The 115,343-nt window shown below is 40.6% G+C and carries 117 protein-coding genes, 2 tRNA genes, 8 pseudogenes and 2 other annotated features (2 of these 129 running past the window's edge); of the genes and pseudogenes, 85 read left to right on the top strand and 42 right to left on the bottom strand.

Annotated features, from left to right (window positions below; all coding sequences use genetic code 11):
• Positions 1 to 661 carry the 5' portion of an SIMPL domain-containing protein gene (locus HUK62_RS10510; protein WP_078388995.1) on the bottom strand. Its footprint begins 41 nt before the window's first position, so 661 of the gene's 702 nt are visible here — the first part of the coding sequence; its start codon is at positions 659 to 661; its stop codon lies beyond the left edge, outside the window.
• 473 nt (positions 662 to 1,134) lie between these two features.
• On the opposite strand from HUK62_RS10510, the gene HUK62_RS10505 reads away from it, so the two are divergent.
• From HUK62_RS10505 to sohB, 7 genes are all read left to right on the top strand, one after another.
• Entirely contained in the window at positions 1,135 to 2,508 is a 1,374-nt protein-coding gene (locus tag HUK62_RS10505) for a diaminobutyrate--2-oxoglutarate transaminase (protein ID WP_004693606.1), read from the top strand.
• Positions 2,509 to 2,510: 2 nt separating this feature from the next.
• Entirely contained in the window at positions 2,511 to 4,043 is a 1,533-nt protein-coding gene (locus tag HUK62_RS10500; RefSeq protein ID WP_125273101.1) for an aspartate aminotransferase family protein, read from the top strand.
• A gap of 1,089 nt (positions 4,044 to 5,132) precedes the next feature.
• On the top strand, positions 5,133 to 6,158 hold the full coding sequence (locus HUK62_RS10495; protein WP_176537816.1) for a substrate-binding domain-containing protein: 1,026 nt from the start codon (positions 5,133 to 5,135) through the stop codon (positions 6,156 to 6,158).
• 104 nt (positions 6,159 to 6,262) lie between these two features.
• A complete protein-coding gene (pstC, locus tag HUK62_RS10490; protein WP_114836611.1) occupies positions 6,263 to 7,642 on the top strand; it encodes a phosphate ABC transporter permease subunit PstC in 1,380 nt (459 codons plus the stop codon).
• A complete protein-coding gene (gene pstA / locus HUK62_RS10485) occupies positions 7,642 to 9,030 on the top strand; it encodes a phosphate ABC transporter permease PstA (protein ID WP_176537815.1) in 1,389 nt (462 codons plus the stop codon). The genes pstC and pstA overlap by 1 nt, the downstream gene beginning before the upstream one ends.
• A 13-nt stretch (positions 9,031 to 9,043) precedes the next feature.
• The gene (gene pstB / locus HUK62_RS10480) at positions 9,044 to 9,958 is read left to right on the top strand and encodes a phosphate ABC transporter ATP-binding protein PstB (protein ID WP_004693593.1); all 915 of its coding nucleotides are present in this window, start codon (positions 9,044 to 9,046) and stop codon (positions 9,956 to 9,958) included.
• 290 nt (positions 9,959 to 10,248) lie between these two features.
• Positions 10,249 to 11,211, top strand: coding sequence for a protease SohB (sohB, locus tag HUK62_RS10475; RefSeq protein WP_005399665.1), 963 nt, complete (start codon positions 10,249 to 10,251; stop codon positions 11,209 to 11,211).
• Between the two features lie 78 nt (positions 11,212 to 11,289).
• Here sohB and HUK62_RS10470 read toward each other — a convergent pair whose 3' ends face one another.
• Positions 11,290 to 12,501 carry an aspartate aminotransferase family protein gene (locus HUK62_RS10470; RefSeq protein ID WP_125273105.1) on the bottom strand — a complete coding sequence of 404 codons (1,212 nt, stop codon included), beginning with the start codon at positions 12,499 to 12,501 and terminating at the stop codon, positions 11,290 to 11,292.
• 162 nt (positions 12,502 to 12,663) lie between these two features.
• Here HUK62_RS10470 and grxD point away from each other — a divergent pair, with 162 nt between their 5' ends.
• Positions 12,664 to 13,005, top strand: coding sequence for a Grx4 family monothiol glutaredoxin (gene grxD / locus HUK62_RS10465; RefSeq protein ID WP_004693588.1), 342 nt, complete (start codon positions 12,664 to 12,666; stop codon positions 13,003 to 13,005).
• 57 nt (positions 13,006 to 13,062) lie between these two features.
• Here grxD and HUK62_RS10460 read toward each other — a convergent pair whose 3' ends face one another.
• Positions 13,063 to 15,693, bottom strand: coding sequence for an ATP-binding protein (locus HUK62_RS10460; RefSeq protein WP_176537814.1), 2,631 nt, complete (start codon positions 15,691 to 15,693; stop codon positions 13,063 to 13,065).
• Between the two features lie 181 nt (positions 15,694 to 15,874).
• Here HUK62_RS10460 and HUK62_RS10455 point away from each other — a divergent pair, with 181 nt between their 5' ends.
• The 4 genes from HUK62_RS10455 (at position 15,875) to rpmE (ending at position 20,115) form a co-directional block, all read left to right on the top strand.
• A complete protein-coding gene (locus HUK62_RS10455) occupies positions 15,875 to 18,016 on the top strand; it encodes an MFS transporter (RefSeq protein ID WP_126036137.1) in 2,142 nt (713 codons plus the stop codon).
• A 124-nt stretch (positions 18,017 to 18,140) separates the two neighbouring features.
• Positions 18,141 to 18,542, top strand: a complete 402-nt coding sequence (gene gloA / locus HUK62_RS10450) for a lactoylglutathione lyase (protein WP_004693583.1) — start codon at positions 18,141 to 18,143, stop codon at positions 18,540 to 18,542.
• A gap of 167 nt (positions 18,543 to 18,709) precedes the next feature.
• Positions 18,710 to 19,690: a bile acid:sodium symporter family protein gene (locus HUK62_RS10445; protein ID WP_176537813.1), complete on the top strand. Its 981-nt coding sequence runs from the start codon at positions 18,710 to 18,712 to the stop codon at positions 19,688 to 19,690.
• 197 nt (positions 19,691 to 19,887) lie between these two features.
• Positions 19,888 to 20,115: a 50S ribosomal protein L31 gene (gene rpmE, locus HUK62_RS10440; protein ID WP_004693579.1), complete on the top strand. Its 228-nt coding sequence runs from the start codon at positions 19,888 to 19,890 to the stop codon at positions 20,113 to 20,115.
• A 145-nt stretch (positions 20,116 to 20,260) separates the two neighbouring features.
• Here the strand turns inward: rpmE and HUK62_RS10435 are convergent, their stop codons facing one another.
• The 3 genes from HUK62_RS10435 to epmB are packed head-to-tail and all read right to left on the bottom strand — an operon-like array spanning position 20,261 to position 25,148.
• Positions 20,261 to 22,387: an EAL domain-containing protein gene (locus tag HUK62_RS10435; protein ID WP_176537812.1), complete on the bottom strand. Its 2,127-nt coding sequence runs from the start codon at positions 22,385 to 22,387 to the stop codon at positions 20,261 to 20,263.
• Positions 22,369 to 24,114: a GTPase gene (locus HUK62_RS10430; protein WP_176538478.1), complete on the bottom strand. Its 1,746-nt coding sequence runs from the start codon at positions 24,112 to 24,114 to the stop codon at positions 22,369 to 22,371. The genes HUK62_RS10435 and HUK62_RS10430 overlap by 19 nt, the downstream gene beginning before the upstream one ends.
• Before the next feature lie 17 nt (positions 24,115 to 24,131).
• On the bottom strand, positions 24,132 to 25,148 hold the full coding sequence (gene epmB, locus HUK62_RS10425; RefSeq protein WP_176537811.1) for an EF-P beta-lysylation protein EpmB: 1,017 nt from the start codon (positions 25,146 to 25,148) through the stop codon (positions 24,132 to 24,134).
• Between the two features lie 309 nt (positions 25,149 to 25,457).
• Between epmB and efp the strand changes: the two genes are divergently transcribed.
• The 9 genes from efp (at position 25,458) to HUK62_RS10380 (ending at position 35,154) form a co-directional block, all read left to right on the top strand.
• Positions 25,458 to 26,027, top strand: a complete 570-nt coding sequence (gene efp, locus HUK62_RS10420; RefSeq protein WP_004693574.1) for an elongation factor P — start codon at positions 25,458 to 25,460, stop codon at positions 26,025 to 26,027.
• A gap of 168 nt (positions 26,028 to 26,195) precedes the next feature.
• Entirely contained in the window at positions 26,196 to 28,298 is a 2,103-nt protein-coding gene (locus HUK62_RS10415; RefSeq protein WP_176537810.1) for a carbon starvation CstA family protein, read from the top strand.
• Positions 28,299 to 28,308: 10 nt separating this feature from the next.
• Positions 28,309 to 28,611 carry a YbdD/YjiX family protein gene (locus HUK62_RS10410; protein ID WP_004693572.1) on the top strand — a complete coding sequence of 101 codons (303 nt, stop codon included), beginning with the start codon at positions 28,309 to 28,311 and terminating at the stop codon, positions 28,609 to 28,611.
• Between the two features lie 252 nt (positions 28,612 to 28,863).
• Complete coding sequence (locus HUK62_RS10405) at positions 28,864 to 29,883, top strand: 2-dehydropantoate 2-reductase (RefSeq protein ID WP_176537809.1); 1,020 nt, start codon at positions 28,864 to 28,866, stop codon at positions 29,881 to 29,883.
• Positions 29,884 to 30,048: 165 nt separating this feature from the next.
• The gene (locus HUK62_RS10400) at positions 30,049 to 30,960 is read left to right on the top strand and encodes a MoxR family ATPase (protein ID WP_228723766.1); all 912 of its coding nucleotides are present in this window, start codon (positions 30,049 to 30,051) and stop codon (positions 30,958 to 30,960) included.
• A gap of 16 nt (positions 30,961 to 30,976) precedes the next feature.
• On the top strand, positions 30,977 to 31,876 hold the full coding sequence (locus tag HUK62_RS10395; protein ID WP_176537807.1) for a DUF58 domain-containing protein: 900 nt from the start codon (positions 30,977 to 30,979) through the stop codon (positions 31,874 to 31,876).
• A gap of 10 nt (positions 31,877 to 31,886) precedes the next feature.
• On the top strand, positions 31,887 to 33,878 hold the full coding sequence (locus HUK62_RS10390; RefSeq protein WP_176537806.1) for a DUF3488 and transglutaminase-like domain-containing protein: 1,992 nt from the start codon (positions 31,887 to 31,889) through the stop codon (positions 33,876 to 33,878).
• A 43-nt stretch (positions 33,879 to 33,921) separates the two neighbouring features.
• Positions 33,922 to 33,998 (top strand) — tRNA-Val (locus HUK62_RS10385).
• Positions 33,999 to 34,140: 142 nt separating this feature from the next.
• The gene (locus HUK62_RS10380; RefSeq protein WP_176538477.1) at positions 34,141 to 35,154 is read left to right on the top strand and encodes a site-specific integrase; all 1,014 of its coding nucleotides are present in this window, start codon (positions 34,141 to 34,143) and stop codon (positions 35,152 to 35,154) included.
• A 10-nt stretch (positions 35,155 to 35,164) separates the two neighbouring features.
• Here HUK62_RS10380 and HUK62_RS10375 read toward each other — a convergent pair whose 3' ends face one another.
• The 5 genes from HUK62_RS10375 to HUK62_RS10355 are packed head-to-tail and all read right to left on the bottom strand — an operon-like array spanning position 35,165 to position 36,892.
• Positions 35,165 to 35,452 (bottom strand): HTH domain-containing protein, encoded by a 288-nt coding sequence (locus HUK62_RS10375; RefSeq protein ID WP_176538476.1) that lies wholly within the window; start codon positions 35,450 to 35,452, stop codon positions 35,165 to 35,167.
• Positions 35,452 to 35,799, bottom strand: a complete 348-nt coding sequence (locus HUK62_RS10370) for a hypothetical protein (protein WP_176537805.1) — start codon at positions 35,797 to 35,799, stop codon at positions 35,452 to 35,454. The genes HUK62_RS10375 and HUK62_RS10370 overlap by 1 nt, the downstream gene beginning before the upstream one ends.
• Entirely contained in the window at positions 35,786 to 36,052 is a 267-nt protein-coding gene (locus HUK62_RS10365; RefSeq protein ID WP_176537804.1) for a hypothetical protein, read from the bottom strand. The genes HUK62_RS10370 and HUK62_RS10365 overlap by 14 nt, the downstream gene beginning before the upstream one ends.
• On the bottom strand, positions 36,049 to 36,438 hold the full coding sequence (locus HUK62_RS10360) for a hypothetical protein (RefSeq protein ID WP_176537803.1): 390 nt from the start codon (positions 36,436 to 36,438) through the stop codon (positions 36,049 to 36,051). The genes HUK62_RS10365 and HUK62_RS10360 overlap by 4 nt, the downstream gene beginning before the upstream one ends.
• The gene (locus tag HUK62_RS10355; RefSeq protein WP_176537802.1) at positions 36,431 to 36,892 is read right to left on the bottom strand and encodes a hypothetical protein; all 462 of its coding nucleotides are present in this window, start codon (positions 36,890 to 36,892) and stop codon (positions 36,431 to 36,433) included. The genes HUK62_RS10360 and HUK62_RS10355 overlap by 8 nt, the downstream gene beginning before the upstream one ends.
• Before the next feature lie 65 nt (positions 36,893 to 36,957).
• Between HUK62_RS10355 and HUK62_RS10350 the strand changes: the two are divergent.
• Positions 36,958 to 37,041 (top strand): annotated as a pseudogene (locus HUK62_RS10350) (IS1595 family transposase); the annotation flags it as partial.
• Between the two features lie 516 nt (positions 37,042 to 37,557).
• Here HUK62_RS10350 and HUK62_RS10345 read toward each other — a convergent pair.
• From HUK62_RS10345 to HUK62_RS10335, 3 genes are read right to left on the bottom strand one after another with little or no spacing between them, the layout of a single operon-like run.
• Positions 37,558 to 37,725 (bottom strand): hypothetical protein, encoded by a 168-nt coding sequence (locus HUK62_RS10345; RefSeq protein WP_176536745.1) that lies wholly within the window; start codon positions 37,723 to 37,725, stop codon positions 37,558 to 37,560.
• Entirely contained in the window at positions 37,722 to 38,144 is a 423-nt protein-coding gene (locus tag HUK62_RS10340) for a hypothetical protein (RefSeq protein ID WP_176537801.1), read from the bottom strand. The genes HUK62_RS10345 and HUK62_RS10340 overlap by 4 nt, the downstream gene beginning before the upstream one ends.
• Positions 38,144 to 38,401 carry a hypothetical protein gene (locus HUK62_RS10335; protein WP_176538475.1) on the bottom strand — a complete coding sequence of 86 codons (258 nt, stop codon included), beginning with the start codon at positions 38,399 to 38,401 and terminating at the stop codon, positions 38,144 to 38,146. The genes HUK62_RS10340 and HUK62_RS10335 overlap by 1 nt, the downstream gene beginning before the upstream one ends.
• Before the next feature lie 12 nt (positions 38,402 to 38,413).
• On the opposite strand from HUK62_RS10335, the pseudogene HUK62_RS19285 reads away from it, so the two are divergent.
• Together HUK62_RS19285 and HUK62_RS10330 are read left to right on the top strand one after the other, a co-directional pair.
• Positions 38,414 to 38,512, top strand: a pseudogene (locus HUK62_RS19285) (serine/threonine protein phosphatase); the annotation flags it as partial.
• A gap of 11 nt (positions 38,513 to 38,523) precedes the next feature.
• The gene (locus HUK62_RS10330; RefSeq protein WP_176537800.1) at positions 38,524 to 39,078 is read left to right on the top strand and encodes a hypothetical protein; all 555 of its coding nucleotides are present in this window, start codon (positions 38,524 to 38,526) and stop codon (positions 39,076 to 39,078) included.
• A gap of 391 nt (positions 39,079 to 39,469) precedes the next feature.
• Here HUK62_RS10330 and HUK62_RS10325 read toward each other — a convergent pair whose 3' ends face one another.
• Complete coding sequence (locus tag HUK62_RS10325) at positions 39,470 to 40,216, bottom strand: IS5-like element ISAba31 family transposase (RefSeq protein ID WP_005262957.1); 747 nt, start codon at positions 40,214 to 40,216, stop codon at positions 39,470 to 39,472.
• Between HUK62_RS10325 and HUK62_RS10320 the strand changes: the two genes are divergently transcribed.
• The 9 genes from HUK62_RS10320 (at position 40,203) to HUK62_RS10275 (ending at position 44,251) form a co-directional block, all read left to right on the top strand.
• Complete coding sequence (locus HUK62_RS10320) at positions 40,203 to 40,520, top strand: hypothetical protein (protein WP_176537799.1); 318 nt, start codon at positions 40,203 to 40,205, stop codon at positions 40,518 to 40,520. The genes HUK62_RS10325 and HUK62_RS10320 overlap by 14 nt on opposite strands.
• Before the next feature lie 421 nt (positions 40,521 to 40,941).
• Entirely contained in the window at positions 40,942 to 41,115 is a 174-nt protein-coding gene (locus HUK62_RS10315) for a hypothetical protein (protein WP_176537798.1), read from the top strand.
• Between the two features lie 191 nt (positions 41,116 to 41,306).
• Positions 41,307 to 41,606: a DUF4258 domain-containing protein gene (locus tag HUK62_RS10310; RefSeq protein WP_176537797.1), complete on the top strand. Its 300-nt coding sequence runs from the start codon at positions 41,307 to 41,309 to the stop codon at positions 41,604 to 41,606.
• A gap of 8 nt (positions 41,607 to 41,614) precedes the next feature.
• The gene (locus HUK62_RS10305) at positions 41,615 to 42,073 is read left to right on the top strand and encodes a helix-turn-helix domain-containing protein (protein WP_176537796.1); all 459 of its coding nucleotides are present in this window, start codon (positions 41,615 to 41,617) and stop codon (positions 42,071 to 42,073) included.
• Between the two features lie 39 nt (positions 42,074 to 42,112).
• Complete coding sequence (locus tag HUK62_RS10300) at positions 42,113 to 42,742, top strand: putative metallopeptidase (protein WP_176537795.1); 630 nt, start codon at positions 42,113 to 42,115, stop codon at positions 42,740 to 42,742.
• Positions 42,743 to 42,806: 64 nt separating this feature from the next.
• Entirely contained in the window at positions 42,807 to 43,010 is a 204-nt protein-coding gene (locus tag HUK62_RS10295; RefSeq protein ID WP_176537794.1) for a hypothetical protein, read from the top strand.
• The gene (locus HUK62_RS19280) at positions 42,998 to 43,426 is read left to right on the top strand and encodes a heme-binding protein (protein ID WP_342755702.1); all 429 of its coding nucleotides are present in this window, start codon (positions 42,998 to 43,000) and stop codon (positions 43,424 to 43,426) included. Before HUK62_RS10295 ends, HUK62_RS19280 begins: the two co-directional genes overlap by 13 nt.
• Positions 43,427 to 43,436: 10 nt before the next feature.
• Entirely contained in the window at positions 43,437 to 43,838 is a 402-nt protein-coding gene (uraH, locus tag HUK62_RS10280; RefSeq protein ID WP_176537793.1) for a hydroxyisourate hydrolase, read from the top strand.
• Between the two features lie 158 nt (positions 43,839 to 43,996).
• Positions 43,997 to 44,251, top strand: coding sequence for a TIGR03643 family protein (locus HUK62_RS10275; RefSeq protein WP_125281824.1), 255 nt, complete (start codon positions 43,997 to 43,999; stop codon positions 44,249 to 44,251).
• On the opposite strand, the gene HUK62_RS10270 is transcribed toward HUK62_RS10275, so the two are convergent.
• A complete protein-coding gene (locus tag HUK62_RS10270; RefSeq protein ID WP_104988163.1) occupies positions 44,248 to 44,400 on the bottom strand; it encodes a DUF2256 domain-containing protein in 153 nt (50 codons plus the stop codon). The genes HUK62_RS10275 and HUK62_RS10270 overlap by 4 nt on opposite strands.
• Positions 44,401 to 44,403: 3 nt before the next feature.
• Positions 44,404 to 45,927 carry a cryptochrome/photolyase family protein gene (locus tag HUK62_RS10265; RefSeq protein ID WP_176538474.1) on the bottom strand — a complete coding sequence of 508 codons (1,524 nt, stop codon included), beginning with the start codon at positions 45,925 to 45,927 and terminating at the stop codon, positions 44,404 to 44,406.
• Between the two features lie 383 nt (positions 45,928 to 46,310).
• Here HUK62_RS10265 and nudC point away from each other — a divergent pair, with 383 nt between their 5' ends.
• Positions 46,311 to 47,084, top strand: coding sequence for an NAD(+) diphosphatase (nudC, locus tag HUK62_RS10260; protein WP_176537792.1), 774 nt, complete (start codon positions 46,311 to 46,313; stop codon positions 47,082 to 47,084).
• A 247-nt stretch (positions 47,085 to 47,331) separates the two neighbouring features.
• Here nudC and HUK62_RS10255 read toward each other — a convergent pair whose 3' ends face one another.
• Both HUK62_RS10255 and HUK62_RS10250 read right to left on the bottom strand, forming a co-directional pair.
• Positions 47,332 to 47,559 (bottom strand): hypothetical protein, encoded by a 228-nt coding sequence (locus HUK62_RS10255; RefSeq protein ID WP_176537791.1) that lies wholly within the window; start codon positions 47,557 to 47,559, stop codon positions 47,332 to 47,334.
• A gap of 101 nt (positions 47,560 to 47,660) precedes the next feature.
• Positions 47,661 to 47,876 (bottom strand): cold-shock protein, encoded by a 216-nt coding sequence (locus HUK62_RS10250; RefSeq protein ID WP_004799092.1) that lies wholly within the window; start codon positions 47,874 to 47,876, stop codon positions 47,661 to 47,663.
• 479 nt (positions 47,877 to 48,355) lie between these two features.
• On the opposite strand from HUK62_RS10250, the gene HUK62_RS10245 reads away from it, so the two are divergent.
• From HUK62_RS10245 to HUK62_RS10210, 8 genes are all read left to right on the top strand, one after another.
• A complete protein-coding gene (locus HUK62_RS10245) occupies positions 48,356 to 48,904 on the top strand; it encodes a lipocalin family protein (RefSeq protein WP_004981577.1) in 549 nt (182 codons plus the stop codon).
• Between the two features lie 135 nt (positions 48,905 to 49,039).
• Entirely contained in the window at positions 49,040 to 50,026 is a 987-nt protein-coding gene (locus tag HUK62_RS10240; protein ID WP_176537790.1) for an acyl-CoA desaturase, read from the top strand.
• Entirely contained in the window at positions 50,023 to 51,306 is a 1,284-nt protein-coding gene (locus HUK62_RS10235; protein WP_176537789.1) for an FAD-dependent oxidoreductase, read from the top strand. Before HUK62_RS10240 ends, HUK62_RS10235 begins: the two co-directional genes overlap by 4 nt.
• A 9-nt stretch (positions 51,307 to 51,315) precedes the next feature.
• A complete protein-coding gene (locus HUK62_RS10230; RefSeq protein ID WP_176537788.1) occupies positions 51,316 to 52,104 on the top strand; it encodes a DUF1365 domain-containing protein in 789 nt (262 codons plus the stop codon).
• Positions 52,101 to 53,306, top strand: a complete 1,206-nt coding sequence (locus HUK62_RS10225) for a cyclopropane-fatty-acyl-phospholipid synthase family protein (protein WP_176537787.1) — start codon at positions 52,101 to 52,103, stop codon at positions 53,304 to 53,306. The genes HUK62_RS10230 and HUK62_RS10225 overlap by 4 nt, the downstream gene beginning before the upstream one ends.
• 24 nt (positions 53,307 to 53,330) lie before the next feature.
• Complete coding sequence (locus HUK62_RS10220) at positions 53,331 to 54,110, top strand: DUF1295 domain-containing protein (RefSeq protein WP_176537786.1); 780 nt, start codon at positions 53,331 to 53,333, stop codon at positions 54,108 to 54,110.
• A gap of 8 nt (positions 54,111 to 54,118) precedes the next feature.
• A complete protein-coding gene (locus HUK62_RS10215) occupies positions 54,119 to 55,168 on the top strand; it encodes a cyclopropane-fatty-acyl-phospholipid synthase family protein (protein WP_176538472.1) in 1,050 nt (349 codons plus the stop codon).
• Between the two features lie 35 nt (positions 55,169 to 55,203).
• The gene (locus HUK62_RS10210) at positions 55,204 to 56,526 is read left to right on the top strand and encodes a HAMP domain-containing sensor histidine kinase (RefSeq protein ID WP_176538473.1); all 1,323 of its coding nucleotides are present in this window, start codon (positions 55,204 to 55,206) and stop codon (positions 56,524 to 56,526) included.
• A 17-nt stretch (positions 56,527 to 56,543) separates the two neighbouring features.
• Here HUK62_RS10210 and HUK62_RS10205 read toward each other — a convergent pair whose 3' ends face one another.
• From HUK62_RS10205 to HUK62_RS10190, 4 genes are all read right to left on the bottom strand, one after another.
• Positions 56,544 to 57,230 (bottom strand): response regulator transcription factor, encoded by a 687-nt coding sequence (locus HUK62_RS10205; protein ID WP_111860963.1) that lies wholly within the window; start codon positions 57,228 to 57,230, stop codon positions 56,544 to 56,546.
• A gap of 11 nt (positions 57,231 to 57,241) precedes the next feature.
• Positions 57,242 to 57,742 carry a chalcone isomerase family protein gene (locus tag HUK62_RS10200; RefSeq protein ID WP_176537785.1) on the bottom strand — a complete coding sequence of 167 codons (501 nt, stop codon included), beginning with the start codon at positions 57,740 to 57,742 and terminating at the stop codon, positions 57,242 to 57,244.
• A complete protein-coding gene (locus HUK62_RS10195) occupies positions 57,718 to 58,290 on the bottom strand; it encodes a nuclear transport factor 2 family protein (RefSeq protein ID WP_004981561.1) in 573 nt (190 codons plus the stop codon). Before HUK62_RS10195 ends, HUK62_RS10200 begins: the two co-directional genes overlap by 25 nt.
• A 113-nt stretch (positions 58,291 to 58,403) precedes the next feature.
• Positions 58,404 to 59,297, bottom strand: coding sequence for a LysR family transcriptional regulator (locus HUK62_RS10190; protein ID WP_176537784.1), 894 nt, complete (start codon positions 59,295 to 59,297; stop codon positions 58,404 to 58,406).
• A 100-nt stretch (positions 59,298 to 59,397) separates the two neighbouring features.
• Here HUK62_RS10190 and trpB point away from each other — a divergent pair, with 100 nt between their 5' ends.
• Positions 59,398 to 60,609: a tryptophan synthase subunit beta gene (gene trpB / locus HUK62_RS10185; protein WP_176537783.1), complete on the top strand. Its 1,212-nt coding sequence runs from the start codon at positions 59,398 to 59,400 to the stop codon at positions 60,607 to 60,609.
• Positions 60,606 to 61,394, top strand: a complete 789-nt coding sequence (gene trpA, locus HUK62_RS10180; RefSeq protein WP_176537782.1) for a tryptophan synthase subunit alpha — start codon at positions 60,606 to 60,608, stop codon at positions 61,392 to 61,394. The genes trpB and trpA overlap by 4 nt, the downstream gene beginning before the upstream one ends.
• Positions 61,395 to 61,518: 124 nt before the next feature.
• Here trpA and ribA read toward each other — a convergent pair whose 3' ends face one another.
• Complete coding sequence (gene ribA, locus HUK62_RS10175; protein WP_176537781.1) at positions 61,519 to 62,121, bottom strand: GTP cyclohydrolase II; 603 nt, start codon at positions 62,119 to 62,121, stop codon at positions 61,519 to 61,521.
• A 350-nt stretch (positions 62,122 to 62,471) separates the two neighbouring features.
• On the opposite strand from ribA, the gene HUK62_RS10170 reads away from it, so the two are divergent.
• A complete protein-coding gene (locus HUK62_RS10170; RefSeq protein WP_176537780.1) occupies positions 62,472 to 63,404 on the top strand; it encodes an IS5 family transposase in 933 nt (310 codons plus the stop codon).
• A 258-nt stretch (positions 63,405 to 63,662) separates the two neighbouring features.
• Here the strand turns inward: HUK62_RS10170 and HUK62_RS10165 are convergent, their stop codons facing one another.
• Both HUK62_RS10165 and HUK62_RS10160 read right to left on the bottom strand, forming a co-directional pair.
• The gene (locus HUK62_RS10165; RefSeq protein WP_148826244.1) at positions 63,663 to 64,178 is read right to left on the bottom strand and encodes a chromate transporter; all 516 of its coding nucleotides are present in this window, start codon (positions 64,176 to 64,178) and stop codon (positions 63,663 to 63,665) included.
• Positions 64,175 to 64,750, bottom strand: a complete 576-nt coding sequence (locus tag HUK62_RS10160) for a chromate transporter (protein ID WP_176537779.1) — start codon at positions 64,748 to 64,750, stop codon at positions 64,175 to 64,177. Before HUK62_RS10160 ends, HUK62_RS10165 begins: the two co-directional genes overlap by 4 nt.
• 108 nt (positions 64,751 to 64,858) lie before the next feature.
• Between HUK62_RS10160 and HUK62_RS10155 the strand changes: the two genes are divergently transcribed.
• Positions 64,859 to 65,743, top strand: a complete 885-nt coding sequence (locus HUK62_RS10155; protein WP_176537778.1) for a LysR family transcriptional regulator — start codon at positions 64,859 to 64,861, stop codon at positions 65,741 to 65,743.
• A gap of 153 nt (positions 65,744 to 65,896) precedes the next feature.
• Positions 65,897 to 67,646, top strand: a pseudogene (locus tag HUK62_RS10150) (amidohydrolase).
• On the opposite strand, the gene HUK62_RS10145 reads toward HUK62_RS10150, so the two are convergent.
• Positions 67,637 to 68,272: a CerR family C-terminal domain-containing protein gene (locus HUK62_RS10145; RefSeq protein WP_004693547.1), complete on the bottom strand. Its 636-nt coding sequence runs from the start codon at positions 68,270 to 68,272 to the stop codon at positions 67,637 to 67,639. The pseudogene HUK62_RS10150 and the gene HUK62_RS10145 overlap by 10 nt on opposite strands.
• A 110-nt stretch (positions 68,273 to 68,382) precedes the next feature.
• Here HUK62_RS10145 and HUK62_RS10140 point away from each other — a divergent pair, with 110 nt between their 5' ends.
• From HUK62_RS10140 to HUK62_RS10105, 8 genes are all read left to right on the top strand, one after another.
• Positions 68,383 to 69,405, top strand: a complete 1,023-nt coding sequence (locus tag HUK62_RS10140) for an HlyD family efflux transporter periplasmic adaptor subunit (RefSeq protein ID WP_176537777.1) — start codon at positions 68,383 to 68,385, stop codon at positions 69,403 to 69,405.
• Positions 69,406 to 69,422: 17 nt separating this feature from the next.
• A complete protein-coding gene (locus HUK62_RS10135) occupies positions 69,423 to 71,234 on the top strand; it encodes an ATP-binding cassette domain-containing protein (protein WP_176537776.1) in 1,812 nt (603 codons plus the stop codon).
• A gap of 10 nt (positions 71,235 to 71,244) precedes the next feature.
• Complete coding sequence (locus HUK62_RS10130) at positions 71,245 to 72,375, top strand: ABC transporter permease (protein ID WP_176537775.1); 1,131 nt, start codon at positions 71,245 to 71,247, stop codon at positions 72,373 to 72,375.
• 19 nt (positions 72,376 to 72,394) lie between these two features.
• Positions 72,395 to 73,510 carry an ABC transporter permease gene (locus HUK62_RS10125; protein ID WP_176537774.1) on the top strand — a complete coding sequence of 372 codons (1,116 nt, stop codon included), beginning with the start codon at positions 72,395 to 72,397 and terminating at the stop codon, positions 73,508 to 73,510.
• Between the two features lie 175 nt (positions 73,511 to 73,685).
• Complete coding sequence (locus HUK62_RS10120) at positions 73,686 to 74,330, top strand: RluA family pseudouridine synthase (RefSeq protein ID WP_176537773.1); 645 nt, start codon at positions 73,686 to 73,688, stop codon at positions 74,328 to 74,330.
• Positions 74,331 to 74,466: 136 nt separating this feature from the next.
• Positions 74,467 to 77,304, top strand: coding sequence for an RNA polymerase-associated protein RapA (rapA, locus tag HUK62_RS10115; RefSeq protein ID WP_176537772.1), 2,838 nt, complete (start codon positions 74,467 to 74,469; stop codon positions 77,302 to 77,304).
• Between the two features lie 160 nt (positions 77,305 to 77,464).
• Positions 77,465 to 77,731: a PAAR domain-containing protein gene (locus HUK62_RS10110; RefSeq protein WP_005399638.1), complete on the top strand. Its 267-nt coding sequence runs from the start codon at positions 77,465 to 77,467 to the stop codon at positions 77,729 to 77,731.
• Between the two features lie 137 nt (positions 77,732 to 77,868).
• Positions 77,869 to 78,684 carry an alpha/beta hydrolase gene (locus tag HUK62_RS10105; protein WP_176537771.1) on the top strand — a complete coding sequence of 272 codons (816 nt, stop codon included), beginning with the start codon at positions 77,869 to 77,871 and terminating at the stop codon, positions 78,682 to 78,684.
• A 9-nt stretch (positions 78,685 to 78,693) separates the two neighbouring features.
• On the opposite strand, the gene fabR is transcribed toward HUK62_RS10105, so the two are convergent.
• Positions 78,694 to 79,389: an HTH-type transcriptional repressor FabR gene (gene fabR, locus HUK62_RS10100; protein ID WP_228723765.1), complete on the bottom strand. Its 696-nt coding sequence runs from the start codon at positions 79,387 to 79,389 to the stop codon at positions 78,694 to 78,696.
• 140 nt (positions 79,390 to 79,529) lie between these two features.
• On the opposite strand from fabR, the gene HUK62_RS10095 reads away from it, so the two are divergent.
• Together HUK62_RS10095 and HUK62_RS10090 are read left to right on the top strand one after the other, a co-directional pair.
• Positions 79,530 to 80,597, top strand: coding sequence for a ferredoxin reductase (locus tag HUK62_RS10095; RefSeq protein WP_176537770.1), 1,068 nt, complete (start codon positions 79,530 to 79,532; stop codon positions 80,595 to 80,597).
• Positions 80,598 to 80,611: 14 nt separating this feature from the next.
• Positions 80,612 to 81,706, top strand: coding sequence for an acyl-CoA desaturase (locus HUK62_RS10090; RefSeq protein ID WP_062034722.1), 1,095 nt, complete (start codon positions 80,612 to 80,614; stop codon positions 81,704 to 81,706).
• Positions 81,707 to 81,742: 36 nt separating this feature from the next.
• Here HUK62_RS10090 and HUK62_RS10085 read toward each other — a convergent pair whose 3' ends face one another.
• Positions 81,743 to 81,943 carry a hypothetical protein gene (locus tag HUK62_RS10085; RefSeq protein WP_004693524.1) on the bottom strand — a complete coding sequence of 67 codons (201 nt, stop codon included), beginning with the start codon at positions 81,941 to 81,943 and terminating at the stop codon, positions 81,743 to 81,745.
• 230 nt (positions 81,944 to 82,173) lie between these two features.
• Here HUK62_RS10085 and HUK62_RS10080 point away from each other — a divergent pair, with 230 nt between their 5' ends.
• Both HUK62_RS10080 and HUK62_RS10075 read left to right on the top strand, forming a co-directional pair.
• The gene (locus HUK62_RS10080; RefSeq protein ID WP_004691434.1) at positions 82,174 to 82,578 is read left to right on the top strand and encodes a transposase family protein; all 405 of its coding nucleotides are present in this window, start codon (positions 82,174 to 82,176) and stop codon (positions 82,576 to 82,578) included.
• Positions 82,579 to 82,615: 37 nt separating this feature from the next.
• Positions 82,616 to 83,008, top strand: a pseudogene (locus HUK62_RS10075) (transposase family protein); the annotation flags it as partial.
• 46 nt (positions 83,009 to 83,054) lie between these two features.
• On the opposite strand, the gene HUK62_RS10070 reads toward HUK62_RS10075, so the two are convergent.
• Positions 83,055 to 83,711: an HAD-IB family hydrolase gene (locus tag HUK62_RS10070; RefSeq protein WP_176537769.1), complete on the bottom strand. Its 657-nt coding sequence runs from the start codon at positions 83,709 to 83,711 to the stop codon at positions 83,055 to 83,057.
• The gene (locus HUK62_RS10065; RefSeq protein ID WP_004980175.1) at positions 83,678 to 84,883 is read right to left on the bottom strand and encodes a DUF1615 family protein; all 1,206 of its coding nucleotides are present in this window, start codon (positions 84,881 to 84,883) and stop codon (positions 83,678 to 83,680) included. The genes HUK62_RS10070 and HUK62_RS10065 overlap by 34 nt, the downstream gene beginning before the upstream one ends.
• Before the next feature lie 394 nt (positions 84,884 to 85,277).
• Here HUK62_RS10065 and HUK62_RS10060 point away from each other — a divergent pair, with 394 nt between their 5' ends.
• The 11 genes and pseudogenes from HUK62_RS10060 to HUK62_RS10015 all read left to right on the top strand — a co-directional run bounded on the left by HUK62_RS10060 (position 85,278) and on the right by HUK62_RS10015 (position 90,844).
• A complete protein-coding gene (locus tag HUK62_RS10060; protein ID WP_099475598.1) occupies positions 85,278 to 85,682 on the top strand; it encodes a transposase family protein in 405 nt (134 codons plus the stop codon).
• Between the two features lie 37 nt (positions 85,683 to 85,719).
• Positions 85,720 to 86,112 (top strand): annotated as a pseudogene (locus HUK62_RS10055) (transposase family protein); the annotation flags it as partial.
• 139 nt (positions 86,113 to 86,251) lie between these two features.
• The gene (locus HUK62_RS10050) at positions 86,252 to 87,421 is read left to right on the top strand and encodes a type I restriction endonuclease (protein WP_176537768.1); all 1,170 of its coding nucleotides are present in this window, start codon (positions 86,252 to 86,254) and stop codon (positions 87,419 to 87,421) included.
• A 270-nt stretch (positions 87,422 to 87,691) separates the two neighbouring features.
• Positions 87,692 to 87,907 carry a hypothetical protein gene (locus HUK62_RS10045; protein ID WP_176537767.1) on the top strand — a complete coding sequence of 72 codons (216 nt, stop codon included), beginning with the start codon at positions 87,692 to 87,694 and terminating at the stop codon, positions 87,905 to 87,907.
• 277 nt (positions 87,908 to 88,184) lie between these two features.
• Positions 88,185 to 88,394, top strand: a complete 210-nt coding sequence (locus HUK62_RS10040; RefSeq protein ID WP_004693516.1) for a cold-shock protein — start codon at positions 88,185 to 88,187, stop codon at positions 88,392 to 88,394.
• A gap of 142 nt (positions 88,395 to 88,536) precedes the next feature.
• Complete coding sequence (locus tag HUK62_RS10035) at positions 88,537 to 89,025, top strand: GNAT family N-acetyltransferase (RefSeq protein WP_176537766.1); 489 nt, start codon at positions 88,537 to 88,539, stop codon at positions 89,023 to 89,025.
• 236 nt (positions 89,026 to 89,261) lie between these two features.
• Complete coding sequence (locus tag HUK62_RS10030; protein WP_176537765.1) at positions 89,262 to 89,555, top strand: head-tail connector protein; 294 nt, start codon at positions 89,262 to 89,264, stop codon at positions 89,553 to 89,555.
• Between the two features lie 252 nt (positions 89,556 to 89,807).
• Positions 89,808 to 90,077, top strand: coding sequence for a hypothetical protein (locus HUK62_RS10025; RefSeq protein ID WP_087014309.1), 270 nt, complete (start codon positions 89,808 to 89,810; stop codon positions 90,075 to 90,077).
• Positions 90,078 to 90,179: 102 nt separating this feature from the next.
• Positions 90,180 to 90,305, top strand: coding sequence for a hypothetical protein (locus HUK62_RS19055; protein ID WP_017397253.1), 126 nt, complete (start codon positions 90,180 to 90,182; stop codon positions 90,303 to 90,305).
• A gap of 77 nt (positions 90,306 to 90,382) precedes the next feature.
• Entirely contained in the window at positions 90,383 to 90,670 is a 288-nt protein-coding gene (locus HUK62_RS10020) for a hypothetical protein (RefSeq protein ID WP_078426816.1), read from the top strand.
• Positions 90,671 to 90,767: 97 nt separating this feature from the next.
• Positions 90,768 to 90,844 (top strand) — tRNA-Met (locus tag HUK62_RS10015).
• A 135-nt stretch (positions 90,845 to 90,979) separates the two neighbouring features.
• Here the strand turns inward: HUK62_RS10015 and HUK62_RS10010 are convergent.
• A protein-coding gene (locus HUK62_RS10010; protein ID WP_176537764.1) for an IS3 family transposase occupies positions 90,980 to 92,199 on the bottom strand; the annotation gives its coding sequence in 2 pieces (ribosomal slippage) (positions 90,980 to 91,923 and positions 91,923 to 92,199; 1,221 coding nt in all).
• Positions 91,808 to 91,924, bottom strand: a sequence feature (AL1L pseudoknot). It overlaps the preceding gene by 117 nt.
• A 400-nt stretch (positions 92,200 to 92,599) precedes the next feature.
• Here HUK62_RS10010 and HUK62_RS10005 point away from each other — a divergent pair.
• From HUK62_RS10005 to dusB, 8 genes and pseudogenes are all read left to right on the top strand, one after another.
• Entirely contained in the window at positions 92,600 to 92,809 is a 210-nt protein-coding gene (locus HUK62_RS10005) for a cold-shock protein (protein ID WP_004693506.1), read from the top strand.
• Between the two features lie 106 nt (positions 92,810 to 92,915).
• The gene (locus HUK62_RS10000; RefSeq protein WP_078390397.1) at positions 92,916 to 93,143 is read left to right on the top strand and encodes a hypothetical protein; all 228 of its coding nucleotides are present in this window, start codon (positions 92,916 to 92,918) and stop codon (positions 93,141 to 93,143) included.
• 55 nt (positions 93,144 to 93,198) lie between these two features.
• Positions 93,199 to 93,396 (top strand): hypothetical protein, encoded by a 198-nt coding sequence (locus HUK62_RS09995; protein WP_058869482.1) that lies wholly within the window; start codon positions 93,199 to 93,201, stop codon positions 93,394 to 93,396.
• A gap of 247 nt (positions 93,397 to 93,643) precedes the next feature.
• Positions 93,644 to 94,048 (top strand): transposase family protein, encoded by a 405-nt coding sequence (locus HUK62_RS09990; RefSeq protein WP_099475598.1) that lies wholly within the window; start codon positions 93,644 to 93,646, stop codon positions 94,046 to 94,048.
• Between the two features lie 39 nt (positions 94,049 to 94,087).
• Positions 94,088 to 94,477, top strand: coding sequence for a transposase family protein (locus HUK62_RS09985; protein WP_079270576.1), 390 nt, complete (start codon positions 94,088 to 94,090; stop codon positions 94,475 to 94,477).
• Positions 94,478 to 94,982: 505 nt separating this feature from the next.
• A pseudogene (locus HUK62_RS09980) lies at positions 94,983 to 96,773 on the top strand (TonB-dependent receptor); the annotation flags it as partial.
• 46 nt (positions 96,774 to 96,819) lie between these two features.
• Positions 96,820 to 97,739: pseudogene (locus tag HUK62_RS09975) on the top strand (IS3 family transposase); the annotation flags it as partial.
• Positions 97,095 to 97,211: a sequence feature (AL1L pseudoknot), on the top strand. Its footprint overlaps the pseudogene before it by 117 nt.
• A 241-nt stretch (positions 97,740 to 97,980) precedes the next feature.
• Complete coding sequence (dusB, locus tag HUK62_RS09970) at positions 97,981 to 99,006, top strand: tRNA dihydrouridine synthase DusB (RefSeq protein WP_176537763.1); 1,026 nt, start codon at positions 97,981 to 97,983, stop codon at positions 99,004 to 99,006.
• A gap of 40 nt (positions 99,007 to 99,046) precedes the next feature.
• Here dusB and HUK62_RS09965 read toward each other — a convergent pair whose 3' ends face one another.
• Positions 99,047 to 100,099, bottom strand: a complete 1,053-nt coding sequence (locus HUK62_RS09965; RefSeq protein WP_176537762.1) for a nitronate monooxygenase — start codon at positions 100,097 to 100,099, stop codon at positions 99,047 to 99,049.
• Between the two features lie 208 nt (positions 100,100 to 100,307).
• Between HUK62_RS09965 and HUK62_RS09960 the strand changes: the two genes are divergently transcribed.
• Both HUK62_RS09960 and HUK62_RS09955 read left to right on the top strand, forming a co-directional pair.
• Complete coding sequence (locus HUK62_RS09960) at positions 100,308 to 101,567, top strand: putative DNA modification/repair radical SAM protein (RefSeq protein ID WP_176537761.1); 1,260 nt, start codon at positions 100,308 to 100,310, stop codon at positions 101,565 to 101,567.
• Between the two features lies 1 nt (position 101,568).
• On the top strand, positions 101,569 to 102,345 hold the full coding sequence (locus HUK62_RS09955) for a TIGR03915 family putative DNA repair protein (RefSeq protein WP_176537760.1): 777 nt from the start codon (positions 101,569 to 101,571) through the stop codon (positions 102,343 to 102,345).
• A 287-nt stretch (positions 102,346 to 102,632) separates the two neighbouring features.
• Here HUK62_RS09955 and HUK62_RS09950 read toward each other — a convergent pair whose 3' ends face one another.
• From HUK62_RS09950 to ahpF, 3 genes are all read right to left on the bottom strand, one after another.
• Positions 102,633 to 103,331 carry a VIT family protein gene (locus HUK62_RS09950; protein WP_062032668.1) on the bottom strand — a complete coding sequence of 233 codons (699 nt, stop codon included), beginning with the start codon at positions 103,329 to 103,331 and terminating at the stop codon, positions 102,633 to 102,635.
• A gap of 118 nt (positions 103,332 to 103,449) precedes the next feature.
• On the bottom strand, positions 103,450 to 103,791 hold the full coding sequence (locus tag HUK62_RS09945; protein WP_058869489.1) for a hypothetical protein: 342 nt from the start codon (positions 103,789 to 103,791) through the stop codon (positions 103,450 to 103,452).
• A gap of 180 nt (positions 103,792 to 103,971) precedes the next feature.
• On the bottom strand, positions 103,972 to 105,537 hold the full coding sequence (gene ahpF / locus HUK62_RS09940) for an alkyl hydroperoxide reductase subunit F (protein WP_176537759.1): 1,566 nt from the start codon (positions 105,535 to 105,537) through the stop codon (positions 103,972 to 103,974).
• A gap of 238 nt (positions 105,538 to 105,775) precedes the next feature.
• Between ahpF and HUK62_RS09935 the strand changes: the two genes are divergently transcribed.
• Both HUK62_RS09935 and HUK62_RS09930 read left to right on the top strand, forming a co-directional pair.
• Positions 105,776 to 105,994: a DUF1653 domain-containing protein gene (locus tag HUK62_RS09935; RefSeq protein ID WP_004693482.1), complete on the top strand. Its 219-nt coding sequence runs from the start codon at positions 105,776 to 105,778 to the stop codon at positions 105,992 to 105,994.
• 30 nt (positions 105,995 to 106,024) lie between these two features.
• On the top strand, positions 106,025 to 106,630 hold the full coding sequence (locus tag HUK62_RS09930) for a class I SAM-dependent methyltransferase (protein ID WP_176537758.1): 606 nt from the start codon (positions 106,025 to 106,027) through the stop codon (positions 106,628 to 106,630).
• A gap of 25 nt (positions 106,631 to 106,655) precedes the next feature.
• Here HUK62_RS09930 and HUK62_RS09925 read toward each other — a convergent pair whose 3' ends face one another.
• Positions 106,656 to 106,859: a KTSC domain-containing protein gene (locus HUK62_RS09925; protein ID WP_004980128.1), complete on the bottom strand. Its 204-nt coding sequence runs from the start codon at positions 106,857 to 106,859 to the stop codon at positions 106,656 to 106,658.
• A gap of 138 nt (positions 106,860 to 106,997) precedes the next feature.
• Positions 106,998 to 108,428: a pyridoxal phosphate-dependent aminotransferase gene (locus tag HUK62_RS09920; RefSeq protein WP_062032676.1), complete on the bottom strand. Its 1,431-nt coding sequence runs from the start codon at positions 108,426 to 108,428 to the stop codon at positions 106,998 to 107,000.
• A gap of 227 nt (positions 108,429 to 108,655) precedes the next feature.
• On the opposite strand from HUK62_RS09920, the gene msrB reads away from it, so the two are divergent.
• The 3 genes and pseudogenes from msrB to HUK62_RS09905 all read left to right on the top strand — a co-directional run.
• A complete protein-coding gene (gene msrB, locus HUK62_RS09915) occupies positions 108,656 to 109,075 on the top strand; it encodes a peptide-methionine (R)-S-oxide reductase MsrB (RefSeq protein ID WP_005399615.1) in 420 nt (139 codons plus the stop codon).
• A complete protein-coding gene (locus HUK62_RS09910) occupies positions 109,072 to 109,554 on the top strand; it encodes a glutathione peroxidase (protein WP_004980122.1) in 483 nt (160 codons plus the stop codon). The genes msrB and HUK62_RS09910 overlap by 4 nt, the downstream gene beginning before the upstream one ends.
• 21 nt (positions 109,555 to 109,575) lie before the next feature.
• Positions 109,576 to 109,821, top strand: a pseudogene (locus HUK62_RS09905) (AraC family ligand binding domain-containing protein); the annotation flags it as partial.
• A gap of 116 nt (positions 109,822 to 109,937) precedes the next feature.
• Here HUK62_RS09905 and dapC read toward each other — a convergent pair.
• The 4 genes from dapC to ygaH all read right to left on the bottom strand — a co-directional run.
• Positions 109,938 to 111,107, bottom strand: coding sequence for a succinyldiaminopimelate transaminase (dapC, locus tag HUK62_RS09900; RefSeq protein WP_176537757.1), 1,170 nt, complete (start codon positions 111,105 to 111,107; stop codon positions 109,938 to 109,940).
• Between the two features lie 24 nt (positions 111,108 to 111,131).
• Positions 111,132 to 113,798 (bottom strand): [protein-PII] uridylyltransferase, encoded by a 2,667-nt coding sequence (glnD, locus tag HUK62_RS09895; RefSeq protein WP_176537756.1) that lies wholly within the window; start codon positions 113,796 to 113,798, stop codon positions 111,132 to 111,134.
• A 28-nt stretch (positions 113,799 to 113,826) separates the two neighbouring features.
• Positions 113,827 to 115,041, bottom strand: a complete 1,215-nt coding sequence (gene purT, locus HUK62_RS09890) for a formate-dependent phosphoribosylglycinamide formyltransferase (RefSeq protein ID WP_176537755.1) — start codon at positions 115,039 to 115,041, stop codon at positions 113,827 to 113,829.
• 219 nt (positions 115,042 to 115,260) lie between these two features.
• On the bottom strand, positions 115,261 to 115,343 hold the final stretch of the coding sequence (gene ygaH, locus HUK62_RS09885; RefSeq protein ID WP_004980107.1) for an L-valine transporter subunit YgaH. The gene runs 265 nt beyond the window's last position; the window shows 83 of its 348 coding nt (coding positions 266-348); the start codon falls outside the window, past its right edge; the stop codon is at positions 115,261 to 115,263.

Genomic DNA, 115,343 nt, shown 5'->3' with positions numbered 1-115,343 from the left:
TAGATTCACCGCCTGCAACATCTTGCATTGGCGCATCAGCTGCTGCAAATTTTGCACTTTCTGCACGCATCATGACTGGGCGAGGGTAGTAGTTGCTGGTATTAATGTTTAAGTTAACCAAGTTATAACCTGACTTACTCCATGCTTGTGCTAACGATTGTGCACGCTGTTGAAAGTTTTTCGATGCTTCAATAATCAGCTCATTTTCGACTTTCTTACGTTGTGTGTCGGACACACTAAAGCCAATTGACTGCGTTTGGAAGTTTTGCTGTAGCTCACCAATCAATTGGCTCGCCGCTTTAAAATCGGTACTTTCTAAATTAATTTCAGCACGACCACGCCATTCTTTTAACTTTTGGTTGTCATCGTTGTAAATTGGGTAGGTGGTTTGAGAGCCTGTTTCGACTTTTACGCTTGGATATTTACGAGCTAAAGCTGTGGCTTGATTCATGAGCTGCGTAATTTGTGTTGCGAGTTCAGCAGGTTGTTTGTTACTACGTTCAATGTAAAGCGTTGCATTCATTAAATCGTTGGATACTTGGCGTGTTGCCTCGGCCTGAACATTGACAATATTGTAGTTTAATTGGTTCTCAGACTGAGCAAAAACTGCTGAGCTAAATAAAGCACTAAGCGCGATTGCTGGGATGAAGAATTGACGCATTTTTATTCCTTTTTTATTTAGGAGGAGTTTTGCAACATTTGTAAAAAGCTTAAAGCCAATTTGTGGTGAATTTGCGAAAATATTGTGGTTCGATTGTAAAAAAAAGGTACAAAATATTTTTCAGAAAAACCTAGATAAAGTGATTTATTTCAAAAACTTATTTTTCAACTCAGGTGCGTATTTTGAAATTTTGCGGCGAAGTTGAAAAATAAATAAATTCATCGGCTTTTCTTTACGTTGTCACACTATAAGAGGATAATTTAAGCTATGGTTTGGCATGATATATTTTTTTAGTAAATTTCTGGCAGATAATGTCCAAAAGCTGTTTATTTTATTGAAAATTTCTGTATCATCCGCCTCCTAGTTATGAAGTATCCAAACGCTATCTGACTAGATTTATAAAGCGCCGAGTCAAAGGACCAAAAGTCACCCGACTTATTTCTTTCAACCCATATCAGAGATGGTAATTCGATATGAGCGTTTCTTCTGTAAACCCTGCCACTAATACTACTAACGAATACTATTTGACTCGCCAAAGTCAGATGGAATCCAATGTTCGTAGCTATCCACGGAAATTACCGTTAGCGATAGCCAAAGCATTAGGCTGCTGGGTTACTGATGTTGAAGGTACAGAGTACCTCGATTGTTTAGCTGGGGCAGGAACATTGGCTTTGGGCCATAATCATCCTGCGGTAATTCAAAGTATTCAAGATACACTTGCAAGTGGTCTTCCTTTACATACTTTGGATTTAACGACACCTTTAAAAGATGCATTTACTGAAGCATTACTTGAACAATTACCAGGCGGTAAGGAAGAGTATTGTTTACAGTTCTGTGGTCCATCTGGTGCAGATGGCACGGAAGCAGCAATTAAATTAGCGAAGACGTATACCGGTCGTAGCACAGTGATTAGTTTCTCTGGCGGTTACCATGGTATGACGCACGGCGCTCTTGCAATGACAGGTAACCTGTCTGCGAAAAATGCTGTAAATGGTTTAATGCCAGGCGTTCAATTTATGCCGTATCCGCATGAATACCGTTGCCCACTTGGTTTAGGTGGTGAAGCGGGTGTGGATGCTTTGACGTATTTCTTTGAAAACTTCATTGAAGATGTTGAAAGTGGTGTAACCAAGCCAGCTGCTGTCATTCTTGAAGCAATTCAAGGTGAAGGCGGTGTGGTCACAGCGCCGACCAAATGGTTGAAAAAAATCCGCGAAGTGACTGAAAAACACAACATTGTGTTGATTCTTGACGAAGTTCAAGCAGGCTTTGCACGTTCAGGCAAAATGTTCGCATTTGAACATGCGGGTATTGAACCTGACGTAGTGGTGATGTCTAAAGCCGTTGGTGGTAGCTTACCACTTGCTGTATTAGGTATTAAACGTAAGTTTGATGCTTGGCAGCCAGCAGGTCACACGGGTACTTTCCGTGGTAACCAATTGGCAATGGGTACTGGTCTTGCAACGATCAAAACCATCAAAGAACAAAACCTTGCGCAAAATGCACAAGAACGTGGTGATTTCTTACAAGCTGAATTTAAAAAGCTTGCTCAAGAGTTCCCATGTATCGGTAATGTGCGTGGCCGTGGTTTGATGATTGGTGTTGAAATTGTTGATGAGCGTAAACCAGCGGATCATATGGGGTCTTTACCTGCAGATGGTCAATTGGCAGCAGCGATTCAAGCGGCATGCTTTAACAACAAATTGTTGTTAGAAAAAGGTGGCCGTAACGGTACAGTCATTCGTTTACTTTGCCCACTTATCATCACTCATGATGAATGTGTTGAAGCGGTTTCTCGCTTCAAGAAAGCAATTGCTGAAGCACTTGTTGCAACTCGAGGCGCGTAATCATGGTTGATTTTGCAGAACACCGTAAGGCGTTACTCTGCAATGATGCTGCATCTATTGCTGACTACTCGTCAGCAATGGACCAAGCGACTAAAGCAGTTGCAGCATGGTTGCAAAACGACAAAATGTACACGGGCGGTAGCATTAAAGAGCTCCGCAGTGCGATTGCATTTAATCCTTCTAAAGAAGGTTTGGGTGTACAAAAGTCACTTGAACGTATGGTTGAGCTTTTCTTAAACAAAAGCTTAAAAGTCCATCACCCGCACTCGCTCGCGCACTTGCACTGTCCAACTATGGTGACCAGTCAAATTGCTGAAGTGCTGATTAATGCAACGAATCAATCGATGGATTCGTGGGACCAAAGTCCTGCAGGTTCATTGATGGAAGTTCAGTTGATTGACTGGCTTCGTCAAAAAGTGGGTTATGGTGCAGGTCAAGCTGGTGTGTTCACTTCTGGTGGTACACAGTCAAACTTGATGGGTGTACTGCTTGCACGTGATGCATGTATTGCGAAAAACTGGAAAGACGAAAACGGTAATCCGTGGTCTGTACAGCGTGATGGTGTGCCGGGCGATGCGATGCGCAACGTCAAAGTTATTTGTTCTGAAAATGCACACTTCTCTGTGCAAAAGAACATGGCGATGATGGGCATGGGCTTCCAATCAGTCGTGACCGTTCCTGTGAACGAGAACGCGCAGATGGATGTGGATGCACTTGAAAAAACCATGGCTCACCTTCAAGCTGAAGGTAAAATCGTGGCGTGTGTAGTTGCAACTGCAGGTACGACCGATGCAGGCGCAATTGATCCACTGAAGCAAATTCGTGAAATCACCAACAAATATGGCGCGTGGATGCACATCGATGCGGCGTGGGGTGGTGCTTTAATCTTATCGAACAATCATCGCGATATGTTGGATGGTATTGAGCTTTCTGACTCAATTACGCTGGATTTCCATAAGCATTACTTCCAAACCATCTCTTGTGGTGCGTTCTTACTAAAAGACGAAGCGAATTATCGTTTCATGCACTATGAAGCTGAGTATTTAAACTCTGCTTATGACGAAGAGCATGGCGTGCCTAACCTCGTGTCTAAGTCACTTCAAACCACACGTCGTTTTGACGCGTTGAAGCTTTGGATGACTGTTGAAGCGCTTGGTGAAGAACTGTATGGTTCTATGATTGATCATGGCGTTACTTTAACTCGTGACGTTGCTGATTATATCAATGCAACTGCTGGTTTAGAGATGTTGGTTGATCCACAATTTGCATCTGTATTGTTCCGTGTGGTTCCAGAAGGCTATCCAGTAGAATTGCTTGATACCTTAAACCAAAACGTTGCAGATGAATTGTTTGCACGTGGTGAAGCGAATATTGGCGTAACTAAAGTAGGTCAAAATCAATCTTTGAAAATGACGACTTTAAGTCCAGTTGCGACTTTAGATAACGTGAAGAACCTGCTTGGTCTTGTCCTTGCAGAAGCGGATCGTATCAAAGGTTCAATCGCAGATGGAACCTATACACCTGCAATTGCTTAATCGATTGTTTGTGTTAAAAAAGGAGCTGATATCAGCTCCTTTTTTATGTGTTCTAAATATTAAAGAACATAACATCACTGGCTAAGTTTCTAATTTTAATTATGTTGGAGATGATTTATTTTTCTATGGAGTCGTTTTCGATATCTGCTTGAATTATGATTTTCAGGAAAATGAACTTCAATAGTTAAGACTAAAGCTAAATATTCGGGCTTTTGATTTTCAACAAGCAAATGATTTTCTTCACGAATTTTCAAGTTAAAGGTATGACCTGCACGACAGGAAAATTCTTGTCATAATCACGGGAAATTGGGGTAAATAAACGTGTTTGGCTAGCTGTCATGGGAAATGTCGCACTCATATGACTTGTCACGCTTCTTACGAAAAATGAATGGTTAAGGCGGCAGTAAGGGGAGGAGAAACCCAAAATCTCCTTCTTTGAGCTATCTTTTAGAAAAAAGATAAAGTGGTGTCATCAGAAATACCCATTATTCGGACAAATATTTCTAAAAATAAGAAAGGTACCTGAGTCTAAAAAGTCATAGATTTGCTCTCGTATTCAAGATGAGTATGCTATTTTCTAAGAAATAAATGGGGGATAAAAGGTAAAAATTAAGACCTAAATGACGCTCAATTTTCTAAATATGACACCACTCATTTGTCATTTATAGGTTATGAAATTCTGACAAATGGCGAAAATTTATATGGATTCTGCATATGGGTATACGCAAATTTTTATAGATTAGAAGGGCTATTCAATGTTAAAGAAATCAAAATCTATGGAATTTTTTTTGCTTTATGTACTGATTCTAAATGTGTTTTATTTTTTATAAAAGCGTAAAAGATGTTGATGTAAAATGAATTACGCACTCTCGGTATATCGGAATAAGAAAAATTCTTTAGGTGTTTAAACTGGGTGAAATTGAACAAAGTGTAACGAATCATGGACAAATAAAAATAAACATCATGAAAGTGTCACAATGCTGTAACTTGCTTGTCATATTCTGAAATCAAAATGCAGTTATCCAAAAAAGTACAAGACTGAATAAAAAGTGGCGTACTCCAAAATGTTTAATATGTGAGATAACAAATATGCGCTTAAACCATATCGCACTTGCAGTAGTAGTTTCTGGGGCAGCTGTAGCAACTACGGCAAACGCAGCTCGTGACACAATTCAAATTGCGGGTTCTTCAACAGTTTTACCGTATGCAAGTATTGTTGCTGAAGAGTTTGGCAATACCTTTCCACAATTTAAAGCACCAGTTGTTGGTTCTGGCGGTTCTTCAGGTGGCTTGAAACAGTTCTGTAATGGTGTGGGTGATAACACAATTGATATCGCAAACTCATCTCGTAAAATTAAAGATACAGAATTAGCTGCTTGTAAGAAAGCTGGTGTGAACCAAGTGATCGAAATCAAAATTGGTTATGACGGTATTGTATTTGCTTCAAATGCAAGCAAAGCAGCATACAAATTACGTCCACAGCACGTCTATGCAGCTTTAGCAGCGCAGTTACCATCTAACGGTAAAATGGTTGCAAACCCATATACACGTTGGAACCAAATTGACAAAAGCCTTCCAAACGAACCAATCACTTTAGTGATTCCAGCATCAAACCACGGTACACGTGAAGTGTTCCAAGAAAAAATGGTTGATGCAGGCTGCGAAACTTATGCTGCAATCAAAGCAATGAATAAAGATGCACAAAAGAAAGCATGTTCAACTTTCCGTAAAGACGGCAAAGTGATTGAGATTGCGGGTGACTACACTGAAACTTTAGCGCGCTTAAAAACGTCGCCTAGCGCAGTGGGTGTGTTTGGTTTAGGTTTCTATGACCAAAACCGTGACAAGTTACGTGTAGCGACAGTGAACAATGTTGTACCATCTGAAAAGACTATTTTGAATGGTTCATACCCAGTTTCTCGCCCACTATTCTTCTACGTGAAAGGCGAGCATTTGAAATCAATCAAAGGCTTAAAAGAATTCACTGAATACTTCATCAGCAAGAAAGTATCAGGTAAAGGTTCTAAGCTTGAGCGTGCTGGTTTGATCTCAATGTCAGACAAAGAGCGTGCAGCAGTTCTTGCGAACTTCAAAGCAGGCAAAGCGGTTAAGTAATTAAGCGTAGAAACAGTCAACGGTAGGCAAGTCCTACCTTTGACGTTTTTTACTAGGATTAAGTTTTTTCAAATAATGAAAATTGAAAGAACCGTGGAGAATACATGAATCTGCTACTTATAGGTGTGTTATTGGCACTGATTGCCATAGCCTATCAAATGGGCTTAAGTCAGAGCCGTAACTTAGCAGGTAAGGGAAATAATTCTGCAAAATTACACTCACGTCCGGGGTATTACGGTGCGTTAGTGGCTTTGTGGTGTGGTATCCCTGCTTTTTTAATTTTGATTGTTTGGAATATTGTTGAACCAAATGTTTTGAACCATGTGGTGTTAAATCACGTGCCAGCACAAGTCGCTGCAACCTTAGATGCTGCTAGTACGGATGTGTTGATCAACCGTGTGGAAGCGATTGCTTCAGGTTTTGGTGTAACAGATACACCAGCCGCGTATGAGCTTGCTGCTGCGGAGCAACTGGCGAAGTTTCAAAGCATTGGTACATTTGCCAAAATTGCAGTGGTGATTTGTGCGGCACTGGCAGGTTTAGTCGCTGCAAAAAAACGCATTGCAACTCAGTTCCGCGCTCGTAACCAAGTTGAGAAAACCATTAATGTTGCACTTGCGCTCTGTTCTGGTGTCGCGATTCTAACCACGATTGGTATCGTGATGTCGATGTTCAGCGAAGCGATGCGATTCTTCCAATTTGTGAGTCCACTCGACTTTTTCTTTGGTACAGTTTGGGATCCAGGATTTAGTACTTCAGGCAATGCTGAAGGTAGCTATGGTTTACTGCCACTACTTTGGGGCACCCTAATGGTTAGTGGTATTGCACTCTTGGTTGCGGTCCCAGTGGGTTTAATGATCGCGATCTATCTTGCTGAATATGCATCACCAAGTTTCCGTGCATGGGCGAAACCGACCATTGAAGTGCTCGCAGGGATTCCAACCATTGTTTACGGTGTATTTGCACTGATGATCATTGGTCCATTCTTTAAAATGTTGGGTGAGACGGTTGGTATTGAAATCAATACAACCAGTGCACTCACAGCGGGTTTCGTCATGGGCATCATGATTATTCCCTTTGTATCTTCACTGTCAGATGACATTATCACACAGGTGCCACGTGCATTGCGTGATGGTTCATTGGGCTTAGGTGCGACAAAGTCTGAAACCATCCGTCAAGTGGTATTACCAGCTGCATTGCCTGGTATTACAGGGGCATTTCTACTTGCTGTATCTCGGGCTGTAGGTGAAACCATGATTGTGGTTTTAGCAGCAGGGAACAGTCCTCTACTGCATGGTAATCCTTTCGAAGCGGTTTCAACTGTGACAGTAACGATTGTTAAACAGCTTACGGGTGATACGGACTTTGCGAGCCCACAAGCGCTGGTGGCATTTGCGCTAGGTTTAACTCTGTTTGTCATCACTTTAGGTTTAAACATTATTGCACTGTACATCGTGCGTAAATATCGTGAGCAGTACGACTAATGACGACTTCTAATAGCACAGCAGATCAAGTATTTGATCCACAACATGCGGCAGAATTACGAGAAAAGCGTAAGCAAACGATCAGTAATTCATTGGCAAAGCGCCACCGTAAAGAAAAAACCTTTCGTTTCTTTGGTTTCTCGGCCGTGATTGCAGGTTTATTCTTTGTTGTACTTCTTTTCGGCAGTATTTTAGCGAAAGGTTTGCCTGCATTTTGGCAAAGTAGCATGAGTTTACCAGTATACTTTGACCCTGCCATTATCACGACAGGGCCAAAACCTGTACAGCGCTCAGGAGAGTCTCCAGCGCAGTTTGAAGAGCGTTTTATCGCTTGGCAAACTGAAGTCGGAATGGTGGATTGGGATGCTTTAATCGTGAATGCCATGATTGCAAAAGACCCAGCACTTGCTTCTAAACGCGATGATTTAGCGTCTTTGTATACCAGTTCAGAAGCGTATCGCTTGCGTGATATGGTGATGAATGATCCATTATTGGTCGGTAAAAAAGAAGATATTAAAGTGCTTGCTGATGCAAACGTTGATGTGTGGCTTGCAGGAAATATTGACCGTAGTTTGCCTGACGAACAGCAACAGCTGAGTCCAGAAGTTCGTCAACTTGCCGATGAAATGAAAGCTTCGGGAGTAATGGAAAATACTTTTAATACCAACATTTTTGTCAGTCCAGACTCACGTAGTTCTCCTGCAACTTCAGGTTTAGCAGGGGCATTCATGGGGTCGCTGTTCATGATGCTGATCGTGATTATTATTGCGATCCCAATTGGTGTGGCATCTGCAATTTATCTCGAAGAATTTGCACCTAAAAACTGGATCACTGATGTCATTGAAGTCAACATTAACAACCTTGCAGCAGTTCCATCAATTGTTTTTGGTTTGCTCGGTGCTGCGATCTTTATTGGCTGGATGCATTTACCACTTTCTGCGCCATTGGTTGGTGGTTTGGTACTCAGCCTAATGACTTTACCGACGGTGATTATTACGACACGTGCATCGTTGAAAGCTGTACCACCTTCAATTCGTCAGGCAGCTTTAGGGCTCGGTGCTTCACGTGTACAAACCGTATTCCATCATGTTATACCTTTGGCGTTACCGGGCATCATGACAGGTTCAATTATCGGGATTGCACATGCTTTGGGTGAGACTGCACCGCTGCTTTTAATTGGTATGAGCGCATTCGTTGCAAGCGTGCCTACAACTCCATTTGATCAAGCAACTGCTTTACCTGTACAAGTGTATTTATGGCAAGGTAATGAGCTGCGTAACTTCTTCGAAGGGCGTACAGCGGCCGCGATTATTGTTCTGCTTGCAATGATGATTGGACTCAACAGTATTGCAATTTGGTTACGTAAGAAATTTGAAGTCCGTTGGTAAGTGAGGGCAAAATATGAATACCGTTGTTAAAAATTCCTTAGATCAGGATCAAACAGTGAATCAAGAACACACTCAATTTACAAACCCGAATACGACCTCAGGTCAGCAGGGTACTTCTTTTGTGTCGCAGTTTGATACACAGACTTCTGCTAAGAAAGATCAGGCACAAGGACAAGTCAAACTCAGCACTTCAGATGTACATGTTTACTATGGCGAAGCTGAAGCGATTAAAGGGATTGATCTGAATATCTACGAAAATGAAGTGATTGCATTTATTGGGCCATCAGGCTGCGGTAAATCGACCTTCTTGCGTACTTTGAACCGTATGAACGACACCATTGATAGCTGTCGTGTGACGGGTAAAGTGATGTTGGATAATCAAGATATTTATGACCCAAACCTAGATGTGGTACTGCTTCGCGCTCAAGTAGGTATGGTATTCCAGAAACCAAACCCATTCCCAAAGTCAATTTTTGATAACGTGGCTTATGGCCCTAAACTGCATGGTTTGGCGCGTGATAAGTATGACTTAGAAGAAATTGTAGAAAACAGCTTACGTAAAGCGGGCCTTTGGGACGAAGTCAAAGACCGTTTAAACCAACCGGGCACGGGCTTGTCGGGTGGTCAGCAGCAGCGTTTATGTATTGCACGTACCATTGCGGTAAGTCCAGAAGTGATTCTGATGGATGAGCCATGTTCAGCGCTTGACCCGATTGCAACAGCGAAAGTGGAAGAGCTTATTTCTGAGCTTTCAACGCAGTATACGATTGCAATTGTGACACACTCGATGCAGCAGGCTGCACGTGTATCAGACCGTACCGCTTACTTCCATTTAGGTGACTTGATTGAAGTGAACTCAACCGAGAAAGTCTTCACTCAGCCAGATCATCAGTTAACTGAAGCCTATATTACAGGTCGTTTCGGTTAATACGCACAACTTGAAATATTTGAAAAAACAGAGCCTAAGTGCTCTGTTTTTTTATGAGCGAGTATTTATTTTGGTGATTAAATAGCTATGATGATGGACATTGCGTATTGCAGTCATATTGGACAATAGATGCGAAGATGTGCTGTCTGAGATATTGACTCATCTTGTAAATGATTAAATGTGAAAGATAACGCATTACAGAATAAAACAAAAAATGGCTATTGAAAAAAAATGCCATTGACCTAATCTAGGTCATATATCGACGTATTATTTTAGAGAATATAATTTCTATGTTATTTCATTTACCGAAACTTCCCGCTGAAATTCGAATTACGCATTTAAATGCGCGCATCAATGAACAACGTAAAAAAATTGCGCAAACAACAGCCTCTAAATTAGAGTTATTGCAGCTGACTCAGCAGTTAGCGAAAGAGTCGCGTCACCGTAAAAAGGCCAATCAAAAAGTTTATATTCTAGATTTTAAAGGTGATACTGCGGCAACAGCGGTAGAAAGCTTACGTGAAGAAATCACCTTGATTTTAGCGACAGCCAAAGCAGGGCGTGATCGCGTTGTGGTGCGTTTAGAAAGCCCGGGCGGTATGGTGCATGGTTATGGTTTGGCTGCTGCACAATTGGTACGTTTACGTGATGCAGGTTTCAATCTCACTATCTGTGTCGATAAAGTTGCAGCGAGTGGCGGTTATATGATGGCATGTATCGCCAATCAGATTATTGCTGCACCTTTTGCGGTTGTTGGTTCAATTGGTGTAGTCGCGCAAGTCCCTAACTTTAATCGTCTGCTAAAAGAACACAATATCGATTTTGAATTGTACACAGCAGGACAATATAAACGTACAGTGACGATGTTTGGTGAAAATACAGCAGAAGGTAAGGCGAAGTTTGAAGAAGAGTTACAACAGACGCATGTGCTGTTTAAACACTTTGTTGAAAAATACCGTCCACAACTCAATGTTGAGAAAGTAGCGACAGGTGAGCACTGGTATGGTCAAGATGCTTTAGATTTGAATTTGGTCGATCAGTTACAAACTTCAGATGCTTATTTGCTTAATTTGCTGACCGATCATGATGTTTATGTCATCTCAACGCGTAAGAAACCGACTTTAGGTGAGAAGTTAGGCTTACAAGCTGCGCAAATGGCAGATGCCTTGGTACCAGCAGTCATGAATAAAGTGATAGAAACCTTAACTAAAACCAATGCAAGTTTGGTTCAAATGCGTGATCCAAAACTTTAATATTTAGTTGGCCGATTCAACTTAAAAGTCTGGTTCCGAAATATGCAAAAAGCAATTTTAGAACCAGACTTTTTTGTTTTAAGCTAAGTACGCTTTAATCATTTTCACTAGACGTTCAATCAGTTGATCCGCCTGATCTTTGGTAATATTCAAGGTCGGCAGTAAACGCACCACAGAACCCGCAGTAACGTTAATAATGGTGTGGTATTCATCACGAGCGATGTTGACCAAGTCACCACATGCTTTTGGTAGCTCCACACCAATCATCAAACCAAAGCCACGGACAATCACATTTTGATCGGCAAGTTGCTTACGCAGCTGTTCTACGATGTACGCACCTTGTTCAGCCGCATTTTGAACAATATTTTCTTTTTGCATAATGTCGATGATGGTATATACCACACGTGAACCCAATGCTGAGCCACTATATGTTGAACCGTGGTTACCTGCGGTCAGCACGCCTACACCACGACCTTGAGTCATCACCGCACCAATGGGAAAACCATTGCCTAAACCTTTGGCTGTGGTGAGTACATCAGGAATGATGTTGGTGTGTTGGTAGGCAAAGTATTCGCCTGTACGGCCATTACCAGTTTGAACTTCGTCCAACATCATCAGCCAGTTATGCTGATTACAGATCTGACGAATCTCTTCCAAGTAGCTAAAGCCTTGCGGAGCAGTGTTGACCCCACCTTCGCCCTGAATTGGTTCGACAAAGATTGCGACAATGTCAGGATGATGGATTGCAGCTTCTTCAATGGCTTCAATGTCGCCGAATGGGACACGAATAAAACCTTCAACCAATGGGCCAAAGCCTTCTTGGACTTTTTTGTTGCCTGTTGCCGATAAAGTTGCCATGGTACGCCCATGGAATGAGTGCTCTGCAACAATGATTTTTGGATTGGCAATGCCTTGCATGTAGCCAAATTTACGGGCAATTTTGATTGCACCTTCATTGGATTCTGCACCACTGTTTGAAAAGAACACTTCTTCCATGCCAGCAACTTCAGCAAGTTTTTGTGCTGCAGCCGTTTGCCAAGGCACTTCAAACAAGTTGCTAGTATGAATGAGCGTTGCAGCTTGTTCTGCAATCGCTTCTGCAATGACAGGATGAGCATGGCCTAAACCACAGACTGCAATACCCGTTAGCGCATCAAAGTATTCAGTACCATCTTCTGTGTACAGATAAGAGCCTCGACCTCGGACAAAGCTGATCGGCTGACGGCCAAATACTGGCATCAAATGAGAGGGTTGATCAGTTTGTACAGGAGCAAGGGTAATGTTATTCATGACTAACTCTTATCTGTTAGAGGGTAAGTGAAATCCAATATTAAGCAATTATGCTTGTAGTTTTAAAGCCTAAATCTAAATAAAAGTCGAAATATTGCTTTAGGCATACTGTTTTTCTACGTTTTGGGTATAATGCGGGTTAGATTAGTTGAGGATTGATCAATGACTGAACAAGCACGCGATACCGAAGCGTTAATTCGTGACCAAATTGCAAAACACGCTGTACTTCTTTATATGAAAGGCACCCCACAGTTTCCACAATGTGGTTTCTCTGCACGTGCTGTAGAAGCGCTTAGTCAAATTGGTCGTCCGTTTGCTTATGTGAATATTCTTGAAAATCCAGATATTCGTGCTTTGTTACCACAAATTGCAAACTGGCCTACATTCCCACAGTTATGGATCAACGGTGAGTTGATTGGTGGTAGTGACATTATTCTAGACATGTTCCAAAAAGGTGAATTACAACCTTTAGTTGAGCAGCATAGTCCAGCACCTGAAGCTTAATCTTCAGTTGTAAAAAAAGCGCCATTGAGGCGCTTTTTTTTTGTTTGAGGGAAAGGGTTAATCCGCTGTAGTTACTGTGCTTATGGCTTCAGAAGTGTGTTCCGCTGCATTTTCAGTTGCAACGGTCTTCTTTTCAGCTTTTGCCTTTTTTTTGTCCTTCTTCTTTTTTTTCTTTTTCTTCGGCTCTTCTTCAAACTCAGCACCATCTTCAATGGCTTGCCAATAATCTAGCTGATCCATCACCGCCGCATAAATAGACTTCTTGGTATAGCGTCCTTTCTTGTCTAAAGTGCCGACTGGTCGAGCCATAAGTAGTTCAAGCGCTTGATCAATCGTATCTATAGCATGAATGTGGAACTGGCCATTTGAAACCGCTTCAATCACGTCTTTACGTAACATTAAATGCTGCATATTTTGACGTGGAATAATCACACCTTGCTTACCAGTTAAACCTTGAAGTTTACATGCATCAAAGAAACCTTCAATTTTAGCATTGACACCACCAATTGGTTGAACTTGACCCAATTGGTTCATTGAGCCAGTAATCGCCCAAGACTGATCAATCGGTAGCTGACTAATTGCAGAGATTAAAGCAGACAGCTCTGCAACCGTAGCACTGTCACCATCGACTTGGCCATAGCTTTGTTCAAAGGCAAGTGCGGCAGAGAAGTGTAGCGTTTGCTCACGCCCGAAATGTGCTTTTAAGAACGATGACATCAATAGCACACCTTTCGCATGCAGAGAGCCACCGAGTTCGACGCTACGCTCAATATCCAGAATATCACCACCGCCTTGATACACAGAGGCTGTTAAACGTGATGGTAAGCCAAACTCAACATCTGCATAGTGAATGACCGAAAGTGCATTAATTTGACCGAGACGGTGTCCGCGTGTTTCGATGAGCTGCGTACCACGTGACAAATCCTGCCAATAGAGCTCACGTAAATAGCCTAAGCGATATTTGCGATGATCTAATGCCATATTAATGTGTTGATCCGAGACCATTTTATCGCCTGATTGAAAGGCGTGATGATGCGCCTCACGAATCAAATCACCCAATGTGAGGGCATGTAGAGATAAGGAGCTTTGATCTTCGGCTTGACGGCTAGAATCAGTTAAAAGTGCAGAAAGCGCAGATCGATCGAAAGGAAGTAATTTATCGGCCTGTACATAGTCTGCGATCAGCTGCATATAGGCTTGTTCATTCACCTCATTACGCTGCAACGTATCAGTAAAGTCGGCACGGATTTTAAAGACACTGCCAAGCTCAGGCTCTACTTCGAGTATTTCATAGTAAATTTCAGGCTCAGCCAGTAAAACTACTTTCAAATTCAGCGGGATTGCCTCAGGTTCAATTGAGATACTTCCTGTCAGTGTCAACATATGCTCAAGTGAAGAAAGTTTTAATTGGCCTGATTTTAAAGCACGTTTTAGACCTTGCCATGCATAAGGCTGTTCAAGCAGTTGTTCTGCTTCTAACATTAAAAAACCACCATTGGCTTTATGCAATGTCCCCGGGCGGATTAAGGTAAAGTCTGTAGTAATGGTGCCATGTTGAGTCAGTTGCTCTACATGGCCAAGCAAATTGTAGTGTGTTGGGAAGTCTTCAAAAATAACCGGTGCGCCAGCATTGGGTTTATGTGACACAATGACATTGGCTTGGTAGCGCGAAGGGATACGACTAAACAGGCCAGGCGTAAAGTCATCTTCTTCTTGTTCGAGCACCACTTCGACATTGTTAATAATGTCTTCAGCATAATATTTTAAATAGTCTTTTAAGCCTTCAACCTCAGCAAATTTACTGAGTAACTGTTCGACTTTAGGCAACAAAACTTGCTTGGCAATATCGCGGTTCAACACTTGAACCTTATCGCGGGCATCCTCCTCCAAGTCGCCTAAATGCATGCCTAAACGCTCAAGTTTTTTGTCCATGTGGCGTATATTGGCATTAATTTCAGAACGTTCTTTAGAGCTTAAAGCATTGATGTCGGCCTGCGTCATTTCCAATACTTTATCGTCTACATACTGGACAGGGATAAAGCAGTGTTCATCATTACGGGAGATCAGTTTGAGGTCGAGTTCTTCGCCTTCTTGGGTCAATTCAATCAAGGCTTGTTGCTGAACATCACCTGTTTGTTGGCGAATGGCTTCTATACGGTTGTGGTAGGTTTCAGCAGTAAAGCGGCGTTCGAGCTGCTTTAAAGTGGTTTGCCATGTTTGATGTAACATGGTTTGAAATTTTACCGCCTGACCCGCAGGTAATTCTAAAGCAATCGGTTGACGTGGGCTTTTAAAATTATAAACGTAAACCCAATCGTTCGGTGTCGGCATATTTTTGGCGTGTTGTTGTAGTAAACGCTTGACCATGGTGCGCTTGCCCAAGCCAGCTGTCCCTACGGCAAAGATGTTATAGCCAGAATAAGGTAAGGAAATACCTGCTTCAACTGAAGCACGTGCGCGGTCTTGCCCTAAAAAATTATTGAGCGGTTTAATACGACGGGTTGAGGCTGGAATCTTATCCAGAGCAGGGGTGTGCGTCAGTTGCTCTGCTTGAAGTTGTGTCTTTGCTAAGGTCGTTTGAATTTCGGGTTGGTCAAATGCTGAACTAAGGTTGTTTTCTGGATTTTCTTGACTATTTAATGCAGGTACAGATAAAGAAGAGCTCATTTGATCGTGTTTTTGGGTCACTTTGAAATCCGAAACTAAAGATTGCGTTAGAAACTTAAAGGTATACAGGTTTAATGCAAAAGATCAAGCAAAGTCGCAGTGTTTGTCGACAAAAATAGAACATTGATTTTATAAATCAGGTTGAAACAAATTGTATTAAGGGTTTGAATAGCAGCATTGGTTTTAAGACAACAAAAACGTAATGACAACACAATCTTCAGGATGGAAATCCGCCTTTACTGCATTTTTAGATCGCCGTGCGTTGATCATGCTGTTTTTGGGTTTCTCAGCAGGTATCCCAATCCTGTTAATTTTCTCGAGCTTATCTTTATGGCTAGGTGAAGCAGGTATCGATAAGAGCGCTGTGACTTTTTTTAGTTGGGCTGCTCTGGGTTATTCATTCAAATTTGTTTGGGCCCCTTTGGTAGATGAATTACCTGTACCAGTGTTGACCAAATTATTGGGTCGTCGCCGTGCATGGTTATTGATCGCGCAACTGTTAATTATCTGTGCCATTTCTATCATGGCTTTTTCAGATCCGTCTCTTGGTCAGAGCTATCTTTATCAAATGGCTGCGGGTGCAGTGCTTTTAGGTTTTTCTGCTGCAACACAAGATATTGTGATTGATGCCTATCGTATTGAGCTAGCAGAAACACAAATGCAAACGGTTTTGGCTTCAACTTATAACGCAGGCTACCGCATCGGCATGATCGTTGCGGGTGCAGGTGCGTTATTTTTAGCAGCTTATTTGGGTACAGCCAAGGGCAACTATATTTATGAGGCATGGAAGTGGACGTATTTGGCAATGGCGGCGGTCATGTTGGTCGGGATCGCAACCACTTTATGTATACGTGAGCCACAAGTTGATCGGGTACGTAAAGAATATAAACGCGTAGATTATTATCGTTTAGTGGCGGTTTTCTTTGTATCTGTGGTGAGTTTTGTGCTGAGTTATGTTTACTCAGGCAAGTTAACAGAAATGCTGATCCAGCTCTGGACGATCAAAGATAGTTTTGCATTGTTTTGTTTTGAAGCTTTACGTTTTATTGGCTCTGGTGCGGTTGCATTTATGGTGGGTTCAAGCCTTGTCAAAATGGGCGCTGTGAACAAACAAATGGCCTATGAAACATGGGTAAATCCTGTTGCTGACTTCTTTAAGCGTTATGGCGTGAAATTGGCGTTGGTATTGCTATTGTTGATTGGTTTTTACCGTATTTCCGACATTATTGCAGGTGTGATCTCCAATGTGTTCTATCAAGACTTAAACTTTACCAAAGAACAGATTGCCGAAGCGGTAAAAGTTTATGGGGTGATTTTTAGTTTGGTGGGTGGATTTTTAGGAGGACTACTGGCGCAGCGCATGAACATCATGAAGTTGATGTTTGTCGGAGCAATCTTGGCCAGTTCAACCAATCTCATCTTTATTGGTTTGGTCAAATCAGGACAACCTTTAAATGATGTTGTGATCAATGTTGGTGAGCAAAGTTTTAAAGCTCAAGCAGATGAGACTGGTGCATGGGCAATTAAGGTTCCTGTTGAGCAGCTTCAGGCAAATGAACGTCTAACTGCAACGGCAAGTTTTCAAAATGATACTTCACAGCCTGTCTCGGTCACATTGCCTTATATCAGTCAAACGGGTGCATCTACGGCATTACTGTTGCTTCCGATCACGGCTGATAACGTGATTGATCAACGAGAGTCTGAAGGAAGTATCGTGGTACGAGGTCAATACCTTGCTACACTGGCTGAAAACCAAAGTATTAAATTGAGCTTAGATGGTCAAAGCTTTGATGCAAAGTTAGACAAAGAAGGTGTGTTTAGCGCAGCAATCCCTGCTCAACTGCTTCTTGATTCAAACTCTAAAAAGCTGAATGCCATATTGATGCAAAATGAGCGTGCGCAACAACACACTGCGCTGAATTATCAGGTGGATCCCGCAGCTGCAAAATCTGTAACTTTAGATTTTGATCTTCAACCGATTAATTTGAATAAAGCAGTTGATGGGCAGTTAGAAGTTAAAGGGAAGGTGATTAAGGAATATAGTTCAAACTGGCTGTATTTTGCGATTATTGTCGACAACTTGGCATCAGGTTTAGCTGGTGCTGCATTTATTGCATTTCTATCAAGTTTGACCAGCGTATCTTTCACTGCTGTTCAGTATGCGATTTTTAGTTCATTGATGACGTTGACACCTAAAATACTAGGTGGATATTCAGGGACAATTGTGTCCAATATTGGCTATCCAAATTTCTTCTTGCTGACCACACTCATTGGAATCCCAATTTTAATCTTAGTGGTCTGGGTGGCGAAACTTCTACGTGAGCATGCCGCTGAGCAAAGTTAAAGCATCGATTTGTTTCGAATGAAAAAAGTAGCCCTTGTGGCTGCTTTTTTTGTGGTTGAGGTTTGAAATATAGGACGGCTTTGCCTATATTGGGGGCTGAGAATAAATCATGAGGAAAATTCCAATGCGCATGCTACATACCATGCTACGTGTAGGCAATTTAGAACAATCTTTGGCGTTCTATACTGAAGTGCTTGGTATGACTTTGCTTCGTAAGCGTGATTATGAAGAAGGTCGTTTTACTTTGGCATTTGTGGGTTATGGCGATGAAGAAAATCATACGGTTTTAGAGCTGACACATAACTGGGATACGGACAGTTATGAATTGGGCAATGCTTATGGTCATATTGCCATTGCTGTAGACGATGCATATAAAGCTTGTGAGGAAATCAAAGCACGCGGTGGCAATGTCGTGCGTGAAGCTGGACCAATGAAGGGTGGTGTAACGGTTATTGCCTTTGTAGAAGATCCGGATGGTTATAAAATTGAACTGATTCAACAAGATAATAATGCACGTAATAACTAAGCCGTTATTAGGTCATATGCAGCGCGTATGCACAGTATTAATTAAAAAAATATTGAACATATCCTGTAAAAGCTAGCTTTATTTATATAGCTCAGTAAGATGAATTTACCCAAAGGTAAATTAGTCACTGGGCTTTTTCATTTTTAGAGGAATGACAGGATGTTGGTATGTTGAAATTATTGGCATTTGATCGGTTTACGCTATTACTTTTTGTTATGGTGCTCTTAGCTAGCTTTGCTCCAATTTCTGGTCAGGCTGCAAGTGTGTTTAGCGTACTTACGACGGTTGCGATTGCCATATTATTCTTTTTACATGGTGCTAAGTTATCCCGTGAAGCAGTGATTCAGGGCATGATGCATTGGAAACTGCATGCGTTGGTTTTTGCATTTACCTTCATCCTTTTTCCCGTTTTAGGTTTGCTTGCAAAACCTGTATTGGTGCCGCTACTTGGGCAGGAGTTGTATTGGGGCTTTTTGTTTATGTGCTTTTTGCCATCGACAGTACAGTCTTCAATTGCGTTTACTTCGGTCGCGAAAGGCAATGTGGCTGGGGCGGTATGTAGTGCGTCATTCTCAAATTTGATCGGGATGTTTATTACCCCTGTGATGGTGGCCTTTTTCATTTTGGGGCAATCAGAGCATGGTTTTGATCCAACCTCGTCTATACTTCAAATCACTTTATTGCTGCTGGTTCCGTTTGTCCTTGGACAGTTACTTCGACCATATGTCTTTCCGTATATGCAAAAAATGCCAAGCATCGTCAAAGCATTCGATCAGGGGTCGATATTGATGGTGGTGTACGGTGCTTTCAGCGGTGCTGTGGTAGCGGGTCTATGGCAAGAGGTGAGTGTTGGTACGTTAATCCTATTGATTATTGTGTGTTCAGTCTTATTGACGATTATTATGTTGCTTGGGTTGTTTTTACCACGTTGGTTGGGCTTTAACCGTGCCGATCAGAAAACCATTTTTTTCTGTGGTTCAAAAAAGACCTTAGCCAGTGGTGTTCCAATGGCACAGATTCTTTTTATTGGACAACCTTTGGGGATGATTGTTTTACCGATTATGATTTTTCATCAAATACAGCTGATGGTGTGTGGGATTATTGCTAACTATTGGGCCAAGCAATCTGAAATTGAAACGAAAGAATAATTGGCTATCTGATACTATATCTCGTATAATATTTGCCACTTGTTGTGCTTAGCTCTGACGGTATCCGTCTCGGTGGGCCAAAAGAATGGTCTGTTATGGTGTTGATCTGCTACTTAAAGTAGCCCTTTCCTCAATTTTGAGAGTGATCAATTGCGATGACAGCAAAACCTTCTTTAATTTTTATGGAGTAATCGACGATGCGCGCCGATATTCACCCAAAATACCAAACTTTAGTTGCTACATGTTCTTGCGGTAACGTAATCGAAACTCGTTCAGCACTTGGTAAAGAAACTGTTTACCTAGACGTATGTTCAGCTTGCCACCCATTCTACACTGGTAAGCAAAAGAACGTTGATACTGGCGGTCGTATCGACAAGTTCAAACAACGTTTTGCTGGCATGTCACGTTCTATCAAACGCGACTAATAGCAAAAGTAAGAAACGGGCATTTGCCCGTTTTTTTATGTCTATGATTTGGATACAGAATCATAGGCCCAATAGCTAGATCATAAATAAAAAGACCTCATATAGAGGTCTTGAAATTTAGAGGCTATGATCCAAGGTTTAACCTTTACTGATCCTGAACGTCAATCAGATGATCGAGTTTCTTCTGGAAATAATCGCCTTGAATAAAGCGGGCATCGACATTCCATGCATTGGCAAACGACGTCATATCATTCAGATCACGCAACATAATTTGAATGTTTTTCAATTGATGATATACAGCAACTTTTTCTTGCAATTCTTCCGTGTTGGCGTCGCTACTGAGCATGCGAGTTAAGTTTTCATGTAAGGTGAGATTGTTGATATCGAGCTGACGTAGAATAGATTCACTATAAATGCTATTACCAAAGTCACGAATCGAAACTTCAGCACCATATTGGCGAAGCTGGGCAATGTATTTTTGCGCTTCAGCAATGTTTTGGCTGATATCATCTTCAGAAAACTGTAGGATAATTGGATGACTTAACTTACTGCGTACAATGGTAATCAGTTTGGCGATAAATTCAGGGAAAGAGCGGTCATTCAACAGTACAGCTTTGTTTAAGTTTACAATCAACTTTGCTTCAGGATACTGAGTGATAAAATTGTGTAGCTGTTTACACGACTCAACTAAAATCCAGCGGTCAAGTTTAATAGAAAGTTCGTGATCTTCACTTAACTCTTTGAGGCTCGATATATCTTTCCACGTATTGCCATAAATAAAGCCACTGGTGACCTCATAGGTATATAAATTGGTGTCTTCTTTATCGTAAAGCTGTTGATATTTAAGATGAATCTCACCACGCTCTAAAGCTAGATGTAAAGCTTTAAGTACCGTAGGCTCATTTGCTGTTTTTTGAGTGTCTAAAGTATCGCTGACAGTAGGGTTAATCAACTCAATCACAGGCATGTCAATACTGGCTCTTTGCTCAATTTCGCAATCCTCTTGATTGGTCGGTAAAGCGGTTTTAAAGGCTGAGCATAATAAGTTTTCAAACTGATCTAGATTTGAAATTTCACCTTTCAACAAAGTATAGCCAATGCGTAAATTTACGGGATAGCTATTATTTTCTACCGTAATGAGTTGTGGTTTGGTGAGCGCATTTAACGCAATCAGCTTAGACTCGAGTTTGGCCTGTGTTTCCGCTTGGAATAAACCAACGATGGTTTGCCCACCCGCCTTAAATAGAGGAATATGAGTCTGTTCATTTAAAAAGCTGTAAATATTGTTAAAATAATCACGCGTAGTTGCCCAGGTGGCTTTAAAAATTTCATCTGGACAAGAGCTGAGTGCAAAGCTAACCAAGGCATTCTGATCAGAAGGCTGTTTGGTGATAGCACGGTTAATTTGTTGATACGTATTAGGTTGTATCGCATGATTTTCAGTGTTGACTGATGGAGCAGCAGAGCGTTCAGATTCGGCTTCAATCGTCAGTTGGAGCGCATCATCTTCAGGTGCGGCTAAAAACTCAACTTTTAAAGGGTTTTGAGTTTGGGCATTGCTATTGAGAGTAGCAACTTCAAAAGCACCTAAATCAAACTGACCTTGTGAAATTTTCTTAAAACGGATTTTAAAATCGTTTACATCTTTCGGCTGGAGAATATCAAGCAGGGGTTGACCGATAATATCGTCCTCAGAGCTTAGGCCGAACAGTTGTAAGTATTCAGCATTGGCTGAAACATGAATCCCTTCTTGAATTAAAGCAATGGCTTTATTGCTTTCTTCAACTAAGGCCTGTGCTTGGTTTTGCGCTGTTTCAAGCTCATTCATGAGTTGTTGTTGGCTTTGCAATAAACGACTTAATGACAGTGCACGCAGTAGACCTAAGTAAAAGTTATCCGCTTCTTCTAAGTCCAAAATATCATAGACCCCTTTACGAATAAAACTTGCGTATTGGGTTGATTGATATTCATCGGGCTTTAATAAAATCAGCGGTAAATTGACTTGGTTAGAGTTACGAATCAAAGTCAGTGCTTGTTCATACTTTAGGTCATAAGCCCGACCAAAAATCACCACATCCCAAGGCAGATGAAGCTGTTTTTCAAAGTTTTGTAAGTCATCCAGTAAAGTGGCATGAACTTGATGATCACTAGAAGTTAAAAGGTCACGAATTTGGTTATAACGGATCTGATTATCATCAATAATGAGTAAACGTGTTTCCGTACGTTTTAACTTTTTAGATAATAATGGATTTCTCACTTCAATGCTTCCCATAAATCGTGATTCTTAATAGCATTCATTTGCTTTTGAATAAAACTTTGAACCAATGGTTCTTGTTGGTCATTCAACAATTCATAATCAAAACGAATAAAACTTTGTGTAATTAAATGTGCTTTTACTAAATAAATTTTAAGATCTTCATCACCTAGGCGTAAGTGAATGGTTTGTTTTTCTCGGTACATATTCGAACCCGGGACAATGAGACTAGTCTGTACTTCATCTAGCTGGGACGTTTGTACCAATAACGCAGGTTGATAGTTCTGAGTGGTTCGGTCTGTTTTTACCATAACGGCACATGGGAAAAGATCTTGCGCTAAGATTTCTAACCCTAGTTCCAAGCTTTTTTCACTTGATTGTTTAATCCAGCGAATCACACCACCGCGCCATTGGCTATGCGCATTTTCTTGAACCAAAATAAACTCACCTGTTTTTAAATGCGCAGGTGTTGGTCCAGTCCAGCGGATACGGTAACCATTCACGCTAATATCTAAAACTTCGGCAGGGTAGATTTGTTTCGACTCACGATCAATCATACGAGCAGAACTCGTCTCCACAGGAATATTACTGTTCATGGAGTTGATTACGTGACTTTCATTCTGAAAGTTGTAGTTGCCTTCTAGCTCTAAAGTTTCATTAAAGTTCTTGCCTTTAGACAAATAGAAATGTGCGACTGACAGGCCAAAACAAATTTGTAATTGGGCCGAGTATTCATAACGTTCATGCTTACGTTCAATATTATTAGTCAATAAGTTATGAATGTGAAAATGCAGAGCAGGGGTAAGGAAAATCTTCTCATCGCGCGACAGTGGCTCGGCGCGTTTGGTTTGCATCTCTGAGAGATGATCAAGCAGGGCTTGCGTCGAGATAAAAATATTCGGTTGAATGTGACTGTTTTTTTGAGAATTATAAGTTGGTGGATAATCTTTTGATGCATCGACAATATAGCGAGATAAGGTTGTTTCTTTAGGTAAAATTTGAATCAGTTTCGCCCAATCAAAGCTACACAAAAACAGCCCTTGAATCTCACCTGGACGGATTTGATGGGTATTAAAAATATCCAATAGAATGAGCTGCGCATAGGCTTGACTAATATTGCTCAGTTGATGCTGCGTGCCTTGTATTTGATTAATGTTGGTCAAATAGAAGTTATTTTGAATAGCAGAATCCAAGAGTTGATGAGCTGCTAGCCACTGCCCCGGAATCGGGGAGCTATAGAGCAAGTGTTGTTGGTACAACAACAGGGACAGTTGTTGTAAAGCGTAATAACTCGATACGGTCCGAGCCGTTTGTAGGTTCTTTTTTTGGTTAAAAGCAAATAGAGAAAACTTATTTTGAGTGATTTGCTGAGAAACACGTTTTGCAATGTCGATATAGACTTTGGCAAAATGACTACGCATTAATAAGGCAAGCTCAATAATATGGTCATTTCGATCAGTGGTGATGAGGCCCTGATTAAAAAAATGTTTCTCTAAACTGGTAAGCACATTTTCCAAATTTGGATGCAGCACTTGAACTAAATCAAAGCGAAGTGTTTCGCTGGCTTGAAGTTCGGAGACTTCAAGTAATGCTTGAAATAAGGAACGAGAAGAGTCACCCAATTGTAAAATGGATAAGTTTGCTAACCATTCTTGTAAGCCTTTGACTGTGCTTGGGCAAAAACTAAGCTTATCCAACTTTAATTCAGTTGGTTTTTGGAAGATATCTGAAGTACTCGTCGTCATCATCGTTATTATTTAACTCAAAAAGTTGAAACCCCGAAAAGTGGTGTCTTATTCTTTTCTCCCGCAATTTCCCTGACCAGCTTGGGAACCAGATAGCCGGGTAGATTCGCCAATAATCCTTGATACAGCAAATCAATGTTTTGCGGGTTTAAATCAAAATGGTGAGCCCCTTTTACTTTATCTAAAACATGTAAATAGTATGGCAATACACCTGCATCGAATAAACGGTAGCTCAAATCTGTCAAAATTTGAACGTGATCATTGACCCCTTTCAATAAAACCGCCTGATTGAAAACGGTGATTTTTTCTGCGACTAATTGCTGTAATTGACGGCAGGTAAGATCATCCAATTCCGATGCATGATTTGAGTGTACCACTAGAATAATGCGCAGCCTACTGTTTTTTAAGATGGAAATTAGCTCATCATCGACACGGTTAGGCATTACGATAGGAACTCGTGAGTGAATTCTCAAAAATTTAAGTTGAGGAATACTTTCTAGGCGTTCAATCCATAATTTTATTTTACGATTGGACAGCGTTAAGGGGTCTCCGCCACTCAAAATGACTTCATTAATGTCAGGTTGCGACTGAATATAGTGTTGAATATTGATCCAATCTTCTGACTTTGGCAGGTTCTCTTGATAGGGGAAATGTCGGCGAAAACAGTAACGACAATGAACAGCACATGCCCCAGTTAGCGTAAGTAAGAAACGAGTTTTATATTTGTGCAAAACACCGGGCTGTTGGTTGGCTTGCTCCTCACCCAATGGGTCGGTCACGAAGTCGGGATGTTCTTCAAGCTCAAGATGATGGGGCAGGACTTGAAGGAGTAGAGGATCAAGCGGATTGCCTTTTTGCATTCTTGTCACAAAAGCACGGGGAACACGGAGTTTAAATTGGGTTGATGCAAGCAGTGCGCCTGACAGCAGTTGCTCAGGAGAAAGCTCTAGAATATTAAGTAATTCTAAAGGGTCAGTAATTAAATCACTGAGTTGAGCTTGCCAATTTTGCTCTTGGTACAAATAATGAGTCATGCAATAAGGGGTCAAATACTAGGTCAAAAGAAAGTTAGGTCATCAAATCGGGTGATGTCGAAACGAGTTGTTCGGATGTGTGCGGTCTAAAAAGGCTTTTTCAATACACAAAAACACGCGGAACGGGGCTATTTTATCAAGATCTTCGGCTTATAGGCAGTGGATTTTCATTGCTTCATAACACCTTGCTCATTTACAATACGAGGCATCAAAAAAGATGCCCTATCTTTATGGCCCTGCTTTTCAAAGCTTTGGTGTCTAAGATAAAGACATAAATATTTAAGTTAGTTAGTTTGGAGTGCGCCAGTCATGGCCTATTATTCTACGAATGATTTCAAGTCAGGCCTTAAGGTTATGCTTGATGGTAACCCATGTTCAATCATGGAAAATGAATATGTAAAGCCAGGTAAAGGTCAAGCATTTAACCGCGTAAAATTACGTAATTTACGTTCTGGTAAAGTTTTAGAAAAAACATTTAAGTCTGGTGATTCTTTAGAAGCGGCTGACATTGTAGAAGTAGAAATGGAATACTTGTACAACGACGGTGAAATGTGGAACTTCATGGATCCTGTATCATTTGAACAGATCGCTGCTGACAAAACAGCAATGGGTGATGCTGCAAAATGGTTAAAAGACGATTCAAATGAAAAATGTACCATTATGTTGTTCAATGGCGTGCCATTAACAGTAAACCCACCAAACTTCGTAGTTTTGAAAATTGTTGAAACTGATCCGGGTGTACGTGGTGATACTTCTGGCGGTGGTGGTAAACCTGCAAAATTGGAAACAGGTGCTGTAGTACGTGTTCCATTATTTGTACAGCAAGAAGAAAGCGTTCGTGTAGATACTCGTACTGGCGATTATTTAGAACGTGCATAATGGTTTAAAAATAGACTATTATCTGAAGGGATGATGAAAATCATCCCTTTTTTTATGCCAAAGTATTAGATCAAAACAAGGAGATGCAGAGTAAAGTCGCAAAGGAAAACAGCAGTACCTCGAATAATTAAAGACGCTGATTGAATGCAACAAATATGAGGGATTGAAATGGAATCTGTTCAGCCTAAGTCAACCCTGACTTCAAAAATCATCTGGCTACTGGTAGCCATCGTCGGTGCAGTCTCTTTTGGGATATTGGCACTGAGTCGTGGTGAGCATGTCAATGCCATCTGGCTCGTACTTGCTGCGGGCTGTATTTATAGTATTGCTTATCGCTTCTATAGTTTATTTATTGCAAATAAAGTTTTTGAGCTTGATGAACGGCGCTTAACTCCCGCACATCGTTTGAATGATGGTCTGGACTATGTTCCAACCAACAAAAGCGTTCTATTTGGACATCACTTTGCAGCGATCGCCGGTGCAGGTCCATTAGTAGGGCCTATTTTAGCAGCGCAAATGGGCTATTTACCTGGCACGATTTGGTTACTTGTCGGTGTCGTGCTTGCAGGGGCAGTACAAGACTTTTTGGTGTTGTTTATTTCTACCCGTCGTGATGGACGTTCACTCGGTGAAATGGCAAAGCAAGAGCTTGGAACTTTTGCAGGTATTGTGGTCATGCTTGGTGCATTGGGGGTAATGATTATTATCCTTGCTGTTTTGGCACTGGTCGTGGTCAAAGCACTTGCACACAGCCCATGGGGCGTATTTAGTATTGCAGCAACAATTCCAATTGCGCTCTTTATGGGGATTTACATGCGTTTTATCCGCCCGGGTAAAATTGCAGAAGTATCTATTATTGGTTTCGTTTTGATGATGCTCGGTATTGTCTACGGTGAAAATATTGCACAGCATCCATATTGGGGTGCATTCTTTACACTGTCGGGCACTCAGTTGACATGGGCACTGATTATTTATGGTTTCGTGGCTTCGGCACTGCCTGTGTGGCTATTGCTTGCGCCACGCGATTACTTATCAACCTTCCTAAAGATTGGTGTTATTGCAGGCTTGGCAGTCGGTATTATTTTCGCAATGCCTGAAATGAAGTTGCCAGCATTCACGCAATTTATTGATGGTACTGGCCCTGTGTTTGCAGGTTCAATGTTCCCATTCTTATTTATTACCATTGCTTGTGGCGCAATTTCAGGTTTCCACGCTTTAGTGTCGTCAGGAACCACGCCGAAACTTGTGAACAATGAACGTGATATTCGAATGATCGGATATGGCGGTATGCTCATGGAGTCATTTGTTGCAATCATGGCTCTGATCTGTGCCGCAGTGCTTGATCCGGGTGTGTATTTTGCGATTAACTCACCAGCCGCTTTACTGGGTACAAGTGTAGACACCGCAGCTGAAGCTGTTCGTAACTTAGGTTTTGTTGTTACTCCAGAAACATTAACTTTACTGGCTCAAGAAGTGGGTGAAAGTACCATTCTTTCACGTACTGGCGGTGCGCCAACTTTTGCTATTGGTATGGCTCACATCATTACGGAAATTTTCAATAGCCGTGAAATGATGGCGTTTTGGTATCACTTTGCCATTTTATTCGAAGCACTATTTATTTTAACAGCAGTTGATGCGGGTACGCGTGCGTGTCGTTTCATGGTGCAAGACACAGTTGGGATTGTGATTCCTGCGGTGAAAAACTCACATAACTTTTTCGGAAACTTGTTGGGTACAGCAGTTGCGGTTTCAGGGTGGGGCTTCTTTGTTTACCAAGGTGTCGTCGATCCGCTCGGGGGCATCAATAGCTTATGGCCACTGTTTGGTGTGGGTAACCAGATGCTTGCGGCAATGGCATTGATCTTAGGTACGGTTATCCTCTTCAAAATGAAGAAAGAGAAATATGTATGGGTCACGATTATCCCGACCATATTCTTGTTGGTAACCTGTATGACAGCGGGCTGGCAGAAAATTTTCCACGAAAATCCAAAAATTGGTTTCTTGGCACAAGCTGAACGCTTTAACAATGCAATTGCAAACAATGAAATTTTAGCACCAGCAAAAACGGTTGCTGAAATGCAAACCGTTGCGATGTCGAATCAGATCAATGCTGCACTGTGTGGCTTCTTTATGATTGTGGCGATTGTGATGCTGTTTGCTGCGATTAAAGTGATTCGTCGTGCATTGGCAAGCCCAGTTCCGACTGTGCATGAAGCAGAAGCCATTTATCGTGATCCTGAAGACATTCAGCCATCAAAAGCTGGACATTAAGGAGAGTCAGATGAATCTAAAATTTGCTAAAAGTGGAAAAACGATGATTTATAAAATCATTAAAATGACCGTGATGTCGCAGAAAGATTTGATTCTGAACCCTAAAAATTGGTCTCGAATTGCGACATTGTGGCAACGTTTGCAGCAAAGTTTTCGCTTGATGGTGGGGGTGCCTGATTATCCAAACTATTTGGAGCATATGAAAAAGCACCATCCTGATTTAGAAGCGATGGATGCTAAAACTTTTTATCGTCACTGTGTGGATGCGCGTTATCCATCTGCAACGAATGGCATGAAAAAGTGCCCTTGTTAATATAATGAATCAATTGAAAGACGGCACTTCGGTGCCGTTTTTTTGTTAAAAATCGAGTGAAAATACTCAATTACATGCAGTTGTACGTATTAGATTCTACAGTGTACTTTTTTACATGAAGCAAGTGGTTGCATCGTAGATTAAATCATAACGAACACGGAGTGTGAGAAATAAAAGGTTCATGTCGTATATTTTACAGCTTGTGATTGTTATAGCTCTTAAAATACTGGAATGTTTGCAAAGGGAAATTGAATGAAAATATATATTTATGGTGCTGGAAGCATTGGGTGTTATTTAGGCGGAAGGTTGGTTGCTGCAGGTAGTGATGTTACTTTTATCACGCGTCCACGTATTCATGCAGAGCTTTCCCAATGGGGCTTAGTCTTAACTGATTATTTAGGCAAAAAGATCAAACTTGCACCTCATCAACTCAAACTAACGACCGATCCTACTCAGGTTGTGGATGCCGATGTTATTTTTATTTGTGTGAAATCGGCGGCAACCGAACAAGTTGCGCATGAACTCAAAGAATATTTAGGGGTTAAAACACCGCTGATCATCAGCTTTCAAAATGGTTTAAGTAATGTCCCTATTTTAAAAAGGGTTTTGCAAGGGCCGATGGTTTTAGAGGGGATGGTTCCTTTTAACGTCGCCACGCAAGAAGCTGGGCATTATCATCAAGGTACCTCTGGTGCATTAAGTGTTAAGCAATATCCAAATCAAAAATTGCTTGAAAATGCATTTCAAAAAGCAGGTTTAGAGATTGTTTTTGAAAAAGACATGCTGGCTGTGCAGTGGGCCAAGCTTTTACTTAATTTAAATAATTCAATTAATGCACTGTCAAAAAAACCGTTAAAGGAACAATTGTCGATTCGTAAATATCGCCAATGTGTGGCAATGGCGCAGCAGGAAGCTTTAGAACTGCTTGATTGTGCTCAGATTAAACCTGCAAAGTTAACCGTAGTTCCGACCCATTTGATTCCAAAATTGCTAAGTTTACCCAATCCATTATTTAAATTATTAAGTCGTAAAATGTTGGCAATCGATCCATTGGCTCGGTCATCTATGCAAGATGATTTAATTGCAGGTCGTCCCACAGAGGTCGATTGGATTAATGGTGAGGTTCTAAAACTCGCAGAGCAATCTGGTAGACAGGCGCCAATCAATGCACGACTCATAGCATTGATTAAGCAATCAGAGAAATCATCACCATCATTTTCAATGAGCGCAGATGCTTTAAAAGATCAGTTGAAATCTGCAGCGAAACAATAGCTTGAGGCGAGGGAGGTTATACATACGCAAATCATTGAAGATTTATAAGGATCACCTTTGAGTATGGTTGAAAAACCTGTATGTTAAACCTTGATTTATATTTTGATTGGGGAGAATAAGGTGCTTTGGGGAAAAGAAAAAACGGTAGAAACGCAGCAACATGGCATGCTGGATGAATCACAGTTAAGTGTTTTTTATCCAAAAGTCCAAGAATTCCTCAATCAAGTCAATCAAATCGTTTTAGATAAAGATCAACAAACCCAATTGGCTTTATGCAGCCTGTTAGCTGGTGGGCATATCTTATTTGAAGACTTGCCCGGTTTAGGCAAAACCACTTTGGCCAGTAGCTTGGCGCATTTGGCGGGTCTTCAATTTAAACGGATTCAGTTTACCAATGACATGCTGGCAAGTGATGTGATTGGGGTGAATATGTTTAACCAAAAAGAACATCTGTTTGAGTTTAAGCAAGGGCCAATTTTTACTCAAATTTTACTTGCAGATGAAATTAACCGCTGTAGTCCGAAAACACAGAGTGCACTTTTAGAGGCGATGGAAGAGGGTGTGGTGACAATCGATGCAAATCGTTATGTACTACCGCAGCCTTTTTGGGTAATTGCAACGCAAAACCCACTTTTTCAAAGTGGAACCTATGCACTACCAGAGTCTCAGCTCGACCGTTTTCTTATGCGTTTATCTTTGGGTTATCCATCACGTCAGGCAGAAAAGGCTTTATTGCAGCAACAATCCCGTCATGATTTGATTCAGCAGTTGATGACTGTATTCTCTGAACAAGACATTCTCACCTTACAAGTGTTGGTGCCACAGATTTATTTATCTGAAGAAGTCTTGGATTATATTTTAGATTTGGCGGCTGAGACCCGTAAAGGTCGACATGGTTTATCGACTCGTGGCGTACTGGCTTTGAAGAAAGCAGCACAAGCATATGCTGTGGTTAAAGCCCGTGCATTTGTTACACCGGATGATGTGCAGGCTGTATTTGTCGCAGTGACCGCGCATCGTATTGGGCTGGGTGAAGCTGAAACTGAGCAGCTCATGAAGCAAGTCAAAGTTCACTGATAGGATAAGCTGACGCATGCTGTGGCAAAACTGGATAAATAAACGCTTTCAATTTAAAGCTGAAAAACAACTGACCCAAAAAGATGTACTGGTGTTTATTTATCAGCAAGGATATTTGTATGTGGTGCTGATTTTAATCACCTTTATTGCTGGGGTGAATTATGCCAATAACTTAATTTTAGCTTTTTGTTTTTTAATCAGTGCTGTGCTGTGTATGAGTTTTTATTTGACCTTTAAGCAGCTACATGGGTTAAGTATTGAACTTGTATTACCTGAAATAGGGCAGGTTGAGAGTGCATTGCAATTACAAATGCATTTCAAACAACATCATTCACAGCCTCGATATCTTTGGCTCGCTTATGCTGATCATATAGAACAGTTGTTTATTCAAGATACCCATCAGGTGGTCGATTTAAATTTTTTTCCAAAAGAGCGCGGACAGTTTAGTTTTCCAGAGATTAAAATATATTCGACTTATCCATTTGGTCTCGTTCGCGCTTGGAGTTATTTTTTCATTCAGAAAACCCTGTGGATTGCGCCTAAAGCTAAGTCTTTAGCGGCAGAAAATAAACAGCAACAGCACAGTTTTGAACCGGACATGGATGAATTCCGAGAATTGCGAAATTTTAAAGAGGGTGACTCTTTACAGGCGGTTTCATGGAAACAAGTGGCACAAGGACAAGGGTTATTTATTAAGGTCTTTGAACAACATCAGGATCAACACAGTTTAGAAATCCACTATGCACATATGCCGAGTCCTTCACATGAAGAAAAATTAAGCTTAATGATGGGCTTGGTTGAACAATGTGAGCAGTTGCAGTATGCCTATGCACTGTATTTACCCGATAGTGAATTAGCCAAAGGGATAGGGCGAGAACAATACCTTCAAGCCAAATTACTTTTGGCTCAGGCATAGCGAGAACAGTATGCATTCTTCTATTCGTATTGCCATTGTACTGACACTAAGTCTGATTTGGATCACACAACTAAGTTTTAGTCCTGTGCTATTGAGTGTCATTTTCTCCATTTGTATCGGCTGTCTATGGTATTTCATGAAATCTACGGGAAACTATTTCCCGAAATGGGCAACTTACATTTTGACCTTTGTTGCTCTAGCGGTCACTTTTTGGAGTTATCAAAGCTTTTTAGGGGTGGAAGCGGGCGTAGCCGTTTTAAGTATCTTTCTCTTTGCTAAAGCCTTAGAAACAAAAACGCAGCGTGATGTGATCATTTTGTTTAACTTTGCTTTATTTGTTGCGGCGAGTATGTTTTTACATAGTCAGTCATTTATGACGGCAGTGATGGTTTTACTCTGTTTATTGAGTTGTTTGTTGGGGCTGTATCGAGTGCAAACCCATGCTTTTGCATCTGAAAAATCGAATCGTATGGCATTACGGCAAGATGCAAAACACGTTATTAAATTTGTAGGTCTTGCACTGCCTTTTTTTGTGCTGCTGTTTATCTTTTTTCCGCGCTTACCTCCACTTTGGCATATTCCAATTCCTGAAAATAAAGCAGTGACAGGCATGAGTGACAGTATGTCACCTGGAGATATTGCGCAATTATCCCAGTCCAGTCATTTGGCTTTTCGTATTATTGGTGATGTCACTCAGCTCCCAAATCGTTCAGAGCTTTATTGGCGCGCGATGGTCTTAGATCAATATGATGGGCAAAAGTGGACCAGTAGTTTTATTAATCAACAAAGGATTTCGGATGATACATTAACGCAAATCTCTACATCCAAAAAATGGAACTATCAATATTTAGCCGCTGATGTCGCGATTCCGTGGATTATGGCATTGGAATATTCACAACCTTTAGAGCGACGTTATCAGCTACGTCAGGATTGGAGTATTCAAGCTTATCGTCAAGTGCAGCGGGTGGAACCTATTGCATTGCAATGGATGGGAAATGTTCAATTTTCCCAAAGTGAATTATCTAAAATACAACGAAGCATAAACTTAAAAGCGCCTGAGCACATGGACTTGGAAGCACAGCAATTTGCACAGCAGCTGTTTAGCCAAAGTGAGCAGAACCCGAAACGTTATATCCAAAATGTTTTGCAATGGTATCGCAATAATGGTTTTAGTTATACCTTGCAACCGGGCTTGTTGGGGCAGCATCGTATTGATGAGTTTTTGTTTCAATCCAAACAAGGTTTTTGTGAACATTATGCTTCTAGCTTCGTGATGCTGATGCGTTATGCGGGAATTCCAGCGCGTATTGTGGTTGGGTATCAAGGTGGTCAGCCTTCACCAGATGCAAAAAGTTGGGAAGTTCGACAGTTAGATGCGCATGCATGGACGGAAGTCTTTGTGGATGGACGCTGGAACCGCTATGACCCAACAGCGATGATTGCACCACAGCGTATTGAACAGGGTATGCAAGATTTAATGAGCCAAGATGCCAGTGTTTGGGGTGAGAGTGGTCGATGGCATGTACAGCGCTATGTGGTATTAAACAAAATGCGCATTTGGAGCGATTACGCAAGCTACCAATGGCAAAGTAAGATAGTTGGCTATAATGCAGAGGCTCAACGAGGTTGGTTACAGAAGCTAGGACTCGAATCCAGTTATTCATTGGTATTGCTGATTATGATTAGCATTGGTGGATTAGTTTTACTGTACTGGTGGGGTATATTTTCGCATAAACGTGCTCAAACTTCTGAATATGACATGGTCATTCAGTCTTTTTCTCGAAGCTTAACAACTGATCAGCGTAAACAAGATGCTGAAACGGTAAACAAATGGTTGTTGCGTTTAGCTCAAGACGTTAAATCTGAACAGCAAGTTTTATTTCATCAGGCAGCTGATTATTATCAGCAAATGCGTTATTCCAATAGGTTGAATTCAAAAAATATTCAACAATTTAAACGAGTGCTTAAAACTTGTGCATCTGCTTTAAAAAACAAGAAATAGAACTTGTCATACTTTTTAAAAGTGAATATTATGCTTTTACTTCAGGTGTATAGCTCAGTTGGTTAGAGCGCTACGTTGACATCGTAGAGGTCTCCAGTTCGAGTCTGGATATACCTACCAAGATATTTCAAAGACTTACAGTTAAAATCAATAACTTGTAGGTCTTTTTTTTGCCTGTAATTTGTCGCAATTGGCGCAAATGTTGTGCTTTTTGGCGAAAATGCGCCATAATTTACGCCAAGATTACGCCAAGACCTTTACGATGAAATTACCCAAAGCTCGAAAAAGAGGTGATGCTTACCGAATTGAACTTATGTTTAACGGTAAGCGCTATTCAGCCACCAGAGACACCGCAAAAGAATGTGAGCAATGGGCTGCATTAAAAATATTAGAGCTTAATGCTAATGCTGGCGAATCGGTAGCAGAAGAAGCAAAGCTGATCTTCACCTTTAAGCAATTATTTGATGAGTATTTTGAAAAGGTCGGCAGGCATTCAAAGTCTAAAGACTGGATTCTCGTCCAGCACAAAACCTTTGAAACTAAATTTGGTGATCTGGCCCATAAAAATATTCACGACATCACACCCCAAGATTTAACAGCTTGGCGTAACAGGCGTAGCACCCAAGTAAAAGAAAATACTGTGCTCAAGGAAATATCTCTGTTTTCCGCCATGTTCACCTATGCTCAAAAAGAAATGTTCCTACTGGACGTAAATGCATGGATGCAGATTTCCAAGCCAGTTAAACCTGAATCACGCTACCGCCGAATTTCTCAAGCTGAAATTGATACAATGCTCAAGCTGCTGGAATATGAAATAGGGCAGGTGCCAACATTGCCACAACACTATGTTGCATGGGGATTCTTATTTGCCATCGAGACCGCTATGCGCAAAGGTGAAATCCTTAGCATGAAGCGTTCTGAAATTTATGATGGTTATGTGCATTTACCTAAAACCAAGAACGGCTCAAAACGCAATGTGCCTTTATCTAAATTTGCAAAAGAGTTAATTGCTCTGATCCCACATGAAGATGAGAAAATCATTCCTCAGACAGCGGATGCTTTCCGTAAATTATGGGAAAGAAGAAAACTAGAATCGGGCATTGAAGATTTACACTTCCACGATACACGGCATGAAGCTATTTCAAGAATGGTAAAGGTGCGGAAATTGCCAGTTGAGGTATTAGCTAAAATCACTGGCCATAGGAAAATCGAAGTGCTAGTGAACGTCTATTACAATCCAGACGCTGACGAACTGGTTGAAATGTTTAACTCATAAAAAAGAGAGCCTAATTAGCTCTCTTTCTCCCGCGTTTAGTTTTTGAATCCTTGAGCAGTTGCAAGGCTGCCACAGGATCATATAAAAACTTTCCTTCTGAGCCTTGGTTGATGGTTGCTAGTTTTCTGCGAACTGTAGCAGTTGAAATACCGTGCCTCTGTGCTATCTCAGCAGCAGAAATTAATTCGACTTTTTCCTGTCTCATCTCCACCACAGTTGCACCACCAATGACCGCACCCAAGAAAAGCTGTGGAGGTGCATCCGATTCAACTGTGATTGTGTATTTTAATGCTCCCATCAAGACACCTCCAATCTTTTACCCGCTTTGATTTCTTCATCGGTGGCGTGTCTAAACTCATCCTTATGAGCCATTTCCCCATTTTCCGCATACGCATATCCGATGTACGCACACCCTTCCACCGCACTAGACCACATTGCAAAAACCTTTAATTCACCATCATGGATAATGTAATCATCAGTTTCAAAAATATTGTGCTGGCGGCGGTATTCGATGAGGGCCGCATCAATCTCAGACTCAACAACAACAAAATCACCACAAGTCAGCAAGTCTTTTTTTTCCAATTTAAGACGATGTAACCCATCTTTAGCCCGTTCATACCCGCCCAATTGCTCAATTAGATTCACTGGACACCTCCATACAACTTTCTACATCCGCGATGGCTTGTTTTAATCGATCATTAAATTCTTGCGTATCACCATAGCGATACATACCCCATCGAACGCGAAATCGAATACCACGACCACGCTTGTATTTCTCAACCAACTCATGACTTTCGACAAGGCGTTTTAAGTCGCCAGTCAAAGCATCTTCATAAGCTGCCACATACGACCGAACAGCCTCAATGCCAACCTTTTTAAAAAACTCATTCGCTTTCACGACACCTCTCCCAAAGACTTCACCACACCACTCGGCAACCCAAACACATCCTTAAAAGCCTTATCAAATTCACCGCTTTGGATGAATTGATCGATGTTGTTTGCAGTCTGTTCGTGCTCCGCGATATAACTACTCAGCACGTGATAATACAAATCTGCATTGCAATTAATCTCAAGAATCACGCCAGTGCCGTTGTTTACACGCTGTCTTAAGGTTGCTTCTAGCTTACGAACAAAGCCGCTGTGCAAATGATGCGACTCACTCGTTATGTTGTATAAAGCGCCTGTTTGACCTGCATCTAACACCAAATTAAACGGCTTCTCTTTGTACAACTCGCCAATGATGAAATTAGCTACAGCAATGTTTGTTTGTTGAATTTTACTCACTGGCCTTGTCCTCCACATCAGCTTTTCGATACTCACTGCCCAGAATCTCAATAGCTACTGGCGTAACCTTTAGCGATGTTTCGAACTTAAAATATTCGCCCTTTTTCCAAGACAAGCCATAACCAGAACCCCAAGGCAAAACCTCTTCAGCCAGAATAATCTTGTTCAACTCATCGTAAGTCATAGACTTTGGCTTCATGGCATCATATTCAGCCTTGTGTTCTTTGGCAGTAGCACGAGGCAAAATAGCTAAATGACCACTTTTATGCTTTGATGTTTTCCATTTTGTTTTGTCAATTTCAGCCTTTGGGTCTGCCGACATGTTGAAGAAACGAAGACCATTTTGAATGCTGTCATGCGTTTGATGCATTTCAAAACCATAGTGCTTACAAAGCTTTGTAACTTGCTCATAAAAAGCATCACGCTTATCCATAAAAGCATCAATTTTCGCCAAGGTTTCAGTATCTTCAATTTTGTAAAGGCTCTAGACTAGCAGAATAATTATGTTAGTCTAGAATAATGATAGAAAACAGTAAATTAAGTCACTACAAGATTAAAAAAATTATTCAATGCTTTTGTGTTGATATTCCTGCTTCCAAAACTGTCCATATTTGCCATAAGTTGAGCAAGTTGATGTTTATCAACCAAAATAAAACCTTCAGGCGCCGCTTGGGCTTTGGCTGCCTCTACCATCAATGCCCAGATTTTTTCCTCATCAATATCAGAAAAATGAATCAGCAAATCATCGCCAAATTCTCCAATAGCCTTTTTGCTTAACTCATCAAAAAGGGAATCTGCAAAATCAGGATCAGGACATTGCACAGGCACCAACACGCAACCTTTCAACTTTTCAGCTTCGTGGGCTTTGGCTGCTTGCCATGCTTCCCAAGCAAAGTTCATTGTTTCAGCGGCATCGCTAGGGCAAAAATCCTCATTAGGCCAATATGAATTTGTTTCTTCATTGTAAAAAACAAATTCACTTTCAATTGCTAATTCAGCCAAAGGCAATCTCTCAAACGCCTCTCTTTCTTTTTTAATACCCATCACACTCTCCTGAGCAAACATCTGCGCAAAATCCTAATTTATTGTTTAAACTGCGCAAATAATTGCTCGAAATATTCATTTAACCACTGGCACAATCGTCAATTGACCGCCTGTTGTTGATTCAACCAATTTAGTGAAATAACCAATTGCATTACCTAATGTTGTTTCATCAGCTTGAGCAGGGTGCTTTATCAAAATATCAATCGCTTCTAAAAGTTTTCGCTTTTCATGCACTTCCATCACGCCACCTCAACTTTTAAAACATACTTTTGACCGCCACTGGTGAACTCCACCGATTCGCCCTTTTCAAGCAAGTAGTGCCCGACAGCTTCAATATTTTTAGCACTCATGCCGTTTTTATTTCTAACTCTGCGTCTATCACACTCAAGACAAGCATTTGACTTCACAGATCGTTCGGAGGTGCCGCACGACTTACATGGGGCAACAGGCTTATAACTTTTTAAGCCACTCTTTTCAGCACGTGTACGCAACACATGATTGTGATGACTATTGGGGCGCTCCGCACTTTTAATTGCCGTGTCTGCATTGCAGTAATTAAACTCAGCTTTGTTTGTATTGACAGCTTGTTTAATTTGACCGCCGCTTTTAACAAATTTAGCAACCGCTTCCGAATAATCGGGCTTAATTTTTGTTTCAAACATCACGCCACCTCCTTATTTCCAAGCTCATAAATAGATTTAATGGTCTGCTTATTGGTTTTTAGGCGTTCAGGTTTATATTTCTCTATGTAACAACCCTTGCATGCACCAGTGGCTCTTAATACAAATCCATTTCTTGAAGTGCGCTTTTGGAAAAACCAAAATTCATTAGTTAAAGGCCAGTAATCACCACAATGAATACAAAGTTTTTCTTTACCAAGTTCGGAAACTGAATAACGAGGTAATGCTTTGGAATTGATAACAGCAAACTGATTACCCAGAAGCCATGCAAGCGTGATAACTGCTACTGGATTGATACTGGTGCGGTTCACTGGGGAACAATGACAATTTTAGATTTGAGTTTGATTTGAGGGGATTTGGGATGAATGCAGTTATGGCAGATAAATTTGAACAATTTGAATGGTTGACTCATGGCATTACTGCAAAGTCGCCAAACTTTGAGCCACAAGCTCATGGCACTGGGGAGAAGCCTTTGAATTATGAAGACCGCTTGGGTGCGATTGCGAGTATGGAAACACAGCTCGCAAAGTCAGTTACAGCACTTATTGTCTTTGATGGGAAGTGCGAAAGCGATTATGAATATGTGCGTATGCACCTAGTAAATATCATGCTTCAAAACGCCGTGGCTGATAAGAAGCGAGAGCCTGAGCAAATTACTATGAATCACTTGGCTTACTTAATTGCACGCATGGTAATTGATTTCTCATTAAACCCCGAGTTGGAGGGGAATTTTACAGCGCAAGGTCGATTGTATTATGCGGGGATTAATTCGATGCAGATGCAAGCTGAGCTTTACCGCAAGACGTGGAAGCCATACGAAAACCTAATGTGTTTGGCGCTTGAGTCAGCGATTGATGAGGCATCTCAAACTATTCAAAAGTATAAGAAAAATACATACAAAGAAATGCGAGCTTAGGGATTCCATTATTTCGGAAACAAAGGTATAGTTTCACTATACTGGTCGTATTACGGTTTATCCGAGACCAAGACTTAAAAGCTCATCGAAAGGTGGGCTTTTTTTATAATAAATATTGGTCAATATTTTATTTATATAATAGAATTGTAAACTATTGTAATTAAACTGATTGACATAATTATGTTAAAAATAGTCTTTGCTTTATTAATGATAGTTTTTTTTTCCGTGAAAGCGAATGCAGAATGGGAAAGTGTAGGTTCTACAAATGAGGACATTTACCTCATAGACCCTGATAAAATTCGAACAGCATCGGAATATGGTGGTAAGTCTTATTTAAAAGTTTGGGTTAAAAAAATTAGGGTCTGTTGACACTTACTGTTCATAATTAACCCTATAACGGTAGCCATAAAAATATACAGGCTAAGGCAACAGAACTTTGATAATTTCTTTTGAGCTTGTCATATCGAGTAGCTATTCCTCTAAATTGCTTTAATCTACAAAACATATTTTCAACTAAATGCCTGATTTTATATAAATACCAGTCCATATGGTCATTGTTCGATTGGCTATTCGTTTTCTTTGGTATATTCGCTTTAGTCCCTGTTTTCCTGATCTGTTCACGCAGTGGTTCTGAATCATAGCCTTTATCTGCGCATACCACTTTTGTCTCTTTTAAATCTAATGTTGATATTAAATCAGGCGCAACTTTAACATCATGTGTGGTTCCATCGGTAATCATGAAATCAATAGGATTACCATGTGCATCAACAATCAAATGTATTTTTGAGGAGTTTCCTCCTACACTTTTAGAAATAGATTGATTCGCTATGCCGGCAGAATGTTGATGAGCACGTACATGAGAGCCATCAATAAAAATCCATTCCATATCGGGGCATGAGGCTAGTAATTTGAATAATCTAAGTAACTTACCGCTGCTTGACCAACGATTAAAACGTTTGAAAATAGAGTTTGAATGACCAAAACAAGAAGGAATATCTCGCCACGGACAACCTGTTCTAATTCTATAGAGAATAGCTTCAATAAAATTGCGTAAATTTGAGTTGTGGTGAATGGATAAATTACGCAGAATAACTTTCAACTTTTGCCAGTGTTGATCTGTCAGCATGGTACGAGGCATAGCGAATAGTAAAATTGGGTTTGGTGATTTGATTTTACTACTTCGCTATTTTTTTAAGCTAAAAGTGTCAACACACCCTATTTATAATGATATTACTAAAGACGGATTTTCTGTAGGTGATTACAGGATTGATTTATGGCATATAGATTGTAATGCTTTAACTTCAGGCATGAGGTCTTACGCAGAATATAAAAAGAATGGCAGCTTAGTAGATTCGCACCAATTTTCTTATGTGGAAATGAAAGATGTTATCCCTAGCTCTATTGGAGAAGCTATTCTAGAAAAAGCATGTCAATATCAGTAAATGAAGAAGTAATTGTTAGAAGCTCATCGAAAGGTGGGTTTTTTAATGCCTTGAGAAATTTTCCGTGAAAGCAATATCAAGGCACCCAATGGCGGCTTAACTTTATTCGTAGTGGTTTAAATTTTAATGCCGCCACCCAGATATTTACCAACTTCAAAGCTCGGTCTAATGACTGGGCTTTTTGTTGCCTGAAATTTATAAAGGTGCTTGTGACATGCACAAGTTATTTAGTTGGAGAGTAGCCATGCCAGCATATGCATAAGGGTAGTGCGCCAAGCGTTATCATTCCTGATGTTGATTTGAAGTTACCTAAATAATTCGCCGGACGTATTACGGCAAACAAAGCCCCTCGCATTCTAGATGTTGAGGGGTTTTTCTTTTCTTATTTGAACTATTCGGAAATACCGGAGGGTTGGGGTTTATGGCAGACAAAGCACAAGCTAAAAAGGACTTAGAGTTTTGCAGTGCTGAGCTGTCTAAGTATCAGAATCTCAGTAGATCAGGACTGACACGTAATGAGCTGCTGGCAATTGACGGCATCATGATTAAGTTGAAAGAGCGGATTAAGAACTTGCGTGAAGCGCTGTATACCTGAAGATACAATCAAAATGATGCATTGCGACAAGATATAACGCCTTTTACGAACATCAAGGTTGCCTATCGACTTTACATGTGGTAACCGAAAAACATTGACCGAATATTCTCAATGGAATACTATTCGCATATACCGCTAATAATTAACGGTTCTGCGCGAATCACTCAACCTAATCAACAAAGTGTCTGTATATGTGTTTAACCGAAATTGAAGCTAAGCGTAAGCTTAGAGAAATTGCAAAAGACACTAGAAAGATCAAACTAACAAAACATGTTAGGGAGAGAATGCAGGAGCGCGGTATCTCGCTTAAACAGATTATTTGCTGTTTTGAGCACGGAGATATTACGGAAGGTCCATACCTAACTACCCATGGAGATTGCCAACTGAATATTTCGGTTCGCACTGCGGGTGAGTTTATTACAACAGTGGTTGTGATTAAGGTTCGTGAAAACGGGGACTTTTCCATTGTTGTTACTACATTTAAAGAATAGGCACAGTTATGTATCACTATGAAGAGTGTGGTTTAAGCAATGTTTGGCTTGTTGATGGTTTTGAAATTGAAACCGATGAAGAGTATGGTGAATTGGTGTCTATTGCATCGGTGAACGAACTTCATAAAACAATTGGTCTCTATTTGATTAATGAAAAACCAGAACTAAATGGTGAAGAAATTCGCTTCTTGCGAAAAGAACTAAATCTTTCGCAGAAAAACCTAGCAGGCATTTTAAGCGTCAACGAGTCCACTGTTCGTAACTGGGAGAGTGATCGTGTAGAAATTGGGAAGCCTGCTGAGCTTGTCTTGAGAGCATTATATAAAGAGCAGGCCCATGGGGGTGGTGCTCTTATAGAAATGATTGAGAAGCTTAATCATCAAGAACGGACTCATGAGACTGATAATATGAGTTTTTCGTATTCTCGGAACCGATCATGGAAACACAGAGAGTATGATGCAAGATAACTAAACCACCTTCGGGTGGTTTTTTAATGGGCACAATATATGAAAAGACCACAACCACCAGAACGACTTCTAAATATAGACCCTTTAGATAATGTTGATTTTGAGCCAGCAAAAGAGCTTGAAGAGTGGATTATCGATACTTTCATTTCCAGTGATGGAAAGCTCTACAACTGTGATCACGCTCATATATCGCCGTGGTCTAGCACATTATTTAAAGTTCTATGGGCGTCTTCTGCATTCATCAAAGCTGACCGAGTTGTATTGGGACAAACAGAGAAGTTTGCTCCGATGGCAGGTGGCTGGCGAAAGTTACGGCAAGAAAAACAAATGATTGATTGGTTCAGCTGTGTGCCCGATTTCATTATCACCATTGATGCAAAGTTTGCCTCACAGGCAAGTGATATAGAATTTTGTGCATTGATCGAGCACGAGTTGTATCACTTGGGTGCTAAGCGGGACGAAGATGGGAATTATCTAATTAGTCCCTCAACAGGTGAATATAAATATTATTTACGACCACACGATGTCGAAGAGTTTCATGGTGTAGTTCAACGCTATGGTGCATCAGATGATGTGCAGAAGATGGTAGACCTTGCTAATGATGGGCCAACAATTGGAAAAGCTAAAATTGCACACGCTTGCGGTACCTGTCTTTTAAAATTGGCTTAAATTTTTTTGCCTATTTTGTGATACGTAGTGATACAAAGAGGTGGTTAGCCTTGCAGTTCGACCAATGCAACTGCTCAGTGATGATCAGATAGTGCAGATCGCAGCAAGTAGCGAAAGTATTGAGGATATGCAGAACAAATTATTTTCATTATTTACAAATGCTGAAAGTTCTCAATTTAACGAGGCTTTGGATCGTGCATTATTCACAGCTGATGTTATGGGGTTTGTGGATAGCAAAGAGGGTATGCGGATGGTGTGGCCAAGCTGATGCCGACACTGTTGCCGAATGGTGGTACCACGTTTAATGTATCAGGTCAAAAAGGATCCAAGTCAGCAATTCAAGTGACTGCGGTACCGACCAGTGGCAGCATCTCAATTGAATTGGACAATGGTTCTGCGGCACTCATTCCTAAGTCTGTAAAAGTACGTGTAGGCGCAGCTGAAAAGAAAGCCTATACCGCCTTATCGACCAAAACGGCGACTATGTTGTTAAGTCAAAATGCCAATGAAAACAAGGATGCAAAAAATTTAACCACCTTATCTAATCTACTGCTGTTGGGTGGCGGCCTACCTGTGCGTTATGAAAATCAGGTGGTCGGTGCCATTGGCGTTGCCGGAGCAGGGGGTGCAAAAAATGACCATTACTGCGCTGAAACAGCTGTTAAGTCTATTTTCAATCCTTAAGGAATTCATCATGTTTAAAAAATTATTGCCACTCTCAACACTATTGTTGACCTCAATGACTTTTGCACAAACTAACCCCTTAAGTGTGCGTGTGTTGAATCTAGAAAATGGTCTGCCTTCCGCTCAAGTCGAGGTGGTACTCGAAAAAAGTACCGGGAATAAATGGGTGAACTTAAATCAGCAATATACTGGTCCTAATGGCCGTATTACTGGATTGTTTCCTGAAAATCAGAAGCTTGAAGCTGGTATTTATAAAGTTACCTTTAAAACCGAGGACTGGTTTAAAAAAAATAAGCAAGATACCTTCTTTCCTGAAGTTCCTGTAATTTTTAAGGTAGATGGAAGTGTCAGCCATTATCATATTCCTCTACTTCTAAGTCCTTATGGATATTCGACTTATAGAGGCAACTAAGATTTAAAAGGGCTAGTCTAACTAGCCCTTTTATTCGTGCTGAGTCCGTAAACTAGAGAAAAATCACAAAAAATTCATGATCGTATTATTATGCTTTTAATCAGTTCAAACTTGATAAAGCTTATTGACGCTTCATGATGATTAAAAACGAGAATGGTATGAATCAATTTTCTGAAAAAGACTTATCTAGAATTATAGAAATGGCTTGGGAAGATCGAACCCCTTTTGAAGCTATTTTATGTGAGTATGGTTTAAATGAAGCCGCGGTGATCCGCTTGATGCGGCAAAATATGAAACTCAGTAGCTTTAAAATGTGGCGTGCACGCATGACTGGTCGAAAAACCAAACATCTGCAGCTGCGTTCACCCGAAGTGATACGGGCCTATTGTTCACGCCAATACAAGCGTTTCTAAGCATTTGATTTTGATAACCGTCTGGACTCACGTTTACATCGTTCAGAACAATATTGTACTTCCTCCCAGCAGCGGTGCCATTTCTTGCGCCAAGTAAAAGGGCGCAAACAGTGGATACAGATTTTTTCAGGGAGATGCTGTTTTTTCATGGTTTATAACTCATTGATCTGGCTAAGAAGTTGCTGGGCATGGCTGATAATTTTCTGCCGATCTTTAAGTTTATCTAGCTGTCGATAGATCATGCCCATACGTGGATGAGTACGGAATGTCTCCTCATTCCTGATCATGAAATACCAGTACAGGCTATTGAACGGACAGCTATCTGGTTCGGTGCGAGTTTTGACATTGTAGCTACAGTGCTTACAGTAATCGGACATCTTATGGATGTAATTGCCCGAGGCCGCATAGGATTTGCTGGCCATCAAGCCGCTATCGGCATGCATCACCATACCCAGCGTGTTCGGTAGTTCTACCCATTCATAGGCATCGGCATAGACTGCCAGATACCACTCGCTGATCTGCTGCGGGTCTACACCAGTTAATAAGGCAAAATTTCCAGTCACCATCAAACGCTGGATATGATGTGCATAGGCATGCTGAAAAGTATTACGGAAACACTCAGCCATACAGTTCATCCGAGTACGGCCAGTCCAGTAAAATTGTGGCAATGGTGCTGAGTGCTGCAGTGCATTGCGGCTGGCATATTCTGGCATGTACAGCCAGTAAATTCCGCGAACATATTCGCGCCAGCCGAGAATTTGTCGGATAAAACCTTCCACTGCATTCAGTGGTGCATGACCGGCATGGTATGCAGCTTCTGCCGCATCACAGACTTCTTTAGGTAGTAGCAGACCACAGTTCAGATAAGGTGAGAGCAGGCTGTGAAACAGCATGTCTGAGTCTTGAACCATGGCATCTTGATAATCGCCAAAATGTGGCAAACTGTGGGTAATGAAATGCTCCAGTGCAAGCAGAGCATTGCTACGTGTGGTGCCCCAGCGGAAGTTGTCAAGGCTGCCAGAGTGACGGGAAAATTCACGTTCAACCAATTCAAGCACATCCAGATCAATCTGATCGTGTTCAAAGTGAAGTGGTGCAGGCAAAGGGGGATTGCCAGCCCAGGCCTTACGATTGGCGCTGTCATAGTTCCACTGTTCTCCAAACGGCTGCTGTCCCTGCATCAAGTAACCGGTCTGCTTGCGCATTTCCCGGTAAAAATATTCCATACGCAGTGTCTGGTAGCGGCTGGCCCAGTGCCGGAACTGCTCCGGACTACAGAAAAAACGTTCATCATTTAGGCATTGTACTGGCAATTGCAGCTGCTGGCTCCAATACTGTTCAATCTGCTGCTGTAAACGATATTCCCCGCAGTGCGTAATGACCAGTTCTGTGACTGGTAAGAGTTGCTGTTGTGACTCTACGAAATCCAGCAGGCTACGAATCGGACTATCAGATTTAAAAGCATGGTAACGTACACGCCAGCCTTCTGCTTTGAGTTCTTTGGCAAAATGACGCATGGCGCTAAAAATCAGGGCAATTTTCTGCGGATGATGGGCGACATAAGTGGCTTCCTCAACAACTTCGGCCATCAGGATCACATCCCTGATACGATCTAGCGCTTTGAGCGTAGCAAGCTGATGATGAAGCTGGTCACCCAGAATTAAACCGAAACGCATAGCCATTCCAGACCCTATGAAAGATAGCGCAGTGTAAGTCAAGACAGTTCAATTTTTTGTGAAAATAAAGATCATCCTGCATGTTGAATCAATCCAACTCGACCAGATGACCCGCTGACATCGCACAGAAATCATAAGTACTGCTATAACAAAATATTCATCCCTTCAATGCTAAAGCCAGTTGATGAAACTCGCTTTACATGATTTCTTAATACATGAGTAGTGTGAAAATTATGTGATTTTAATCAAAAAGATACAAATTATTATGGTTGTAATTCAAGTAGCTCACGCCTATTATCTGGCTTGAAGTTACTCCATGTGAGCTTCCTTAGTTTTGTCCCATATACCCCTCTGTATGGGATTTTTTTAATCAGGGAATTGTCATGAGCATGCATTCAAAAGCGTATATTTTTAGACAGCAGCAATTACTAGTGGATGAGCATTTTCAGTTGCCGCAGGTAGAAAAGCTGCAGCACGACCTAAACCTGTCGGAAAATTGCGAGATCATTGCTCGTGACCTGAAAGAAGACGAACCGGTGCCGGAAGGTTATCAGCTGGTTCCAATCCGGCAACTGGTGCAAGTCTGGAGCAGACCGCAGTTTGAACAGGCCAGCCGTGCGGTACAGTTACTGGAATGGCGTCGTAACCACCGCTTCTGCAGCAAATGTGGCCATGCTACCCAGCAGCATGCCAGCCAGTATGCTATGGTCTGTCTCTCTTGCGGTTATAACCAGTATCCACGGGTGAATCCTTGTGTGATTACTATCATCACCCGCGGCGAAGATGAAATTCTGCTGGCAAAAAATGACCGCAATAAAACCCAGATGTACAGCCTAATTGCTGGATTTGTTGAAGTGGGCGAAACCTTGGAGGAGGCAGTACGCCGTGAGACGCTGGAAGAAGTTGGGCTGCAGATCAAGAATATTCAATATCTGGCTAGCCAGCCTTGGCCGTTTCCTAGCAACCTGATGATGGCTTTCAGAGCGGAGTATCACTCGGGTGAGATTCAGATTCAGGAAGATGAGCTCAGCGATGCGCAATTTTTCAAGTTTAATCAGTTACCAGAGATTCCGTTTAAAGGTAGTATCGCTTATGCAATGATTCAGCATGTGATGCAAGGTACTCCTGTAGCAGATGACAGCAAAGAGTGGCTTTGAAATTTTAAAAAGAGCAGGTTTTGAAAGTTTAGATGAGAATTTCTGGCTGAAATAAAGAGCTAGACAATGATAGTGCTGCATGGTTTTTAGTACGGTGTCATCGCCTCGATCATGTGAATGCGCTGTATTTTACAGACCACTATAAACAGACACCATTCTGAATAGGCAGGGAATACTTAGATATACCTTGAATAACAGCAGGAAAGAGAAACCATTACATGGCTTCATCATTCAGAAGTTTTTTTATTTAAATCACTTTATGATTTAGCTTAAATAATTGATTTAAAGACGTATAAAATGTACGACCATCTAAATTTAAATCTACATCAATTCCAGATTCCAGCAGAACTCTTTTACCCACTTCAATTTCTTTAAAACCTTGACGTGTATTCTGCATTTTATTTAAGGGAATTAAAGAAACGATAATTTCAGTACCATTTTTAGATTTTGCAATTAATTTATTAACTTTTAACAATTTATATCCTGTTTTTATGATTTTTTTCCAATATGGAACAACAACTTTTCTTTAAAATTAAAAAAGCACTGAGTAGTGCTTTTTAACTCGTATTTTAGTGCTTATATAGCAACAATATTGACCGCATTTGGTCCTTTTTGACCTTGAGCAATACTAAATTCAACCTGTTGGCCTTCGAATAAGGTTTTAAAACCTGAGTTGGCAATTTCACTGAAGTGCGCAAAAACATCTGGGCCAGATTCTTGTTGAATAAAACCAAAACCTTTAGTTTCATTGAACCACTTAACGGTACCTTTAACAACATTTGAGTTTGACATAATAAATCCTACTGATTTTTAATAATTTTTAGTCATTTTATTGACTGCATTTAACTTTGAAAATAATAAAGAATGAAACTTAAAATCTGAAAAAACGAAGAATTATGAATAAAACGACGATACTTAAGAGAGATTTAATGAAACAAGACTTTTTTCTAGTTACGCTCACTATACCTTAAAAATAAAATTAATCAAGTTTTCTTATATGTATATTTAATTATCTTATAAAAATGACTGGATCAGGAGTTAATATGTTGATCTAGTTGATTTTTTTAAAAAGTCTATCGACAGCATTGATACATTGAAACAGAAAAAAACTAATTTACCGCGTTAAAAGGGGATCCAAGAAAAAATGATTTTCCCCATTTTCTCAGGCTGTAAGATTGAAATTTCGCCTACATTCATCCTGCATTTAATATTCACACTTTGTTCACATGGACTTGGGTTATCTTAATCCTGAGATCCAACAAGGCTAAAAAATGAAGATGCGATTTAAGTCTGCTTTTGCAGCGATAGCACTGTCTATCATCAGCTTAAATACAACGACTCAAGCAGAAACTGCTGCGCCTCAGGCAGTTGATCGGGTAGATATACAGAAGTATGCCGGTAAATGGTATGAAATTGCACATTTACCAATGTATTTTCAGCGTAAATGTATAGCTAATATCACGGCACAATATAGCGTCAATGCCGATCAAACTATCGGGGTATTGAATAGCTGCCGAATTGCTAATGGCGAGATAATTAGCTCTGAAGGTGTTGCGTATTCGCAAAATCAAGGGAACAGCAAACTGAAGGTCAGCTTTTTGCCTAAAGGTTTAAGATGGATCCCCTTTACTAAAGGTCATTACTGGGTATTACGAGTAGACCCGGAATATAAAGTGGCACTTGTGGGTGGGCCAAGTAATAAATACCTATGGATTTTGTCACGTGAACCGCAACTAGATGAAGCAACTTATCAGTCATATATAGACACTGCGAAAGATTATGGCTATGACGTGACAAAACTTATCAAATTGCCTCATTAATCTGCTAACCTTTTGCCGAACTGATAAATCTCTCAACAGTTCGGTTTTTTTTATTTACTTCACATAAAATTCATACCTGACTGATTACACTCATCAAATAGAATAAATACAATCGCTCAAAAGTAGGATGAGTCCATGTTGAAAAGTCTGATGCGATGGATAGACAGCTGGTCTACACCCACAGCGCCCGAAACACTGACGGCTGAAAATAGCAAGATTCAGTGGCAGCGGATTTTACCTTTTATTCTGTTGCATCTGGCTTGTCTAGCAGTGTTCTGGGTGGGGGTGTCGTGGTTTGCAGTGGGCTTTATGCTGCTGTTCTACCTGATTCGTATGTTTTCCATTACGGCTTTTTTTCATCGCTATCTATCGCATAAAACCTTTCAGACCTCGCGTCCAGTGCAGTTCCTATTTGTATTACTAGGCACCATGAGTGCACAGCGTGGCCCCTTATGGTGGGCAGCCCATCATCGTTATCACCACCGCTATACAGATTCTTCACAAGACCCGCATTCATCTACCCATGGTTTTTGGTATAGCCATGTGGGTTGGTTTCTGAATGAATATAACTTTGCCACGCGTAAAGAAGTCATCAAAGACTGGCTGAAATATCCGGAATTAATCTGGCTAGATCGGTTTAGTCTAATTGTGGTGCTGTTGACCGCGGGTGGGATTTATGCACTAGGAGAATGGTTGGCAATAGCTTGGCCGCAACTGGGGACTTCCGGCTTGCAATTACTGGTCTGGGGATTTGTGGTGTCCACTGTATTGCTGATTCATGCGACCTTATGTATCAATTCACTGGCGCATCATTACGGCAGCCGTGATTTTGACACTGATGATCAAAGCCGCAACAATTTATTCTTGTCTATCATTACCTTGGGCGAAGGCTGGCACAACAATCACCATTATTATGCAGGCAGTACGCGACAGGGTTTTTACTGGTGGCAGATTGATGTGACCTATTACCTCCTAAAAATTATGTCTTGGCTCGGGATAGTTTGGGACTTAAAGCCCATTCCTGCACGGATTTATGAAGCCAGTAAAATTGCTCAGGCTCGAAAACATAAAAAAGCTGCTACGGCAGGCGCTCCTACTATTCATTCGAAGGAATCACCATGAAAATTGCAATTATTGGTTCAGGTATTTCTGGTTTGTACGCTGCCTGGAAACTCAGTAAAGTGCATGACGTTACAGTCTTTGAAAAGAATAACTACTTTGGTGGTCATACTGATACTCATCAGTTGAATATAGATGGCGAACAGGTCGCGGTGGACAGTGGCTTTATTGTATTTAATGAGCATAACTATCCACTGTTCTGCTCGATGCTAAAAGAGCTTGGAATTCAATCGCAAAGCAGTGACATGGGCTTTTCGGTGAATAATCAGGTCACTGGCTTGCAATACAATCCTTCAAAAAAATTCTCGCTGTTGTTCCGACCACAAAACTTTTTTAATGCGGATTTTCGCGAGATGTTGTCGGATCTGTTCCGTTTCTATGGTGCCAATAAAGATCTGGATGTGGAACAGGTCGATGCACAGCTCAGTATTGATGCATATCTCAATCGACATGACTATTCCGAAGCCTTTCGTCAGGAACATCTCTATCCGATGTGCGGGGCGCTATGGTCCTGTCCTGTGGAACAAGCTGGACAAATTCCCTATAAATTTGTGGTGAGCTTTTTCCAGCATCATCGCATGTTGCAATTAAAAGACCGGCCGTTATGGCTTACGGTTAAGGGGGGATCAGCTCGTTACGTTCGTGCGATTCAGTCCCAGACGAATATCACTTTCCGCAAAACCGCTGTGCAGCTTGTTTCACGCAGTGCCAATGATGTACTGATTGAAACAACACAGGGCAGCGAGCGTTTTGACTGGGTCGTGTTTGCCAGCCATGCTGATGATAGTCTGAAATTACTGAAAGATCCTTCTGCTCAGGAGTTGGACGTACTCGGTAAGTTTCGCTATCAGGATAACCGCATGGTGGTGCATTCAGATACTAGTATTATGCCCAAATCCAGACACCAATGGGCCAGCTGGCATGTACATGTAACACCTAACTATGCAACTGAATCAACTCCATTCCAGCATAGTAATATGCACTATGGTTTTAGCTATTGGATGAACCAGCTGCAAAACTTGCAATGCAAAACTCAGGTCTTTGCGACCCTTAATCCTAACTTTAACCTCGATCCGAAAAAAATATGGGTAGAACGATATTACCGTCATCCAGTATTTGATGCGGCCGCGATTGAGGCACAACAACGTTGGGCTGAGGTTAATGGTCAGAACCGGACGTCATACTGTGGCGCCTACTGGGGCTGGGGCTTTCATGAAGATGGAGCGCGTAGTGCTTCATGGGTTGTAAATCAGTTGCTGCAACACACTGAGCAAGCGGCTTAGGAGTACAGAATGCAAATGTATCCACTGGCTATCGCTTCTACCGAAATTCGCCATCGTCGCTATTTGCCCAAATCGCATGCTTTTGAGGTGAAGCTTAGCTATTTATGCTTTGATCCGGATCAACTGGCAAATTTTACCCAAAAATCTTGGTTCTGGTCTTCTAGTCGCTGGAATTTATTGACCTTGGATGAACGTGACTTTCTGAACATGGAATATGGCTCGATTCGGCAGAAAGTTGCACGGTTACTGATCAAGCACGAAAACTATCATTTACCACATGCTGCATCTATTCGTGTACTGGCTTTACCACGCACACTGGGTTTTCGTTTTAATTCTGTGGTGTTTTATTTGATCTTTGATACGACCGATCAACTGATTTTTATACTGAGTGAAATCACCAATACACCGTGGAATGAAAGACAGGTCTACATTCACGACTGCCGAAACAATGCAGACGAACATGCGCCGTACCAGAGCCACCAGTTTGACTTTAAAAAGGCCTTTCATGTGTCACCATTCATGCCGATGTCACTGGATTATCGTTGGCGTTTTAGCTTTTCAGAACAGCAAAATGTGATTCACATGCAGCTGTTTGAACAAGAAATATTGCAATTTGATGCCACGATGAAATTTAAGCTGCAAGCCATCACACTTCCTTCACAGCAACATCGATATGCTGTATTAAAAGTTCTTGAGCCCTTTAGGATGGTGAGCGGGATTTATCTACATGCTTTGCGCTTATGGAAAAAGAAAATTCCGTTTTATCGGCATCCTAAAAAAGAAAAAGGAAAGACATGACTATGAAAACACTGTTAATGGGAGAGCATACCGAACTGCCGATAGTCCTACGCCATATGCTGAAATTGCGTCATGGTCAGCTAATATTTAAAGGTATCTGGAATGGTCTAGTCGGGGAAAATTGCAGTGACTTGCATGCAGTAATTCAAGTTCACGACCAACGCCTTATCGATTTGCTGTTCCGTAATGGTGTACTGGGGGCAGCAGAAGGCTTTATTCGTGGTTACTGGAGCAGTGAAGATCTAGTCAACGTAATTCGTATTCTAGCACGTAATCGTGATGTGCTTGATCGGATGAATCAAAATGTAGTGGCCAAAGCTAGCCAGTTGGTACTCAAGGCTTGGTATAAATCCCGCAAGAATTCGATTGATGGCAGCCGTAAAAATATTGCTGAGCATTATGACTTGAGCAATGATTTTTTTAAATTGTTCTTAGATTCCAGTATGATGTATTCCAGTGCGGTGTTTAAAGAACCCTGTATGAGCTTGGAACAAGCTTCAGATTATAAAAAAGAACTGATCTGCCAAAAACTTCAATTGCAACCGATGGACCATTTGGTTGAAATTGGCAGCGGCTGGGGAGGCTTTGCCATTTATGCGGCTCAGCATTATGGCTGCAAGGTCACCACCATTACCATTTCCAAAGCTCAGTACGATGAAGCACTCGCCCGAGTTGCTGAAGCAGGGCTGTCTCATCGGGTGTCTGTACAACTTCAGGACTACCGTTTACTAGAAGGCAAATACGACAAGCTTGTGTCGATTGAAATGATTGAAGCAGTGGGTGAACAATATTTACCAACTTATTTCCAAAAATGCCGCGAGCTCCTTAAGCCGAATGGTCTAGCCTTGATACAGGCGATTACCATTGAAGATGCACGCTATGTTAAAGCTTTAAATACGGTGGATTACATTAAGCGTTATATTTTCCCCGGTAGTTTTATTCCATGTATCAGTGTGATGACGCAAACGGCTTCTGAGCAAAAACTTCGTCTCAAACATCTGGAAGATATTGGTCAAAGCTATGCACAAACCCTGAAGTGTTGGCGCCAGCGTTTTCTGGAGCAACGTGATCAGGTGTCGCAACTTGGTTTTGATGAGCGCTTTATCCGCATGTGGGATTTTTATCTGTGTTATTGCGAAGGTGGTTTTAGGGAAGGTGTGATCAGTGATGTTCATTTGCTGTTTGAAGCCAGTGCTTACTAAGCAGAAATAAAACAGGAGGGCGACATGCTGCTAGATTTATTTTTGCTCAATGTCTTTATCATGCTCTGTAGCTGGGTGTTGGTGACCTATAACCGCAGAGTAGGGTTGGTCGATGTCGCTTGGAGTTTCAGTATTGCTCTTAATGTGATTATTGCCGCTTGGGCGATTGACAGTGCACCACTGTTGGTTCGGTTATTTCTGGGACTGGCGAGTGGGATCTGGTTTTCACGGCTGACTTGGCATCTGTTACGGCGCTATGCCAATGAAACCCAAGAAGACACGCGTTATGCCAACATGCGCCGAGCGATGGCGGATTATCAGCATCTCGGTTTTCTGGCCTTTTTTATGTTTCAGGCCGGTTTGGCGCTACTGTTTTCTTACCCAATGCTCAAGTTGTTAAGTATCTCGACCGAGCAATGGAATGACTGGACTTTGGTCACTGTTATTGTGGCGGGTATGATCATGCTCTTGGCTTTGATAGGTGAAAGCACTGCTGATCAGCAACTTTACCGTTTTAAGCTAGATCCACAGAATCAAGGTAAAACCATGGATCAGGGCTTGTGGAAATATTCGCGCCATCCGAATTATTTTTTTGAATGGCTGCATTGGTTTGCCTATCCAGTGCTCGGTCTGGCAGCAGGCTGCTATGAATTATGGATTTATCCACTGCTGATGTGGCTATTCCTGTACTACTTTACAGGTATTCCCTTTAGTGAAAAACAGGCGCTGGCACATCGCGGCGACAACTATAAAGACTATCAACGACGAACTTCAATGTTTATTCCGTGGCCACCCAAAGAGTAGGTAAATACATGGACTTTATGATTCAAAAAACCTTAGAACTTATCGAAAATGGCAAGGTGCCAGACCCAGTGATTCGTGCAGGCATTCGTACTTTAAGCAAAAAACGTTTGGCACAAGAAGGTCGGTTTGACCCTGCATTGGCAGCGCAGCGCTATATGGATGTGCTGACCATGCTGAAAAACAGCGAAATTGCCATTGAGACAGACAAAGCCAATGAGCAGCACTATGAACTGCCGACCGAATTTTTTCAGGCAGTACTCGGTAAGCGGCTGAAATATAGCGCGAGTCTCTTTGAACATGCCGATACGACGCTAGATCAAGCCGAAGAAGCCGCTCTTGCCTGCTATTGCCAGCGAGCACAACTGAAAGACGGGCAGGATATTTTGGAAATTGGCTGCGGTTGGGGTTCTTTAAGTCTGTATATGGCCGAGCATTATCCAACGGCCCGTATTACAGTCGTGTCAAATTCTTCAACGCAGCGCGAGTATATTCAGGAACAAGCCCGTTTAAAAAAACTGGATAACCTGACGGTGATCACTTGTGATGTCAATGTGTTGCAACTTGAACCTGCCTCTTTTGACCGTGTGGTGTCAGTGGAGATGTTTGAGCACGTGCGTAACTATCAAAAACTATTTGAAAATATCAGTATTTGGCTCAAACCAAATGGCTTATTGTGGTGTCATATTTTCTGTCATCGTTTCTTGCATTATCCTTTTGAAGTCAAAAATGAGTTTGACTGGATGTCGCAATATTTCTTTAGTGGTGGTTTGATGCCAGCAGCCTCAACTTTCCTACATTTTCAGCAGCATTTACAGCTAGAACAGCACTGGCAATGGGCGGGCACGCAGTATGAACGTACCGCAAATGCTTGGCTAGAAAATATGGATGCTAAACAGGCCGAGCTAAAGCCCTTATTTGAACAAACTTATGGCGCGGATGCCGCAATCTGGTGGCAGCGCTGGCGGATTTTCTTTATGGCCTGTGCCGAGCTATTTGGTTATGACCATGGACGTGAGTGGGTGATTGGACACTTTCTGTTGAAGAAGAAAGCCGTATAACTGAACATTGGGATGGGCCAGCGGGGAATGCATCAATGTTAAAGCTGTTTAGGGATAAACGTGATCATCCTCTGGGTGAGGTGTTTAACCGATACTACTGGCTGCAAATCGGATTCATTGCCCTGTCCGTGGTGATTGGGATTGGCTTCAGTGCTTGGGTGATTAAAGGGTCTTTGCTCAGAACAGCGCTAGAACAGGAAATGTCTCACTACTGGCAACGATTAGAACGTAATCCTGCCGCAGAATTGCCCGACACCAAAAATCTGTATGGTTACCGCTGGAACACTGTGCCACCACCCCAATTTAAGACTATGCAGCTTGAGCAAGGAGTGAATCGGCATTTTGTCGATGGCAAGGAACGCATGACCGTTTATGGTGAAAAAGACGGGCAGCATGTGCTGTTGGTTTTTGGCGAAAGCAATGTCAATAAACTGGTCTGGCTGTTTGGTCTGGCACCACTGATGGTCAGCTTGTTTGTACTTTATAGTATGTTATGGTGGTGGAATCGTCGTGCTCGGCGCTATTTTTCTCCCATTACCAGGCTTGCCAACGCACTGGAACATATTGATTGGGAAGACTATAAAAATCAGGCTTCGCCGTTTCAGGACATCCGTACCGATTCCAATCTAGAAGCAGAATATCTGAAGCAGGCGCTAGAAAAATATCATCAAGTATTAAGCGAGTTTATTCAGCGTGAGCGTGAATTTACAGGTGATGTCAGCCATGAACTGCGCACGCCACTGACCATTCTAAAAGGCAATGTGCAGCTGTGTCAGGCACGCTATGGCGACAACAAATCATTTACTCGCTTGAACAACACCATTGAAGACATGCAACTATTAGTGGACACACTACTGGCTATCGCCCGCAATACCACCAATACTTTAACTGCTGAACCGACTATGCTTTCTGAATGTCTGGAAAATCTAGTTCAGGATCTGGATAGTGTTAGCGATAACAAAGGCATGCGGATAAATTTTAAAAAAGATCTAGAAGAACAGCGACGTAAACTTTACCCGTCGATGACCAAAATGGTATTTGGAAATATTTTGCGAAATGCACTGAATTATTCACAAGGCACAGAAATTGATGTCATTTTGCAAAAAAATACAGTATTGATTGCAGATAATGGTGTCGGCATTCCTTTACCGAATAACTCAAAGGTGCAAGAACTGTCGGGGCAGCAATTGCAATTAGAGATCAAAGGTCATGGCATTGGACTGCAATTGGTACAGAAGTTGTGCAAGCAGCTTGGCTGGCGAGTGGAATTGTTTGATCGGCAGTATTATCTCAATACCCATCAGGATGTTCATCTGGCGATGACGACTGGACTGATTGTCGTCGTGTATTTAAATTAAGGCTGGGCTTCTAGAGCTTAAGCTTCTAAAGTGATCTTTAACCCTACACCAGATATGGTATGAATTAGCTTTTGCTCAAAAGGCTTATCGACCATTTTACGCAAATTATAAATATGACTACGCAGGGCATCGCTTTCAGGCTCTTCATCCCCCCAAAGCTCTATCATAATTTCCTGTTTAGTCAGAACTTTAGGCGAATGACGCATCAGTAGTTTGAGCAGTTTGAACTGAATGGGAGGCAGTTCAATGGGTTGTCCTGCACGAGTCAGTTGCTGTGTTGCAGGGTCCAGAATCAGGTCATGAATTTGCAGACGACTGCTGGATACTTCACCCAGAGAGCGTTTGATCAGGGCCTTGACCCGAACCACTAGCTCGTTAAAGTCAAAGGGCTTGACCAGATAATCATCCGTGCCTGAATTGAAACCTTTGAGTTTGTCATTCAACGTATCGCGTGCGGTGAGCATCAGTACAGGGAGGTCCATAGCTTCTTTATTTCGTAGCCATTCACATAGTTCATAACCTGAACCATCAGGTAAGTTAATATCTAAAAGTAAAATATGATAGCGTTGCTGTTTGAGTAATTGACGCGCAGCATTTAGGTTTCGAGCATGATCGACAACAAAACCATGCTCTTCTAGAAACTCGCATAAGGTAGATGCCAGTTCGTAATGATCTTCAACCATCAAAATAAAATGTTTAGACATAACTGTAGAGACTACTTTATTAATTGCTGTTTTAATTTAACACTAAATGGCTGAGGACCTAGCCATATATTAAAATATTGCTGGGACAGTGGGTGCTGCAGTTGACCCAGATTTTGCTGGTTGAGGGATAAGCTTAGAGTTTGCGTGGCATGATTGTATTTCAGACGGTACAGGTCACCGGATCTGACCGGACGATACAGATCGGTGATTGGATTGAAAACAGCCTGAATCTTTTGATCTTTGATATTACGTTGTAGTAGATGTCTGGCTGCACGTTTGAATGCCCATTCTGGAATATTCTGCGTATAGGTAAAATCCATCTGCATGTTTTGGCCTTGCCAAGGCTGATTACAGTTTTGCGCAAAGTAACTGGCCACACCGACCTGTTTTTGTCCCACCATTAGTGGGCCTTGGCCACAAGCGTTTAAGCTTTGGGCCCGCACCCATGGACTGAAGCCACATGCTATTAGTAACGCCGTACTGATTCCTACTTTTTGAAAGGCAGTACCCATGAATAGGTTCCTCCTACATATGGCAAAGAACGATACAGACCATTGGCCGGATCCCAGAAGTCTTGTTGGAAAATAATCTGATGGTTTGGGTTGACCTTTATTTCACTGATTCCAAATGAATCCATTGTTCGTGTCTTGCCGAACATTTTAAAATCATAAACCATATGCCAATGTACATAGGCAGAGTCTTGATGATATGAAGTATTTAATAGACTGACAGTTACATTACTCACTCGCTGGTTCATACCTTGAAAATGTTCAAGCAGTTTTTTACGCGATGAAAATTGCGACAGGGTATCGTTAATAAAAAGCTGATCTGCATACAGTGCTCCAGCATTTTCAACGAATTTAGGTGTGCCCAAGGTATTAAATGCCGAAGTGAAGCGGGTACCGATTTCTAGTGCTTTTGCATCATCTAAGGGTATTCCTTGAATACTCGCTCTGGCATTTGCATAATCAGAGGAATAACGAGGAACACTTTTACATCCTGACAGGAAAAGCACTGGTAAGGATAAAGCAATTGCCATTAACGTTTTGACTTGATTCATATTCACTGTCCATCTTCACCGTTTATCCTCCCACTTTAGAGAGGCTAAAGTGAACAGAATGTGAAGATAGATACTAAAGACAGTACATTGAATAGAATTTTGATGATTAAGGATTAAATTTCACTTTCTTTTTTTTCTTCAGTCATTATCCAATGAATGATATTCATGACATCACGATTTTCGTTATTTTTTCTGACCATTGCATAAAAATTATAGTCACAATAGATAAAACCAAAAGGGGCAATGACCCTTCCATTTAGTATTTCTTTTTCTACTAAAATTTGAGGCGCTATCGCAATTCCTAACCCAGACACAGCAGCTTCTATCATTAAATTGAGACGATCAAAATAGCGATCATTCGCTTTTGGGGAAAAGTGAATTTGGGACTGATTAAACCATGTATGCCATGCACTTTTATTTGAGTGAGTATGAAGTAATGGATAATTTAAAAGATCATTTTTTGTATGAAGCGGATTTATTTCACGATTACAAATAGGCCCCATGTTATCGGGAAATAAAAGATATTTATTCAAAAAGTTAGGAAGTAGATGATTCTCACTGATGCTATTGATCAATATGTCAACTTTCTCTTTTTCTAATAATTTTAACTCATTACATGTCATTAATTTGATATGGATATTGGGATAAATGACTTCGAGCTTTTCTAATCGTGGAATCAGCCAATTTGCCATAAAACTATGAGAAGCGCCTATTACCACCTCTACCTCTGATGTTTTATTTGTTAACTCAAAGACACATTGTTCTAAACGATTAAAAAATTGCGTACAAACGAGCGATAATTCTTCGGCGTCCGCCGTCAGAGAGATGGTCGAGGAATGTCGAATAAACAATTTTTTATCTAACCATTCTTCTAACTGCTTTATTTGATGACTAATCGCACTATGGGTGACACACAATTCTTCCGCAGCTAAGCTAAAACTTTTATTTCTAGCAACTGCTTCAAATGATTTTAAAGCATTAAGGGGAGGGAGTGTTCTGCGTTTCATGTTGTAAAATTTTCTAACATCATCAGCTCAAAATATATCAATTATCAGAAAAATGAAAATATTTTAAGATGAAAAAAATGGATACAGCAAGAGATATGAGATGACAACCCCTTATACAGGTAATGGTCCTGATGACTTGGGATTTTTTGGTAAATTTGGCGGATGTTATATGCCAGAAAGCTTAATGCCTGCACTTCAAGAATTAGAGCAAGCCTTTAATATTGTTCGGCATAAACCTGAATTTTGGGCTGAATATCAGCAAATTTTAACGGATTTTGTTGGTCGCCCTAGTCCTCTTTTCTATGCAAAAAACTTAACAGCTTATGCGGGAGGTGCTCGAATCTATCTCAAGCGGGAAGATTTGAACCATACGGGTGCGCATAAGATCAATAATTGTGTTGGGCAAATCTTATTAGCCAAATTTATGGGGAAAACCAGAATCATTGCAGAAACGGGTGCTGGACAACATGGTGTTGCTACAGCAACGATTTGCGCGCTTTTTAAGATGAAATGTACCATTTTTATGGGAGAAACAGATATTCAGCGCCAACAAATGAATGTTGAACGCATGAAATTACTCGGTGCTGAAGTCAGAAGTGTTCAAAAAGGTCGTGGGACTTTAAAAGATGCGATGAACGAAGCATTACGTGACTGGATTCGTCATGTGGATACAACCTATTACCTGTTGGGTACTGGCGCAGGCCCTCACCCATATCCGACGATGGTCAGAGAATTTCAGAAAATTATTGGTCTAGAAGCCAGAAACCAAATACTGCTCAAAGAAAATAAATTACCGGATGCTTTGGTTGCTTGTGTTGGTGGTGGATCAAATGCATTGGGGTTGATGCATCCCTTTCTAGAAGACCTGAATGTCAAAATGTTTGGCGTTGAGGCAGGGGGAAAAGGAACACATACTGGTGAACATGCCGCCTCTATTTGCAAAGGTCAAGTTGGTGTGCTGCATGGCAATTTAACCTATTTATTACAAGATTTAGATGGGCAGATTTTAGAAGGGCACTCTATATCAGCTGGCTTAGATTATCCAGGTGTTGGCCCTGAACATGGCCTTCTGTTTGAAACTGGACGCGTGACATACACGGCTATAACCGACCAAGAAGCCGTAAATGCATTTCAGCTTTTAAGCCAACAGGAGGGCATTATTCCTGCTCTTGAGAGTTCTCATGCGATTGCATATGCGATTCAACTTGCTCAAGAAATGCAGCCAGAACAGATCATTATTGTCAATTTAAGTGGCAGAGGCGACAAAGACTTAAACACGGTCAAAAAATATCTTGCAGGAGCTACAGCATGAACCGTCTAGATCAAAAATTAGAGCAATTAAAACTGGAAAATCGAAGCGGTCTGGTCTGTTATTTTACTGCTGGAGATCCTAATTTTGCAGAAAGTTGTCGTCTGTTGAGCCAATTAGGTCAAGCTGGAGCTGACATTATTGAAGTTGGCATTCCATTTTCAGATCCAGTGGCAGATGGAGAGATCATTCAGGCAGCGCATCTTAGGGCTTTAGGTGCAGGTCAAACGGTAAAACAGACCATTGAGTTGGTAAAAGCAATCAGGCTACATGATGAAAAAACACCAATAATTTTCATGACTTATTTAAATCCGATGATGCAATATGGTTTTGAGACACTTATCGCCGAAACAGAAAATCTTATAGATGGAATATTGATTTTAGATGCTCCATATGGATATCGAGAAAACTTTGAAGTGCAGTTAAATGAAAAAAATATGCATTTAATTGCAATGACCGCGCCGACGACCCCGGTTGAAAGGTTAGAGCAAATTTCAGCGCGCGCGACAGGTTTTTTATATCATGTTGCAGAAAATGGCTTAACAGGAGGGGACTTAAATTTGTCTAATCTTGAGAAAAAGATTGCTGAAATCAAGCCTATTTTTAATATTCCAGTTGCAATTGGCTTTGGGATCAAAAATGAAAGTCATGTTAAAGCACTAGCCAATAAAGTAGATTTGATTATCATTGGCTCAGCGCTCGTCGATACTTTTTTTAATAAGGGAATGAACGCGACTTTAGAAAAAATCACGGTTTTTTCGCAAATCCTGAGAGAAAATAAAGAATAAGCCAGCTTCTTTGATAGGTTTTCTTTACAACCATAATTAAATATAAAACAGTATTTTATCTTCGCCTTCTCCCGAAAGGGAGATGGAAATTTATACGTGGATTTTTTCTAAAAGTGATCGCTTTTTAAAAATCACTATTATCATATAGATGTGACATGCGTTTTTGCTTTGTTTCTAGATAAGCTTTGTTAAAAATATTTAAGCCAACTTTTAATGGAACCCGCTCAACAACATCAATTCCTAAATCAGTTAAAGATTTAATTTTAAGTGGATTATTTGTAATGAGTTTTACATTCTTTATTTTTAAATAATCTAACATAATGGCGCACATGTCATATTTACGAGCGTCTGCTGGTAAATTTAATAATAAATTGGCGTCAAGAGTATCATGTCCTTGGTCTTGGAGCGCATAGGCTCGAATTTTATTGGTTAGTCCTATGCCACGGCCTTCTTGGCGAAGGTATAAAATGACACCTTGACCAGCATCATTGATCATTTTCATAGTTGAATGTAATTGAGGACCACAGTCACATTTGAGTGATGCGAAAGCATCGCCTGTTAAGCATTCTGAATGAATTCTGACGAGTACAGGTTGATCAGAAATAGTACTCATCCCTTTGACAAGAGCAATATGTTCTTCGCCAGTATTTTGGTCTTGAAACGCTATAATTTCAAAATCGCCAAATGCAGTAGGTAACTTTGATTTGGAAATAAATTCTATAGCCATTTAACGATACCCCTGTATTTTAAGAATTTAGAAACTTGCAACTATTACTTTCCAGCTAAAATAGTTCTCAGATAGTGAAATTTATGTGAAAACACAAGAGTTTTTAGTGTGTGAAGTAAATTTCATTAAAAAAGCAATAAGTTACTTCTAATTTTAGATTTGACAAGTTTTCTAAAATTATTTTTTAGTTGGATGTTAAATATACAATTTTTATATGCACAATAACTAAGATCGAAATTAATAGTCATTAGGAATGATATAGACAATTTTTAAAATGGTAATTTTTTACTCGTAATGGCTTTGTTGCACAAAGCTGTTCTTAAGGGCTTCTTCGGCAATATAATTTCCAAATGAAGAAGCCTACACACAAAATCTACCGCACAACCAATTGGCCTGCATATAACCGAGCTCTCATTAGTCGTGGGAATATTGCCATTTGGTTCGATCCAAAAACACAATGGTATGCTCCATCAAAAGGCAAACAAGGGCGAAATCAAACCTACTCCGACGCAGCTATCCAATGCTGCTTAATGATTAAATCCTTATTCCGTCTATCTTTACGTATGGTCACTGGCTTTGTGCAAAGTCTGATTAAACTTTGCGGATTAAATTGGATAGCTCCAGATTACACCACGCTTTGTAGAAGACAAAAGCATATTGATATTGTAATCAGCTACCAAAAAAGTAGCGATGGGCTGCATCTACTCATGGACTCTACAGGCATGAAGTTTCTAGGTGAGGGCGAATGGAAACGCAAGAAACATGGACCTGAATATCGTCGCCAATGGCGTAAACTACATATTGGTATAGATGCTAAAACCCTGCAAATACGAGCAGTTCAGCTTACAACCAATAATGTCAGTGATTCACAGGTGCTTGGTGATTTACTTAATCAGATTCCACAAGATGAGCGGATTGACTCTGTTTATACCGATGGAGCTTATGACACCAAGCAATGCCGTCAGGTCATTGCAGATCGGCAAGCGCATGCGGTGATTCCGCCAAGAAAAAATGCGAAACCTTGGAAAGATACAAAGATCAGTTCGCTAGAGCGAAATGAATTACTTCGAACAGTTAAACGTTTAGGCAGGACACTATGGAAAAAATGGTCAGGCTATCATCGGCGAAGTTTGGTTGAGACTAAGATGTATTGCATTAAATTGTTGGGGGATAAACTCAGTGCTAGGAATTTTGACAGCCAAGTGAATGAGATCCATGCACGCGTAGCTGTATTAAATAAATTTACAGAATTAGGCCGACCTCACACCCAAGTTGTCACTTAAAATTGAGTTACTTAGGATAACTCTGTCTTTTAAGCCTTTATGCAACAAAGCCCAAATGCAATTAAAAAATACAGCGCAATTAATGACTGCTTTGGGTGGAAATATTTCCTAACCCCTTGCTTTTTTCACATGTCTATTGACTCAAACGGCAAAGCCTTACATCTTGGTTTTCAGATGCAAGGCTTATACTATGTATTTGAAAGTAACAATAAAATAGAAAGTATGTGTTATTGAACACTGACTTTCATGACACACCGTTTATAAAAACAGTGCGCCTGACATTGCTCCAAAGAGCATGACCCACAGTGGATGAATTTTTTTAACTAAACTTAAACCAGTAGCGACGATAACGATTGCAATGAGTAACCAGTTCTGAGCAGATGCAGCGGCAATAATATAGGCACTGACCAAAACCAAGCCGACAGTAATTGGTTTCAGTGCTTTTTCAAACATGCTACGTAGCGGGTGATCCTTAAACTGATTCCAAAACTTGAGTGCAAATATAGTCAGTACAGAAGAGGGCCCAAACTTCGCCAATGAAGTCACGAACAGTCCAGCAGGTCCAGCCACATGCCAGCCGACCAAAGGTACAATCATCATATTGGGGCCCGGTGCCGCTTGAGCCATGGCAAACATGGTACTGAACTCTGTGGCAGTAAGCCAACGATGTACTTCGACTACTTGATGTTGCATTTCAGGCAAAATTGCATTGCCGCCACCAAAGGCCAATATAGAAAGCTGGGTAAAAACGATGGCTAAGGTGATTAAAATCATGCGTTTTTTCCTCTTTTTTTCAAGCTTAAGACTGCGACATTGATGCTGACTAAGATCAGTAACGTTAATGCCAAGGGAATCTTAACAATCAGCATAAAGACAATGGTCAGCGCAATGGTAAAGATCGTGAGGTAACTTTTCAGAATGGGTTTCAACATTTTTAACCCCATCGCAAATAGTAAACCTGCTGCCGCTGCTGCTAGTCCTTGTATCATGTGCTGAATCACGGGGATATTTTGAAATTGTGCATAGAGCTGATACAACAAAATCACAATCACCGTCGGTGCAGAAATCAACCCGAGAACAGCACTAATAGCACCTTTAACTCCCTGAAACTCATAACCAATCGCAACAGCCATATTAATGATGTTTCCTCCAGGGAGGATTTGACAGACACCCAATAAGTGCGTGAACTCTTCCGTGTTGAGCCATTTTTGGTCTTCTACAACCATTTGGTGTGCAAGTGGCAGTACGCCACCAAAGCCCATGAGTCCCAGCTTCATAAAGCCTGCAAATAGTTCCCTAGAAGTCGGGTGGGTTATTTGTTCAGCAGGGAGCACTTCAGTGTTCATGTCTTTCGCCTTTTGTTGAATGAGCTCAGTATGAACCTGTAGAGATATGTTGAAAAATGCTATTTTTGACGTTATATATACTGAAAAAGTATGTTTAATGGGGCAGACATGATTGATATCCATAAACTCAGAGCATTTGTTGCAGTTGTAGAAGAAAGTAATATTTCGCATGCTGCGGTACGTTTGAATATGCAACAACCACCGTTGACACGGATTATCAAAAGTTTGGAAGAAGAGTTGAATACACAACTGCTAAAGCGTTTGCCGCGTGGTGTTGAGGTAACAGAAGCAGGTAAGGTTTTGTACAAAGAAGCCCTTGCGATATTGGCGCATGCACAGTTAATTCCTAAACGTGTGCAGGATATTTCTTTGGGGGTCGAAGGTCAGATTAATATTGGCTTTACCAACTCGGTTGGCTTACATCCATTTTTACCGGCCTTGCTGCGTAACTTTCGGGAAACTTTTCCACGTGTTTCAATTCATCTGGAAGAAGATGGCAGTAGCTCGCTGATAGATTCCATTAGTAATGAAAAAAATGACATTGTGTTCTTACGCAAACCTGCACCGATTGGCCTTGGTTTAACCAGTCTACATGTATTAGATGAACCGCTCATTGTGGCTTTACCCAACAATCATCCTTTGGCTGAACAAGCCGAACCGATTCATTTGCTAGATCTTGAACCGCATGATTTTGTGTTATATCGACGTTTAGCGGGGCAAGATTTATTCGATAATATTTTGGCCAGTTGTTACCAAGCTGGATTTAGTCCCAAAATTGTACAAGAAGCGCCACGTTTAACCTCAAGCTTAAACTTGATTGCTGCGGGGATTGGTTTATCCATCGTGCCTGAGGCCATCCGTGACTTTTGGAATAAGCAGATTGTTTATAAAATGCTCAAGGCGAACAATCCATGTATTGCGCCGATTTATGCAGTGTATAAAGAAAATATAGACAATGTCCGTTTGCAACACATCTTAAAGTTATTGCAATAATCCGTTGAATATTGAGCACCTTATTCTGCCTGACAAGAGCTGGCTTAAAGTGCTAAGGTAGAGTGATGATGTGTTGTATTTAAAGTTTTATACCTATAACGAATGCTCGTATGGAGCAAAATATAATATTTAGCAATATGAGGTGTTTAACCCATGCTTTTTAATAAAGTTTCTTTTGTACTTACGGCTCTACTTTCTTCCTCTGTGGTACTTATGAGTGGTTGTACAACCAGTCCGTCTAGCACCGCTTCAAACACACAACAACAGACGCAAAATGGCTTATTGGTCTATGGTGGCCCCATTTTAACCATGCAAGGCATGCAGCCCAGCTATGTCGATGCCATGTTAATTCAAGATGGAAAGATCCGTTATACAGGCACATTCTCTGAGGCTGAAAAGCTTGCGCCACAGGCGAAACGCTTAAACTTGAATCACAAGACCGTCATCCCTGGCATCATCGATGCCCATAGTCATTTAAACTCTGTCGGTATGCAGCAAACTGTGGCAAATTTATATCCGCCGCCAGATGGCAGGTGGTGAGTATTGCCACACTTATCCAAGAAATGAAGGCGTGGGCGAAGCAAAATCCAACCTTTGTCCAAGCCACTTCTGGTTGGATTATTGGCAATGGTTATGATGATGCCCAGCTACAAGAGAAAGCTCATCCGACAGCCACAGATTTAGATCAGATTTCAACGACTCAACCGGTGCTGATTTTACATCAGTCAGGGCATTTGGCCTCTGTGAATCACAAAGCGCTAGAGTTGTTAGGTCTTAATGAAAAAAGTAGCAACCCCAGTGGTGGTGTGATTCGACGCGTAGTGGGGACCAATATTCCGAATGGTGTACTGGAAGAAAGTGTTGTGATTGAAGCCATGTTACAGGCTTTTCGGTCCCACCTGAAATGATGCAGCAGATGGCGTTGACTGCGGTACAGACCTATATGAAAAATGGTTATACCACGGTACAAGAAGGACGAGCTGATCGTGGTACTTCAGAACTTTGGCGCAGTTTGGCCAATCAAAACAAATTAGCCATCGATGTCGTTTCTTATCCTGATATCAGTTCTGAACAGGCGTATATGCTTGAAAAAGGTGTAAGCAAAAACTATGTCAATCACTTTAGAATTGGTGGCGTGAAAATTAGCTTAGATGGTTCACCCCAAGGTAAAACGGCATGGTTAACCGAACCTTATGTGGTTCCGCCTGAAGGGAAAGATAAGAACTATCGTGGCTATCCTGCATTTCCAGAGCAAAAAACAGTCCAGCAAATGATTGATTTGGCTTTTCAAGAGCAGTGGCCAATTTTGGCACATGCCAATGGTGATGCTGCGATTGATCAATACCTCAATGTGATTGCCAATGCGCAAAAGAAATATGATGCCTCACAGCGAAGAGATGTGATTATTCATGCGCAAACCATGCGAGAGGATCAACTGGATCGGGCGAAACAGCTTCACTTGATCCCCTCATTTTTTTCTTTGCATACCTACTACTGGGGCGACTGGCATGTAGCACAAACCTTAGGTGAAAAGCGTGCTGAACACATCTCTCCGACAGGTTCAGCCTTAAGAAAAGACATGATTTTCACCGAGCATCACGATGCCCCTGTTATCCCACCGAAAAGCATGATGGTGCTGGATGCAACGGTTAATCGCACCACACGAACAGGCAAAGTTTTGGGTGAGGCACAAAAAGTCAGCCCGTATATCGCACTTAAAACGATGACGGACTGGGCTGCATATCAGTATTTTGAAGAAGACATCAAAGGCACATTAAGTACTGGGAAATACGGTGACTTTGTTGTTTTAAGTGACAATCCAATCACAATTGATCCGTCTAAAATCAAAGATATCAAAGTCCTTGCAACCTATAAGCAAGGACAGTTGGTTTATCAAAGATAAAGTTGTTTAGCGGCTTGTAAACCTGCGACTGAAAAGGTCATGAGATGTTTGACTAAAAGTGCAGGTTCAAGCTTGGAGACATTTTTAAGTGGGCTTGGACCATTTGCATCTGCCAAAATTAGCATCATACAAGGCGCGACCGTGCTGAGTACACAAGGCAAAAGTGCAGGGTGGTTTTCATCAATCCCTGAAACTTGGCTAATAATTTTTTTGACCAAAAGAAACTTTCGCGCACCATCATTTTGCATAAACGTGTATAGGTGGGTAGTCGGTGAAAAAAGTTCGCGAACAAACACTTTGCTATGCCAGACATCGGTTTCAACCAGCTTACCGATCAGGCTTTCAAAAAAAGCTTCCAGTTTTTCAGTAGGCGTTTTAGAGCTGTTAAGCAAGGTCAAGAGTTCTTGTTCATCAATATAATGCGTATGTGCTTCGGCAAGTACGGCTCGATATAAGCCATCACGACCATCGAAGTGATAGTTAATGGCAGCCAAATCGACTTCGGCCAGCTTGGCAATGGCTTTACTCGTGGTTTTTGCAAAACCATCCTGAGCAATTAGGCGGCCAGCAGCATCCAAAATTTTCGATTTGGTTAAATCACCATCGCTACGTCCAGCTCTAGACATTATTTACTCTGCATCAAAATTTAGACTTGAAGTATATCTTTCTTAACTGAATTGTTATAGTTTAAATTAAATTTAAACTTGTATTAAAACTAAGCGAAGGTTTGGTGTGCATGAACAAAAGTAAGTTCATACTACTGGTTGGGGTGTTGCTCATTGCTGTAGCGGCTGCATTTTTGTGGTTCAGTCGAGACAGAGCCGATCCCGATCATCTGGTGCTATATGGCAATGTCGATATTCGACAAGTCTCGCTGGCATTTGAAACGGCTGGACGTATTCAAAGCTTGGCTGTTCAAGAAGGTGATCGCGTTCAAAAAGGTCAGGTTCTTGCCGAACTGAATACCGACTCGCTGACTATACAAGCACAGCAAGCCCAAGCACAGTTACAAGTTCAACAGCAAACCTTAAATGAACAAGCTGCGGGCAATCGACCTGAAGAGATTACCCAAGCGAAAGCGAAAGTACAGTCTGCCCAAGCCCAATTTGAAAATGCCGATAAACAATACCAACGTTTAAATGTCTTAAATCGGAGTACTGCGGGTCAAGCGGTGAGTAAGCAAGAGGTTGATGCTGCAAAAAGCAATATGAAAATGGCGGAAGCGGCTGTAGGTGAAACCAAAGCCAACCTAGAGCTACTTTTGAAAGGTGCGCGCACAGAAGATCGTGAAGCGGCTAAAGCACAATATGAATCGACCAAGGCCAATCTTGATTTGATTGATTACCAAATTACTCAAAGTAAGCTGCTGGCACCTGTTAATGGCGTAATTCGTGCACGTTTACAAGAAGTCGGCGACATGACGACTTCAAACAAGTCCGTCTATACCATTGCCCTGATCCATCCTAAATGGGTGCGTGTTTATGCAAGTGAAATGGATCTTGGGCATATCAACATGGGCGCAGAAGCACAAGTCATTCGTGACTCACAACCGAATCAGCCCATCACAGGAAAAATTGGTTATATCTCATCTGTGGCGGAATTTACCCCCAAAACGGTACAGACCGAAGATATTCGCACGACTTTGGTTTATGAAGTCCGAATTTATGTCGATGACCCGAATGACCAGTTGAAGATGGGACAACCTGTGACGGTGCACATAGCCAAATCATCGCGTCCAACTGGCACGAATAATCCTTAAGACAGGGGAGTATGTCGATGTCAGTAGAGAGCATTGTAATTGCCACGGATTTAAACAAAACCTTTAAAGCAGAACAAAAAGGTTTGGATGATATGCAGGCTTTGCAAGGCATAAATATGCAGATCAAGGCAGGACAACTAACGGCTTTGGTTGGGCCTGATGGTGCAGGTAAAACTACATTTTTAAGATTGATCGCAGGTTTATATGAGCCAACTACTGGAAGCTTAAAAGTCTTAGGAATGGATGTCGCCAAAGACCCGCAATCTGTGCAAGACCGTATCAGCTACATGCCGCAAAAGTTTGGTTTGTATGAAGACCTCAGTATTCAAGAAAATTTAGACTTGTATGCGGATTTGCATGGCGTGCCAATGAACATTCGCAATGAGCGTTTTGCACGTTTACTCAAGATTACCGATTTAGCGCGCTTTACAGAGCGTCCCGCAGGAAAACTCTCTGGAGGCATGAAGCAGAAGTTAGGTTTGGCCTGCACTTTAGTCCGTTCACCTGAACTATTGCTGTTGGATGAACCAAGTGTCGGTGTCGATCCACTCTCACGCCGTGATTTGTGGATCATCATTGAACAATTGGTGAGGGAGGAGAACTTAAGTGTCATCCTCAGTACTGCGTATATGGATGAAGCTGAACGCTGTCATCAGGTTTATGTCATGTTGGATGGACAAGTCTTAAAGCAAGGTACACCCGACGAACTGACGGCTCAGGCACAGGGACAAACATGGCAAGTAAAACCCAGTCCCAACATGAAGGCACGGGTATTACAAGCACATTTACTCGATAATCAACATTATATTGCCGATGCAGTTCCCAAAGGAGATGTAGTGCGTTTTATTACGCGAACTGAAAGCCCATCACTCCCAGCAGATCTTTTGCCCAAAGGCGTTGTTGCAGAACCGAGAGCAGCAGATCTAGAAGATGCATTTATGTTGCTTTTACATGAGGCGAAACATATTCAAAAAACGGTATTGGCACAGGAAAATTTAGCTTTAGACCCTTCAATAACTTTGATAGAAAACTCTGATCCACCACAAGTGAAAACAGAGCAGAATGTAAAACAGCAGCTCGAGAAACCTGTGATTGTGGTGAAGGATTTGGTACGCACTTTTGGCGACTTTACCGCCGTAGCCAGTACCTCGTTTGATGTATCTCGAGGCGAAATTTTTGGTTTACTTGGCCCCAATGGTGCAGGTAAGACCACAACGTTTCGTATGCTTTGTGGCTTACTGCCCGCCAGCAGTGGTGTGTTGGAAGTGGCAGGCATGAATTTGCGCACAGCTCGTGCACAGGCAAGGGCAAAAATTGGTTATGTATCGCAGAAGTTTGCCCTGTATGGCAATTTGAGTGTATTGGATAACTTAAAGTTTTTTGGTGGTGCTTATGGCTTATCGGGCAAACAGTTAAAGCAGCAAATTGATAAAGCGTTGCTCCAATTTGAACTTAAGCCACATGCTAAAAGCGGCGATCTACCAAATGGTTTTAAACAGCGTTTGTCGATGGCAGCAGCACTGTTACATCAGCCTGAAATTGTATTTTTGGATGAACCGACCAGTGGTATTGATCCATTAGCAAGGCGCTCTTTTTGGTACACCATTGGAGAGCTGGCGAACCAAGGCATGACCATTATTGTGACTACACACTTTATGGAAGAAGCTGAATATTGTGATCGGATTGCGATTCAAGATGCAGGGAAGTTGCTGGCGATTGGCACACCTCAACAGATTCGTGGGATGGCACAGTTAGAGGGTGTAAACGATATGAATGGCGCTTTTATTGCCATCGTTGAACAGTCCCGTGCGGACATACAGGCTCACTGAGGAGCGTCAGATGAATCATTTCTCAGCTTTCTGGACACGACTGTTTGCCTTGACACGTAAAGAATCCAAACAGCTGCTTCGTGATAAAAGCAGTATGGCGATCGGTTTCATTCTACCGATTATTTTAATTTTACTGTTTGGTTATGGACTGTCTTTCGATTTAGCCAACGGACGAGTCGGGGTGGTGGAGCAACAACCCACGCCACAGAGTCAGCAACTGATGAGTGGCTTAAACGGCTCTAAATACATTACCGTCAAGCACTATCCAAGCTTTAGCCAAGCTAAAGCTGCAATGGGCAAGGCTGAAATTGATGCTATCGTCAATATACCCAGCAACTTTGCGGAGCAATATACAAAGGGAGTGGGTGCTGTTCAGGTCATTACCAATGGCCGTTCGACCAGTATAGCTTCGGCTTTGCAGGGTTATATTACCAGTGCGTTCAATACCGCCAGCTTGATACAAGCAGACCGAACCAATGCAGCTTCGGCGGGTGGCATTATCACGGTTGAACAACGTATGTGGTTTAACGAGTCTGCAAATAGCACATGGTTTTTAGTGCCGGGTTTAATTGTCCTAATTTTGACCTTGGTTGGCGCATTTTTAACAGGTTTACTGATTGCACGTGAGCGCGAGCGTGGCACTTTAGAAGCATTATATGTTACGCCCGTACGTCCTCTAGAAATTGTACTTTCAAAACTAGCGCCCTATATCGTAATTGGCATGATCGATATTGTGATGTGCTTAGTTGCAGCACATGTTTTATTTGATGTACCCATCCGCGCATCGCTGTTCTCTGTTATGAGTGCCTCTTTTTTATATTTAATGGTGTCGTTACTGCTGGGTCTGATGATTTCAGGCCTATCAAAAAGTCAGTTTCAAGCCAGTCAGATGGCACTGCTTGCCAGCTTCATGCCCGCTTTGATGCTTTCAGGTTTTGTGTTTGATACACGAAACTTACCGCTAATTGTGCAAATCATCAGCAATGTTTTACCTGCAACGCACTATATGACTTTGATTAAAACGCTATTACTCGGTGGTGATGATTGGTCTTTATGGTTCAAAGAATGTGGCATTTTATTGATCTATATCGTGCTATTCACGGTAATGACCGCGCGTACGCTGAAAAAGCGTTTGGGCTAGCGAAAGGAAAAATGGTGTTATGGCAACGTTAATACGCTGGTTTCGTTATCTTTGGGTGCTGATCCGAAAAGAGTTTTTAGCCATTTTAGCCGATCCTGCCAATCGAGTGACCTTAATTGCTCCTGTATTTATCCAAGCGGTCTTGTTTGGTTATGCCGCAAGTTATGATGTGAATCATGTTGATTATGCTGTGCTGGATCAAAGCCGAAGCCAAAGCTCACAACAAGTTTTAGCACATTTAGATGGTTCAGGAATTTTTAAACGAACAGCAGATTTGCAAAATAATCAACAAATCCAACAGGTGATTAATGATCGAACAGCCTTGGCGGTCATCACCATTCCTGCTGATTTTGAGGATAAGCTCAATAATCAAGAGTCTTCGCCGATTCAAGTGATTCTAGATGGGAGAAACTCATCGACCGCAAGTATGGCGGGTTCTTATATCAGTAATGTAGTAGGGCTGGTGAATCAAGAACGTTTGGGATCCAACTCCGCAATCACGGTACAAGCGCGAACATGGTATAACCCGAATATCGAGTCGAGATGGGGCATCATGCCATCTCTGATTGCAACTTTAAGTATGATGCAGACACTGTTACTTTCGGCACTTTCAGTAGCACGCGAGCGTGAACAAGGGACTTTTGATCAGCTCTTGGTTACACCTTATACCCCGACGCAGATTATGATTGGGAAGGCCATTCCGCCGATTATTATTGGGGTTGTTCAATCTTCCATCATTTTGGCAATTATTCTGTTCTGGTTCCAGATCCCGATGAATGGCTCCTTGACCTTACTTTATTTTGGATTATTTGCCTTTAACATTGCGGTTGTGGGGGTGGGACTGTCGATTTCAGCGATTGCACTCAATATGCAACAAGCCATGCTGTATACTTTCTTTTTGATCATGCCTTTGACACTTTTATCAGGCTTACTAACTCCTGTGCAAAATATGCCAGAAGTGTTGAATTGGCTGACTTATGCCAACCCGCTACGCTTTGGTATAGACTTGGTACAAAGGGTGTATTTGGAAGGTGCGAGTTTTGCGCAAGTGAAATGGGACTTTGTACCGATGTTGGTATTAGCCATAATTACCTTGCCTTTGGCTGCGTGGTTATTTAGAAATCGTTTGTCATAAGAGAGTGATATCTCTTATGTCTCACTTATCGATACAGACTGTGACTCCGCGTTTGACGTTAAATAATGCAATCAATATCGGTTCATGATTAAAAAAAACGATTTTTGCATTGTATTTCTGGCTTAAGCTTTTTATTATTGCCCGCTTGTTTTCGCGATCAGCTTGGAATGGAACCTTGAGTAATTTTCTAACCGAACACCTGATTCATCGAGATGAAGACTTTATGGTCATCCATAAGCCTGCAGGTATACTCACCGTTCCGGGGAAGACAGAAGACTTACAAGATTGTATGATCAATCGTTTAGTCAAACTAGAACCTAAAACACTACTGATCCACCGTCTTGATCGTGATACCTCGGGTATCTTGGTTTTTGGTCTCAGCCGTTGGGGACAAAAATCCATTTCTCGTCAGTTTCAAGAACGCCAAACCGATAAAACCTATCAAGCGATTGTGGCTGGCCATTTAGAGGGTCAGGGCACTGTTGATGTACCTGTCATTTATGATCCATCCCGTCCACCATTACATATCGCAGAGCCCAGTCATAATAAGCCTGCTGTGACAGAGTGGAAAGCCATTGAACACTTTGAAATACAGGGTCAGCCCGTGACTCGTGTGGTGCTCACCCCCATTACAGGGCGTTCACATCAACTTCGTGTACATATGCAGTTTTTAGGTCATCCTATCGTGGGAGATACGCTCTATGCTGCGCCTGACCAGCAAGATTTGATGCCGCGTTTGTGTTTACACGCAGAGCGTTTGAGTTTTCATCATCCCCAAACCGATGAACGTATCGAATTTATTTGTCCAGTACCATTTTAAGTACGTGGAATCATCAAATTTGCTCACTTTTTTAGTGAGCTTTATGTCAAAATATATTGCTTAAAGGTGTATAATTTTGCTCAAATATCAAACAATGTTTGAGCATTAAATTTGCAGTCCTAACTTGTAGATAAAGGTGGAAAAATTGCAGCAGTTTGCTATTGGTCAACGTTGGTTATCAGATACTGAAACGGAACTAGGTCTAGGAGTTCTTATTGATGTAGATGAGCGATCTGTCAGCATCTTATTCCCTAAAAGTGATGAAACACGTGTATATGCACGGAATAATGCACCTTTATCACGTATCATTTTTAACGTGAACGATGAATTACAAGATCAAGAAGGCACCAAGTGGACGGTTGAATCACATGAAGACCGTCATGGTGTGGTGCGTTATAACGTTGTTCGTCGCTTAGAAGATGGCACGGAAGAACGTAAATCACTGAATGAGACTCGCATTGGTGCTCAAATTCAGCTGTCTAAACCGCTTGATCGCTTATTGGCCAGTCAAATTGACTATAAAGAATGGTATGACTTACGTATTGAAGCGATGCTGATGCAAGCCAATATGAAGTCGAGCCCTTTACGCGGTATGGTCGGTTCACGTGTCGGTTTGATTCCTCATCAGTTGTATATTGCACACGAAGTGGGTCAACGTTTTGCACCCCGTGTCCTTTTAGCCGATGAAGTTGGTTTAGGGAAAACCATTGAAGCTGGATTGATCATCCATCAACAGCTTAAAACGGGCCGTTCAGAACGCATCCTAATTTTGGTACCCGATTCACTGCAATATCAGTGGATGATTGAAATGCGTCGTCGTTTCAATTTGAACTTCTCATTATTTGATTTAACCCGTACGGCTTCAATCAAAGAACATGACCCTGAACTGAATCCATTCCTGACTGAACAATGCATTATTGCGTCAATCGATTTGATGATTGACCATGATGACTTGCGTGAACAAGCCCTAGAAGCTGGTTTCGATCTGTTGGTGGTCGATGAAGCGCATCACTTGATGTGGAATGAAGAAGACGGTGGCAATGACCGCTATGACTTGATCGAAGAGCTAGCAGAAAAAACACCGGGCGTTTTGTTGTTAACGGCAACTCCTGAACAGCTGGGTGTGGAAAGTCACTTTGCGCGTTTACGTTTACTTGACCCACAGCGTTTTAGTTCGCTGGATCGTTTCTTGGATGAAGAAACCCAGTATCAACAAACTGCAAAAATTGCGGAAATACTGATGTCAGATATGCCACTTGAAGAAGGGCATTTGGCTGCATTGGAAGGTTTGCTAGGGCATCGCATTGAAGATGCACCCGAACAACGTTTCCGTGCCATTCATGAGCTTTTAGACCGTCATGGTACAGGGCGTATTTTGTTCCGTAATACTCGTGAGGCCATTCAAGGCTTTCCAGGTCGTGACTGTCAACCTGCACCTTTACCTGCCCCAGAAAACTGGTCTAAAGACGGTAAATTGCGTGAACAAATGTGGCCAGAAGAAGCGCAGCTTGACGGTGCGTGGATGGAAGCTGATCCACGTGTTATGTGGCTCATGGAAAAACTACGTACAGACTTAAAACACAAAAAAGTGTTGCTTATTGCACGTACTGGTCCCGTGGTTGAAGCACTTGAAAACGTACTCCGTTTACATGCAGGTATTCGTACGGCAATGTTCCATGAAGGCATGAGTTTACTTGAGCGTGACCAAGCGTCGGCTTACTTTGCTGAAGAATCTTATGGTGCACAAATTTTACTGTGCTCTGAAATTGGTTCTGAAGGTCGTAACTTCCAGTTTGCATCAGATTTGATTTTATTTGATTTGCCTGCAAACCCTGATGTACTTGAACAACGTATTGGCCGTTTAGACCGTATTGGTCAAGAAAATCGGATTCAAATTCATGTGCCGTATTTGATTGGTACAGCGCAAGAACGTATGTTCCGTTGGTATAACGAAGCATTAAATATTTTCAGTAATATCTCGCCAACTGCGCAAACTTTACAAGAAAACTTTATTGTTGAATTGAAAGATTGTTTACTGACAGATAAAGGTCAGCAGTTTGATGACTTACTCGAAGCGGTCAGCGTACAACGTGAAGCCTTAGAAGCAGAGTTGCAATCAGGTCGTGACCGTTTGCTTGAATACAACTCATGCCGTCCAATTGTGGCGCAAGAAATCGTGCAAGCGCTTGAAGAATATGATGACAATACCACTTTGCCAATGTTTATGAAGCGCTTTATGGCGTCAACAAATATTGATTTTGACGAGCAAAGCAATGGTACTGTGATCATTAAACCAACCGATCAAATGCAAGTTCAAGGTTTAACCTTGGACGAAGAAGGCATGACTGCGACCTTCTACCGCGATCAAGCTCAGATACGTGAAGATGCTCAGTATTTAACTCTTGAGCATCCATTTACTGAAAGCGTAATGGAAATGATCAACACTCAAGGTTTTGGTAGTACCAACGTTGCAGTGTTGAAGTCAGCTGCTTTACCACAAGGTTCGGTATTGTTGGAAGTGTGGTTTAAGGTCGATGTGGTTGCACCGAAAGCATTGAATTTGCCTTCAAGCTTACCGCAGCAGCTGGTTCGCGTTTTGTTAAGTGAAAAGGGTCAAGACCTGTCGCAGAAAATTGCACCTGAAATTTTAAAACCGTACTTGCATCATTTGGATGGTAATAGCTGTCGCCAAGTCGTGAAAGCACGCCGTGAAGTGATTGAACAGCGTTATGTACAAGGATTGGAGCTTGCGCGTGCGGCCTTACCGAGCTTTGTGCAACAAGCGAAAGAAGTTTACGGTAGCAAGTGGCAATACGAAATTGACCGCCTGACTTACTTAAAGCAGTTTAATCCGAGTATTCGTGAAGATGAAATTTCACGCCTACAAAAATTGCAAAAAGAAGGCCTCGGTTTGCTCGATGGCCTATCGGTTACACCAGAAGCAATTCAAGTGATGGTTGTGGTTAAACCATAATTGGAATTGCTGTATGAAAAGCACCTTTGGGTGCTTTTTTAATGGATCCTTAAAAAAGGGATGTCTAAGTTGTATTTGAAAAGTAATTCATTGAAATTTTAAGCGCTTGCTTATGCTAGAATTTTCGCCATTAAAACTCTAATGTATCGAACAATAAATTATGTCTAAAGCTCTAGTAACAATGGGTTCAAAAACAACACATGGTGGCATCGTCACTGAGTGTGAAAACAGTTTTGTGATCAATGGTATTGCTGTGCATTTAAATGGAATGAAGCACTTTTGTCCAAAGTGTCGAATGGTGGTTTCTGCGATTGCAGCAGATCAGAGTACAACGGTCTTGGGGCGTGCTGTGGTGATTGCCGGAGACAAAACCAACTGTGGCGCTACTTTCTTAGGCAATCAAAATCTAACTGTTTCTGCAAAGTGATCTCAGATCTATCACGGAATATTTTTAAAAAGTGGCCGAAGTGATCAAAGTCCATGACTTAGGATTCATCCTGCGCCATTTCGTTTAGATTAAAAAACGATTATGGTAAAGATGCTATAAAAATAGATTTGAATGACATGAGCAAACCAGCCTTACACTTTACCCATGCAAACGGCATTCCCTCGGGCAGCTATCAAAAATTTTTCCAGTTTTTAAATCAAGATTTTGATGTCAAAGCAATTCCGATGATTGGTCTAGATCCGCGCTATCCCGTGGAATACCGTTGGGAAGCGTTGGTGGATCAAGTTATTTCAGATATTGAACAGCAGTTTCCACGGCAACAAGTGATTGGTTTAGGGCATTCTTTTGGCTCTTTACTCACACTTATGGCGGCCTATAAAAAACCACAGTTGTTTTCGCAAGTGATTATCATGGACCCACCGTTTGTGATCGGTTCAAAAGCCTTTTTATTTGAAGCGTTACAAAAGCTGGGATCGAAGTCCATTGAAAAACTCACCCCAGCAGCAGTAACTGTCAAGCGTCGTGATCATTGGGAAAGTATTGAACAGGCCAGTCAGGCGCTTAGACCGAATCGTATTTTTAAAGACTTTGATGAACAGTGTTTTGTAGATTTTATAGCGTGTGGTTTAAAAAGTGATCCGACTCGAAATGGGGTGACGCTAACCATTCCCAAACATACTGAAGCAGAGATCTTCAGGACAGTGCCTGCATGGTGGTGGCGTACCCCACGCAAAGCACCTAATATGCCAATTCATGTGCTGACTGCCAGAGACAGCCATTTCTATAAGCAAGGTTTACCCCAAGGGATGAAAAAAACCTATGCGATCGACTATAGCGTGCTTGAAGGCGGGCATATGTTTCCGTTGGAACAACCGAAACAGACCGCTGAATTTGTGCACCAGCTCATTAAAGAGCAACAGCGAAACAAATAAGCAGATATTTCAGCGAATCATCGCTTCATCTAGATGACGTGAACCTTCCAAAATCATGCGAATCATGATCATGGTTTGTTCAGCCATTTCTTTACGTTCTACACTTGGCATATCAATCACTTTGGCGCCCATATTGAAAACCAATTGGGTGATTGCCATGGACACCAATTCAGGGTGGAAGAGTTTGCTATTATTTAAACGTTCTAAACGAATTAAATCATCTTTGAGCTCTTGCTGGAAATAATTCAATTGTCTTTCGACCGCATTTTTATAAGATGCTGAACCCGTATATGCTTCACGTAATAGCAGGCTTAAGTTACCGTCATCAGCATCGAGTTGTTCAATAAAAACTTCGACTGAGCTACGAATAATACTTTTTTGGCGAATGGCCTTAATCCGTGCTTCATGCAAAATTTGACGTAGCACAATGCCTGCGCGTTCAATCAACTCGATAGCCAGTTCATCGGTATCTTTAAAATGACGATAAAAACTATTCGGCGCAATGCCTGCTTCACGTGCGACTTCACGCAAGCTTAGAGATGCAATACTTTTTTCAGGACCAATCAAATTTAAAGCAGCTTGGAACAGTTCATCTTTTGTAATCGTTGCTTTTCGACCAACACTACGTGCAAGCACTGGTGCATGTTTTTTTGAAGCTTCATGCTCTGTGTTGGTTGTATGGGTTTGAATGGTGGTCGGTGTCATATTTATCAAGCAATTAAATCAATCGGTTCATTATAGCCCCACTGGTCGGTATTGTGAAACGAAACGAAACAATCAGAGTATATATACAAATATATATACATGTGTATAATAATTCAAAATCTATGGCGTGGTCCTTTACTATGCAGATCCTTGAAAAAACTAAATCTCCTTTAACTGAGTATGCTGAGAGTGTTATAGACCGACACACAGCTAACTTTTGGCTTCAAAAAATCAATCCACTTTGGTCGATACACCAAGCTTTGGGTAAAGTGGTAAAAAAAGAGCAAGTTGCACACGATATGGTGAGCTTGACGCTGCAAACCAACCGTCACTTTCAAATGGGTCAAGCGGGACAGCACCATCCTGTGTATATCGTGGTTCAAGGCGTACGTTATGAACGTACCTATAGTTTGACTCAAATTGATGCGCAACATGTCTTGCTAAATGTGAAAAAAGTAGACCAAGGCAAGGCAAGTCATTGGCTATGTGAGCAGGCTCAAATCGGCGACGTTTTGGAGTTCGGTCAGCCTTATGGCGATATGCAATTGACTGTAAATGATCAACAATTAATTTTACTCGCTGCGGGCAGTGGTATTACCCCCATGCTGAGTTTATTGAAACGTTTAGAGAAGACCGCCAAGCTTAAAAAGCAGTCTGTACATTTGATGTATTGGGTGAAAAAACATACTGATGCTGCGTTCAAAGCATACTTTGAGCAGCTGGCAGCACAATACTCAAACTTCACATTCAGCATGTTTTATACCCAAGAGTTAGATGAAGGTGAGCGTTTAAACCAAAACCATATGTCTGGATTGGATCAGATTGAAAATGCAACGGTACATGCATGTGGCCCTTCAGGTTTTGTGGCTACGGTTGAGCAGCTTTTCGCTCATGCTAACACCTTAAAAACTGAAGCGTTTAGCATGAGTCCATTTGCAAATGATGATGTTGGTTTTGTGAATATTACCTTAACAAAGTCGAAAAAGATTTTAACCATTCCCAAAGGTCAATCTATTCTTGCAAGTTTGGAACAGCAAAATGTGAAGCCTCAACATGGCTGCCGTATGGGAATCTGTAACAAATGTGCCTGCAACAAAGTGGAAGGTTCAACCAAAAACTTGGTCAATGGTGCACAAAATTCTGAGCCTGGAAATTTTCTAAAAATTTGTGTCAATACGGCACAAACCGATCTTATTGTTGATTTATAAGGGGAATAAATACAATGAATATGCCTGTTAAAGTTGAATATTTTAAAAACCCGAAGAATCGTGAGTTAACGACATTCGAGTTAGATGAGCTTGCAAGTGAGCTAGATGCCATTAAGCAAGAAGTACTGGATGATATTGGTGAGAAAGATGCGCAATATATTCGTCGTGTCTATGCAGCGGTGCGTTATGCGTCTATCGCAGGTCGTGCATGTTTGTTTGCAGGTTGGTTCCCACCTGCATGGGTGCTGGGCACGGGTTTGCTGAGTTTTGCCAAAATCATGGAAAACATGGAATTAGGTCATAACGTGATGCACGGTCAATATGACTGGATGAACGACCCTAAGTTTAATGGCCAAAACTATGAGTGGGACATCGTAGGTACAGCAGACAATTGGCGTCAGACTCATAACTATAAGCATCATACTTATACTAATATTAAAGGGATGGATGATGACATTGGATATGGTCTGCTTCGATTATTCCCTGAACAACGTTGGAAACCGGGCTTTTTATTACAACCGATTTATAGCATTCCATTTTGTTTGTTGTTCCAATGGGGCGTTGCGATCCAAAATTTGGAGTTAGGCAAATACTTCAAGGGGCGTAAAAGCAAAGCGCAGACTTTAGCTGAATGGAAACCTATGCAGCGCAAAATTGGTAAACAATTGTTTAAAGATTATGTGTTTTTCCCACTTATTGCAGGACCTGCGGCGTTGCCTGTGTTCACAGGTAATTTGGTTGCAAATGGTATCCGTAATATGTGGACATTTAGTGTGATTTTCTGTGGTCACTTCACCAAAGATGTGGAAGTTTTCCCGAAAAAAGTACTGGAAAATGAAAGCCGTGGTCACTGGTACATGCGCCAAATTCGTGGTTCGTCGAATTTAACTGGTTCAGAAGCATTCCATATTTTGACAGGACACTTAAGTCATCAAATTGAGCATCACTTATATCCAGATGTACCTGCGCGTCGTTACCGTAAAATGGCACCGAAAGTACAAGCAGTGTGTGAAAAGTATGGCATTAACTATAACAATGCCAGCTTAGTAAAACAGTATGGTAGCGTCATCAAACGTATTGTGAAATATGCATTTCCCTTTAAAAAGTAAGTAAAAAAGCCACTTCATTTGAAGTGGCTTTTTTTGTTATTTACTAAATTGACGTAAGGTCTTTACTAGGTGATGGTAATCACCTTGTTTGGCGATATTGAGCACATGTTCAATTTCGTGTTTTAACCATTTTTGTTTTGAAGCATTAAAAGCGAACTGCGCCAATAATACAAAGGGGCTTTCACCAAATTTGATTGAAAGACCTTTGACATACTTGGGTGGAGATAACTGTTCCATACTGATGCCTTTTTATAATTTAAGTGGAATGGTTCTCAAAATATTTTTATTAGGCAAAATTTATCATAAAATATTTTTTGGTAAATAAAACACACTGAATTTTAATAATAAATATTTTTAAAAATTTAATATGGCTAATTATTAGACTTCCGTCATAAATCAAAAAACGTACAATTTATTTGATCTTAAATTAATCAGCAAAATTATTTAATTCAAGAGATAATCCTTGGATGAAATTCAAAGATATTCAAAAATTATCAGACGTTAAGTTTCGTAGGCTTACCGGTGTTAGTTGGGCTACATTTAACCTCATGTTGGCCGAGCTAAATAAGCAGTTACCTCGTCATATTGGTAAAGGACGACCGCATAAATTACCGTTGGAAGATCGTTTGCTCTTATGTATAGAATATTGGAGAGAATATCGAACATTTTTCCATCTTGGTATGAGTTACGGTGTATCTGAAACGAGTGCAATTCGTATCACACGTGTTATTGAAGATACCTTAATCCGTTCTGGAAAATTTAACTTGTCAAAACAACTTCCTAATCGAGATGAAGTGGATTGGGAAGTTGTTGTGATTGATGCAACTGAAATATTAGTTCAACGTCCAAAAAAAACAGAAGAAATGGTATAGCGGTAAAAAAAAGCGACATACCTTTAAATTTCAGCTATCTATGCACTATACAACAGGTGAAATACTGAGTGTATGTGGAAGTCATGGAAGCATGCATGATTTTAAAATATTTAAAAAAAGTATGAGGAAATTAAAATTTAAGCCCTTTTTTATCGTTGATAAGGGGTATTTAGGGATAAAGAAATTGGGTTTTGGATGCCTCATGCCATCTAAAGCAAAGAAAACTGAAAAATTAGATTCTGAATTAAAAAAGTTAAATAGAGAGATTGGTCGTAGACGAATTCAAGTAGAGCATGTATTTGGAAGGATGAAATGTTTTAAGATTTTATCTTGTGTATATAGAAATCGTCGTAAAAGATTAAACCTGCGGTTTAATTTACTTGCTGGCATATACAATTTAGATTGGGTGAAAGATAAACAATTAAATTGATTGAAAAATGATTTATGAAGGAAGTCTATTAATCTATTCTTAATAATTAGCTTATTTGGCGATGATTTGATGTTTCTGACAAGTCGGGAAGACTTAGATCTGTCCCTACCAAATAGCTAAAATCAGCCAAAGACAGCATTTGTTTATCTTCAATACTGTTTCCATAAGCATAAACGGCATGGTAACTGTCTAGCTCATATTTTTCTTGGATACGTTGAGCTTTGTACTCACAACTACAGTCCGCAGTCAGATAACGCCCTGTATAGCGTTGCTGGTCTTGTTCAACTTGGGTACAGATCAGATCGATTGAGAGGATTTCACACACATATTTTAAATAGATATCAATCGAGGCAGAGACCAAAACGACATCATCACCTAAACTTTGGTGTTGCTTTAGTTGGCTATAGAGTGCTGGGTTGAGTCCTTTGATTAAAAGTTCTGCATAGCGTTTTGCATAAGCGTCAATTTCGCTCACTTCAGCTTGCTTAAACATCGCATGGAAGAGTTTAGAGCGCATATGATGGGCAGGATAAAAACCTAAATAATAACTTTGAATATAAGGCAGGACTTTGAAGCCTTGTAGGGCAATATGTCGTTTTGAATGTACGTAGAAGATGAACCCCGTAAAACTGTCTTTGTCATACAAGGTGCCATCAAAGTCAAATAAGGCTAGATTTTTATGCGCTTTGCACGTTGCATGCATGTTTGATAACGTCCATTGACACGAGTGGCAAACCAATTGGTATTGTAGTCACGGCTGAGCTTTGGACCAGAAATGACGACTTCTGGCATCATGGCATAGAAAGGTTCTTTTTTAGTGACTTCTTGATAAAGCTTAGCCACAGCGCGATAGGTTGCTGTATCTTCAAATTTCTTCTCTTTCTCTTTTTTCAGGTCAGAGCGAATTTGACGTGGAGTAACCAAAATATTGTGCTGAGCAAAAACGCTGATGAGTTCACGTTCTGATTGACTCTTTGCAGATTTAGGCGAGCCATCTTTGCCATAAAGTAGCAGGTCGCCGTCTAAATCCAGTTCTGCTTCGGTTAAGTCATTTAACATACTTTGGAAGGCGGCATTTCGACTTGAGTACATGCCCGAGTTATAGTCAGCAAAACGGTAAAGCGGTTTGTCATAGTCAGCAGGGTACATCATCAGTCGGTGAATGCCGTAGTACAGACCACCATATTGACTATAAAGGTCGGTACGTAAGTCAGCCATGCTGCCACCTTCACGTTTATTGTCTTTGGCATAACCGATATGCACTTGCATTGAACCCAACGTGGTAATCGGGTTCATTTTTTCGCCTACGTCCTGACCGACAAGTTTGGCTGCACCTGTGAGTGCACTGACGTGATAGTGCTTTGACATATAGTCAAAAATTTCACGGTACAGTTCATCCAGTTCACGCTCTGTTTTAACGCGGCGCATTTGACTTAAATAGTTATCTTCAGGACTTGGCTGCTCTTTTAAAACCTGTTGGAAGTAACCTGCGATGGTGCCACCAATAGCATCGCCGAGCTTATCTTTAAATTTTTCATCTAAGCGATCTTGGACTTCTTTAACCGCTTTTTCACCCAAACCATAAACTTGTGGATCTGCAACAAAGTTAGACTCTTGATCAACCACGGCAATGATCGAACACATATTCTCTTTATTTTGAGGAATACCAAACTGCTCTGAAATATCGTAAATATCTTCAGCCCATGAACGGCGGTCATTTACGCGTCCGGGAATGATGCGTGCGATTTGTTCAGCATTGAGCTTAGGCTCATCATCTGTCCACCATGAACGATCACCGCAAGCAGTTAAGCCTATAGATATGGCCAAGACACTCAGTGTTTTTAAACCAGAAGAAAGAAACAGCTTTTTATTCATAAACAGAGAACACATGATAAAAGGTGAGCCGAAACAGCAGGTGCAGTATACTATGTCGGTCGAAAAAGTGATGAATTTATATGTATATTGGTCGGTATCAACTGTCAAATCATTTGATTGTTGTTCTGATGGTATGTGGGTTCGATTATTAAGAATAATGAATATTATTCAGCCTGTTATCTGTTTTATTATGACGGCTGGCGCAAAATTAGTGTAATAGATTGAGGAGAACTGAACTTATGATTCTTCCATTTTTTGAACTTCTTTTTTTAATAAATCAAACAGAAAATAGTCCAACGAATAGAATAGACTTCCGTCATAAATCAAAAAACGTACAATTTATTTGATCTTAAATTAATCAGCAAAATTATTTAATTCAAGAGATAATCCTTGGATGAAATTCAAAGATATTCAAAAATTATCAGACGTTAAGTTTCGTAGGCTTACCGGTGTTAGTTGGGCTACATTTAACCTCATGTTGGCCGAGCTAAATAAGCATTTACCTCGTCATATTGGTAAAGGACGACCGCATAAATTACCGTTGGAAGATCGTTTGCTCTTATGTATAGAATATTGGAGAGAATATCGAACATTTTTCCATCTTGGTATGAGTTACGGTGTATCTGAAACGAGTGCAATTCGTATCACACGTGTTATTGAAGATACCTTAATCCGTTCTGGAAAATTTAACTTGTCAAAACAACTTCCTAATCGAGATGAAGTGGATTGGGAAGTTGTTGTGATTGATGCAACTGAAATATTAGTTCAACGTCCAAAAAAAACAGAAGAAATGGTATAGCGGTAAAAAAAAGCGACATACCTTTAAATTTCAGCTATCTATGCACTATACAACAGGTGAAATACTGAGTGTATGTGGAAGTCATGGAAGCATGCATGATTTTAAAATATTTAAAAAAAGTATGAGGAAATTAAAATTTAAGCCCTTTTTTATCGTTGATAAGGGGTATTTAGGGATAAAGAAATTGGGTTTTGGATGCCTCATGCCATCTAAAGCAAAGAAAACTGAAAAATTAGATTCTGAATTAAAAAAGTTAAATAGAGAGATTGGTCGTAGACGAATTCAAGTAGAGCATGTATTTGGAAGGATGAAATGTTTTAAGATTTTATCTTGTGTATATAGAAATCGTCGTAAAAGATTAAACCTGCGGTTTAATTTACTTGCTGGCATATACAATTTAGATTGGGTGAAAGATAAACAATTAAATTGATTGAAAAATGATTTATGAAGGAAGTCTAATGTAATGACATTCTAAAAACAAATTTAAATTAATATTTGAAAAATAAAGTAAAAGGGTTAAGATCTAAAATTAGATCAAAAAATGTACTTGTAATAATAATGAGGGGAATATGGAAAATTTTATTAATAGACTAAGAAGCCATATTGAGCATGTGAAAAAAGTAGGGGGCCACTGTACTACAGAAGAAACAACTAAACAGGCTTTAATCCTTCCTTTATTAGATATTTTAGGTTTTAGCCCTTATGACCCGACCAAGGTGCTTGCAGAATTTGCAGCTGATTTTCCAGGTGTGAAATCTACAGAAAGAGTTGATTATGCTCTTTACTGTAATGGGCAACCTGTAATGTTTATTGAAGCAAAACCTTATGTTGCTAATTTAACGAATCATGCTCCGCAGCTATCTAGATATTTTAATAGTAGTTTAGGGGTGACGATTGGCGCGATCACAAATGGTAAAGAATGGAGATTTTTTACTGATTTAATTAATCCAAATGTGATGGATGATAAGCCATTTTTAACAGTTGATTTTACGAAGAATAAAGCCGAGGATTTGACACAGCTAGCTGAGTTTAAACATGATAATTTTCATGTAGAAAAGCTGCGCTTTTTTGCTGAAGAAAATCAATATATCCAGCAGTTTAAAACTGTAATAAAAAGAAGTATTAATGAAGTTGATATTGATTTTGTTCGCTATGTGGCTCAACAAGCAAGTATTCCTCGTCAATTAAACACTAAATTTTTAGAGTCAATTCAGCCTTTTGTAAAACAAGCTGTTGAGCAGTCAATTAGTGATACCGTTGTTAAAGGACTATCTTCACCTACAATTATTACTGCCCAGCCAGTTGAACAAAAAGTAGAGGAGACTATTGAGATTGTGTCCGAAAGCTCAACGCTAGTTGACATTGTTAATTCTGAAAATGAAAGAATTGTGACTACTGTTGATGAACAGGAATTAAGTCGTATTGTGACAGAGCTTTTTCCTGAGGTTGAGTTGGTTGCTAAAGACACAGAAAGCTATTTTAGCGTGCTGTTTCAGAATAAAAATAATCGCTGGTTATTTAGATATGATGTAAATCGTAAGAGACCAACCATTCAGTTTGCAGTAGCAATTGATGACTATCGAAAAAAAGAGTTAGAGCGGGCAGGATTGGAAGTGCAAAATAACGGTCAAGTTTTTTTAGATAAACCTGAACACATATATAGAGCCGTAGGCATTTTAAAAGATTGCTTGGATTACTGTAGTAATGATGACAACTTTAAAAGAGCATCTAATTCCTAATAGAAAAAGCCACTTTATAAGTGGCTTTTTCATAGCACAGTAAAACTTCATACTTGAGAGATAGGATAGATCTTATTTTGTCATTACAAGTCATTCTTGGGCGTGACCGTCGTGCAAAGATATCAAAATGATGTTTCTAATTTTCGATGAACTATGAATAAGAGTTATGGAGTACAGCCAAAGGCTCGATAACAAGCCTCAAAAGCTTATCAAAGAGTAGGCTTTTTTATTTGTGCTATAGTTTAATTGTTACTTAGCAGGCAGAACAATATGAATATCTGTATTGGTGGTGACTTGGATGGTCAAGTAGTGATTTTAAATAAAATGCGATTTAATGCAAAAGAGATAGATCAAAATAAATCATCGAGCTATATCAAGCAAAAGTACGTTAAGGGCGATCAAGTCTTTAATTTTAGGCGACATGCAGAAATGAAAATATGGGATGTTACTCATCAAGTTGAGTTGATTTTAGGAAAGAAAAACTAGCTAGAAGCGGGTAAATAAGCTTTATTCGCCTTTAGTGAAGATTTTCTTATCAATATGGATAAAAATGCATTTTATGTGGAGTTGGTGGGAGCAATAAAATAATATGTTAAGGTCTATCTATTGCACGCTAAAAAGCTTATAGTGATAGTGTATTAGAATTATTTATTTTATTGTATTTACTAAAGTTATTTCGCAATTGATTCAACTCTGCGGTTTATCCGATGTATATGATTTAAAAGATTAATTCTTATATTTTTCAAAATTTAAGAGAATATTTATGTCAAACATTACAACTGGTACCGTTAAGTGGTTTAATGAAACTAAAGGCTTTGGTTTTATTTCTAGCGATACTGGAGAAGACGTTTTTGCACACTTTAGCGAAATCCAATCAAATGGTTTCAAAGTGTTGAATGAAGGTCAACGTGTTCAGTTTACGATTGTAGCTGGCAAAAAAGGCCCTCAAGCAAGCTCTATCACAGTAATCTAAGAATATTGTGAATTAAAAAACCCGCTTCAGTTAGCGGGTTTTTTAATGGCAGCTTATTTACTATTCGTTGTTAAGATCCTGTAATTCCGCTGCCTTTAGGGATTGATAGAATCTTCAGTTAAACAGATAGGGATATGAGTTCATGGAAAAATTGGTTAGAAAAGCACATCAAAATGATTTAACAGACATCGCAGAAATTCATCACAAATCATTTATACGTCAAGCAGATTCTAAGCAATGGATAGCATCAACACTTGCGGCCTATCCTCGGTTTTTTTGTCACGTGATCGTGTCTGATAAAACGGTTGGCTATATTTTTTGGGCTCAAAAGTCTGGCTTTCGAGAGGAAGTGATACTGGAACTAGATCAAATAGCGATCCATCCAGATTTTCAAGGTTTGGGATTAAGCAAAAAACTAATTATAGAGTCGCTTAAGGACGTTGAGAATGAATTATTGCAAAGAAATCAGAAGATAAAAAGCGTACTGGTGACGACAGGAGTGAATAACTTCGCAAGAAAAATTTATGAAGATTTATTAAGTGCTCAAGAAGTTGCAATTATCTCTGATTTATATAGTGCACCTGAAGTTTATTTAAAAGCAGATCGAAAAGATTTAGTTTTTTTAGCCTGAATGGCTAATTTAAAAATCATATCAACAAATTCAATTTTTTTGTAAGAAATGTTGTAAGTGATTCATTAAGAATAGCAGAAAAATCCCTAGATAAAGGGATTTCAATGGGGATGTAATTGAGATGAAAATGGGACTGAGGGTGACATAGTGATATTCGTTATGACACGTTAAAAAGACTCTAGGAACGAGTTTAGTGATGAGAACTTTTAAGCTAACTCGGAAAAATGGAGTGATCTATGAGTATTGTTGACTTACATGAAGTGAAGCGTCACTTACACTATGCCGATGATAGCAATGATGTTTCATTAAAAAGCTTTATTGTTGCTGCTGACGCTATAATTAAAAACTACATTACAGATAATTTTGGATCGGAATACCCATCTGCCATTAAACAAGCTGCTTTATTATTAATTGAGTACTGGGAAAAGCACAGAAAAGATGAGGGAGAGGTTTCTGTGAATGGGAACTACCTGCCGATACCTGTACTCTCTTTGTTAAACCTATATCGCAAGCCTACTGTTGATAGATGATGTAGATAATAATACGTATCAATGTTTACCTTTAAGGATGCTATATTTAAAATTAATATAATTGAGAATCATTTGTATTAATTGGTTTTGTACGTTAGAATCAATTTCAAGAATACAATAAAATTTAACAATGATGTTTCATTAACCCAGCTCTATTGATTCTCCAGAGGCTGGGTTTTTTATCTGCTTTAACAAAAAATAAAATTAGGTTAAATTATACCGATTGTTAAAAAAATATGAGAATAAAAGATCATGAACAAAAAATTTGAATTACATGTACTCAGCCAAATCTATGATTTTCTAATTGAAAGAGAAGGATTTACTGCTCTAAATCTTCATTTTAAAGTTATGGAATTCTTTAGGGAGTTACATGTAGGGGATAAGAGGGATTTTGTTGTTTTGGCACCGAATAAAATTTCAGGTAATTTCGGTGAGGTTACTCATATTCATTTATTAAATATTCCACATTTCCATGAAAAGGAAAAATTCATTCATTGGGCACATAAAGCTCTAAATCGCTAAGCACCTCATCTGTAAGGAGAGAATCATGTTGTTTCATAAATTAAACATTGAAATCTTTAGATTTTGATAAGTTATATTTTTAAATCGTGCTAGGCAAAAATGATGAAAATATTTGCAATAGTAAGTTTAGTTTTAATGCTGGGATTAACGGCATGCCAAAAAAGAGATACAGATACGAAAGAGCAGGATAAAACTACAACGCCACATTCCATGGATAAAGATCAGTAAGAAAATGCTCGCCAAATGGTGGGCTTTTTCAAGAGTTAAAATGGTATAGTAGTGCTGTCATTTAAGTACTTTTTTCTATGTCTGAAACCTATAAATACATTTACACCCAAATTAGTACATTTGGATCATTACCTACACATAAAGTTCTTATAAGTAGTGTGGGAAGGAAGACAAAATTAGTTTTCGCTGATAATACTTTTGTTTATAGTACTGTTTCTGATTGGGCTTTAAGTCATTCGGGTCTTGATTCTAGGAAATCAATATGGTCTGAAGAGCCTAAGTCATTTTTAGACAGTGAAAAAACAAGATTAAGCGTCTATAGAGCCTCACATCCTGCTTTTATCACTGAAGCAAGCATTGGTTAAACACTAGTATTTTGTATGCTGCTTATGTAATAACTGCTTATATTACAAATAAAGTTTGCTTTGCAGGTGTTAAGGGCGTATAAAGCTAACTCGTTGATGCGGGATGGAGCAGTCTGGTAGCTCGTCGGGCTCATAACCCGAAGGTCGTTGGTTCAAATCCAGCTCCCGCTACCAACGAAAAAGATTCAAAGTTTATAGCCTAGTCTTCACAGATTAGGCTTTTTTTATGGCTGGTTAATTTTATACATAGCGGTTTCTAAGAACGTGCTTTTGAACCGTACCGGGTTTGTCGGAGACTTTTTATTTAAGTTAGGCCACCTGACCTAACTGGTTAATCTTATCATAGTACATTGCTTCAAACTCAAAAGGCGATACATAACCCAGTGCACTGTGTACACGCTTTTTATTGAACCAATCTACCCAGTTTAGTGTCGCAAGTTGTACATCTGCTAAACCTTGCCAATCTGCTTTTAAATATTCAATCACCTCTGTTTTGTATAAGCCATTCACCGTTTCAGCCAGTGCATTATCGTATGAGTCACCCGTTGTACCGACTGAAGCTCGTAAATTTGCTGCTTCTAAACGATTGGTATAGCGAATGGAAAGATATTGAACACCTCTATCGGAATGATGAATCACATTCTTTGGCATGCCTCGATCGTGCAATGCTTGCTCAAGTGCATCGAGTACCATATCTGTATTCATCCGTGTAGATACTTTCCATCCAACAATTGCTCGTGAGAACACATCAATAATAAAGGCGGTATAGACCCAGCCTGAATGAGTTTGAATATACGTAAAGTCACCCACCCATAGTTGGTTTGGATGATCAGCATTAAAATTACGTTTCACTAAATCATCTGCCCGTTTTTGGTCATCTCGGCTACGGGTGGTTTTTTTGTTCTTACCACGCCAAACACCTTGTATACCTAGCTTTTGCATTAATCGAGCAACAGTACAGCGCGCAATAATATAGCCTTCACGTTTCAGTTTTTGCCAGACTTTACGTACACCATACCGACCTGAACTTTCCTTCCAAATTCGTTTAATTTGTTCTGCATGATGTAAATCATGCTGAGCACGTTTCGCTCGATGTTCTGGATTGTCAGCGAGATCTAAAGTCCGGTAATAGGTTGAAGCTGCAATCGGTAAAATTCTACAAATCGCTTCAACACCATATCGATCTTTATTGTTATGGATAAAATCCACCATTATTTGTGTGGGCGGTCGAGCTCCGCCTGGGCGAAAAAAGCGGCTGCTTTACGTAGAATTTCATTGGCACGCTTTAATTCTTTAATTTCACGTTCCATTTGCCTCATTTTTTGTTGATCAGATATCTGTTGTACTTTAATAGGATTTTGCTGATCTAAATGCTTTTGATGCCAGGCACGAAGTGTTTCAGGAGTACAACCAATCTTAGGCGCAATTGCTGTGATTGCAGCCCAAGTAGAAGGATAATCTTTTTCAGATTCAATCAATAATTGAACCGCTCTTTCTCTGATTTCAGGGGTATATTTTAATTTTGTCATCGGGGTAGTCTCTCAGAATATTGACTCTCCGACAAACCCGGTACGGTTCATTTCATCTCTAGCCTCAATTTTTTGGTCTAAGCTATTCTAAGGCTCAGCACATGATTAGGGCTTTTTTAGATGCGACGACTTCTATTTTTAAGGACGATTGAATTTTTTGCAGGGAACACCTAATATAATTAAAATTTATGATAGCTATAAATAACTTGAATATTTATTTTTTTCATGTATACTTGGCCTAACTAGAAAAAAGTAATGTTTAGTAAATCTTCTTTAAGTATCGCAGTTTTAGTCATAATCCTCCGTTGTTTCAGATCTTAAGCTCCACTTTTATTATTTTCAAAGTTACATCTAGTCATTTATTTTTGACTAAAATTATTAAAATTCAGCAGGATATATTATGTCTACTACAGTTACCGGTACAGTTAAATGGTTTAATGAAACTAAAGGCTTTGGTTTCATTCAACAAGAATCTGGTCCAGATGTTTTTGCTCACTTTCGCGAAATCGCTAGTTCAGGCTTCAAAACATTGCATGAAGGTCAACAAGTGTCATTTAGCATAGAGCAAGGTCAAAAAGGCCCAAATGCTGTAAATATTGTTGCTTTATAAGAAGCATTAAATATAAAAAAGCACTGAACAGTGCTTTTTTAATGACTAAAAATTATTAATTAAATATTTATTCCTTGTTGGAATATATGAAAAAAAATGGTGAAAATTGAAAAAACTTAATACCTTAATTGCTAAATCTTCAAATGGTACTGAAATTATAGTCTCGTTAATTCCTCTAAATAAAATGCAAAATACCCGTGATGGATTCAAATCTATTGAAGTGGGTAAGCGTGTGTTGCTTCAGTCTGGAATCGAAGTGGACTTAAATTTAGATGGTAGAACATTTTATACCGCTTTAAATCAATTATTTAAATTTAACTATAAAGTTGCCTAACTAAATATTTGATTATATTGTTTTTAAATGAATTAATATTATAGGTATAGAAAAAATGTTAAAGAAAAACGTTACTGTCAAAGATCAATTCGGTACTGAATACTCTATTCAGGCAACTGTAGATAAAAACTCTTGCAGCACAATGTTGCATTCAAATTTAAGATATATAACTATTGATGGCGAAGATATTCGTCCTGGTTTTGAAATGTTCTTCCAAAGTCTCAATAGCGGTAAAATTTTCAAGTTGATCTGAATGTTATTATTTTTAAGTTGGTCGTGATGACTAATATTACATTATCTTAATCACCCCCAATTACTCCTCCTCAAATCTATTTGAATTATAGAACAGTTATTTTAGATAATTTGAAGAGGGCTATGTCAGGCAGAATACTTTTGTTAATAAGTAGTTTAATAGACTTCCGTCATAAATCAAAAAACGTACAATTTATTTGATCTTAAATTAATCAGCAAAATTATTTAATTCAAGAGATAATCCTTGGATGAAATTCAAAGATATTCAAAAATTATCAGACGTTAAGTTTCGTAGGCTTACCGGTGTTAGTTGGGCTACATTTAACCTCATGTTGGCCGAGCTAAATAAGCATTTACCTCGTCATATTGGTAAAGGACGACCGCATAAATTACCGTTGGAAGATCGTTTGCTCTTATGTATAGAATATTGGAGAGAATATCGAACATTTTTCCATCTTGGTATGAGTTACGGTGTATCTGAAACGAGTGCAATTCGTATCACACGTGTTATTGAAGATACCTTAATCCGTTCTGGAAAATTTAACTTGTCAAAACAACTTCCTAATCGAGATGAAGTGGATTGGGAAGTTGTTGTGATTGATGCAACTGAAATATTAGTTCAACGTCCAAAAAAAACAGAAGAAATGGTATAGCGGTAAAAAAAGCGACATACCTTTAAATTTCAGCTATCTATGCACTATACAACAGGTGAAATACTGAGTGTATGTGGAAGTCATGGAAGCATGCATGATTTTAAAATATTTAAAAAAAGCATGAGGAAATTAAAATTTAAGCCCTTTTTTATTGTTGATAAGGGGTATTTAGGGATAAAGAAATTGGGTTTTGGATGCCTCATGCCATCTAAAGCAAAGAAAACTGAAAAACTAGATTCTGAATTAAAAAAGTTAAATAGAGAGATTGGTCGTAGACGAATTCAAGTAGAGCATGTATTTGGAAGGATGAAATGTTTTAAGATTTTATCTTGTGTATATAGAAATCGTCGTAAAAGATTAAACCTGCGGTTTAATTTACTTGCTGGCATATACAATTTAGATTGGGTGAAAGATAAACAATTAAATTGATTGAAAAATGATTTATGAAGGAAGTCTAATGACATAGCTAAAATGTATTCTTAGCAAAGAATATTTTGTAAATATATGGATTTAGGTACTTTTGCTATATGAATGCTATTGATTTATGGATTGTTAGCTTGTTCACGAGGAATTCTTAATCTCTAAATTTCTTCCAATAATTGTTTTTCGAAGCAGCCCTTTGCCTATTATTCGTTATATTTCTAGCTCAATTCGCTCCTAAATGAGTTCACAGAAAGTTTTCCGCAAATGAGTTTTTAAGAATCAAATTCATAATAGGTGTCTGCTGCATGACAATATGACCTATGTCGTATTGGAGCTCATTGAAAGTAAGTATAGAAATGCTAGCGTATGACGATCAACACCTGTTTGAAATGAAGGCTGCTTTTTCGTATTCAAGATAGAATTTACTGCATTAAAAATATAATAAAAAGTTTTACAATAAAGATGATAATAATTTTCATTCTTGAAAATATTTTACAGAAGAGAAATAAAAATGCGCTTGTCACACTTTAGTCTTTGTCTACTTACGGCAGCTATTTGTACCCAACTGTATGCTGAAGACACAGCAACAAATGACTCTACAACACAAAATACTGAAGCTAAACTCCCAACTATCGTGATGACAGCAACACGTACACCGAAAAGCATTTCCGAAATTGCAGGAACTGTCCAAACCATTTCTGCTGATCAAATTGCGCAACAGGCTGGCCCAGGTCGTAAAGTTGCAGATGTTTTGGTGTAACTGGTTCCATCTTTAGCACCAAGCAGTGGAACGAGTAGTAATTATGGTCAAACTATGCGTGGACGTAATGTACTTGTAATGATTGATGGGGTATCACAAACGGGTTCACGTGATGTGTCACGTCAGTTAAATAGTATTAGCCCAAATATGATTGATCATATTGAGGTGGTTTCAGGTGCGACCAGTATCTATGGTTCAGGTGCGACTGGCGGAATTATTAATATTATTACCAAACGTGCTGACAAGTCTGAGCCTGTAAGCTTTCAAACGAAATTAGGTGTGACATCGGCCGATAATTTCCGCGGTGACAGCCTAGCTTATCAAGTGGGCCAAACGGCTTCATTTGCAAATGACAAAGTCGACGGTTTTCTTGGCTTAGACTATACCAATCGTGGCTCACAATTTGATGGTAATGGGGATCGTATTTCATTAAGTCCTTGGCAGGGCAGCACCATGGATACCGACACTATTGATGTGAATGGTCGTATAAACTTTAATTTAACTGACAACCAAAGCTTAAGTTTTGGTGCTCAGTACTATAAAGATAAACAAGATACAGAATATGGGCCTGATTATTCATATTTACTCACAAAAACAGATCCATCTTACAAAGCGGTCAAAGGTTGGAGCTTAGATAATCAGCCTTTTACTGAACGTTATGCTTTTAATACGCAGTACCAAAATCAGGATTTCTTAGGTCAAGTTCTGAATGTTGAGGCATACTATCGAAATGAGAAGTCACGCTTCGTACCTTATGGCTATTCAGCAGATGGTGTGAATGTAAAGCAAAGCCAGTCGAATGTGGACTATGCTGGGATTCGTTCAACTTTGCAGTCCGATATCACTGTTGCAGAGCGAGAATTAAAGCTGACTTATGGGCTGGACTATGATTGGGAAAAGGACCATCAATGGGCTGACTTTTATACACCAAGTAATAATGGCTTAGTTTATACCCCAACTGGAGAAAAACAAGGCTCAGGACCAGATACTGAAATTCAGAATATTGGTACCTTTATACAAGGGGACTATGCCATAACTGATCAGCTTAATATTCAAGCTGGGGTACGTTACCAATATGTTCAGGCAGACACTGATAGCTATTTAACTGCACGTAAGCCATATACATTAATGGCGGCAGACTCTACAGATTCAGACAAATTCCTGTTTAATCTAGGCGCTGTTTATAAGCTAAATGATGTACAACAAATTTATGCTAACTTCTCTCAAGGCTATAGTTATCCTGATGTACAACGTGTATTACGTGATGTCGCAGCATATACTTTAACCACGTCTGGTATCGCTCCAATCACTGTGAATAGCTATGAACTAGGCTGGCGCTTAAATCAAGACACAGGCTTAAATTTGGGCTTAACAGGTTTCTATAATACCTCTGATAAAGTCGTTCAATTTAACTCGGATCGATCTGTAAATGTTGTCGACACAGATCAGCGAGTTTATGGTGCGGAGGCAACAGTAAGTTACCCATTTATGGAAAATTATAAGGTGGGTGGAACTTTGGGGTATACAAGAGGCCAGTATGAACCGTACCGGGTTTGTCGGAGAGTCAATATTCTGAGAGACTACCCCGATGACAAAATTAAAATATACCCCTGAAATCAGAGAAAGAGCGGTTCAATTATTGATTGAATCTGAAAAAGATTATCCTTCTACTTGGGCTGCAATCACAGCAATTGCGCCTAAGATTGGTTGTACTCCTGAAACACTACGTGTTTGGTATCAAAAATATTTAGATAAACAAAATCCAGTTAAAGTACAGCAGCTTTCAGACCAAGAACGTATCAAACAACTCGAACGCGAAAATAAAGAACTGCAACGCGCCAATGAGATTCTACGTAAAGCAGCCGCTTTTTTCGCCCAGGCGGAGCTCGACCGCCCACACAAATAATGGTGGATTTTATCCATAACAATAAAGATCGATATGGTGTTGAAGCGATTTGTAGAATTTTACCGATTGCAGCTTCAACCTATTACCGGACTTTAGATCTCGCTGACAATCCAGAACATCGAGCGAAACGAGATCTACATGATGAGCATCATGCTGAACAAATTAAACGAATTTGGAAGGAAAGTTCAGGTCGGTATGGTGTACGTAAAGTCTGGCAAAAACTGAAACGTGAAGGCTATATTATTGCGCGCTGTACTGTTGCTCGATTAATGCAAAAGCTAGGTATACAAGGTGTTTGGCGTGGTAAGAACAAAAAAACCACCCGTAGCCGAGATGACCAAAAACGGGCAGATGATTTAGTGAAACGTAATTTTAATGCTGATCATCCAAACCAACTATGGGTGGGTGACTTTACGTATATTCAAACTCATTCAGGCTGGGTCTATACCGCATTTGTTATTGATGTGTTCTCACGAGCAATTGTTGGATGGAAAGTATCTACACGGATGAATACAGATATGGTACTCGATGCACTTGAGCAAGCATTGCACGATCGAGGCATGCCAAAGAATGTGATTCATCATTCCGATAGAGGTGTTCAAGGGTTTGGGTTTTAAGACACCAAATCAAATGGCCGAAGACTTTTATAAGTTGGCTGCCTAGAATCTCCCAAGGGAAAGTCTCCTGATAATTCAGCGTATATCAGCTATCTGATGGTTGCCTTTTAGGTTTGTCTGGCTTTTTTATATTATGAGTATTTCATAGCCACAGAGCAGATGATAAAAGATGAGCCGAAAGTGTAGATGCAGTATACTGTGCCAGTCGAAAAAGTGATGAATTCATATGTATATTGGTCCGTATCAACTGTCAAATAATTTGATTGTGGCTCCGATGGCAGGCGTAACTGACCGTCCATTTAGGTCTCTGTGCAAATACTTTGGTGCAGGGCATGCTGTCAGTGAAATGATGACATCAGACCAAACGTTACGGATGAGTAAAAAAAGCTTGTATCGTGCTAATTTTGATGGTGAATTGGCGCCTATTTCAGCGCAAATTGCAGGATCAGATCCCAAAGAGTTAGCGGAAGCTGCACGATATCAGGTCTCAAACGGTGCTCAAATTGTGGACATTAATATGGGGTGCCCTGCCAAGAAAGTCTGTAATAAGCTGGCGGGTTCTGCACTTTTAAAAGACGAAGACTTGGTGGCTCGAGTTTTGGATGAAGTTGTTGCTGCAGTTGATGTGCCTGTCACACTTAAAACTCGTTTGGGTTTTTTGAATGGTTATGAAAATATCTTGCGTGTAGCGAAACGAGCGGAAGAGGCGGGTATTGCTGCGTTAGCATTGCATGGGCGGACCCGTGAAGACATGTATTTGAACACGGCTCGTTATGATTTAATTAAAGAGGTTAAACAGCTCATTCGTATACCAGTGGTTGCCAATGGGGATATTGATAGTCCAGAAAAAGCCAAATATGTACTCGATTATACCGGTGCAGATGCAATTATGATTGGTCGCGCTGCGCAAGGACGTCCATGGATTTTCCGTGAGATCGCACATTATTTGGAGACAGGTGAACATTTGGCAGCACCAAGCATTCAAGAAGTAAAAGAAGTTCTACTTGGACATCTTGCTGAACTGTATGCATTTTATGGAGAATACTCTGGCTGCCGAATTGCACGTAAGCATATTGCTTGGTACACCAAAGGTTTACGTTCAAGTAATGAGTTTCGCCAGAACATGTACAAAGTGGAAAGTACAACTGAACAATTTAAAGTGGTCGCTGACTACTTTGACCAGTTACTCATACATGGTGAAACCATGAATGACGTACAGATTGAACAGGTCAATTTATTGGAAACCAAATAAATAAAGCTCCATTTATGGAGCTTTATGCGAATAATATGACTTAATAACTGACTTGTTGCATTTCAACCAACAGTTGGTTAATTAAGTCCGGTGCTTCCATGGCACGAATTTGCGAAACGTTCGTACCTGCCCAAAATGCGCCAAAACCTTGATCGCCTTGTTTGGTCGCTGCGGCATGTAATTGTTTCCCTAGATCATAACAGTATGGATATGCAGCAACCGCAGGGCGATTCGGTAAATCAATTTGAGTATGCCAGTGACCCAGTAAACCGCGAGCAGGGCGACCTGAAATACTGGCACTTATTTGTGTGATGTGCTCATGGAAAAGTGCATGACGGTAGGCATCATTGGCATTTGATGTTTTACATTGTACGAAAGCTGTTCCCAACTGTACCGCACTCGCACCTAGACTTAACATCTGTTGAGCCTGTGTACCATTCATAATGCCACCTGCTGCAATAATTGGGCACCGACAGTGCTGCGTCAGAAGATGTACGAGGTCGATCGTACGTATTGCACTATCAAAATGTTCATTAAAAATCCCGCGGTGCCCACCTGCTTCTATGCCTTGAGCAATAATAAAATCAATTCCTGCTGCTTCGATAGCCCGTGCTTCCGCTAGGTTGGTTGCAGAAACCATGGTTAAAATGCCAGCGTCTTTTAGCGCCTGTATTTGGTGCGGATGCGGAATACCAAAGTGGAAACTGACGGCTTTAGGGCGAGTTTCAAGCACGACATTTAAAAAGTCATCATTGTCCAAAAAGCTAGGATAAATACAGTGCAGTTGCGTGGATGGTTCTGCATCGTATTGTTCAAAATGAGGTCTTACAAAATCAATCCATGTTTGTGCGATAGTTGGATCAAGTTCGACACTTTGATGACAGAAAAAATTAACTTGAAAAGGTTGTTCGGTCAGTGCTTGAGTTTTTAAAATTTGGCTACGTGTGGTTTCTGCGGTGTTTGCACCTAATCCAAGTGAGCCTAGCCCGCCTTGATTTGAAACCTCCGCCGCAAGCTCTGGTGTGGAAACACCAGCCATCGGTGCAAGGAAGATAGGATGTTTAATTTCAAGGCGTTCTAATAATAAAGACATGTACTTGCTCCTTTTACACATAGACACTTTGCCCAAGCACTGCAAAATTGGCAAATAATATTCAGTATTTTCTCGAAAAATATCTAAAAGCAATCACGTTTATTTTTCGGTTTTTAGCGACAATCCATGTCGTTGGGTATGTGTATTGGTAATGCTTTTAGTCTGAAATTTTTTATACTTTTATTTTTAGATTTTACCGAGGATCGTCATGACCGATCGTATCCGTGAAAAGCTACAGATTTTAGCTGATGCAGCTAAATATGACGTGTCCTGTTCGTCCAGTGGTAGCAATCGTAAAAACAAAGGCAAAGGTTTGGGGAATACAGGAAACGGTATCTGTCATAGTTATACAGAAGATGGTCGCTGTGTTTCATTGCTTAAAATTCTATTTTCAAATGTCTGTATTTTTGATTGTTCCTACTGTGTTTCTAGACGCTCTAACGATGTCAAGCGAGCCGCTTTTACTGTACAAGAAGTGGTGGATTTAACCATCAACTTTTACCGCCGCAATTATATTGAAGGTTTATTTCTCAGTTCAGGTATTTTTAAATCAGCTGATTTCACTATGGAGCGAATGCTACAAGTGGTGAAAAAGCTTCGCCTTGAAGAAAACTTTAATGGTTATATTCACCTAAAAACGATACCTGGTGCTTCCCAAGAAATTATTACCGAGGCGGGCTTATATGTAGACCGCATGAGTATTAACTTGGAAATGCCAACGGAAGTTGGTTTAAAACAGTTTGCACCTGAGAAATCACATGCAGAAGTACAAAAGGACTTGGGCATTGTACGCGATCGCTTAATTCAGTTGACGGATGAGCGGCGTGTGATTCGGCATGTACCGAAGTTTGTACCAGCGGGACAAACCACTCAGATGGTGGTGGGCGCACATCAAGAAACAGACAAAGATATTATTTTAATGGCAGATCATCATTATAAAGTGTATCAGCTCAAACGGGTGTATTTTTCAGGCTATATCCCAATCAATGAACAGGAAAAAATGCTTCCTGTCGTGGGTTCTGCACCGCCATTATTAAGAGAAAATCGGCTGTACCAATCGGATTGGCTCATGCGTTTCTATGGTTTTGATGCGCAGGAAATTGTGAATGATCAGCATCCGAATTTAGATTTGGACATCGACCCGAAGCTAAGCTGGGCACTGCGTAACCCTGAGCATTTCCCTGTTGATATTCAACATGCAGACTATCGTATGATTTTACGTGTTCCGGGTATAGGGGTGCAATCGGCTAAAAAAATTGTGCAAGCTCGCCGTTTTGGGCAGATTCATATCGATCAACTAAAGCGTATGGGCATTGCTTACAATCGGGCACAGCATTTTATTCGCTGTGCAGATACGCCAAAGTTTAAAAAAGAACAACAAGCGAACCAGATTCGGCAGCACATTTTGCAATCGGGGCAATCTAAATATCAAAAACAGCTTTCGCCTCAACTAGGCTTTGGTTTTTAGTATGTCGACATATCACTTTGATCAAAGCATGACTGGACTACTGAGTTGTGTATATAGAAGCTTTCAGTTTAAAGATTTTGACGTCAAGCTTGCATCTAACAATTCACAAGCCAGCTTGTTTGATGAGTGTATTGAGGTTGCTTCAAATGACGAACACGCAGAGCGAGTTTGGCGAGGGTTAAAGCAAAAAATTACGGCTGAAAGTCTACGATCTTTTTATTATTGCTTTCTGTCTGAGCAGGAGGAGGCACATCAACATCTTTTTAATTTCTGTATCTATGTGTTTAAAAATACACATGCGGTAGATCGTAACTATGCGCATGCGGATGTATTGGCTGTTTCGCAGTGGGCCAAACAAGTGGGCAGGGAAAAGCATCGTATGGAAGCTTTTGTCCGCTTTAAAAAATGTCAGGATGAATTGTTTCTAAGTTTGGTACAGCCGGATTTTAATGTTTTACCACTGATAGAACGGCATTTTAGAAACCGATATCAAGATCAAAGATGGTTGATTTATGATGAAAGAAGAAATTTTGGAATTTATTATGATTTGACAGCCGTGCATCAGGTAGAAATGGATGTAGATCAAATTGATCATGCACACAAAGTCGGACATAGTCAGTCCTTTAGTGTTGAATTAGATGATGATGAGCTGCTGTATGACCAGTTATGGAAAGATTATTTTAAAAGTATCAACATCGAGGCAAGAAAAAATATCAAACTACATGTGCAATATGTTCCTAAACGCTACTGGCGTTATATGAATGAAAAAACAATCTAGCGAGATGCAAGTAAGGCGTTGACTCATCATTTTCTATGATGTTTTAGGCTGTTATGGGAAGGAGAACAGACGTTAATTAATTCATGCTAATTAAAAAATAAGCTGTTGCACCTGTAGAATGGAACCTCAATCATCAGTAATAGTGCATCTGAGTAGTGGCTCAGAGAAAAATGTGCAAGCTTAAAGTTGATGATAAATGATGCTGTAAATAGTAAAAAGCCCATTCAATCCATGGACTTTTTACATTTTTAATAGGTAGATTGTTAACGCTTATCGTGTTGTTGACGTTAAACATGCACATTAAATAGGGAACCAATCCAACTGGCAAACAGCATCGCAAAAATCCCCCATAGCGTCACACGAAATGCGCCTGTCCACATAGAAGTCCCAGAAAAGTAGCTCGATAAAGCGCCTAAACCGAACAACGATAGTACCCCTGTAAGAGCAACTGACTGAGTTAGATAACCTTGAGGGCTTAATAGAATGGCCAGCATGGGAAACAGAGCACCCAGTGAAAAGGCGAGGGCAGAAGAACCCGCAGCTTCAAGTGGCTTGGCACTGGTATTTTCATGGATGCCTATTTCATCACGGGCATGTGCAGACAGTGCATCATGTGCGCTGAGTTGTACTGCGACTTCATGTGCTAGTTCGGGTTCTAGTCCACGTTGTATATAAATTTGAGTCAGTTCTTTAAGTTCTAAGTGAGGGTTTTTATCTAATTCCCTAGCTTCATGTTTTAAGTCGGCTTCTTCAATATCCGATTGAGACTTCACCGAAATATACTCGCCCGCAGCCATAGAGCTCGCACCTGAAATGAGCCCTGCAATACACGTGATGAGTAAGGTATGGCTGGTTGCGCCACTGGCCGCCATCCCCATAATCAAACTGGTCACTGAAATGATGCCGTCATTGGCACCCAATACTGCTGCACGTAGCCAACCAGTACGATGAATTAAATGAGGTTCAACATGGTGAGAATAGGACATGACGATAGATCATCCTCAAATTTTAAAGTTATGATTTATTTAATAATGCACGTTTCATCTACTATAGCACAGCCCATAAAAAAGCCTCCGAGTGGGAGGCTTTTTAAGCTTAGAAATATTATTGTGCTTTTTCTTTCACATCAGCAGCGCCTTGTTCTACTGCACCAGCAACATGAGCTGTTGCTTCTTTAGAGGCATTTTTAACATCTTCAGCAGCAGCTTCAGTTTTCGCAGCAGCTTCGTCAGCGGCAGCACCAATTTTTGCAGATGCTTCATCTGCAGCTTTTTGAGTGTCAGATACGGCTTCACTTGCAGCTTTGTTAATGTCATGACCTGCTTGTTCAGCAGCATTTTCAAGGTGTTCACCTGTCGTTGCACCCGTTTCAGGTGCTTTTTCTTTTGAACAACCCACTAAAACAACAGCAGCAGCAAGACCTAAAGCAATAAGTAATTTATTCATTTTCATATCCTTTTCGTTTTATACCCAAAAGTAGGGGTTGGGCAAAATATAATCTACTTTGAATGTAAAACAGACTGTATTATTGTTAAAAAAATGTAAATTTTTATAAAAAACAGCGTGATAAAAAGGCTTATAAGCTGAGTTACCTATAAGCCTTTAGTAGAGAATAGTTTGAGAGGATTACACGCCAGAACGAATAATATAATCAAAAGCAGATAGAGATGCTTTCGCGCCTTCACCTGTGGCAATGATGATTTGCTTGTATGGCACAGTCGTACAGTCACCTGCGGCAAATACACCTTTGACATTGGTTTCGTTGCGATCGTTAATCATAATCTCATTACGGTTTGAAAGCTCAACAGCAGTCTCTTTTAAGAAATCAGTGTTTGGTAATAAACCAATTTGCACAAAGATTCCTGCAAGCTCAACCGTATGTTCTACATCAGTTGCACGGTCTTTATATTTCAATGCCGTCACTTGTGAACCATCACCCACAACTTCGGTCGAGAGTGCATTCAGGATCACCGTAGTGTTAGGCAAGCTATGCAATTTGTCTTGTAACACTTGGTCGGCACGTAGTTTGGTATCAAACTCAACCAAAGTTACATGTTCAACAATCCCAGCAAGATCAATCGCGGCTTCGACACCTGAGTTCCCTCCGCCAATTACGGCAACACGTTTGCCTTTAAACAGGGGACCATCACAGTGTGGGCAGTAAGCAACACCACGAGTACGGTATTCTGCTTCGCCCGGCACATTCATTTCTCTCCAACGTGCCCCTGTAGAAAGAATGACCGTTTTAGATTCAAGCTTTGCACCATTTTCTAAAGTGACTTCAACCAAGCCATTCGCGGTCTCATCTGCACCTTTGATGTTAGAAACACGTTGTAAGTTCATGATGTCCACACCATACTCACGGACATGTGCTTCCATTTCAGCGGCAAACTTCGGCCCTTGGGTCTTTTGAATTGAGGTATAGTTTTCAATGTCCATGGTATCAATGACTTGACCACCCATACGTTCAGCCACAATCCCGGTTTTAATGCCTTTACGCGCAGCATAAATGGCTGAGGTATTTCCCGCAGGACCACCACCAATCACTAAAACATCAAAAGCATCTTTGGCATTGAGTTTTTCAGCTTCTTTGGCTGCGGAATTGGTATCCAGTTTGGCAACAATCTCTTCCAAGGTCATACGGCCTTGACCGATATGGTTATTGTCTTGGAACACCATTGGTACAGCCATGATTTTGCGTTCTTCGACTTCGTCTTGGAAGAATGCACCATCAATCATCGTTGCTGTCGTGCCCGGATTGTAAATAGCAATCAGGTTCAACGCTTGCACCACGTCTGGACAGTTGTGACAGCTTAATGAGACAAAGACGTCAAAGTCAGACTGGATGCCCAAAGCTTTGATTGAAGCCAAAACTTCATCTGATACTTTGGGTGCGTAACCTGAGGTTTGTAACAATGCCAAGATCAAAGAGGTAAACTCATGTCCCATCGGTAAACCCGCAAAGAACACACGTGGCTCTTCACCGGCTTTTGCTACACCAAAGCTAGGTGCACGTGAGTTTTTACCATCAAAACGTGCAGTCACCAGTGGAGACAGTGCTGCAACCTCTTCAACCAATTCTTTGATTTTGTCTGATTTCTCAGAACCGTTCAAAGTCGCAACCAATTCAATCGGACCTTCAAGGCGTTCAAGAAGTGTTTTTAATTGAGCTGAAGTATTTTGATCTAACATGGTTAAGCTCTCCAAAGCAGTCTATAAAATTATTTGATAGAAGAATCATAGAGTAAATCTAAAAATAGATAAAACAGTTTGTATTTATTTTTGTAATCGATTTTATAGATTTAAAGATATTTTCTTCAATCATTTCATAAAGCTATATGGGGGATTTAAATGATTTTTCAAGTGATTTGCAGTTTAAGCCGTATAAATTAGGTATGATCAAGACAATTAAAAAATAGGGAAGCAAGTGATGCAATTACAGCGTGGTATCTATCAGCATTATAAAGGGCAACTGTATCAAGTTTTACATGTAGCGACGCATAGTGAAACCGAAGAAAAACTGGTGGTTTATCAGTGTTTATATGGTGATTATTCGATTTGGGTACGTCCACTTGCCATGTTTACTGAAACGGTAATGCTAGAAGATGACCGTGAGGTTGAGCGCTTTAAACTGATTCAAGAAGTATAAACGAAGCTAAGTAAAGTAGAGGGGGATTTGATGATGCATGCAGAATTTTTGAGTAAAGTATCGGCCTTATATCATCGCTTTCAAGAACATGACAGTACGCAAACAGATCGCATTGCGCGCTTTCGCAATATTGAGCCTGAGTCTGCACAATTTTTGGCGCAATTGGTGCATATTCAACAGCCTCAGCAGATATTAGAAATAGGAACATCAACAGGTTACTCAACCTTATGGTTGGCTTATGCTGCGCAACAAGTGCATGCTCGATTAACCACTTTAGAAATTGATGCTGACAGAAGTCAACAAGCCGCTAGCCATCTTGCGGATTTCAATTTATCCAATGGTGTTGAGTTTTGGGTGGGTGATGCAGCTGAATATTTGAAGCAGTCGCAAGCCATCTTTGATTTTATATTGCTAGATGCTGAACGTGATGCTTATGTCGACTATTGGCCAGATTTGAAACGACTAATGTGTGTTTCACGCGGAGTTTTGGTGGTTGATAATGTTCTATCGCATGCAGATCAAGTCACGGACTTCATCGCGATTATTCAGCAGGACGAGCAGTTTAACCTGTCTACATTAGCGATTGGTGCGGGCTTGTTGGTGGTGACGTGGGATCATGAAAAACAATCAGGATAAATCCTGATTGTTTGAGATTCAAAAATTAATGAATACTTAAGCGCGTAAAGTGCAAATCATATTCTAAATATTTATGAACAAAAGCTGTTTTATTATTACATCGAACTAAGTTGTTATAAATAAATTCAGGCACAGGGTGGTACAGCTCGCCTGAACCATCGGCATAGAAAATTTTTAAATAGCGTGTGGAAGCGTTGTATTTCCAAGATGTTACCGCAATTGTCCCCATAAGCGACTCCCCATCATTTACATGGAATCACAGCAATGTGGCTGCTTAATTTAAACTTATGCCAAACTTAAAAAGTGAAGTATTACAGTTTTGTAAATAAAAAAACCGTACATAAAGTACGGTTTTTTAAGTGATCAATTAACGCATTTTCGCAAGGAAACGGCCTACTCGGGTAATGGCTTCACGTAGTTCATTTTCAGCAGGTAAGAACACTACCCGGAAGTGATCTGGTGTTGGCCAGTTAAAGCCTGTGCCTTGAACCAGAAGTACTTTTTCCGCACGAAGTAGATCAAGCATCAGTTTTTCGTCATCTTGAACTGGATAGATTTCTGGGTCTAATTTCGGGAAGCAATACATTGCACCTTCAGGCTTAACACAAGATACACCTGGAATATCATTCAACATTTGCCAAGCAATATTACGCTGTTCGTATAAACGACCGCCTGGACGAATTAAATCATTGATTGACTGGTAGCCGCCTAAAGCAGTTTGAATGGCATACTGTGCTTGGTGGTTGGCACACAAACGCATAGAAGCGAGCATATCTAAACCTTCAATATAGTCGACTGCACGCGACTTATCGCCTGTGATGGCCATCCAGCCTGAACGGTAACCCGCAATACGGTATGCTTTAGATAAGCCATTGAAAGAGATACAGAGTTGGTCACCCGCTAATGCTGCTACAGAAACATGTTCAATACCGTCATAAACAATTTTGTCGTAAATTTCATCTGCAAACAAAATCAAATCATGCTTTTTAGCCAATGCGACGATTTGCTCAAGTACATGGCGTGGATAAACTGCACCTGTTGGGTTGTTTGGATTGATAATCACGATACCGCGGGTACGTGGTGTGATTTTACTCTCCATATCCGCAATATCGGGATACCAAAAGTTTTCTTCATCACATTTATAATGAATGGCAGTCCCACCTGAAAGGTTCACCGCAGCTGTCCAAAGGGGATAGTCAGGCATTGGCACGAGCATCTCGTCACCATCATCTAACAAGCCTTGCATGGCCATCACGATCAATTCAGAGACACCATTGCCGATATACACGTCATTGACATGCATATCTAAAATGCCTTTTTGCTGATAGTACTGACAGATGGCTTTACGCGCAGGGAAAATCCCTTTTGAGTCAGTATAACCCACTGCATTTGGCAGGTTTAAAGCCACATCATTAATAATTTCTTGAGGAGCTTCAAAACCAAACGGCGCAGGGTTACCAATGTTGAGTTTGATAATCTTATGGCCGGCTTCTTCCATTTCATTGGCCGCTCGTAACACTGGTCCACGGATGTCGTAGCATACATGCTCGAGCTTAGACGATTTTTTTATTTCGCGTGGGGTTTGGAGAGTGTTCGGCATTTTGATGTTCTCGGAAAGAGTGGAGGTCACTTTTGCATAACGGTATAAATAGCTTTTAAATGTTTCAGTTGTCACTAGATCGAGATCATGTTCATCTCTGAGTAAAGCAACAATTTTTTCATGCGTAAAACCCACCTGTTGATATTGTTTAATCACAGGTAGTAGATGTTTAAAAATAACGCTCTTTTTTTGCGACATTTTTTAATCCTGAGCAAGAATGTCAATAAGACTAACATTAAATTTGCTCACAAAAAAGCATTTAAGAAAATAAATTGCTTACCGTTTTTATTAATTGCTTTCTTTTTGCTTTTATTGGAATTATAGGTCTTTTGTAAATTGTGAACTAAACACTAGAAATTTTAAGATGAATCCCGTAAATATAGGATTATCCTATTTTAAATAGCAAGATAGAAAGGGACGTAATCATGGGAAAACTCAATAAAACAGACCGAGAATGGCAAAGAGAGTTATCACCTGACGAATTTCGCATTACGCGACAAAAGGGGACGGAACCAGCCTTTACGGGGAAATATTGGAATACTAAACAAGCCGGCACTTATGTATGTCGCTGCTGTGGTACGCCATTATTTAATTCTGAAAATAAATATGACAGTGGTTGCGGCTGGCCAAGTTTTTATAAGCCACTCAATACGACTGTGATAGAAGAGCATCAAGATACAACACATGGCATGGTGCGTACTGAAATTGTATGTCATCACTGTGATGCTCATTTAGGCCATGTTTTTACAGATGGACCTGAGCCTACAGGTTTACGTTACTGTGTAAACTCGGCTTCATTAGAACTAGAAACACAAGAAAAAAGTGATGAGGATACTTATCCATGACCAACATTTATCAGTTTGAAGCGGAATTGTTAGATGGAAAAAATAAATCCTTTGCTGACTATGAGGGCGAAGTGCTGCTCATCGTCAATACGGCCAGTAAATGTGGTTTTACACCACAATTTGCGGGATTAGAAAAAATTTATGAGCAATATCATGCACAAGGGTTTGAGGTGTTAGGTTTCCCTTGTAATCAGTTTGGGGGGCAAGATCCGGGAAGTAATGAGCAAATAGGAACGTATTGTCAGAAAAACTATGGGGTGACTTTTCCCATGTTTTCCAAAGTTGATGTTAAAGGCCCAGAAGCCCACGCCATATTCCGTTATTTAACCAATAACAGCAAAGGGATTCTCGGCAGCGGTATTAAGTGGAATTTTACAAAATTCTTGATTGGTAAAGATGGCAAAGTAATTAATCGATATGCGCCAACCACCAAGCCTGAAGCGATTCAGGCAGATATTGAAAAAGCATTACAACAATAATCTGTTGATGTGTTGTCAGTGATGAAAGAGCAAGGCGCTTCAGTTGAATTTTGGAGTGATCCGCGCATGCCTTATGTGGAAACACGTCGGGCATGTGCAAGTCGTGCTTGTTATAAAGCTCATAGTCATCCGACATTTTCAATTGGAGCGGTGGATCAAGGCAACAGTATTTTCACTAGCCATTTCGGTGGAACGCAACAAATAGACGCGGGTACTTTGGTACTGGTTCCTGCACATGTAGAACATGCGTGTAATCATATTCCAGACATGCTCATGATATCTGGATGATTAAAAATAAGGGACATATATTAGGCCTCTCATTTTTAGAGTTGATTAAAAGAAAACCTCCGTTATAGGAGGTTTTCTTTTTTAGATGAGCTGATTTATAAAATTGCTTTTAAGCGAGCAATGACTTGTTCACACTGTGCAAGATCGGCCACTAGAGCGAGACGCACATGGTTTTCGCCTGGGTTACCTTGCTCAGTATCGCGTGACAAGTAACGTCCAGGAAGTACTTTAACATGTGCTTTTTCCATGAGCATTTTTGCAAAAGTTTCGTCATTATCTACTTTTAACCAATAGTAAAAACCTGCATCTGGTTTTTGTAGGGGCAGTATATGGCCCAATTCCTTTTGAAATAAATCAAATTTTGCACGATATTGCACACGATTTTCTTCAACATGCGCTTCGTCATCCCATGCTGCAATCGAAGCCAATTGGTGCTGTACAGGCATCGCCGCACCATGATACGTACGGTATTGTAAATAAGGTTTGAGCAATGCTGCATCACCCGCGACAAAGCCAGAGCGCATACCCGGTAAGTTTGAGCGCTTAGACAGTGAGTGGAATACGACACAGTTTTTGTAGTCATCTCGGCCTATTTCAGCACAAACTTCGAGTAGGCCCACAGGTGCAGTATCAAACCAAAGCTCTGAATAGCATTCATCCGATGCAATCACAAAACCATATTGGTCTGAAAGTTCGATTAATTTTTTGAATTGTTCTTTTGATAAAACCGCACCTGTTGGGTTACCAGGTGTGCAAACAAATAACAGGGCTGTTTTCTCCCAGACTTCAGCAGGCACAGCATCAAAGTCACCGAGATAACCATTTTCTTCGGTGCAATTTACAAAATACGGTTTTGCCCCAGCAAGTAAGGCTGCACCTTCATAAATTTGGTAGAACGGGTTAGGCATAACCACATAAGGCGCATCTTCACGATTTACCAATGCCTGCACAAAAGAGAAAATTGCTTCACGTGTGCCCGAAACAGGCAATATATTGTTTTCTGCACTAATCTGATTGAGTTGAAAACGACGGGTCAGCCAATTTGCAATACTGGTGCGTAATTCGGGTATACCTTTACTGTTTGGATAGGTCGATAAATGCTGAAAATTATCGATAATGGCTTGTTTCACAAACTCGGGTGCAGGATGCTTAGGCTCACCAATCGAGAGTGGAATGAGGGGTAAGTCTGCGGGAGTAATATCCTGAAATAGTTTATTCAACTTTTCAAAAGGATAAGGATGTAAAAGGGATAAACTCGAGTTCATGAAACAAAATACCAGTGTGTATTGTTAATGTTGACCACAGACCTGACTAGAGGCTTCATCTAAGGCTGATTTTAGTTGTGCAGCAAAAGTTTCAGCTTCGGTTTCGGTCATGGGTTGACCATCTTTTTTGGTGACAAAGAAAATATCTTCGGCACGCTCACCTAGGGTGGCAATTTTAGCAGAGTGAATATCTAGACCTTGCATCATAAACAACCCGCCTACTTTGGCAAGTAAGCCGGGATGGTCAAGTGTTGCAATTTCGACCATGTTTTGTTGCAGTGCTTCATTCAGCGTAATATCAACGGTGTTTTCAATGTCGAAATGGCGTAGCTGACGTGGGATGCGACGTTGCATGAGCCCAGGGTATTTATCTGAATTGGCTAAGGCATCTTTTAATGCTGATAGCACTTTTGCTTCACGTTCAGGGTCGGTTAGCAGCGTACCAAAACGGTCAAGAACGACATAAGTGTCTAAGCTAAATGCTTTGGTCGCGGTAATAATACGTGCATCTTGTACGTCCAAATTCATACGATCGAGAATAGCAACCGTTGTTGCAAACAGATTGGGCTGATCTTGGGTATAAATAAAGATTTGTACTGCATCTTGAGCAAATTTACGCTGTGCACGCATCAAAACAAGCGGTTCAGGGTTGTCACCGTGCTGTAAAATAGCACGTGTGTGCCAAGCAATTTCATCGGCAGATTCTTTGAGGAAATATTCATCCCCCAGTTCTTGCCAGACTTTTTCGACATCATCTAGTGCAAACTCTTCGACCAGTTGTTCGCTGGCAGAAAACTTGGTGTCCTCGATGAGCATTTGATAGTCCACAGGACGGCCTAAACCTGAGCGAATCACGTCACGTGCATGGGTATAGAGCTGACGCATGAGAGAAGCACGCCACGTATTCCAAAGTGAAGGATTGGTTGCATTGATATCTGAAACAGTCAACGTATATAGATAGTCGAGATGTTCCATATCGCCCATTTTCTCAGCAAACGCTTTAACCACATCGGGGTCAGAAATATCTTTCTTTTGAGAAGTGACAGACATGAGCAAATGGTTTTGAATGAGCCATGCGACAAGGTTGCATTCACGTTCAGTAAAACCATGACTACGACAGAATTCAATCGCATCGGTTGCACCTAGCTCACTGTGGTCACCACCGCGGCCTTTAGCGATATCATGGAAAATGGCAGCCAAATAGACAATGTCCCGACGTGCTAGACGTTGGAACACCGAACTCACGACAGGGAAGTCTTTGGCAAACTCAGGTTCTTTGAAACGGTTTAAGTTGCGCAGTAGCAGTAAGGTATGTGCATCCACGGTATAGATATGGAACAAATCATACTGCATCAACCCCATAATCTGCCCAAACGCAGGAATATAGTTACCCAAAACGCCATAACGTTTCATTGCCACCATGGTTTCATATAAACGATGAGGTGAGCGAATGATGGCCATAAAGAGGGCTTGATGCGCTGGATTATCTCTATATTTTTGGTCAATGCGTTTAGCCGCCAAAATTAACAAACGTAGCGTACGCGCGCGAATGCCTGTAATTTCAGGTCGATTGGCCAATATATAGAAAATTTCTAAAATAGCACTTGGGTTTTCAGAGAAAATCTTATGGTGTTGAACCGCTAGTTTGCCGTCGACTAGTTTAAAATTTTCATTGATTTCTTCAATGTTACGCTCATAGTTCGGTAGGCGTGGGGTAATCACAGATTCATTGAAATAAGCCAACAGCATTTCATTCAGCGTGGTGACTTGTTGAGCGCTTCGATAATAACGTTTCATGAATTGTTCAATTGGGTAATTCGGTGATTTACCTTCTTCACGCACATAGCCAAACTTTGCGGCAATGTCACGTTGATAGTCGAACAGTAAACGGTTTTCATCACGTTTAGTGAGGCGGTGTAGGTGATGACGAATTTCCCAGAGGAAGCTTTCGGCTTCTTCTAATACACCTAACTCAAACTCCGAAATGAAGCCTAAATGCACCAAGTCATAAATACGGTTGACGCGGAAATGACGTTTAGCAATCCAACCAATTTGGTTAATGTCCCGAATACCACCCGGCGCATTTTTAATATCGGGCTCTAGATTACTTTCCGTAAAGTTATGCTGTGCATAACGCTTAGCCTGTTCTTCCATTTTTGCATCATAGAAGGTTTTGTCTGTCCATGTTTGCGAAACAATGCGTCGCGGCCATTTGGCTAAGTGTTCATTGCCTGTAATTAAACGAGATTCGATGAGGGCGGTGGCAACAGTTAAGTCAGAGGTTGCTTGTTCAACACAGTTGGCAATGGTACGTACACTAATGCCGGGCTTGAAATTGCCGACATCCCAAAGTGAGGAAATTAAGACAGAAATGAGTTTTTCTTGTTCTTCGCTAAACTCAACCTCAGACAAGATCATGATGTCTACATCTGAGTAAGGTAGCATCTCTCGGCGACCGTAACCACCGACAGCAAATAAACTTAAGTCTGTCTGATCGAGTTTTGCATATTTCCATAGGAAAATAAGCGCTTCATCGGTCATATTTGAACGCGTTAAAATGACATCGCGGATGGATTGGCCATGATCAAAACTTTCTTGTAATTGATTTTCGACATCACTACGCCATTGATTAATCGCTTTGATGTCGTGATTGCTGCTGACATAGTTAAGCAGTGGAGAAGTATTGATCATGAACCGTATCCGTATATTTTAACAACGCTTAATTTTGATGAACGCTAACCAGTCCAGCAGCTTGTACTGCTAGTTCACGCGCTTGGTCAGTTGTTTCAGCACGTGCTGTCGCAACGCCCATACGGCGACGTGTAAAGCCTTCTGGTTTTCCAAAAATGCGCAAATCAGTATTTGGGTTTGCCAAAGCAAGATTTAAGCCAGAAAAAGATAAGTTATTATCATCTACGCCTGCATAGATCACGGCACTCGCAGCAACGCTATGACGTGCTGTATTGACAGGCAGACCCAAAATCGCACGTGCATGTAGTTCAAATTCACTTTGGAACTGAGAGGCAAGCGTCACAAGACCTGTGTCATGTGGGCGTGGTGATACTTCACTAAACCACACTTTATCGCCTTTGACAAAGAGTTCTACACCGAAAATACCACAGCCACCCAATGCGATGGTGACTTTATTGGCAATACGCTTTGCTTCGTCAAGGGCTGCTGGTGTCATGGCTTGAGGCTGCCAGCTTTCCACATAGTCGCCCGCGTCTTGGCGGTGACCAATTGGGTCGCAGTACGAAGTTTCAATTTCACCTGTTTCTGGGTTTTTTGAACGTACTGTTAATAGCGTAATTTCAAAATCAAAATCAATTTGAGATTCTACAATGACTGTCCCTTGATTTACACGACCACCTGTTTGCGCATATTCCCACGCAGCATCTACTTCTGAAAACTCTTTTACGCGGGATTGGCCTTTGCCAGAAGAGGACATGACTGGTTTAACAAAGTTTGGATAACCAATGTCATCACATGCAGCACGGAAAGATTCTAAAGTATCTGCAAAACGGTAAGCCGATGTCGGTAAGCCCAGTTCTTCCGCAGCTAAACGACGGATGCCTTCACGGTTCATGGTTAAATTGACCGCTTTTGCAGAGGGAATGACTGTTGCAATATTATCTTGTTCGATTTCAATCAATACTTGCGTTCCAATGGCTTCAATTTCGGGAACAATTAAATTCGGCTTAACGTCCTGAATGAGTTGTTTAAGCGCAGTCGCATCTGCCATATTTAAGGTATAGGCATAGTGTGCCACTTGCATTGCAGGAGCATGATCGTAACGGTCAGCAGCATGAACTTCTACACCTAAACGTTGTAAAGAAATCACAACTTCTTTCCCAAGCTCTCCAGAACCCAATAGCAGGACTTTAAATGCTGAAGGCTGAAGTGGAGTACCAATAGTAACGCTCATGTAAATCATCCATGCTTGATTTTATGGGCTTTTAGCATAGCAGAACTCTGAATGGTGTTCAGGGTTCATTCACATAAATTAATGATATTGTCCAACAATTTTTTTTATAAAGCTGTGCATTCCAAAGTCAAATTTTCATGCAAAGGATGCAAAATAAATTTTTCCAATCAAGCTGGAAATGACTTGCACAGCTGAGCGCTTCAAGTTTTGATGGATGCAAGATATGGGTTAAAAAGGCATAGGAATATAGGTATAAACTAAGCCATAGCTAAGCGCTGCGGTGAGTGTAGCGGGGACAATTTGCTTAAACT

The organism is Acinetobacter sp. NEB 394 (genome assembly GCF_013374795.1).
Classification (GTDB): Bacteria; Pseudomonadota; Gammaproteobacteria; order Pseudomonadales; family Moraxellaceae; genus Acinetobacter; species Acinetobacter johnsonii.
This window is presented reverse-complemented; position numbering and strand designations above follow the sequence as displayed.

Coding starts and splice junctions, on each gene's coding strand:
- fabR (WP_228723765.1), bottom strand. CDS start 79,389: ATGACACCGACCACCATTCAAACCCATACAACCAACACAGAGCATGAA.
- HUK62_RS09920 (WP_062032676.1), bottom strand. CDS start 108,428: ATGTCGCAAAAAAAGAGCGTTATTTTTAAACATCTACTACCTGTGATT.
- HUK62_RS10025 (WP_087014309.1), top strand. CDS start 89,808: ATGAACAAAAAATTTGAATTACATGTACTCAGCCAAATCTATGATTTT.
- ribA (WP_176537781.1), bottom strand. CDS start 62,121: ATGGCTATAGAATTTATTTCCAAATCAAAGTTACCTACTGCATTTGGC.
- pstA (WP_176537815.1), top strand. CDS start 7,642: ATGACGACTTCTAATAGCACAGCAGATCAAGTATTTGATCCACAACAT.
- HUK62_RS10190 (WP_176537784.1), bottom strand. CDS start 59,297: ATGAAACGCAGAACACTCCCTCCCCTTAATGCTTTAAAATCATTTGAA.
- trpA (WP_176537782.1), top strand. CDS start 60,606: ATGAACCGTCTAGATCAAAAATTAGAGCAATTAAAACTGGAAAATCGA.
- HUK62_RS10200 (WP_176537785.1), bottom strand. CDS start 57,742: ATGGGTACTGCCTTTCAAAAAGTAGGAATCAGTACGGCGTTACTAATA.
- purT (WP_176537755.1), bottom strand. CDS start 115,041: ATGATTTACATGAGCGTTACTATTGGTACTCCACTTCAGCCTTCAGCA.
- trpB (WP_176537783.1), top strand. CDS start 59,398: ATGACAACCCCTTATACAGGTAATGGTCCTGATGACTTGGGATTTTTT.
- glnD (WP_176537756.1), bottom strand. CDS start 113,798: ATGATCAATACTTCTCCACTGCTTAACTATGTCAGCAGCAATCACGAC.
- dapC (WP_176537757.1), bottom strand. CDS start 111,107: ATGAACTCGAGTTTATCCCTTTTACATCCTTATCCTTTTGAAAAGTTG.
- grxD (WP_004693588.1), top strand. CDS start 12,664: ATGACTGAACAAGCACGCGATACCGAAGCGTTAATTCGTGACCAAATT.
- HUK62_RS09950 (WP_062032668.1), bottom strand. CDS start 103,331: ATGTCCTATTCTCACCATGTTGAACCTCATTTAATTCATCGTACTGGT.
- HUK62_RS10205 (WP_111860963.1), bottom strand. CDS start 57,230: ATGTCTAAACATTTTATTTTGATGGTTGAAGATCATTACGAACTGGCA.
- HUK62_RS10170 (WP_176537780.1), top strand. CDS start 62,472: ATGAAGAAGCCTACACACAAAATCTACCGCACAACCAATTGGCCTGCA.
- HUK62_RS10380 (WP_176538477.1), top strand. CDS start 34,141: ATGAAATTACCCAAAGCTCGAAAAAGAGGTGATGCTTACCGAATTGAA.
- HUK62_RS10020 (WP_078426816.1), top strand. CDS start 90,383: ATGTCTGAAACCTATAAATACATTTACACCCAAATTAGTACATTTGGA.
- HUK62_RS10230 (WP_176537788.1), top strand. CDS start 51,316: ATGCAAATGTATCCACTGGCTATCGCTTCTACCGAAATTCGCCATCGT.
- HUK62_RS09955 (WP_176537760.1), top strand. CDS start 101,569: ATGTCGACATATCACTTTGATCAAAGCATGACTGGACTACTGAGTTGT.
- HUK62_RS10500 (WP_125273101.1), top strand. CDS start 2,511: ATGGTTGATTTTGCAGAACACCGTAAGGCGTTACTCTGCAATGATGCT.
- HUK62_RS10405 (WP_176537809.1), top strand. CDS start 28,864: ATGAAAATATATATTTATGGTGCTGGAAGCATTGGGTGTTATTTAGGC.
- pstC (WP_114836611.1), top strand. CDS start 6,263: ATGAATCTGCTACTTATAGGTGTGTTATTGGCACTGATTGCCATAGCC.
- HUK62_RS10325 (WP_005262957.1), bottom strand. CDS start 40,216: ATGCCTCGTACCATGCTGACAGATCAACACTGGCAAAAGTTGAAAGTT.
- HUK62_RS10300 (WP_176537795.1), top strand. CDS start 42,113: ATGAAAAGACCACAACCACCAGAACGACTTCTAAATATAGACCCTTTA.
- HUK62_RS10105 (WP_176537771.1), top strand. CDS start 77,869: ATGAGCAAACCAGCCTTACACTTTACCCATGCAAACGGCATTCCCTCG.
- HUK62_RS10050 (WP_176537768.1), top strand. CDS start 86,252: ATGGAAAATTTTATTAATAGACTAAGAAGCCATATTGAGCATGTGAAA.
- HUK62_RS10395 (WP_176537807.1), top strand. CDS start 30,977: ATGCTGTGGCAAAACTGGATAAATAAACGCTTTCAATTTAAAGCTGAA.
- HUK62_RS10470 (WP_125273105.1), bottom strand. CDS start 12,501: ATGAATAACATTACCCTTGCTCCTGTACAAACTGATCAACCCTCTCAT.
- HUK62_RS10225 (WP_176537787.1), top strand. CDS start 52,101: ATGACTATGAAAACACTGTTAATGGGAGAGCATACCGAACTGCCGATA.
- HUK62_RS10315 (WP_176537798.1), top strand. CDS start 40,942: ATGGCAGACAAAGCACAAGCTAAAAAGGACTTAGAGTTTTGCAGTGCT.
- efp (WP_004693574.1), top strand. CDS start 25,458: ATGGCCTATTATTCTACGAATGATTTCAAGTCAGGCCTTAAGGTTATG.
- HUK62_RS10045 (WP_176537767.1), top strand. CDS start 87,692: ATGAATATCTGTATTGGTGGTGACTTGGATGGTCAAGTAGTGATTTTA.
- HUK62_RS10155 (WP_176537778.1), top strand. CDS start 64,859: ATGATTGATATCCATAAACTCAGAGCATTTGTTGCAGTTGTAGAAGAA.
- HUK62_RS10080 (WP_004691434.1), top strand. CDS start 82,174: ATGAAATTCAAAGATATTCAAAAATTATCAGACGTTAAGTTTCGTAGG.
- HUK62_RS10430 (WP_176538478.1), bottom strand. CDS start 24,114: ATGACGACGAGTACTTCAGATATCTTCCAAAAACCAACTGAATTAAAG.
- HUK62_RS10195 (WP_004981561.1), bottom strand. CDS start 58,290: ATGAATCAAGTCAAAACGTTAATGGCAATTGCTTTATCCTTACCAGTG.
- HUK62_RS10125 (WP_176537774.1), top strand. CDS start 72,395: ATGGCAACGTTAATACGCTGGTTTCGTTATCTTTGGGTGCTGATCCGA.
- HUK62_RS09930 (WP_176537758.1), top strand. CDS start 106,025: ATGATGCATGCAGAATTTTTGAGTAAAGTATCGGCCTTATATCATCGC.
- HUK62_RS19055 (WP_017397253.1), top strand. CDS start 90,180: ATGAAAATATTTGCAATAGTAAGTTTAGTTTTAATGCTGGGATTAACG.
- gloA (WP_004693583.1), top strand. CDS start 18,141: ATGCGCATGCTACATACCATGCTACGTGTAGGCAATTTAGAACAATCT.
- HUK62_RS10085 (WP_004693524.1), bottom strand. CDS start 81,943: ATGGAACAGTTATCTCCACCCAAGTATGTCAAAGGTCTTTCAATCAAA.
- HUK62_RS10390 (WP_176537806.1), top strand. CDS start 31,887: ATGCATTCTTCTATTCGTATTGCCATTGTACTGACACTAAGTCTGATT.
- HUK62_RS10070 (WP_176537769.1), bottom strand. CDS start 83,711: ATGCATGCAACGTGCAAAGCGCATAAAAATCTAGCCTTATTTGACTTT.
- nudC (WP_176537792.1), top strand. CDS start 46,311: ATGAGCATGCATTCAAAAGCGTATATTTTTAGACAGCAGCAATTACTA.
- HUK62_RS10005 (WP_004693506.1), top strand. CDS start 92,600: ATGTCTACTACAGTTACCGGTACAGTTAAATGGTTTAATGAAACTAAA.
- HUK62_RS09985 (WP_079270576.1), top strand. CDS start 94,088: ATGCACTATACAACAGGTGAAATACTGAGTGTATGTGGAAGTCATGGA.
- HUK62_RS10145 (WP_004693547.1), bottom strand. CDS start 68,272: ATGTCTAGAGCTGGACGTAGCGATGGTGATTTAACCAAATCGAAAATT.
- epmB (WP_176537811.1), bottom strand. CDS start 25,148: ATGACTCATTATTTGTACCAAGAGCAAAATTGGCAAGCTCAACTCAGT.
- HUK62_RS09925 (WP_004980128.1), bottom strand. CDS start 106,859: ATGGGGACAATTGCGGTAACATCTTGGAAATACAACGCTTCCACACGC.
- sohB (WP_005399665.1), top strand. CDS start 10,249: ATGTTATTTCATTTACCGAAACTTCCCGCTGAAATTCGAATTACGCAT.
- rpmE (WP_004693579.1), top strand. CDS start 19,888: ATGCGCGCCGATATTCACCCAAAATACCAAACTTTAGTTGCTACATGT.
- HUK62_RS10220 (WP_176537786.1), top strand. CDS start 53,331: ATGCTGCTAGATTTATTTTTGCTCAATGTCTTTATCATGCTCTGTAGC.
- HUK62_RS09965 (WP_176537762.1), bottom strand. CDS start 100,099: ATGTCTTTATTATTAGAACGCCTTGAAATTAAACATCCTATCTTCCTT.
- HUK62_RS10030 (WP_176537765.1), top strand. CDS start 89,262: ATGAGTATTGTTGACTTACATGAAGTGAAGCGTCACTTACACTATGCC.
- HUK62_RS10455 (WP_126036137.1), top strand. CDS start 15,875: ATGACAACACAATCTTCAGGATGGAAATCCGCCTTTACTGCATTTTTA.
- HUK62_RS10095 (WP_176537770.1), top strand. CDS start 79,530: ATGCAGATCCTTGAAAAAACTAAATCTCCTTTAACTGAGTATGCTGAG.
- HUK62_RS10400 (WP_228723766.1), top strand. CDS start 30,049: ATGCTGGATGAATCACAGTTAAGTGTTTTTTATCCAAAAGTCCAAGAA.
- HUK62_RS10275 (WP_125281824.1), top strand. CDS start 43,997: ATGAATCAATTTTCTGAAAAAGACTTATCTAGAATTATAGAAATGGCT.
- HUK62_RS10320 (WP_176537799.1), top strand. CDS start 40,203: ATGGTACGAGGCATAGCGAATAGTAAAATTGGGTTTGGTGATTTGATT.
- HUK62_RS10210 (WP_176538473.1), top strand. CDS start 55,204: ATGTTAAAGCTGTTTAGGGATAAACGTGATCATCCTCTGGGTGAGGTG.
- HUK62_RS10340 (WP_176537801.1), bottom strand. CDS start 38,144: ATGTTTGAAACAAAAATTAAGCCCGATTATTCGGAAGCGGTTGCTAAA.
- HUK62_RS10235 (WP_176537789.1), top strand. CDS start 50,023: ATGAAAATTGCAATTATTGGTTCAGGTATTTCTGGTTTGTACGCTGCC.
- HUK62_RS10495 (WP_176537816.1), top strand. CDS start 5,133: ATGCGCTTAAACCATATCGCACTTGCAGTAGTAGTTTCTGGGGCAGCT.
- HUK62_RS10090 (WP_062034722.1), top strand. CDS start 80,612: ATGAATATGCCTGTTAAAGTTGAATATTTTAAAAACCCGAAGAATCGT.
- HUK62_RS09960 (WP_176537761.1), top strand. CDS start 100,308: ATGACCGATCGTATCCGTGAAAAGCTACAGATTTTAGCTGATGCAGCT.
- HUK62_RS10305 (WP_176537796.1), top strand. CDS start 41,615: ATGTATCACTATGAAGAGTGTGGTTTAAGCAATGTTTGGCTTGTTGAT.
- HUK62_RS09945 (WP_058869489.1), bottom strand. CDS start 103,791: ATGAATAAATTACTTATTGCTTTAGGTCTTGCTGCTGCTGTTGTTTTA.
- HUK62_RS10065 (WP_004980175.1), bottom strand. CDS start 84,883: ATGAATAAAAAGCTGTTTCTTTCTTCTGGTTTAAAAACACTGAGTGTC.
- HUK62_RS10310 (WP_176537797.1), top strand. CDS start 41,307: ATGTGTTTAACCGAAATTGAAGCTAAGCGTAAGCTTAGAGAAATTGCA.
- HUK62_RS10110 (WP_005399638.1), top strand. CDS start 77,465: ATGTCTAAAGCTCTAGTAACAATGGGTTCAAAAACAACACATGGTGGC.
- HUK62_RS10130 (WP_176537775.1), top strand. CDS start 71,245: ATGAATCATTTCTCAGCTTTCTGGACACGACTGTTTGCCTTGACACGT.
- HUK62_RS10165 (WP_148826244.1), bottom strand. CDS start 64,178: ATGATTTTAATCACCTTAGCCATCGTTTTTACCCAGCTTTCTATATTG.
- HUK62_RS09935 (WP_004693482.1), top strand. CDS start 105,776: ATGCAATTACAGCGTGGTATCTATCAGCATTATAAAGGGCAACTGTAT.
- HUK62_RS10445 (WP_176537813.1), top strand. CDS start 18,710: ATGTTGAAATTATTGGCATTTGATCGGTTTACGCTATTACTTTTTGTT.
- HUK62_RS09995 (WP_058869482.1), top strand. CDS start 93,199: ATGTTAAAGAAAAACGTTACTGTCAAAGATCAATTCGGTACTGAATAC.
- HUK62_RS10295 (WP_176537794.1), top strand. CDS start 42,807: ATGCAACTGCTCAGTGATGATCAGATAGTGCAGATCGCAGCAAGTAGC.
- HUK62_RS09910 (WP_004980122.1), top strand. CDS start 109,072: ATGACCAACATTTATCAGTTTGAAGCGGAATTGTTAGATGGAAAAAAT.
- HUK62_RS10435 (WP_176537812.1), bottom strand. CDS start 22,387: ATGGGAAGCATTGAAGTGAGAAATCCATTATTATCTAAAAAGTTAAAA.
- HUK62_RS10330 (WP_176537800.1), top strand. CDS start 38,524: ATGAATGCAGTTATGGCAGATAAATTTGAACAATTTGAATGGTTGACT.
- HUK62_RS10245 (WP_004981577.1), top strand. CDS start 48,356: ATGAAGATGCGATTTAAGTCTGCTTTTGCAGCGATAGCACTGTCTATC.
- HUK62_RS10270 (WP_104988163.1), bottom strand. CDS start 44,400: ATGAAAAAACAGCATCTCCCTGAAAAAATCTGTATCCACTGTTTGCGC.
- HUK62_RS10250 (WP_004799092.1), bottom strand. CDS start 47,876: ATGTCAAACTCAAATGTTGTTAAAGGTACCGTTAAGTGGTTCAATGAA.
- HUK62_RS10040 (WP_004693516.1), top strand. CDS start 88,185: ATGTCAAACATTACAACTGGTACCGTTAAGTGGTTTAATGAAACTAAA.
- pstB (WP_004693593.1), top strand. CDS start 9,044: ATGAATACCGTTGTTAAAAATTCCTTAGATCAGGATCAAACAGTGAAT.
- HUK62_RS10240 (WP_176537790.1), top strand. CDS start 49,040: ATGTTGAAAAGTCTGATGCGATGGATAGACAGCTGGTCTACACCCACA.
- HUK62_RS10135 (WP_176537776.1), top strand. CDS start 69,423: ATGTCAGTAGAGAGCATTGTAATTGCCACGGATTTAAACAAAACCTTT.
- ahpF (WP_176537759.1), bottom strand. CDS start 105,537: ATGTTAGATCAAAATACTTCAGCTCAATTAAAAACACTTCTTGAACGC.
- HUK62_RS10140 (WP_176537777.1), top strand. CDS start 68,383: ATGAACAAAAGTAAGTTCATACTACTGGTTGGGGTGTTGCTCATTGCT.
- HUK62_RS10060 (WP_099475598.1), top strand. CDS start 85,278: ATGAAATTCAAAGATATTCAAAAATTATCAGACGTTAAGTTTCGTAGG.
- HUK62_RS10035 (WP_176537766.1), top strand. CDS start 88,537: ATGGAAAAATTGGTTAGAAAAGCACATCAAAATGATTTAACAGACATC.
- HUK62_RS10375 (WP_176538476.1), bottom strand. CDS start 35,452: ATGGGAGCATTAAAATACACAATCACAGTTGAATCGGATGCACCTCCA.
- HUK62_RS10160 (WP_176537779.1), bottom strand. CDS start 64,750: ATGAACACTGAAGTGCTCCCTGCTGAACAAATAACCCACCCGACTTCT.
- HUK62_RS10415 (WP_176537810.1), top strand. CDS start 26,196: ATGGAATCTGTTCAGCCTAAGTCAACCCTGACTTCAAAAATCATCTGG.
- HUK62_RS10410 (WP_004693572.1), top strand. CDS start 28,309: ATGAATCTAAAATTTGCTAAAAGTGGAAAAACGATGATTTATAAAATC.
- uraH (WP_176537793.1), top strand. CDS start 43,437: ATGTTTAAAAAATTATTGCCACTCTCAACACTATTGTTGACCTCAATG.
- HUK62_RS09990 (WP_099475598.1), top strand. CDS start 93,644: ATGAAATTCAAAGATATTCAAAAATTATCAGACGTTAAGTTTCGTAGG.
- msrB (WP_005399615.1), top strand. CDS start 108,656: ATGGGAAAACTCAATAAAACAGACCGAGAATGGCAAAGAGAGTTATCA.
- HUK62_RS10505 (WP_004693606.1), top strand. CDS start 1,135: ATGAGCGTTTCTTCTGTAAACCCTGCCACTAATACTACTAACGAATAC.
- HUK62_RS10265 (WP_176538474.1), bottom strand. CDS start 45,927: ATGCGTTTCGGTTTAATTCTGGGTGACCAGCTTCATCATCAGCTTGCT.
- HUK62_RS10215 (WP_176538472.1), top strand. CDS start 54,119: ATGGACTTTATGATTCAAAAAACCTTAGAACTTATCGAAAATGGCAAG.
- dusB (WP_176537763.1), top strand. CDS start 97,981: ATGTATATTGGTCCGTATCAACTGTCAAATAATTTGATTGTGGCTCCG.